This is a genomic window from Sphingomonas sp. PP-CE-1A-559 (assembly GCF_004340965.1).
In the GTDB taxonomy this organism is placed as follows: Bacteria; Pseudomonadota; Alphaproteobacteria; order Sphingomonadales; family Sphingomonadaceae; genus Sphingomonas.
The window spans coordinates 228507-341101 of the sequence record NZ_SLYA01000004.1 but is presented as its reverse complement, the minus strand read 5'-3'; the positions used below and the strand labels follow the sequence as shown (position 1 = coordinate 341101).

The window sequence follows — 112595 nt, the reverse complement described above, 5'->3', positions numbered from 1 at the left end:
CGAGACCGTCGAACTGTTCGAACCGCGCAAAGCGCTGGAGGCGGCGGGCGCGAAAGTGACGCTCGCGTCGATCAAGACCGACCCGATCCAGGGCATGAAGGGCGACATCAACAAGGCCGAGACGGCAACGCCCGACCTGACGCTCGACGAGGTCGATACCGACGATTACGACGCGCTGGTGCTGCCGGGCGGCGTCGCCAACCCCGACACGATGCGCCAGCAGGAGCGCGCGATCGAGATCATCACCGAGTTCATGGAGGACGGCAAGATCATCGCCGCGATCTGCCATGCGCCGTGGCTGCTCGCCGAGGCAGACGTGATCGACGGACGCCGCGTGACGAGCTTCCCGTCGATCCGCACGGACCTGGAGAATGCGGGTGCGGACGTGGTGGACGAGGAGGTCGTGGTCGATGGCAATTTGATCACGAGCCGCAAGCCGGATGATATTCCTGCGTTCAACAAGGCGATCATCGACGCGCTCGAGGAAGAACTGGCGGACGAGCCGGTCGACTGATTCTCGAGGGCGGCTCTTCCTTGTTCTCCCGCGAAGGCGGGAGCCCAGTCTGGGTCCCCGCCTTCGCGGGGAAACAAGGGGGCGGTCTAGAGCCTGTTGAGCCAGCGCTGAGCGGGGCGCTCTATTAGGTGATAGAGGGCGATCGAGGCTAGCAGGACTGTTGCGAGATAGAGCGCGATCTTCGTAGGCGATACCGCCGTCGCGTCAGCAACTAAGACGAGTTTGAACGCCTTCCATAAGATGAAGTGGCTGAGATAGGTCGCGTAGCTAGTCTCGCCGAGATAGTGCGTCCATCTCAGTTCGAACGGGTTACCGGGCTTGTCGGCGGTCAATGCCAGCAGCAGCAGGATCGCTGCAAATAGTGCCGGAACGGCCAGCGTTTCCGGCGTGCCGGCGATCCAGCCTCCTGCGAAAAGCACAGCCACCAGTGTCGCCCATACCGGGGCGCGCAAGACGCCACGCCAGCGCAACCACAACGCGCAGACGATGCTGCCCGTGGTGAACTCCCCTAGGCAGCGTAAGAGGCCGTAGCGCGGGATGTCGGTGCCGAGCGTCGGCGCATTCATCGCTAGGTGCAGGCCGACGAGGAAGCCGCCGGCAATTGCCAGTAACGCCCAGCTCGGCAAGCGCCGCCAGTCCACCGCCATCACGAGCAACGGAAACAGCAGGTACGCACCTAGTTCGGCGCTGATCGACCAAGCCGGGTCGTTCCAGGCGAGGTGATGCGTGAAGCCCCAGTTCTGGATCAACAGGATGTGGAGCGGCAATTCCGGGAAGACGAACTGCGGATCGCTGCGGCCGGTTGCGCGGAGCATCAGGGCCAATACGACGGCGCCGCCTAACGTGACCAGATGCAGAGGCCAGATACGGGCGATGCGTTTTTGCAGGAAGCGCGGAATGCTTGCCCCACCGTCATGGGCCCCGGCGGTACGAATGCGGTCGGACCAGGTCAGCCAGATTACAAAGCCGGACAGCAGGAAGAAGAAATCGACCGCCAGATAACCTTTGGCGAAGACGTCGCGCACACCGCTGGGCAGCCCCGCGATCGACAGGCGGATGTGATAGAAGACGACGAACCATGCGGCGATCCCGCGCACGCCGGTCAGCGCGCGCAATTCGTGAACCGGTGTGCGATCCGTCATGCTGGAGATGGCACGGCACGGCGGCGCATCGGCCGGAAGGACTGTTCGCTTTGTTTGCGCGCCAGATACGTGTCGAGACCTATCTGTGCGCCGATGAGCATGTAGATGAACGGCTGGAACGCGATCGCGATGAACCCTGCGCCGAGCAGGTAGACGATGTGTCCGCTTTGCAGCGCGGCTGCGAGCGGTCCGGCCCAGGCAAATTCCCCGTCCGGATCGCGGTAGCGGCGACGGATGAGCTCCATGCGGACGATGCCGATCAGGTTGATCGCGAGCCATATCGCAAGGCCGGGATAGCCCTGCTCGCCGAGCATCTCGAAATAGGCGCTGTGATACGCGCGGGCCTTGTCGACCTCGACCTTGGGGGCCTCGGCAGCGCCGGGCGTGGTCTTCAAATCGTAGCGGATGTGGTTGCCCAGATACGCGTTGAAGCCCCCGCCGAACGGGTTCGCCTTCGCGTATTCGATGGTCCATTTCCATACCGCGAGCCGCGTCGAGGCGGACTCGTCCGCGTCATAGGTCTTGATGGTGTTCATGCGGTTGGTGAAGGTCGAGGGCAGGAACGGGATCGCTGCCAGCCCCAGCACGCCGAGCATCGCCAGATACGCGACCTTGCGCTTCACGTTGCGGATCGACAACAGCGCAAGCAGGCCGATGCACAGCAATCCGGTGCGCGTCGACGTGCCGACCGGGATCAGCAGGCAGGCGAAGACGAGCGCGAGGCAATAGGCCTTCACCCGCCAGTCCGGCCTGAAGATCGTCCCGTGATGTATGAACCAGACGATGATCGGGACGATCGCGATCGCCACCGCGCTGATCGTGCTGCCCTCGTACAGGCCTGAATTATTGTCGACCATCAGGTTCAACTGACCGTAACCGCCGCCGCCGCTGGCGATCGTCTTGATGCCGCCGACGACGATGATCGACGATGCGGCGAGGATCATGAACAGCAGCAACGCCTCGATCCGGACGCGCGTGCGCAGTGTCAGGGGGAGGAAGGCGGCGAAGGCGAGCGCCTTCCACACCCAGTCCCATTTCTCCTTGGCCTCGACCGGGAAGTCCGCGGCGATCGTCGTGCCCCAGCAATAGAGCAGCAGAAGCACGATTAGCACCTGTCGCCCACCGACGCGCGTGTCGCGCTTGTCGTCGGCGAGGATCCACCCGCCGACCGCCAGCGCGACTGCGATCAGCGAGATCGGCACGCTGTTGAGTAGCAGGTAGGTAAGCCGCTGCGGCGATACGATGTCGATATAGACATAGACGAGCACGAGCAGGAACGGCCGCTTGAACCCCATTCCGAAGAACGCGAGCAGGAACGCGATGAACGCGAGGTCACGCATCGTGGTGGGGTTTCTCGGTGGACTTGCGCTTCGAATCCGAAGTGTCGTGCGGGCTCGGCTCGCGATCGAGGTCGGGCCGCTTGAGCAGCAGGAACGCGGCGAGCATCATCAGCCCGTGGCTGAGGCCGAGCGCGAGATTGTCGATCATGGGTACGGCCTCCTTTCCGAATATGCGGACATCACGGAATCGTCTGTACGTATAGTCGGTTGACGCGCCGTTAAGCGATCTGTGGCAGACGGCATCCACGATGCGTATCCTTCATATCCTCGATCATGGCCTGCCGCTGCAAAGTGGCTACACGTTCCGCACGCGGGCGATCCTCAAGGCGCAGGAGGCGCTCGGCTGGACCGTCGCTGCGGTAACCGGCCCGCGGCATGGTGTCGCGCCTGCTTCGGTTGAGTCGGTCGACGGGCTGACCTTCCACCGTACGGATGCGGGCTTGAAGCCGGGGCCGGTCGGCGAGGTCGTCGGGATCGCGGCGTTCGCCAAGCGGATCGAGGCGGCGGTCGATGCCTTCAAGCCCGACATCCTCCACGCGCATTCGCCGGTGATCGATGCGCTCGCCGCGTTGATCGTCGCGCGGAAACGCAAGCTGCCCTTGGTGTACGAGATCCGCGCATTCTGGGAGGATGCGGCGGTCGGCAACGGGACGGGCACGGCGACATCGTTGCGGTATCGGGCGACGCGGGCGCTGGAGACGTGGGCGGTGCGGCGCGCGGATGCGGTTGCGGTGATCTGTGAGGGCCTGCGGGGCGACCTGATCGCGCGGGGAATCTCCGGGGACAAGATCATGGTCTCGCCCAACGGCGTCGACCTCGACCTGTTCGGCAACGCGCCGCCGCGTGACGATGCGCTTGGGGCTGAGCTGGGGCTCGACGGTGCCGACGTCGTCGGGTTCATCGGCAGCTTCTACGATTATGAAGGGCTCGATGACCTGATCGCAGCGATGCCCGCGCTGGTCGCTGCGCGTCCCAAGGCGCGGCTGGTGCTGGTCGGCGGTGGGCCGATGGAGGCGGCGTTGCGCGCGCAGGCACAGGCATCGCCGGTGGCGGATGCGATCCGCTTCGTCGGGCGCGTCCCACATCAGGAGGTCGAGCGCTATTACGGGCTGGTCGACATCCTCGCCTATCCACGTAAGAGAATGCGCCTGACCGATCTGGTCACGCCGCTGAAGCCGCTGGAGGCGATGGCGCAGGGGCGGCTGGTCGCGGCGTCGGATGTCGGCGGGCACCGCGAACTGATCCGCGACGGCGATACGGGCACGCTGTTTCCGCCCGACGAGCCGCAGGCGATCGCGGATGCGCTGGCGGGGATGTTCGCGGATCGCTCGGGGTGGGACGAACGGCGTGCACGGGGGCGTGCTTTCGTTCAGGAAGAGCGTAACTGGTCGTCAAACATTCGCCGTTATGCTCCGGTCTATGAACGGCTGATCGCGGCCGCGGTGCGGGAAAACTAATGGCAGAGTTTGCTCTTCGGACTTTGCAGCGTGGCAATCTGAATCGTCTGGTGCCGATCGTCGGTGCGATTGCCGGGGGCGTGATCGCGGCGGTGGGCGTGATGCTGTCGTCGGGCGATGCGCTGGAGGCGCTAGTGTCGGACACGGGTATAGCGGCGCTTATCCCGATGGCGGCGCCACCGCTCGGTGCGACTGCGCGCGCGATCCTCGCGCTGGGGGCGGGGGCGTTGGTCGCGGCGATCCTGTGGTCGTCGCTGTATTTGCTGTTCGGGCCGGGTGGGGTGTTTGCCGGTGCGCGACCGCGGGAAGACGGCGTGCCGGTGATCCGCCGCGCCGACGCGCATCCCGACGCGCCACCGCGCAAGCCTATGTCTGCGGCCGATCTCGGTACGCCCTTGATGGAGGTCGGCGTTGCGGGGTCGGTCGATGGGGCCGCGCGCGATGAGCGGACCATTCCCGCCGACCTCGACCTGCCGCTCGCCGCCTATGATCCGAAGGCGATGCGGCCGGTGCCGATGGAGCCTGCCCGGCCGGTCGCGCCGTTGACACCCCCGACGATGGTCGCGCCGGTGATCGAAATGTCGCCGACCGCCGAGGCGGACACGTTCGTGACTGCGCCCGTGCCGAAGCCGGTCGAGGCGCCGGTCGTCGAAACGTCGCAAACGGTGGAGGAGGTCAGCGCGCCGACGCCGATCGCCCGGCCTTTGCGTGCGCAGGCCGAGCCGACTACGCCGCCGACGATCGAGACGCTCTTGCAGCGACTGGAGCAGGGGGCGCTGCGTCGGGGGCGGATCGGGTCACACTGAGGTAGAGGCGCACCGCTCGCCTGGCGTACCCGGGCCTGCCGAAAGCGCTGTTTCTCTCTTCATAGCTCTGATACCCATAGCTCGAAAAACATCGGGGAGGGATCATGGCGAACGCCGAAACCGTTATGGGCGAGCCGGAGAAAGGTGCATCGCGCTACGCTTGGTACGTGTTGTCGATCCTGTTCCTCGTCTACGTCCTGAACTTCGTCGACCGGCAGATCATCTCGATCCTGGCGGAGGACATCAAGCGCGACCTGGGGCTCAAAGATCAGGATCTCGGGTTCCTGTACGGTACCGCGTTCGGGGTGTTCTACTCGCTGTTTGGCATTCCGCTGGGGCGGCTGGCGGACAATTGGCACCGCGTCAGGCTGATGACGATCGGACTGTCGCTCTGGTCGGTGATGACCGCGCTGTCGGGCTTTTCGAAGACCGGCGGGCATCTTGCCGCGGCGCGGATCGGCGTCGGGATCGGCGAGGCGACGGCGAGTCCGTCGGCGTATTCGATCATCTCCGATTATTTCCCGAAGCGGCTGCGGGCGACGGCTTTGTCGATCTATTCCGCTGGATTGTACGTGGGCGGCGGCTGTTCGTTGTTCATCGGCGGGCTGATCGTGCAGGGCTGGAACAAGGCCTATCCGGGCGGCGGACCGCTCGGGCTGGTTGGCTGGCAGGCGGCGTTCATGGCGGTCGGCGTGCCGGGGCTGTTGCTCGCGGTCTGGATCGCGACGTTGAAGGAGCCGATCCGCGGGCTGGTCGAGGGTCTGCCCGAGCCGGAGAAGCATGCGGCGCCGTTCCGCGCGTTCGGGGCCGAACTGGTGACGATAGTGCCGCCGCTGACCTTGATCGGCGCGGCGATGGGGGGAGCGCGGGCGCTCGGCTATAATCTGGTTGCGCTGGCAGTCGTGGTCGCGGCGGTGTCGGGGCTGGTGGCAGCGGGTGAACCGTGGCCGCAATGGGTGGCGATCGGGATCGGCGTGTATGCGGTGTTCTCATGGGCGTCGGCGCTGAAGCGGCGCGATCCGCCGACCTTTGCGCTGATCGTCGGGACGCCGGCGTTCCTGTGCACGGTAGTCGCGTACGGGTTGAACGCGTTCCTGAGCTATGCGGCGAGCTTCTGGGCGGCGCCCTATGCGTTGCGCGAGCTGGGTGCGACGCCGGCGTCAGCGGGGTTCATGATCGGCAGCCTCGGCGCGACCGCTGGGTTCCTGGGGCTGACGATCGGCGGCGTGGTGTCGGATCGGTTGCGGCAGCGCAATCCGGCGGGGCGGTTGTGGGTGGTGATCTTCGGCGCGGTAGTGCCGGTGCCGTTCCTGATCCTCGCCTTCACCGCGTCGACGCCGACCGCGTTCTATGCGGGGATATTCCTGGCGCAGTTGACCGCGTCGTGCGCGCTGGGCGCGGCGGCGGCCACCACGCAGGACATGGTGTTGCCGCGGATGCGGGGGACGGCGACGGCGACGTTCTTCATCGGGACGACGCTGATCGGGCTGGCGCTTGGGCCATATATGGCGGGGCGGGTGTCGACGCTGACCGGGAGCTTGTCGATCGGTATGCTGTCGTTGCTGGTGGTGACGCCCATTACGCTGGCGTGCGCGGTGGCGGCGTATCGGTTGGCGCCTGGGGCTGAAGCTACGCGGGAGGCCCGCGCGCGGGCCGTGGGGGAGGCGGTTTAACCGCTCCTGTTGACCCTATCCCGGCCACCCTCTTCCGTTCGTGCTGAGCGATGTCAAAGTACCTACGCTTGGGGCATGCCCTTCGACTACGCTCAGGGCGAACGGGGAGGGGCAGGTCAGTGCGAGAGAAATGTGCTTCGATGAGCCCTCGATACGCCGACTTCGGCGAGTACTCGGTCTCTACTCAGCACGAACGGAAATTATACAAGCGAACGCGCCCCTCCCGAAGCGTCAGAAGGGGCTACACGCTTACCCCGCCTGGAACACTCCGCAGGCGATCCGCCCGCCGCTGTTACCGGCTGGGTCGGTCATCAAGTCGTCCGGACCCGCATGCACCACGAATGCCGAGCCGTCCGTATCCATCAAACCCGCCATCGTCGCGCTTGGGACCGTGATCCCGATCGTGCCGCGACCGTCGGTGCCGATCACGAGGTTGGGCAGGTCGCCCTCATGCGGGCCCTGCGGGTTCATGCTGCCATGCTTCATGCCGGTCGGGTTCCAGTGGCCGCCCGCGGTCGTGAAGTCGGGGGCGTCGCAGCGGCCGACCATGTGGATGTGCGCGCCATGCGTGCCGGGGGGCATCGCCTTCGCGTCGAGCGTGAAGCGGAGGCCGCCCGCGACTTCGGTGGCGGTGGCGCGGCCGACGTCGGTGCCGGTCGCGGTCTGGAGCGTGGCGGTGGCGCGCTGGCCGCCTGCGACGGGTGCGCCGGTCTCCATGCCAGTCTTCTCGCAGGCGGTCAGCCCGATCGTCGCCGCGCCGAGCAGTGCCAGTGTCGCAATCCGCATAGTGTCTCTCCCTGTTGTCTCTTGGCGAACCCTTGGCCGTGGCTCAGGTTCCACCCCCGGTATCGAGCGCCCAGCGAGCGACGGGTTCGTACGTCGCGCCGTCGCGGCCGAGATGGCTCTGGTACAGCACGAGATGGGGTAGCGGGAAGGGCGCGCTCGACAGTGCAGCATGCGTCGCCAGCCAGTCCTCGATCGCGAACGCGACACCCGCCGACCGTGCCAGTCGTGCAACGGTGATGTGCGGGAGATAGGCGCGATGTTCGGGCGGTAGGCCGGCGCGAACGCACGCCTGGTCGACCTTGCGGTGGAGCGCGCCGAGCGCGTCGGGGGGCGTTACGCCGGCCCAGAGCGTATCGGTCCGTCCGCGCTTCTCGAAGCGGCCGACTCCGGCGAGCGTCACGCTCGGGACCGGTGCTACGATCTGGCTCAAAGCGACTGCGGCGTCCTCCGCGACCGGTCGTTCGACCTCGCCGATGAAGCGCAGCGTCACGTGCAGCTGCTCCTCGTCCTGCCAGCGTGCGGATGGGACGCCCTCCATTATGTCGAGCAAGCTCTGACGGATAGCGGGCGGCGGGCGGAGGGCGACGAAAAGGCGGATCATGGATTGCGGCAGGTTAACCGCGAACCACCATGCCGATGCAACCACTCTGCTTGAAAAGCGTCCTGTAAAAGACGATATTCATCGTAACCGGCACCATGCCGGACAAAGGAGCTGATTTCACAATGGCTAATTGGTCTGACCCCCAGCCCCGCGCCGCGCCGTTCGGAACGTCGGCCACGGGCCAGCGTACCGAGGCCTATGACGCTGGTCTCCGTTCGTACATGTTGTCCGTGTATAACTACATGGGTTCTGCAGTCCTGCTCACCGGCATCGTCGCGATGCTGTTCGCATGGGGCGGCGCAGAGTCGCTCGCCGCACAGGTGTTCACGAGCGGTGGCATCCTGAAGTACGTCATCATGTTCTCGCCGCTCGCGATCGTGTTCGGCATGAGCTTCGGCCAGAACCGGATGTCGACCGGTACGATGCAGATGCTCTTCTGGGGCTTTGCCGTGTTGATGGGCCTGTCGATGTCGACCATCTTCCTGGTCTATAGCGGCACGTCGATCGCGGGTGCATTTTTCGCCACCGCAGCCGGTTTCGCTGGTCTCAGCCTGTACGGCTACACCACCAAGCGCGACCTGTCGGCGTTCGGGACGTTCCTGATCATCGGTGTCGTCGGCCTGCTGGTCGCGAGCCTGATCAACATGTTCCTGCAGTCGGGCGTGATGCAGCTGGTCATCAGCGGCATCGGCGTGCTGCTGTTCGCGGGCCTCACCGCCTACGACACGCAGCGCACCAAGAGCCTGTATGCGCAGGTCGCTGGTACGGACATGGTCGGCAAGGTCGTCATCATGTCGGCGCTGAGCCTGTATCTCGACTTCATCAACATGTTCATGTTCGTGCTGCGTCTGTTTGGTAGCAGCCGCAACTAACTCCCGCTAAGGGTGTGACGAACGCAGGGCTCGGCGGGACACCGTCGGGCCCTTTTTCTTTGGCCTTGAAACAGGAATGGGACGCGCAATGCGGCTCTCGATCGACGTGCGTCTGGATTACGGGATTGCGGGGGATGCCGACGTGCTCCTCCAGATCGAGGCTGCGGCGATGGTCGACCAGAAGATCGAGTCCGAGTCCCTTATCCTGTGGTCCGACAGTCCGATTCGGGCGGTGCGCGGCGAGGACGGGATCGGGCAACGTTGCTGGTCTCGTGGGCACGGGCGATTCACGGCCGAGTATAAGGCCATCGTCGCCGTAAATCGCGAGCGGGTGCAGCTCGAGCTGTATCCGGCAACGCCGCCGCGAATGCTTGACGGCGAGCTGACGCCGTATCTAATGCCGAGCCGTTATTGTCCGTCGGACCGCTTCGAGGGCTTCGTTGCGCGTGAGTTCGGCGGGCTGGAAGGCGGTCCGCTGGCGGCGGCGCTGACCGAGTGGGTTTACCAGTCGCTCGACTATCGCTGTGGGTCGAGCAGCGGGGAAACGACTGCGCTCGATACGTTTGCATCGCGGTCGGGGGTGTGCCGTGATTATTCGCATCTGCTGGTGTCGCTCGCGCGTGCGGGCGGAATTCCGGCGCGGTGCGTCTCGGCCTATGCGCCGGGCGTCGATCCGCCCGACTTCCATGCGGTGGCGGAGCTGTGGCTCGCAGGCGACTGGCGGTTGATCGATGCGACGAAGATGGCGACGTGCAGCGATATCGCGCGGGTCTGCGTGGGGCGCGATGCGACCGATATCGCGTTCATGACGGTGTTTGGTCAGGCGTATCTGTGGGAGCAGACCGTGAAGGTGACGCCGCTCGATTGAGCCGCCCCGCGGAGCCCTTCGCCGGGAAACAAACAACGCTTCGACCGTTGGTCATCGCCAAGATTAAAAAGGGACGTCGCAATGACCGACATAGACAAGAGCGCGTTGGATAGCCTGTCCGTAGCGCCCGACGACAAGGATGCGGAGGGCAAGAGCTCGGGTCGTGATCCGCGCCAGGAAGCGGGCCAGGACAAGTCGATCGGCAAGCGCCTGCAGAAGAACCCAGACAGCGCCGACGCACGTCTCGACAACGGGCTCGACGAGTCGATGGACGGCAGCGATCCGATTTCGGCGACGCAGCCGGGGTCGGGCACCGAGCCAGCCAAGTCGTCGGGCTATGACGAGGACGCCGAGCGGGCGCTGCGCGAAAAGCAGGCGTAACCCTCGCATCTGCTCAACGAACGGGCGTCGGTCGGCAACGACCGGCGCTTTTTTGTTGCCCAAACACCTCGCAAGACGATCAAATCGCTTAGTTTCGTTCGGTTCGTCGCAGCCTTGTTGCAGCGCAACAGCTTTCATGGTCGCTTGGTGTTACGGAAAGATGACGCGCGATAGGGTCGTTGTTAACCATCCGAGCGCATAGTCTGCCGGTTCCTTGACGCGAGCGGGGTGACGACATGGCTTCCAGAATGAAACCGGCACAGGGGTCGATGACCCTCGCCGAGATGAAGGAATTCGCGGCTTTTCCGAGTTCGACGCAGCGGTATATCCGGCGTTCGCTCGACGTAGGCCTGGACCGCGAGGACGCGATGCAGCGCTGGTCGCGCGACGTGGTCGAGGCGGCGAGCATCCGGGCGCAGGCGCGGCTCTACAACAACCTCCCCGATCTGCGCGCGATGGTGCCGGACGATAGCGGGCTCGACGCGATCGAGCCGTTTCTGGCGCCGCTGATGACGCTGGTTGCGTTCGACCTGGGGCAGGGGCGGCTGACGAGTTTCTCGGCGTTGCGGTTCCTGTACGAGCGGTTGATCGGGGCTGAGGTTCGGCCGTGGTTGCCGTCGGCGTTCTGCGCGGCGGCGGCGCTCCCGCATCTGCATCCGGAACTGCGGCGGAAGCTGCTCCAGTCGATCAGCGAGGCGGCGGCGACCGCGTCGGGCTGGTCGAACCGGCAGCCGGCGTTCTTTCCGTACTGGGTCGAGAAGGTGGATTCGGGGACGACGCTGGCGAGTTGACCCCTCCTGATCCTCCCCCGCCAGGGGGAGGTGGCGCCGTAGGCGACGGAGGGGGGGGACACGAAGCGGGGGTTGGCGCTTACCTCCCCCTCCGTCTGGCAAGCGCCAGCCACCTCCCCCTTGCGGGGGAGGATAGGTCCTCTCTCGCCAAACTACCGGCACGCGCGCCAGCCGGTGGCGCCGCGGTTCGCCTGGTCGAGATGCAGGTGATCGGCGTGCGCGGCGTTGTACTCAGGAGACAGCGTCGTCGCGAACAGCTGGCATGCACCGTCGCGGACGTCGCGGAGGAATGCGGCTTTGGGATCGTCGCCCGTCCAGTCTCGCGCGACGGTGATGCGGGTGCCGTCGGTCAGGCGGAAGCCGGCGATGTCGACCGCGTCGGCGGTCGAGTGTTCGCTCCAGTTGCTCGAATGGCTGCCGGCGATGCGGCGGCAACTATAGCTGCCGAAATGATCGATCGTCGCGACGCGTGCGCCGAAGTGACGTTCGGCGGCAGGCTGGACGATGTTCCATTCCCACATCGCCAGCGCCGCGGCGACCGGACAGGCGACGCCCAACCCGACAGGTGCGAAGGCGATCTTTCGAGCACCGCCGGTTAGCCGCACGCCGTCTGCATAGCCGCATTGCCCCTCGCCCTTGCGCGGCGGCAAGACGGTGTAGCGGACGCCGGCGCGGTCGAGCAGCGCGCGGCATTGCGGAAAGTCTTCGGTCAGCGCAGTGAGCTTGCGGCCCGTGAACAGTCCAATCGGCTGGCCGAGATCGAGCGGCGCCCAAGGCACGTCCTGCGGCCGTCCGCGCAGGCTCGCCCACAGCATCAGCGCCAGCGTCGCGGTGACGACCAGCGCGACTAGCCACCCGATCGTCCTCCGCACCGCGCGCATGTCAGCCGCGCACCGCGTCCGACATCGGCTCCGACGTTATCGGATAACCGAGGTCGTCGGGGATGCAGAGATGCTCGACGCCGTCGCGTATCTCGGTCCACGGCGTGACGGTGCGGATCGGATGCGCGCGGGCGTCAGCGACCGCAGCGTCGAAATCGGCGAACTGCGCGATACGTTCGAGATTGCGGCGGGTCGGGAAGATGATCGTCGCGCGGCCGGCGTCGGTCTCGGTAAGAATGTACGCGGCGGTGGCCCAGAACAGGCGGACGTTTTCGGTCTCGTCGACCCGCGCCGCAGGGGCCTCGGCGGGCAGGCGGGCGAGATAGAAGCGCGTGTCGAAGATGCGCGCATGGGCGTGTGCTGGCCGCCAGCGGGCGAAATACTCGAGCGTTTCGAGGTCGAGGGATGTGCCTGCTTCCGCCAACGCTTCGCCGAACGCGGTTCCGGCGTGAAGGGCGGCGCGCAACTGCTCGAAGGCATGGATGGAGGGCATCGGGGACAGGCCGATCGGCAGGCCGGCCTCCTCTATCGTCTCGCGGATCGCGGCGATGCGCGCAGCGGTTTCGTCGCCGGGTGAGCCTAGTACGGCCGCCAGTGCATGATCGCCGGGATCGACGCGGCCGCCAGGGAATACCAGTGCGCCGCCCGCGAACGCCATCGCCTTCGCACGCTCGACCATCAGCAGTTCCGGGGGACCGGCCGGCGTGTCGCGGAAGATGACGAGCGTCGCGGCGGGGATGGCGGGGGGAAGCGCGTCGGTCATTGGCTTTGGTAACGCGCGACGGCGGGATCGGGTAGCGTCGTGGGGGTGAAGTCACTCGGAGGTGGGGCGGTGCAATCCGACGTAGTTAGGCTTTGTTCTCCCGCGAAGGCGGGAGTCCAGTCTGGGTCCCCGCCTTCGCGGGGAAACTGGGAGACGCTCGGTTGTAAGCTGTCAGTCTGCGAGCATGGCGGCGAGTGCGGGGGTTAGGTATTCGCACGTGGTGCCGCCGATTTCGGTGATGAGGCGAGCGGCGATGCCGTGATTTCGCGCAAGGTCGAAGCCGTCCGGGCCGAGCACGGTGAGTGCGGTCGCCCAGGCGTCGGCGTCGAGCGCGGTCTCGTGGATGACGCTGGCGGAGACGACGCCGGTGTCGATCGGGCGTCCGGTGCGTGGATCTAGCGTGTGGGCGCCGCGACGGTAGTCGCCGGAGGTCGCCACCGCTTGGCCGTGCAGCGCGATTCGGAGCGGGGGGAGTGTCAGGCCGGGCGGGCTTTCAAGGTCGACCCACCAGGGGTCGCCGTCCGGCCGGATGCCGCGACCGACGAGTTCGCCGCCGATCTCGACCAGTGCGTTCGTGATACCGGCGTCGTGCAGCAGGTCGGCGACGGCGTCGACCGCGTGGCCCTTGGCGATCCCCGACAGGTCGAGCGCGGTGCCGCCGGGTTGGCGGAGGTGCGCGCCGGTGGGGGCGAACGAGAGCCGGGACCAGCCCGATGTCGCGCGCGCTTTCTCGATTTCGAGTGTGCCGGGGGGGCAGGCGACGGGGATGGGGCCGAACCCCCAGGCATCGACGAGCCTGCCGATCGTCGGATCGAACGCGCCGCCGGTTATCGCGGCGATCGCGAGGCCGCGCGTCATGACGTGCGCGAAGTCGGGTGCGAGCGTCGTCCAGGTGCCGCTCGGCGACCGGTTGAAGCGCGACAGGAGCGAGTTCGGCGCCCAGTGGCTCATCTCCGCGACGAGCCCGGCCAGCCGCGCGGTGATCGCGGACCGGATCGGCGACGGGTCGGTACCGGCGGGCGCAGCGAAGCGCACGCTCCACGACGTCCCCATCGTCTCGCCGTGCAGATCAAGCACCACCGCCGACGGATCGCGCGCCGCGAACGCCGCGGCGTCGATCGTCAGCGGCAGCGCGATCCTCATGCCGTCAAACTCACGCCGCACGCCTCAGGGCGTGAGCACTTCGAGCGTCGTGACGTAGCTCATCCGCCGTTCGGTCGCGCGCGGCGTGGTCGCCTTGGCGTCGGTCAGCGTCGCGTTGAGCCAGTACATCCCAGCGGTCGGCCACGAGACGCTCAACACGCCGTCCGCACCAGTGGTCAGTTCGCGCGCACCCTCTTCATTGCGATAACGCTTGCCGCCTGGAATCACTGTCACCTTCAACCCCGTCGCGGGTTTGCCGTCCACCAGGAAGCGGAACTTGGCGGTCTCGCCCGCGACCAGTTCGTCGGGGTGGGTGATCGGTGCGAACTCAAGGCCCTTGCCGGTCGGCTTGAAGACGGTGGTGGTCGGCGCGCCCGCGGTCACGAAGATCTCGTTGCGGCCCGATACCTCGGTGACCTTCACGTCAGTCGCGTTGGCGGGGATGTCGGCGACGGTCAGCGGGGCGGGCGCGTTCGGCTGCGGCGGACCGCGACGGCCGCCGAGGCGCTTCTCGACGCCATCGACCTTGAAGCTGCCCATGACGGCGGACATCTGCGTGCCGATCTTCCACGTGCCGGGCTTGTCGAGCTTGACGTCGAACACCGAGCGATAGCGCCCGGTCGCGCCGTTCTGCAACGCGCCTTCGCTGCCGTCGGGCTGCCACACCTTCATGCCGTCAAGGCGGAGCGGCTGGTGATCGAAGAAGAACAGGTCGTTCGAGACCGCGGCGTCGACCGTCACCCAGCCATCGGTCCCTGAGAACACGGTGGCCGACGGCAACAGCCACATGCGGTGCGCAGACAGCGCGGCGGGGATCGACAGCAGCGCAGCGGCGGCCATCAGGCGTGCAACAAAAGGCTTCATGCTGTGATCCTTAGCGGGCGGAGATGGCGACGGCGCCGAGCTCGGTCTTGCCCGTGGTGCGGGCTCCGGCGGTAAGCGGTACGGAGACGAGTTCGCGACCACCGGTCTCGCGCGCAGCCTCGACGTTGAGGACATACTGACCGGGTTTGACGTCGTTGGGCAGGGGGATGGTGTACTGGCCCGGCGCACGCGTCGCGCCGCTGACGCCGTCGGCGGGCATCGTCATGCTGCGGCCGCCCTTGCGCCACCACGCGCGCAGGTCCGCGAGCCATTTGGTGCCGGGATCGTTGCCGCGCTTCTTCAGATCATACCAGACCGCGAGCGTGCGCGGCGCGCCGCCGCCGACCGGCTCCAGCCAGACCGCGACATAGGGGCGATGATATTCGGCGACGTCGAGCCGCGGAATCGTGATCGTCACCGCACCGGGCGGCGCTGCAACGGCGGGCGACAACAGGGCAGGTGCGGTGATCGCCCCGCCGAGCAACAGGAACGCGGTAGGACGCATGGCGAAACCCCTCAATGGATGAACAGGATGGCGAGCAAGACGGGAAGCGCGAGCCCGGCCGCGACGATCGGCCAGGTCGAGGGCCGGTGCCGCGCGTGGAGTTGCAGCAACAGCAGCCCGGTGAGCGTGAACAGGATGCACGCGCCAGCGAAGACGTCGATGAACCAGAACCACGCCGTGCCCGCGTTGCGACCCTTGTGCAGGTCGTTAAGGTACGAGATCCAACCTCGATCGGTGGTTTCGGCGGTGATCGCGCCGGTCGCGCGCGCGATGCTGACCCAGCCGTCGCCACCGGGGCGGGGCAAGGCGACATAGGCGTCGCTATCGGACCATTCGACGGGCTTGCCGGCGGGATCGAGCCCGACCGCGTTTGCGACCGCCTTGGCGACGGGAACGGGGAGCGGCGCGTCGGCGGTATGCGGTGCGCTCAGCATGTGGAGCAGCGGGCGCGGTAACGTGCCGCTTTTCTCCACGACGACCGGTTTGGCACCGATCGATGCCGCATGATTGAGCGTGATGCCGGTGATCGCGAACAGCAGCATCGCAGTCAGCGACAACGCCGCGCTGATCCAGTGCCAGCTGTGCAATTGCTTGAGCCACCAGCTTCGCCACTTGCGTTTGCGCTTGGCGGTCGTCGCGGGCGACGGGGAAGTTTGGGACGCGTTCACGCCGATCCGCCTATCGGGTCACGACAAGCAGATCAAGGCTATTGAGAATAGTTAGCAGAAAAGGCGGCTGGTGCCTCGACGTTTCGTACGTCGAGGCACCAGCGATCAGTCGCCGCGTCGCGCGCGCTCGGCCATCTCGTTGAACTGGTCGAGCATTTCCGAAAAACGGTGGTCGGCTTCGGCGTTGCGCAACGGCCGGACGCGTTCGACGAGAATTTCGCTCGGCGTCGGCTGCTGCGTCCAGAGCGACATGACTTCGTCCGCAAACGCCTCCAGCGGCATGTAGCCCGGGCGCGATTCCTGTCCGGGAGTGAGACCGGTCTGCACGCCGGGGGGAGCGATTTCGATTACCTCGACCTTACCATCCAACGCCCGGCGCAGGCTTACCGTGTAGGAGTGAATCGCCGCCTTGGTCGCCGAATAGGTTGGCGCTGCGGTCAGCGGCACATAGGCGAGCCCCGACGTCAGGTTGACGATCGTACCGCCGGGCTGTCCCGCGAGATGATCGATCAGCGCGTTGGTCAGCCTGATCGGCCCGAGCAGGTTGGTGACGATCGTAGCCTCCGCGTCGGCGAGATCGCGGCGCGTCGAAATATCCTCCAGCTTCATAATGCCGGCATTGTTGACCAGCACGTTGAGCGCGGGATGTTCGGCGACTAGGCGCCGCGCGAAGTCTTCGATCGCGGCGGGATCGTCGATGTCGAGCGTCATCGCGCTCATGTTCTCGCGCCCTGCGATTGCCTCGTCGAGCGCTGCCTGGCGACGGCCGGCGACGATCACCGCGTTGCCCGCATCGTGGAGGCGCTGCGCCAGAGCGGCGCCGATACCCGACCCGCCGCCGGTGATGAGGATGGTGTTGCCGGTCGGGTTCATGCCGCGTCTCCTGATGATAGCGGCCGTACAACGCAGGCGATGCGCGTTCGGTCCCCATCGATCAGAGTCGGCTTTTACATAACCTCGACCGGACTCGCCGAAGCTGGATGGCGTTGATCGCGTACGGTATTCCGACGAACGCTGACGATCACCGCGACGAGGCCAAGCGCCGACGAGACGGCACCCGCCGACGCCACCGCCGGATACCCGAACCCCGCCGCGATCACGCCGCCGCCGACCGCTGCGCCGATCGCATTGCCCAGGTTGAACGCACCGATGTTCATGGCGGACGCGAGGTTGGGCGCGTCCGCCGCGGCATGCATCACGCGGATCTGCAACGGCGGAACGAGCGCGAAACTCGCAATACCCCAGAGGAAGATGAGGATCGCGGTCGGAATCTTGAACGGCATCAGGAGTGCGAACACGATCAGGATTGCCGTCAGCGAGGCTAGCGTGACGATCAACGTCCGGTCGACCGAGCGATCGGCGAAACGGCCTCCGAGCCAGTTGCCGAGCGACAGCCCCAGGCCGTAGGTGACCAGCATCGCGGTGATGTAGCCGAGCGAGGCGTGGGTCACTTCGCGCAAGATCGGCGTGATGTAGGTGAACACGGTGAACATCGCGCTCGCGCCCACCACGGTCAGGCCAAGCGCGCCGAGCACGGGGCCCCGCGTCAGCACACGCAGTTCCGCCATCGCATCGCTGCCCTCGGGCGCGGGCAGAGCCGGCAAGGTCAGCCGCAGCGCCGCCATCGTCGCCACGCCGAGCGCCGATATGCCCCAGAACGACGCGCGCCAGCCGAGATGGTCGCCTGCCCAGGTCGCGAGCGGCACGCCGACGACGTTCGCGATCGTCAGGCCCATGAACATCGCCGCCACCGCGCCCGCGCGTCGTTCCGCTGGCACGAGGCTGGCCGCGACGATCGACCCGACGCCGAAGAACGCGCCATGGTTGAACGAGGTCAGGATGCGCGCGGCCATCAGCATGCCGTAGCCGGTCGATACCGCCGCGAGCAGGTTGCCGATGGTGAAGATACCGGCGAGTGCGATCAGCAACGTCCGCCGCTGCACCCGCCCGGTGGTTAACGTCATCAATGGCGCACCAATGACGACGCCGAGCGCATAGGCGCTGATCAGCAATCCCGCGGTCGGGATCGACACGCCGAGATCGGTCGCGATGACCGGAAGCAGCCCCATCGGCGCGAATTCGGTCACGCCGATGCCGAACGCGCCGACGGCGAGGGCCAGCAGGCCGGGATTGAGTTTCATGATGTCGTTCCTCAGACCAGCGCAGGGTTCAGCCGGGCGAAACCCTCTTGCTGGCGATAGGGCGTATGGGGGTAGGGCGGCAGCACATCGCTGGCCGTATCGAGCACAGCGACCTGTGCGGCCGTCAGTTCCCAGCCGACCGCCCCTAGATTGTCGCGCAACTGGGCTTCGTTGCGTGCGCCGATGATGACGGACGATACGGTCGGGCGGCGCAACAGCCAGTTGATCGCGACCTGCGGCACCGTCTTGCCCGTCTCCGCCGCGACCGCCTCGAGCGCGTCGATCACGCGGTAGAGGTGCTCGGCCTCGACCGGCGGTGCGAACTGTTCGGTGTCATGCAGGCGGCTGCCCGCGGGGATCGGCCGGTCGCGCCCGATCTTGCCGGTCAGGCGACCCCAGCCAAGCGGGCTCCACACCAGCGCGCCGACTCCCTGGTCCGCGCCGACCGGCATCAGGTCTGCCTCGTACGCGCGGCCGATCAGCGAGTAATAGACCTGGTGCGCGACTAGCCGCGGCGAGCCGTGGCGGTCGGCGATGCCTTGCGCCTTCATAAGCTGCCAGCCGGGATAGTTGGACACGCCCGCATATCGGACCTTGCCCGCAGCGACCAGCGTGTCGAGCGTGCCCATCACCTCCTCCGTCGGGGTCGATGCATCGAAGGCGTGAAGCTGGAGTAGGTCGACGTAATCGGTTCCTAACCGCCGCAACGAATCCTCGACCGCGCGGATCAGCCGCGACCGCGACGCGCCCCAATCCTGCGGGCCGTCACCCATCGGCAGGCCGGTCTTGGTCGAGATCAACACCCGGTCGCGCCGCCCCTTGATCGCCGCGCCGAGCACCGACTCCGAGGCGCCGTTCGAATAGACGTCGGCGGTGTCGAACAACGTCACGCCCGCTTCCAGGCAGACATCGACCAGCCGTCGTGCTTCGGTCTCGTCGCTGCGTCCCCATGCACCGAACAACGGCCCGGTGCCGCCGAAGGTCGCGGTGCCGAAGCTCAACACGGGAACGCGCAAGCCCGATGATCCCAATTGCCGATAGTCCATGTGCGTATCCCCGATGTTCGCGTTGGTGCATAGATGGACGGTCTGGTGCCCCCGTATTAGACGATGTGACGGCGAAGGATTTGTGACGTGGACGCAAAGATCGGGATAGGCGCCGACCGGGCCCGTGCGCTGGAGATCTTCGCGACGGTGATGCGCGAGGGCAGTTTCTCGGGTGCTGGGCGCGCGCTGGGGCTGACGCCATCGGCGGTGGCGCGGTCGATCGACCGGATCGAGACGCGGCTTGGCGTGCGGTTGCTGCTGCGCTCTACGCGGGCCCTGACGCCGACCGTCGAGGGGCAGGTCTATCTGCAGACCGCGCGGCGGATTCTTGCCGACCTGGACGACGCGGAACAGCAGATCGCCGATCAAGGCGCGCCGCGCGGACGGCTGCGGATCAGCGCCGCGCTATCGCATGGGCGGTTGTGCATCGTGCCTCTGCTGGGCGAGTTCGCGCGTTCGTACCCACATATCCTGGTCGATTTCGCGCTGACCGATACGCTCGTCGATGTCGCGGGCGGGCAAGCGGACGTCGCGGTGCGCTTCGGTCCGCTGGCCGACAGCCTGCTGACCGCCCGCAAACTGGGCGAAAGCGGCCGCGTCATCGTCGCGGCGCCCGACTATCTCGCACGGTGCGGGACGCCGATGGTCCCGGAAGACCTGCACGCGCACAATTGCCTCAACTTCAACTTCCGCCGCGTCGAACCGGTTTGGCCATTCCGCCGCGACGGGCAGGATATGGCGTTGTCGGTGAGGGGCAATATCGAGGCGAACAACGGCGAGACGTTGGGTCAACTCGCATGTGCAGCGGTCGGGATCGCGCGTGTCGGCGCGTTCAGCGTCGTCGACGACATCGCCACGGGACGGCTCGTGCCCGTACTCGAGGACTTCAACCCTGGCGATGTCGAGCAGATCCACGCGGTGTTCGTCGGCGGCACGAACACGCCGGCGCGTGTGCGCGTGTTCGTCGACTTCCTCGTCGCCCGGCTGGCCAACTAGGCGATCGGACGGTCAGCGCTCGATCGAGAGTATGCGCGCATAGCCTTCCAGTTGCAGCGCGCGGTCTCGCGTCAGGATTGTTCCGGCAGCCGCCTCCATCGGGACGTACATCGTGCCGCTGCGGGTGGCGTAGAGGGCATTTCGCGCCCCGTCCTCGGCATCCCGGAAGGTGATCCAGGCCCTTTGCGATTGGCGCAGGGATTGCGCTGCCGGGGCAGGGAGCCGCCGCAGCAGTGCTGCGTACGCAAGGTTCATGCGCCGATCATAGTCGCGCAGCGCTGTGGTCTCGCATTCGGTCTGGCCGGCGGTGGAGGCGTTGGCTTCGCGCTCGAGGCAACGCGCCAAGCTGGTGCCGGTAGGATCACCCGACGGCATTGCGGCAAAGTCGGCGGGCGATGCCAGCAGCGTCAGGAGAAGCCATGCGCGGGTCATCGGTTCGCCTCGATGCGGGTCGATCCGCGGCAATCTGTTCGATAGAAAAATGGGCCGGTGTTACCCGACCCATTTCACTTAGTTGCTGTCGGAGTTGTTGTCGTCTTCATGGTCGACGATCAGGTACGTCACACCAGCGACGATGCCGACGCCGATGATCAGCGGAACAATGCTCACGCCCGTGAGATTGCTTGCCTTCTTCGACGACGTGCCCGCACGAACCGGCGACGCGACCGAGAGCGACTGTGCCGAATTGGCGACAGGCGCGGCGCTGGCCGCAACTGGCAGGGCAGTCATGGCGACGGCGGATGCGCCGAGAATCAATGTTTTAATCATAAGTCACTCTTCTCATGGAACAGCCGTTGCGGCTGCGGGGCACCAACGATCCCCAGCCGAGTGAGTTCCTGAGGATAACATGTCCGGATCGGACGGATAATGGTGTCGGTTATCTATGTGGACTAGTTGCTTACGACGAGGAGAATTCGACGCTTAAACCCAACCGATTTGGTTTTGAGATACTTGACGCGTATTTCTCAAGTGGCTCGGATGATGTTCTAATTACCTGAAATATTTGTATAAGACGGTCGGTCCGGTGTTGCTTGCGCATCTGCATGGACAGTGATGTCTTCGCAGAGCGCGTGTGTCGCCAGGATGTCTGCGACCGAGGTGATACGGCCCACGCGCACTGCCGTAAGGAAGTCCGCGCACATGGCTTCGAAGCCACGCTGACGGCCGACGGAGGTCCAGTCACCGCGCCGGTGGTGGCACTCCGTGCCTGCCGAGCGCACCAGTTCCGCCATGTTCCGCACCGACTGCCTCACGCCGTTCCCGATCACGTCCAGTCGTTCCTCATCGAGCCCGCTATCCCGGTGCATCGTGCCGATGGCCGTAAAGCCGTCGCCCGCCAGCATCAGCGTCACCGTTTTGAGTAGTCCATGCTCGACATGAGTCTCGATCGTGCGGCGTTGCACTGGGGCAGGCGCCAGAAACAGCAGCGTGTCGATGACATGGATGAAGTCGTCGAACACCACTTTGCGCGGGGTGTCGGCCTGGCGGTGACGGTGCTTTTCCATGACAATCAAGCTCGCGCCGGTACCGCGAAGCGCCGCATAGTCCGGCGCAAACCGGCGGTTGAACCCTACCGTCAGCAACGTTTCCTGGCGTTCGGCCAGCGCCACAAGTTCTTGGGTTTCGGCAAGATTGTCGGCGAGCGGCTTGTCGACGAAGGTGGGGATACGCCGCTCCAGCAACATTCGAACGAGCGCCGGATGCGCACCGGTCGCGGCGTGGATGAAAGCCGCGTCGAAGGCCGTTGTCTCCAGAGCATGCTCGACGCTGGCATGAAGGTGAGCGACGCGGAACGAACGTCCGGCGTCACCGAGGACCTGCTGGTCGCGCGTCGCCAGATGGAGTTCCAGTTCGGGGTTGGCCGCCAGCACCGGCAGATATCCCTTGTGAGCGATGTCGCCCAATCCCGTCACCAACACGCGCATCGCGACCTCCGAACTGTCAATTCCGGTGCGCTAGATACCGCAATCGCGCTCCTTGCCGATACGTGGCTTCGCGCGGCTGACGATTTACGCAGGCGCCACAGAACCGACCCGGGTTTGCGACGTTGGACAGGGAAAGGAGACCTGAAATGCTGATCCTAGCGCTTGCCCTCACCCTAGCCGGCTCGCCCGATCTCGACCGCTGCCTCAACACCGGGGAGGCCGCACAGGGTATCACCCCAGCGATGGCGGCCTGTTTCGGCGCCGACTACAAGCGGGCCGATGGGCGACTGAACAGGACCTATGCCGCCACCATGAAACGGTTGCCGTCTGCGCGTCGTGCCGCATTGCGCATGTCGCAGCGCGCCTGGATCAAGCAGCGCGACGCTGCATGCCCGCTCGATCAAGGCGACGGCGTCGGCACGATCGAACGCCTGAACCATCCCGCCTGCCTGACGAAGCAGACCGATCGGCGCACCGCGTGGCTTGCGCGCTACCGCTGATGTGATCCCTGCCACAGCCGTTTGGAAGCGGAGCGGGGTCGGAGAGGGTCTTCAATTCGGTGAGATTCTCTATCCGGGCAATCCGGTCCTCAGCATGACGCTGTTCCAGCCAACGGCGCGCCGGGACCGGGCCGAACGACCCGGATCAAGCCGCGAGCATGCTGATGGTGGCGCGGTTGCGGCCGTCACGCTTGGATTGATACAATGCCATGTCCGCCGCCTGGATGAGTGTCGCGCCATCCCGGTCCATGGCGTCGGACCAGGTCGCGATGCCGAACGACATGCTGGTCGAGCCCAGCGTGCGGTTGCCGTGTCGGACCGCCAGTTCCGCTATGGCGCGTCGCACGGTCTCGACACGACCGGCAAGTGCTTCCGCGGTCGTGCCCGGCGCGATGATCGTGAACTCCTCGCCGCCGAAGCGGCAGATGACATCGCCGTCGCGGAACCGACTGCGCATCTCCGCCGCGACCATCTGCAGCACCGAGTCGCCGGCATCGTGGCCGAACTCGTCGTTGAACCGCTTGAAATGATCGATGTCGCACATGACGAGGCTGAGCGGACTCCCCGCCCGCAAGGATCGGGCGATCTCCAGCTTGAGCGTTTCTTCCATGTAGCGACGATTGAACAGGCTGGTGAGTGGATCGCGGATCGTCTGCTCGCGCAGCGATCGCTGCAAGCGGTGGTTGACCAGTGCGGATGCGATGTTCTCGGTCAGCACGTTCATCCGGAAGCGGTTCTCGGCTCCGATCCGGCCCTGGAGATAGAGCACGCCGATGACCTCGCCGCCCGCGAGCAGGGGTTCGCAGTGATACACCTCGTTCTCCGCGACATGCCCGCAGACGATCTCTCGGCTGGGGTCTTCGACGGAGTGGCTCTGGCCACGACGCAGCGCCCAGCACCGCTCCGGCGCAAAGCCTTCGATCGGCACGGTAATGCCGCCCCAACTCGCGACGGGGGCAAGGCAATTGCGCGAGTTGTTGTGCGCGTACAGCGCGCCGGGGATGTCGGGGAGCACCTGCGGTACGAACACCCGGACGATCTGCGCCAACTCGTCGTCGGTGCGTGCGGCCTGCATGCGATGCGCCATGCCGCCGAGCAGTTCGATGACGTCGCCGCGTTCGCGAAGCGACTTCGTGTTCTGCTCGAGTTCGGTGTTGACGATTTGCAATTGCCGCTCGCTGGTGCCCTGGTCTGCCACGGCACCCCTTAATCGGTCGGCCATCGCATTGTAGCCGACGGCGAGGCGGGTAAACTCCCGCGATCCCATCGCAGTATCGATGCGGGCGTCCTGTTCGCCGCTGCCAAGCGCGGTCATCGCTCGCATCATGGTCGCCAGCGGGCGGCGGATCGCCCGGACGAGCAGCGCAAAGCTGCCGACGACAATGAGGGCCACGGCGATCGCGCCGAGTATCGCCAATCTCTTGCCGCTTTCCAGCCGCTGAACCGCTGCGTCCTGCCGCGTGGACTGGAGCGCGCGTTCCTCATCGAGAAAGCCCTGCGCGCGCACGCTGATCGCGTCCATCAGTTCGCGGCCTCGGCCACTCGCGATAACCGCGACCGCGCCGGAAAAATCACCCCGGCGGGCAAGATTCAACGGTTGCAGCAAAAAGGCGGAGCGCTCCTTCATCAGCACCGCGATTTCCTGCGCCCGTGCATGCTGAAGCGGATTGTCGTCGGTCTGTTCTACGACTCGGGCGATGGTTCGGGCAGCGCTATCCACACGTTCGGCGTACGACCGAGCATAGGCTGGATCGCGCGTGATGACGAAGCCACGCTGGCCGGATTCAGCCTCGCGCAGATCGCCCAGCGCCGCCTCGGTCGTCTCGATGATCCCGGCGGAGTGCGCGGCCCAGTGAACGCTTTGGCTGGCCTGATACGACGCATCGGCGAGGAGCCCCGCCAAAGACGCCAACGCCAGGAGGACGATGAGTCCGATCGCGGTGATACGCGCTGTCAGCGATACGAACATCGCGGCATGCTTATCCCCAAGAGCTTAGCGTTTGGTTACGCTGCGAGGGACCGGTCTTGTTTCGTCCGCGGGAAGAGGGGCGCGCCCGATAAAATCTGGGCGAATGGCTCCCGGGAAAAAGGTGAACTGCTGGAGACCGACTCTTAACGGGCTTCCGCTGTGTGCGGTCATCCAGTCATAGATCGCAGCTCAACCAAACCCGCTCAACTGGACCGCCGAAGCACGCACGGGGTTGCCATCCCGCACCCCGCATCGGCATAGGCCCGCGTTCATTGAAGGACGACGCGATGCAGACGGACGCTGGCGGCCCCGCTTTGGGGCTGGATTTCGGCACGACCAACAGCGTCGTGGCGCTGGGGGCTCGCGGTGGTTCACCCGAGCTGATGACCTTCGCAGCCCCCGCCGAGACGAGCCCGGTGTTCCGCTCGGCGCTGTGCTTCTGGCAGGACGACAGCGGCAAGGGGCTCGCGTCGGATGCGGGGCCGTGGGCTATCGCCGAATATATGGAGTATCCGCTCGACAGCCGGTTCATCCAGTCGTTCAAGTCGGTCGCGGCGATGAAGACGTTCGAGCAGGCGTCGGTCTTCGACAAGCGCTATCGCTTCGAGGAGATGGGCCAGCTGTTTCTCGAAAAGCTGATCGCGCATGCGGGCGGCAAGCTCGATACGCGGCCGCACCGGATCGTCGTCGGCCGCCCGGTCGAATATGCCGGCGCGCGGCCCGACGAGGCATTGGCGCGCACGCGGTACGACGCGATGTTCAAGGGTTTCGGGGCGGAGATCCACTACGTCTACGAACCGCTCGGTGCTGCCTATAGCTACGCGACGCGACTGACCGAGCCGGCGACGATCCTGGTGGCGGATTTCGGTGGCGGTACGAGCGACTTTTCGGTCGTGCGCGTTGCCGAGCCGGGCGCGGCGCGGCGGTGTACGCCACTGGGGCATGCGGGCGTGGGGATCGCGGGCGACCGGTTCGATTACCGCATTCTCGACCGGCTGGTGCTGCCGATGCTGGGCAAGGGCGGCGCGTACAAGTCGTTCGGCAAGGAACTGGAGATTCCGCGTGCGTATTTCGCCGACTTCGCGGACTGGTCGCGGCTGGCGCTGATGCGCAACCGCAAGACGATGACCGAACTCGAGCGGTTGCAGAAGACTGCGATTGATCCGGACGCGATCGGGCGGATGATCGCGGTGATCGAGAACGAACTGGGGTACCCGTTGTACGACGCGGTCGGGTCGCTCAAGCGTGCGCTGTCGAATGGCGAGGACGCGCATTTCCACTTTGCGGGCGCGGGGCTCGAGATAGAGGCGGACGTGACGCGGGCGCAGTTCGAGGGGTGGATCGCCGATGACGTCGTGCGGATCGAGGCGGCGGTCGACCGGGCGCTTGAGGTGGCGAACGTCAGCGGAAGCGAGATCGACCGGGTGTTCCTGACCGGCGGATCGTCGCTTATCCCGCGCATCCGCCGGATCTTCGTCGAGCGGTTTGGCGAGGCGGCGATCATGAGTGGTGGCGAGCTGACGTCGATCGCGCACGGGCTGGCCTTGATCGGCGAGCAGGACGATATCGCGGCTTGGTCGGCATGATCCCGCGCGTGCTGCTGGGGACGGCGCAGGTGCCGGGTGGGGGTGAACTTCGGTTGCTCCAGCGTGGCGCCGAGTTCTCGATCATGCTCGGCGCGAACGAGTTGATGAACAGCCGGTTGAGTAGGTCGGAAGAGGCGCTGGCGGAGCAGGCGTGCGACCGGATCGGTGGGCGGCCGGGCGTGCGGATGCTGATTGGCGGGCTTGGGATGGGGTTTACGCTTCGCGCGGCGCTCGCACGGCTTGGGCCTGACGCGGAGGTGGCGGTTGCGGAGATCGTGCCGGCGGTGGTCGAATGGGCGCGCGGGCCGATGGCGACGCTGCACGGCGACAGCCTGACCGATCCGCGGACCCGCATTTTCGAGGGCGATGTCGTCGCGGCGATCGCCGAGGGTGATTGGGACGCGATCCTGCTCGACGTCGACAACGGTCCGGACGGAATTTCGCGGCCGGGTAATGACCGGCTTTACGGGGCGCGTGGATTGTCCCTGGCGCGAGCGGCTTTGCGGGCGGGCGGGGTGCTCGCCGTGTGGTCGTCCGCTCCCAGCAAGCCGTTTGCTACGCGCCTTGCTGAAGCGGGGTTCGCGGTCGACGAAGTGATCGCGCGGGCGACGCGGAAGGGCGGCGCGCGGCACACGATCTGGTTCGCTACCAAGCCGTGATCTGGCGCTGGGCCGTCTTGATCGCGCTGTCGGCGGTGATCGCCGCGCTGCTCGAAGTCGTCGGGCTGCCTGCGGGGTTGCTGCTCGGGCCAATGGTCGCCGCGGTCGTGCTGGCGGTGCGGGGGTGGTCGCTGAGCGTGCCGACTTCGGCGTTTCGGGGTTCGCAGGCTGCGGTCGGGACTCTGATTGCAGGGTCGATTACCACGGGGATCGTCGCGACGGTGGCGGATCACTGGCCGGTGTTCCTGATGGTGAATTTCGTCACGCTCGCGGCAAGCAGCGTGCTCGGGTATCTGCTCAGCCGGTGGCAGGTGTTGCCGGGGACCGTCGCGGTGTGGGGATCGACGCCGGGCGCGGCGAGCGCGATGGTGTTGATGGCGCAGGCGTATGGCGCGGACTCGCGGCTGGTCGCGGTGATGACGTACACGCGGGTCGTGAGCGTGGCGGTGGTCGCTTCGGTGCTGGCGGCGGTGATGGTCGGTGGCGGGAGCGGGCATCATGTCGCAGCCACGTGGTTTGCGGCGGTCGATCCGGTTGCCGTGCTTCGGACGATCGCGATTGCTGGTGTTGGTGCGAGTGTCGGCGTTGTGCTGAAGCTGCCCGCCGGTGCGCTGCTCGGGTCCTTGGTGGCGGGAGCGGCGCTCAATGTCACTGGTGTCGCGCAGCCGGTGTTGCCGCAGTGGTTGCTCGCAATCAGCTATGCGGTGGTCGGGTGGCGGATCGGACTGTCGTTCACCCGCGATACGCTGCGGGTGGCGGGGAAGGCGATGCCGCGGATCCTGTTGTCGGTGGCGTTGCTGATCGCGTTTTGCGGGGGGATCGCGGCGGTGTTGACGCGGTGGTGGGGAATCGATCCGGTTACCGCGTATCTGGCGACCAGTCCCGGCGGGATGGACTCGGTGGCGATCATCGCGGCGTCGAGTCCGGTGGATGTGCCGTTCGTGATGGCGCTTCAGGTGCTGCGGTTTCTGGGGGTGTTGCTGATCGGGCCACCGCTGGCGAAGTTCGTGGCGACGCGGCAGGGCGGTGTGCCGCCGCCGGTTATTCCGACCTAAATCAATCCTCCCCTGCAAGGGGAGGTGTCGCGCAGCGACGGAGGGGTGTCGCCCTATCGAGAGCGGGTCACCCCTCCGTCAGCGCAAGCGCTGCCACCTCCCCTTGCAGGGGAGAATTGAGGATTAGCCTTTGGTCGGGCGGTAGGCTTCGACGTCGATCTCGTGGCGCTTCAGCTTATCGTAGAACGTCTTGCGCGGGATGCCGAGTGCGGCCAGCGCAGACCGCACGTCGCCGCTGACCTGTTGGAGCACGGCGCGGATCGTCGCTTCCTCAAACTTGTCTACTCGGGCGGGGAGGGGGATGTCGCTGTCTTCGTCGACTGCCTCTTCCGCCTCGACGCGGAGGACGAGGCGCTTGGCGAGGTTGTCGAGTTCGCGGACGTTGCCGGGCCAGTCGTGCTGGCCAAGGTACGCTAGCGTCGCTGTATCGATCGTCGGCACCTCGCGCCCGAACCGCTCTGCCGCCTGATGGAGCAAATGGCCGAACAGCAGCGGTATGTCGTCGCGGCGTTCTCGGAGCGGCGGGATGCGCAGGCGGACCGCGTCTAGCCGGAACAGCAGGTCGGCGCGGAAGCGGCCTTCCTCGACCGCCTGCTCTAACCCCGGTTTCGCGGCAGCGATCACGCGCAGGTCGAGCGCACGTGGCAGGTCGCCACCGACCGGCATCACCTCGCGCTCCTCGAGCACGCGGAGCAGTTTTGCCTGAAACGCCGGCAGCGTGCTCTCGATTTCGTCGAGGAACAGCGTGCCGCGGTTCGAGGCCTCGATCCGGCCGGTGCGCGGCAGGCGGGAGTCGCCGTCGTGGCCGAACAGCTCGATTTCCGCGACAGCCTCGGGCAGCGCGGCGCAGTTGACTGCCACGAAGGGCCGTGACCGTCGGTTGCTCCAGCGGTGGAGCAGGACGGCGACGAGTTCCTTGCCGGTGCCGGTCTCCCCCTCGATCAGAACGTCGATGTCGGCCTGAGCAATTTGGCGCATCGTTTCGCGGAGGCGGACCATCACCGGGGTCTCGCCGATCAGCGGTTCGGCGCCGACCGTTTCCTCGGCGGCGGCGCGGAGGCGGCGGTTGTCGAGGACGAGGCGGCGCATTTCGAGCGCGCGGCGTGCCCCCGCGATCAAATGGTCCGTGGCGAACGGCTTCGGGATGAAGTCGAACGCGCCGTTCTTCAGCGCGGCGACGGCCATCGCGACGTCGCCGTGGCCGGTCATCAGCAGCACCGGGATCTCGTGGTCGATCGCGGCGATCCGGCGGAAGAGTTCGAGGCCGTCCATCTTCGGCATGCGGATGTCGGATACGACCGCGCCGTCGAACCCGGCGGTCACGCAGGCGAGCGCGACGGTCGGGTCGCGCTCGGCGATCACCGCGATCCCGGCGAGTTCGAACGATTGCTCCAGCGCCCCGCGCAACACGTCGTCGTCGTCGACGAGCAGAACCGCTTGCTCGCTCATGCCTTTACCAGGATCATACGGAAAATGGCGCCTTCAGGTGCTGGGACGAGGTCGAGCGTGCCGCCGAACTCGGTCATGATGTCGCGCGCGATGCCGAGGCCGAGTCCGAGGCCGTCCTTCTTGCTCGTCGCGAACGGGGTGAAGAGGTGGTCGGCGATGTCGGGCTCGATGCCGGGACCGTTGTCGGCGACGGTCAGGACGACGTCGCGGCCTTTACGCCCGACCGTGACGCTGACGCGGGCATCGCGGCGGTCGGCGACCGCGTCGAGGGCGTTCTGGAGAAGGTTGACCAGCACTTGTTCCAGGCGAACGCGACCGGCGATTACCGTCAGTCGCGCCTCGGGACCGTTCGGCAGGTCGAGCGTAACGCCCTTGGCGCGGAAGCGGTCGCCGATCAGCAGGCGGACGCCGTCGATCGCCTCGTCGAGCGCCACCGGGCCGATCGAGCCTGCGCCGCGCCGGGCATAGCGCCTGAGCCCCGCGGTGATCGTACCGATCCGGCTGGTGAGGTCGACGATCGACTGGAGGTTGGTTGCCGCGCGCGCGGGTTCGCCGCGGTCGAGGAAGGCGGCGGCATTGTCGGCGAAGGTGCGGATCGCGGCTACGGGCTGATTGATCTCGTGCGCGACGCTGGCGGTGATCGTGCCGATCGAACCGACGCGGTTGGCGTGCGCGAGTTCCTCGCGGGCCTGGCGGAACCGCTGGTCGGAGGCCTCGCGCTGTTCGACCTCGATCTGGAGGCGGTCGGCGGTGGCGCGGAGCTCGGCGGTGCGGCGGGCAACCTCTGCTTCGAGCTCCGCGCGGGCGCCCGCGTTGCGCTTGCGCCGCTCGTGGACCCACCATGTGCCGAGCATCGCGCCGATCGTCAGCAGCGCGGCGAGCGTGGTCGCCCAACGCGTACGCGCGGCCGCGGTGCGCAACGCGGCGTCGAGCGGTTCCATGTGGACCAGCCGCCAGCCGGCGATCGGCACGGGGAGCGATACCGCGACCGCAGGTGTGCCGTCCGGAAGCCGCGAACCGCCTTCGATCATCGTCAGCGGTGCGGGCACGAGCGGCGATCCGCCGAACTGGCGCGTCTGGGCGAGCATTGCGCGGCGAGCCGCCGTCAAGGGCCGCGTGGTCTTGAACTGGAGACGGGGATCGCTGGAAATCAGGATGATGCCGTCGGGATCGGTGACGAAGGTTGCCATCCGGTCCTGGATCCAGGCGCGGGCGATCTTGGCGAATTCGACCTTCACGACGACCACGCCGAGCGGCCGTCCGGCGCGCTCTATGCGTCGCGAGAGATAGAGGCCGGGGCGTCCGCTGACGCTGCCGAGTGCGAAGAACTCGGTCGCGCCGGACGCCATCGCCTTGGTGAAATACTCGCGGTATCTATAGTCGTGACCGAGGAAGCTGTCGGGTTGACCCGCGTTCGATGCGGCGATCGTCATGCCCTGCGTATCGAGCGCGTAGATCACCGGGGCGCCGGTTCGCCGCGCCAGCATCGCCAGCTTTTCGTTGAGCGCAGGATCGACCGAACCCGACGCCAGCGCGGCGCGCACGTCGGGGTATTCGCCAAGCATCAACGGGAGCAGGCGATACGTCTGCAACTCGGATTCGAGCAGTCGCAGATTGCTCCGGGTCTGCTGGATCGACCGTGTCCGTACCGCCGCGGTAACGTCGGCGACGGCGCGCTGGCCGTAGATCGACGCGACCCCCGCCACGATCAGGCCAAGCGCCGCGAACGCAAACAGCACCGCCAGCGCGGTCGTCAGAAGGGAGGAACGAGTCCGGCTCATTCTGTGCGGATTATCACACACATTCCGTGAGCGCCATGCTGCAATCTATACAAAATCCGCACATCCGAATGATCGGTATGCTGTCAAACTTCGCTAAAACAATAGCTTAATAGATTGTAGGCTCGCGCTTGTAGTCTGCGGTTCGGGCCGGCATTACCGTCGCAGATAACGCTCCATGTCAGCGGGCGAGGTTTTCAGGAGGCGATGTTGACCATTCCATCCCAGACATATGGCGTCGCGGAAACGCCCCGGCGCAAGCGCTGGACCGGGCAGTTATACCTGCAGGTCCTGATCGCGATCGCGCTCGGCGCGGCGCTCGGGCATTTCTATCCGGCGTACGGCGCGGCGCTGAAGCCGCTCGGCGATGCGTTCATCAAGCTGGTGAAGATGATCATCGCACCGGTGATCTTCCTGACGCTCGTTACCGGCATCGCCGGGATGAAGGAACTCGGCTCGGTCGGCCGCGTCGCGGGCAAGGCGTTCGCCTACTTCCTGTTCTTCTCGACGCTCGCGCTGATCGTCGGCCTGATCGTCGCCAACGTCGTCCAGCCGGGTGCGGGGATGAACATCGACGCCGCCACGCTCGATACCAAGGGCATCGCCGACTACACCGTGAAGGCGCATGAGACGACGATCACCGGGTTCCTGATGAGCATCATCCCGGACACGATGGTCAGCGCGTTCACCGAAGGCAATATCCTCCAGATCCTGCTCGTCGCGATCCTGTTCGGCATCTCGCTGAGCCTGGTCGGCGAGCCTGCCAAGCCGGTGCTGAACTTCCTCGAACGCCTCAGCCTGATCGTCTTCAAGCTGGTCGGCATCCTAATGCGCGCAGCCCCGCTCGGCGCGTTCGGCGCGATCGCGTTCACGATCGGCAAGTACGGGATCGGCAGCCTTGCCAATCTCGGTGCGCTGGTCGCGACCTTCTATCTGACCGCGGCGCTGTTCGTGATCGTCATCCTCGGCACCGTCGCTCGGCTCACGGGCTTCTCGATCTTCAAGCTGATCAAGTATCTGAAGGCCGAATTGCTGCTGGTGCTCGGTACGTCCTCGTCGGAAGCCGCACTGCCGAACCTGATCCAGAAGATGGAAGCGGCAGGCTGCGAGAAGTCGGTCGTCGGGCTGGTCGTGCCGACCGGCTATTCGTTCAACCTCGACGGCACCAACATCTACATGACGCTGGCGGCGCTGTTCATTGCGCAGGCGACCAATACGCATCTGACGCTCGGGCAGGAACTGTTGCTGCTGGTCGTCGCGATGATCTCTTCGAAGGGCGCGGCGGGCGTCACCGGCGCGGGCTTCATTACCCTGGCCGCGACGCTGTCGATCGTGCCGACGGTGCCGATCGCGGGCATGGCGCTGATCCTTGGCGTCGACCGCTTCATGAGCGAGTGCCGCAGCCTGACCAACTTCATCGGCAACGCGGTCGCGACGATCGTCGTGGCCCGCTGGGAAGGCGCTCTCGACCGCGACAAGCTGAACGCCGCGTTGTCGGGGAAGCTTCCCGAGTTCGTGCCGGCGGCGATCCCCGCCGCGGCTCCCGCCCACTGACGCTTACGGGACCGGCGTGTCCGGTCCCGCGTCCTGTACCGGATATTCGATATGACCCCGATCACGATCCGCCGCATGGCGTATGCGGCCAGCTTTGCCGCGTCGACTCTTCCGACCCTGGCGATGGCGCAGACGTCGCCTGCACCTGCTCCTGCAACGAAGGCCAATCCCGGCGCCAAGGACGTGTCCAGCACCGCCGAAGCGTCGCCGATCGCGGAGAGCTATCCCGATGCCGCGATCGGCGACGGCGTCACGGCGGGCGGGTACAACCAGTCGCGCTGGGCGGAGGATTGGTCGAAGCTGCGCGATCCGGCCAAGCGCAAGGACATCGTCGACCAGCTGAAGTTCATTTCCCTCGCTGGCGATGGCGACGTCTATCTGACGCTGTCGGGCGAGGCGCGGTTGCGCGTCAACCAGACCACTAACCCCAATCTGCGCGACTCGGAAGCGCAGCGGCAGGACATTCTCCGCCTGTTCGGCGGTGCCGACCTGCATGTCGGGGAACACCTTCGGTTCTATGGCGAACTCGCGCATGGTACGCTGGAGGGACGGAATCTGGGAACGGCGCTGCCGAACCTGCGCAACAAGCTGGCGGTGCAGCAGGCGTTCGTCGACCTGACCGGGACGGTCGCCGATGTCGATGTCGGCGTCCGCTATGGCCGCCAGACGTTCGCCGACGGTCCGAACCTGCTGGTCGTGCCGCGCGACAACAACACGCTGTTCTTCGGCTTCAACGGCTTCCGCGCCTGGGCGCGCACCGCCGGAGTCCGCGCCGACGTGTTCGACTTCAAGCCGACCGCCTACGGCAATGGCGGTACCCAGGACGACAACGCCGAGAGCGCACGGCGGTTCTCGGGCATTTCGACGGGGATCGTCGTGCCGGAGACGCTGTTCGGTGGGTCGAAGCTGTACGTCGATCCGTTCCTCTGGCGGCTGCGCAACCGCGGGCAGGTCTGGGGCACCACGACCGCGCGCGAAGAGCGTAGTTTCTATGGTCTGCACATCTGGGGCGATGCCGGGCCGGTGAACCTCGACTGGACGATCAATTACCAGGGCGGCCGCTACGACGACCGCTCGATCAAGGCGTGGCTGGTGCTGTTGGCACAGACCTACAAGCTCGGCGACAAGAAGAACGCGCCCCGCGTCGGCTTCCATGCCGATTACGCGAGTGGTGGCGGTGCCTATGGCAACGGTACGCTGCGCACCGCGCTCGCGCCGTTCGGCAACAACATTTACTACAGCTATCAGCTGTTCGCGACGCCGACCAATCTGGTCGCGTTGGCGCCGAACGTGACGTTCAGCGTGTTCGACAAGCTACGGCTGACCGCGGAATATCAACGCTCGTGGCGCGATACGACGAGCGATGCAGTGTACCGCGCGAACGGCACCGCGTTTGCGGGCACGCAGAATTTCGGGGGGAAGAAGATCGCCGATACGCTGCGGTTCCAGGCGGTGTACCCGTTCACCTCGCGGCTGTCCTTCACCGGGCGGTACGAACATCTGATCGCGGGGCCTGCGCTGACGAATGCGGGGTACAAGAACTCCGACTTCCTCGCTGGCTGGATCAGCTACCGGTTCTGACGCTTTACTGATCCTCCCCCGTAAGGGGGAGGTGGCGCCGTAGGCGACGGAGGGGGAGGACACGGAACAGAGGTTCTCCTTACCTCCCCCTCCGTCTGGCAAGCGCCAGCCACCTCCCCCTAGCGGGGGAGGATTAGGAGGGCGGCGATACCGTTCGGAATAACCTGGGTCGCACTACTAACAAATTCCATCGCATCGACCATACCGGTCCTTCAATTCCACGATCGACTGTGGCACACAGGCTCCAACATCAGGAGTCACATGGCCATGGATCTCAGCTTCACGCCCGAGGAAGAGTCGTTCCGCGAGGAAGTTCGCGCGTTCTTTCGCGACAAACTCCCAGCGCGTCTTTCTACGCTGGTCCGCGAAGGCAAGCGGCTGCGCAAGTCGGACATGGAGGAATGGCACGCGATCCTCAACGAACGCGGTTGGCTGGCGAACCATTGGCCCGAGCAATGGGGCGGTCCGGGCTGGAGCGTGATCCAGCGGTTCATCTTCGACAATGAATCCGCACTCGCGCACGCCCCCCGCGTCGTGCCGTTCGGCGTCAACATGCTCGGCCCGGTGCTCATCAAATACGGCTCCGAAGAGCAGAAGAAGCAGTGGTTGCCGCGGATTCTCGACGGCTCGGACTGGTGGTGCCAGGGGTATTCGGAGCCGGGTGCCGGCTCCGATCTCGCCGGCCTGAAGACGACTGCCGTCCGGAAGGGCGACGTCTATGTCGTCAACGGCCAGAAGACCTGGACGACGCTCGGCCAGCATGCCGACATGATCTTCTGCCTCGTACGCACCGACGCGACGGCTAAGAAGCAGGAGGGCATCTCGTTCCTGCTGATCGACATGAAGTCGCCCGGCATCGAAGTCCGCCCGATCACGCTGATCGACGGCGAGCAGGAGGTGAACGAGGTGTTCTTCACCGATGTCGAGGTGCCCGTCGCCAACCTCGTCGGCGAAGAGAATATGGGCTGGACCTACGCAAAGTATCTGCTGACCTACGAGCGCACCAACATCGCCGGCGTCGGCTTCTCGATCGCGTCGTTCGAGCGGCTGAAGGAAGTCGCGCAGATGCAGAAGAAGGGTGGGCGCTCGCTGGTGGATGATCCGCTGTTTGCGGCTAGGATGGCGCGGGTCGAGATCGATCTGGCCAACATGCAGACGACCAATCTCCGCGTGCTCGCGGCGGTCGCGGGCGGCGGTGCGCCCGGTGCGGAGAGTTCGATGCTAAAGATCAAGGGCACCGAAATCCGCCAGGAGATCACCTCGCTCACCCGTCGTGCGTACGGCTCCTACGCGGCGCCCTACATACCCGAAGCTCTGGAGGCCGGGTGGAACGGCGAGGATGTCGGCCCGGAGGACGCGGCGATGGCGGCGCCGAGCTATTTCAACAACCGCAAACTGTCGATCTTCGGCGGGTCGAACGAGATCCAGAAGAACATCATCTCCAAAGCCATTCTGGGTCTGTGATACCATGAACTTCGAACACACCGACGACCGCCGCATGCTGGCCGACACGCTCGTGCGGGCGTTGCGCGACGGCTATCCGATCGAGACGCGTAATGCGGGCGCGTATGGCGAGGCGGGGTATGACCCGGCGGTCTGGCAGCAGTTGACCGAACTCGGCATCGTCTCCGCGCTGTTCGACGAGGCGGCGGGCGGCTTCGGTGGCAGCGGGTTCGACATCATGGTGGTGTTCGAGGCGCTTGGCCGCGCACTGGTGGTCGAGCCGTTCCTCGGTGCGCTGATGGCCGGGCGGGCGCTGGCGAAGGCTGGCGGGCATGACGAGACGCTCGCTGCAATCGTGTCCGGCGAGACGATCGCTGCGTTCGCGCACGAGGATGGCGCGACGCCCGTGACCGCGACGAAGAGTGGCGATGGCTGGACGCTCAGAGGGACGAAGGCGGTCGTGTCCCAGGCGGGTGCGGCATCGGTGTTCGTCGTCACGGTCGAGCAGGATGGCGATCCGCTCGTGTTCCTCGTGCCGGCGGATACGGCGGGAGTATCGGTCCGCAGCTTCAACGTCGTCGAGGGTGGTGCGGCCGGGGACGTGACATTCGAGAATGTCACGCTTGGCGCAAAGGCGCGCGTGGGTGGCGAAGGGCAGGGGCAGGCGATCGTCGATGCGGCGGTTGGGGCGGGGTTGCTCGCGCTGTCGGCCGAAGCGGTCGGTGCGATGGAGTTCGTCAAGGAAGCGACGCTCGGTTACCTCCGCGACCGGAAGCAGTTCGGCGTGCCGATCGGCAAGTTTCAGGCGCTCCAGCACCGCATGGCGACGGTTCTCTTGGAGATCGAGCAGGCGCATTCCGCGGTTATCAACGCCGCGTCGGCATTCGACGGTGGTGATGCTAAGGCGCGCGACCGGGCGCTGGCGGCGGCGAAATATACGATCGGGCGGACTGGCGCACTGGTCGCGGAGGAGATGATCCAGCTTCATGGCGGGATCGGCATGACGTGGGAATACGCCGTGTCGCATTATGCGAAGCGGCTGGTGATGATCGACCACCAGTTGGGTGATGAGGATTATCACCTGCAACGATACATCGCGCTGGGCTGAACAGGGCCTATTGGCTGGCTGGAACAGACCAAGCCAGCCCGCCCACAACGCGCTCCCCTCCCTGGAAGGGAGGGGGCAGATTAGCGCTCAGGCTCGACGGGAACGCTTTCCACCGGGACAACAGCATCCGACCCGGTCTCCACCGCACCCGCCTTGACCGTGGCTCGTTGCGCGATCATCGGCCGCAACCGCACGCCTACGCAGATCACCGTCGGCCACAGCAGCGTGTTGACGATGTCCAGCGAGGTATCCTCCCAGCGCCAGGACCCGAAGTTCAGCCGGTCCATGATCTCGTTGAACGACTCGCCGGCGACGACCACCCACCACGGAATGAACGTCCCGAACGACCGCCGCGTGATCAGCCGGGCGATCATCAACAGTGCCATGCCGGCATGGATGTGGAGGATGATATCGGGCAGGCCGGTGCCATCGCCGATCGCGTCGATCATCTGGTGATAGAGTTTGGGGATCAACGCGCTGCTCCGGGCCCGGCGATGCTGCCATGCAACATCGATCTATACGGGCGTCATTCGGGGGCGGCAATCGGCGCCGAGGGCACGCCCAGCATCAGCGGCTTCAGCGCGCCGATGGTCGCGTCCAGCCAGGCGATGAACCGGTCGATCCGCGCGATCCGGCGAACGTCGCGGTGGACGACGAGCCAGAACGAGCGCTGAATATCGACGGCGTCGGGCAGCACCCGCACTAGCCCCGGCATGCCGTCGCCGATGAAGCACGGCAGGATCCCGCACCCCGCGCCCGCGGCGATAAGCTCGGCCTGCGCGACGATGCTCGAACTGCGGATCGACGCATCCAGGCGCCCGTCGATCTCCGCGAGATAGCGGAGTTCGGGCGCGTAGATCATGTCCGGTACGTAGCCGATCAGCCGGTGCCGCATCAGGTCCGCGGTGGTCGCGATCGGCCCCGCCCGCGCGAGGTGATCGGGATGCGCGTAGAGGCCAAGGTGATAGTCGGTGAGTTTTCGCGCCACCAATGGGCCGCTCTTCGGTCGCGCGAGCATTACCGCGATATCCGCCTCTCGCCGCGACGGGTTGAGGAACCCCGTCGACGCAATCAGGTCCACCGCGATCCGCGGATGCTGGTTGGTGAACGACGCGAGGCGCGGTGCGAGGATGCGGCTGCCGAAGCCTTCCGAGACGCTCAACCGGATCGGCCCGGCGAGCACGCCTGCGTCGTTGCCGACGACTTCCTGAATACCGAGCGCTGACGCCTCCATCGTCTCGGCATGGTCGAGCAGCGCCGCGCCGCGTTCGGTCAGCGCGTATCCGGCGACGGTCTGTTCGAACAACGTCGTCTGGAGTCGCCGCTCCAGTCGCTGGAGTCGCCGCGACACCGTCGTCGCGTCCTGTCCCAGCAGTTTTGCAGCTGGCCCAAGCCGGTGCGTGCGCGCCAGAGCGAGGAAATACCGGACGTCGTCCCAATCCATGAACGCCTCACCCTATGCTGCATATTCGCAGAGCGATTCTGCAAACAACCCCGCTTGGCTGCGAAACGCTTATGCCCGACGGTGCGTGCAACAAGAAGAGGATGCCATGCGGACGATCGAGAATTTCGTGAGCGGTGCGGCCAGCACGGCCGAGCGCTTCGGCGACGTGTTCGACCCGAATTCGGGCGAGGTGCAGGCGCGCGTGCGGCTGTCGGGTGCGACCGATCTGGACCGTGCGGTCGCCGCGGCGCAGAAGGCGCAGCCGGGCTGGGCTGCGACTAACCCTCAACGGCGTGCTCGCGTGATGTTCGAGTTCAAGCGGCTCGTCGAGGCGAACATGGACGAACTCGCGCGGCTGCTGTCGTCCGAGCACGGCAAGGTGATCGCGGATTCGAAGGGCGACATCCAGCGCGGGCTGGAGGTGATCGAGTTCTGCTGCGGCATCCCGCACATCCTCAAGGGCGAATACACGCAGGGCGCCGGGCCGGGGATCGACGTGTATTCGATGCGCCAGCCGCTCGGTATCGGCGCGGGCATCACGCCGTTCAACTTCCCGGCTATGATCCCGTTGTGGATGTCGGGCGTCGCGATCGCCACGGGCAATGCGTTCATCCTCAAGCCCAGCGAGCGCGATCCGTCGGTGCCGGTGCGGCTCGGCGAATTGTTCGTCGAGGCGGGGCTGCCCGAGGGCATCTTCCAGGTCGTCCACGGCGACAAGGAAATGGTCGATGCGATCCTCGATCACCCGGCGATCTCGGCGGTGAGCTTCGTCGGATCGTCCGACATCGCGCATTACGTGTACCGTCGCGGCGTCGAGGCGGGCAAGCGCGTCCAGGCGATGGGTGGTGCGAAGAACCACGGCATCGTCATGCCCGACGCCGACCTCGACCAGGTCGTCGCGGACCTGTCAGGCGCGGCGTTCGGGAGCGCGGGCGAGCGCTGCATGGCGCTGCCGGTGGTGGTGCCGGTCGGCGAGAAGACCGCGATCGCGTTGCGTGAGAAGTTGATCCCGGCGATCGCTGCTTTGCGGGTTGGCGTGTCGACCGACAACGATGCGCATTACGGGCCGGTGGTGAATGCGGCGCATCGCACCCGGATCGAGAACTGGATCCAAACCGGCGTCGACGAAGGCGCTGAACTGGTCGTGGATGGGCGCGGGTTTGCATTGCAGGGGCATGAGAAGGGCTTCTTCATCGGGCCTTCGCTGTTCGATCACGTCACGACGGAGATGTCGGCGTACAAGGAGGAGATCTTCGGACCCGTCCTCCAGGTCGTCCGTGCCGCCGATTTCGAGGAGGCGGTGCGCCTGCCGAGCGAGCATCAATACGGCAACGGCGTCGCGATCTTCACGCGCAACGGCCACGCGGCGCGCGAGTTCGCGGCGCGGGTGAACGTTGGGATGGTCGGCATCAATGTGCCGATTCCGGTGCCGGTCGCGTATCACACCTTCGGTGGCTGGAAGCGCTCGGCGTTCGGCGACACCAACCAGCACGGCATGGAGGGCGTGAAGTTCTGGACCAAGGTGAAGACGATCACGCAGCGTTGGCCGGACGGGTCTGCGCTGCCGGCGATGGCCGAGGATGGTGGGCCTACGCGCAATAACGACGCGTTCGTTATCCCGACGATGGGGTGATTGGGTGGGCTATCGTTCTTCCGTCATCCTGACGAACGTCAGGACCCAGAGCCACGAGCGTAGGTGCTTGCGGCTCTGGGTCCCGGGTCAAGCCCGGGATGACGGCTGGGGGAGCGGATCGAAGCCCCAATTCTCTGCCAGATCGCGCCAAGTCGGGTTGTCGGCTTCGATCAATTCGATCTTCCAGGCGCGGCGCCAGTTCTTCAACTGCTTCTCGCGAGCTATGACCTCCTCCATCGTGTCCGCCATCGCGAATCAAACGAGCCGTTTGACGCCGTATATTCGCGTAAAGCCGCCAAAGGATCCGGCACGATGCTGAACGATCCGCGCCATCAGGTTGGACGTGACGCCGATGTACAGCGTCCCGTTGCGCCAGCTGGCCAGATGTAGACAGCCGGTTGCCGATCCACGTCATTTCCCCCAATCGTCATCCTGACGCACGTCAGGACCCAGAGCCACGAACACCGGCGTCCGTGACACTGGGTACCGGGTCAAGCCCGGCATGACGGAGATAGGACCACGATGAACCAGTTCACCTCAAACCAGTTCGACCTTACCGACGACCAGCGCGAGATCCAGGACCTCGCGCGCCGCTTTACCGCTGACCGGATCACCCCGCACGCGGCCGAGTGGGACGAGAAGCACATCTTCCCGCGCGAGACGATCAAGGCGGCGGCCGAACTCGGCTTCGCGGCGATCTACGTCAGCGAGGAGAGCGGCGGGATCGCGCTCGGGCGGCTGGAGGCGGCGCTGATCATGGAGGCTATGTCGTACGGGTGCCCTTCGACCAGCGCGTTCATCAGCATTCATAACATGGCGGCGTGGATGATCGACCGGTTCGGATCGGTCGCGGTGAAGGACAAGTATTTACCCGATCTTGTGACGATGGATCGGCTCGCGAGCTATTGCCTGACCGAGCCGGGGTCGGGTTCCGATGCGGCGGCGTTGAAGACGCGCGCGGTGCGTAACGGCGACGACTGGATCGTGACGGGTTCGAAGCAGTTCATCTCGGGCGCGGGCGAGAACGAGGTGTACGTGACGATGGTCCGTACCGGTGAGGACGGGCCCAAGGGCATCTCGTGCCTCGTGATCGAGAAGGACATGCTGGGCGTGTCGTTCGGCGCGAACGAGAAGAAGCTCGGCTGGCATTCGCAACCGACGCGACAGGTGATCTTCGATGGCGTCCGCGTGCCGGGGGCGAACATGGTCGGGGGCGAGGGCGAGGGCTTTCGGATCGCGATGATGGGCTTGGACGGCGGGCGGTTGAACATCGGCGCGTGCTCGCTCGGAGGCGCGCAGCGGTGTCTCGACGAGGCGATCGCGTATACCAAGGACCGCAAGCAGTTCGGAAAGGCAATCGCGGATTTCCAGAACACGCAGTTCATGCTGGCCGACATGGCTACCGAACTGGAGGCGGCGCGGGCGCTGCTGTACATGGCGGCGGCGAAGGTGACGGCGAACGCGCCCGACAAGACCAAGTTCGCGGCGATGGCGAAGCGGCTTGCGACCGACACGGGCTCGTCGGTGGTCGACCGCGCGTTGCAGTTGCATGGCGGGTACGGGTATCTGCAGGACTATCCGATCGAGCGCTTCTGGCGCGACCTGCGCGTGCATTCGATCCTTGAGGGCACGAACCAGGTCATGCGTATGATCGTTGGTCGCGAGTTGACGCGGCAATAGCATGTTCTCCCGCGAAGGCGGGAGTCCAGTCTGGGCTCCCGCCTTCGCGGGAGAACAAGGAAGAGCGAATGACCAAAGACCTGATCACCACTGTTGAAGGCCCGATCGGCCGTATTCGTCTCAATCGGCCCAAGGCATTGCACGCGCTGAACTTGGCGATGTGCGAAGGCGTGCTTGAGGCGCTGGAGGCGTGGCGTGGCGATGCGGCGGTCGAGGTGATCGTGGTCGATCATGCCGAGGGGCGTGGGTTTTGCGCGGGCGGCGATATCCGCATGCTGGCGGCCTCGGGCGCGACTGACGGGGTCGAGGCGCGGGCGTTTTTTCATGCCGAGTACCGGATGAACCACCGGCTGTTCACCTGTGCCAAGCCGATCGTAGCCTTCATGGACGGGATCACGATGGGCGGCGGCGTCGGTCTTGCGCTGCCGTGCCGATTCCGGGTGGCGACCGAGAATACCAAGTTCGCGATGCCGGAGACGGGGATCGGGCTGTTTCCCGACGTGGGGGGCGGCTGGTATCTGTCGCGGTTGCCGGGGCGGATCGGGCAGTATCTCGCGCTGACCGGGCACCGGCTCGACGGCGCGGAGTGTCTCGCGCTCGGGTTGGCGACGCATTTTCTGGCGAGCGATACGCTCGATACGGCCAAGGCGGGGATCGCGGAGACACCACAGGATATCGCGGGCGTGTTGGACGGATTGGCCTCGTCGGCACCCGACGCGAAGATCTTGGCTCGCAAGGACGAGATCGACCGGCTTTTCGCGTCGGACGTGCTCGAGGAGATCTATGCCGCGCTCGAAGCCGATGGCGGGGAATGGGCGGCTCAGACGCTCGCGACGCTGAAGACCAAGTCGCCGCAGATGATGAAGGTGTCGCTACGGCTGCTCCACGAGGGGGCGGCGATGGCGAGTTTCGCGGACGAGATGCGGCAGGAATACGCTGTCGGTGCGCATGTCGTGCAGCGGCATGACTTTATCGAGGGCGTGCGGGCGGTGATCGTCGACAAGGACAATGCGCCGCGCTGGGATCCGGCGACGCCCGAGGATGTGACCGATCATGTGATCGACCAGATCTTCGCGCCGTTGCCTGAAGCGGAAGCGTGGACGCCGGGCTGAATGACAGAAAGCACGTCATCCCAGCGGAAGCTGGGGTGACGAAATTGGAAGGGTTTGGAATGGCCGAATACGAAACGATCCTGGTCGAGCAGCGCGGTGGCGTCACGCTCGTCACGCTGAACCGGCCGCAGGCGCTTAACGCGCTCAATTCGCAGGTGCTGGCCGACCTGATCGCCGCGTTTGCCGCGTTCGATGCGGATCCTTCGCAGGGTTGCGCGGTGCTGACCGGCTCGGCCAAGGCGTTCGCGGCCGGCGCTGACATCAAGGAGATGCAGTCGCAGGGCTTTGCCGAGATGTACGCGAGCAACTTCTTCGCGGGCTGGGAGAATTTCACGCGGACGCGGAAACCCGTGATCGCGGCGGTCGCGGGCTATGCGCTCGGTGGCGGGTGTGAGCTGGCGATGATGTGCGACTTCATCCTCGCTGCCGATACCGCCAAGTTCGGCCAGCCCGAGATCAGGCTCGCGGTGTCGCCCGGCATGGGCGGATCGCAGCGGCTCACGCGCGCGGTCGGCAAGGCCAAGGCTATGGAGATGTGCCTGACCGGTCGTATGATGGACGCCGCCGAAGCCGAGCGCGCGGGCCTCGTCTCGCGGATCGTGCCGGCGGACGATCTGGTCGAGGAGGCGGTGAAGACGGCGACCACGATCGCCGCGATGGCGCCGCTGGCGGTGCTGGCGAACAAGGAAATGGTCAACGCGGCGTTCGAGACCGGGCTCGCGATGGGCGTCCAGTTCGAGCGGCGGCTGTTCCATGGGCTGTTCGGCACCGCGGACCAGAGCGAGGGGATGGCAGCGTTCGTCGAGAAGCGCGCCGGGACCTGGACGGGGAAATGATCACAATTCCCTTCCCGCTTGCGGGAGGGGTCAGGGGAGGGGCCTGCCGCGACCACGCGCGACGTGTTTGCGGCACTGCCCTCCCCCAACCCCTCCCGTGAACGGGAGGGGAGCAAGATTAGGAGAGAGAACATGGCACGGATCGGTTTCATCGGGCTCGGCAACATGGGCGGCGGCATGGCGGCGAACCTTGCCAAGAAGGGCCACGACGTTCGCGCGTTCGATCTGAGCGTCGACGCTCTCGACAAGGCGAAGGCCGCCGGATGCCTGCCGGTCGCGTCCGCCGCCGCGGCGGCCGACGGTGCCGAGGCGATCGTGACGATGCTCCCGGCCGGCAAGCATGTCGCGGAGGTCTATGACGCGCTGTTCGCGGTCGCGTCGCCGTCCGCCATCCTGATCGACTGCTCGACGATTGACGTCGCCACCGCCAAGGAAGTCGCCGCGGCTGCGCAGGCGAAGGGCCTTGTCGCGGTCGACGCGCCCGTCTCGGGTGGGATCGGTGCGGCGAATGCGGGCACGCTGACCTTCATGGTCGGTGGCTCGGCGGAGGCGTTCGATCGGGCGCAGGCGATCCTCGCGGACATGGGCAAGGCGGTCATCCATGCCGGCGCGAACGGCGCGGGGCAGGCGGCGAAGATCTGCAACAACATGATCCTCGGCGCGACGATGATCGCGACCTGCGAGGCTTTCGTGCTGGCGGAGAAGCTCGGGCTCGATGCGCAGGCGTTCTACGACATCGCGAGCGTGTCGTCGGGGCAGAGCTGGTCGATGACGACGTACGCCCCGATGGCTGGGATCGGTCCCGATACGCCCGCCGATCATGACTATCAGGGCGGCTTCGCGGCGGCGCTGATGCTCAAGGACTTGCGGCTCGCAATGGCGGCGGCAAAGGATACTGGTGCCGATACGCCGATGGGCGCGAAGGCTGCCGAACGTTACGAAGCGTTTGCCGAGGCCGGGCAGGGTAGCCTCGACTTCTCTGCGATCATCCGCACGCTCTGACCCTCAGAGAAAGCGGATCAGCATCAGCAGCAGGCCGAGGATCGACACCGTCCAGCTCAGGCTGCGGACATATTTGATGCCGAACAGATAGAGCGGGATGTAAGCGATCCGCGCACCGAACCACAGCCATGCGCCAATCGCACCCATCCCGCCGGTGCGATCGGTTACGGCCAGCCCCAGCGCGAGCGCGATGAAGACCGGGTAGGTTTCCTGGAAATTCTTGAGCGCACGTTCGGCACGGCCGGCCATTTCGCCGAGCGGCTTCTGTTCGCCGTCGCGCGGCCCGGCGTTCCAGTCGAGCCCGCGGTCGCGCGTCGCTGTCTGTCCCTGGATCATGACGTACGCGAATAGCAGGACCGTCGACCAGCCCAGCAGCAGCAGTTCCGTCGGTAAATGCGTCATGATCGATCTCCGCTAAGGTAGCGGGTCTCGAACGCTGCTAGTGTGCTTGTGTTGCAACCTTGACCTGCTGATCGGCATGCATTTGGCGGGCATCGTGCTCGCGATGAAACGCGCGGTCGGCGTCGTCGATCGCGCCGAGCAATGCGCCGAAGCAGGGGGCATCGTCGATCGGATAGACGCGCGAAAGATCATGCCCCAGCGCAAACACGTCGCGTTGCGTGAGAAGCCCGATCGCGACGATACGGTCTGGGTCGGACATGTTAGGCTCCCGTGATGCAATATATGTTAACGCGCTCCACGTGTTATCGGTACCGGCCTATCGCGAAAACACGCCCAGCGGAGCGTCAACCAAGGCCGAGCCGCTCGCGCGCCTGCCACCGGGCCATCATCAGCACCGACACCACCGCCAATCCGGTCGCCAGCCCGGTCCAGATACCGACGCCGCCCCAGCCGCGGGCAAAGGCGAGCCACGCGCCGACCCCGATGCCGATCCCCCAATAGCCGATCGCAGCGAAGATCATCGGCACCGTGGTATCCCCCAATCCGCGCAACATGCCCGCGCCGATTACCTGCGCGCCGTCGACCACCTGGAATATCGCAGCAACCGCGAGCAGCGAGATCGCCAGCGCCACCACTGGCGCGTTCGCAGGCGCATCGACATCGAGGATGATGCTGATCAGCAACTGTGGGGCGAAGATCAGCAGCGCGGCGGTCAGCACCATGAAGCTCTCGCCGATCGCGAACGCCGCCCAACCTGCGCGCCCTATGCCGGCGCGGTCGCCACGCCCTGACGCCAGGCCGACGCGGATCGTCGCCGCCTGCGCGATGCCGAGCGGGACCATGAAGGTAACGCTGGCGATCTGGATCGCGATCGCATGCGCGGCGAGCGGTACGGTGCCGAGCAGGCCCATCAGGAACACCGCGGCGATGAACACTGTGGATTCGAACCCGAGCGTAATCGCGATCGGCAGGCCGAGTTTCCACACGGCACGGTAGCGTGGCCAGTCGGCGCGCCAGAACCGGCCGAGCAGATGATAACGGCGGAACGGCCTGGCGTAGACGATGACCGCCGCCATCGCGACGAAGCTCAGGCCGTTGGCGATGCTGCTCGCCATTCCCGAGCCGAGCAGGCCGAGCGCGGGAAGGCCTGCGTGGCCGAAGATCAACAGCCAGTTGAGCCCGGCGTTGACGACCAGCAGCCCGACCATCACGACCAGCGACCAGGCGGGTTTCTCGAGCGCGGCGACGAACGCGCGGAGCACGAGGAAGCAGAGGCTGGGCAGCATTCCCCACATCACTGCGCGGACGAAGCGCGCCGCCTCGTGCGCGAGCAGCGGATCCTGGTCGAGCAGGTGGACTAGGATTGGCTCGGCATTCCACAGGATGATCCACGAGGGGATGCAGAGCGTGGCGGCGACCCAGATCGTCTGGCGCACCGTCCGCCGGATATCGCGCACCGCATGCGGCCGCGCGCCGCGCTCGCGCGCGATCATCGGCACCGCGGCGGTGGTGAGGCCCATCCCGAAGATCAGGAAGACGAGGTAGAGGTTGAGACCCAGCGTCGCCGCTGCCAGCGTATCCGATCCGAGCCGCCCCAGCATTGCTACGTCGGTCGCGCCGACCAGCGCCTGCGCGAGGTTGGTAGCTACCAGCGGCCAAGCGAGTTTCAGCGTCGCGGCGAATTCGGTACGCCAGGGGCGGGGAGGGGTGGACGTCATGCGCTGGCTTTAGCCGGGTTGGGCGGCTTGTCGATTACTCCCGTCGCTCCTCCCCCTGTCAGGCAAGCGCGCGAGGTGACGGAGGGTGAAAACGCGCCACTATGGTTGTCCATGCCGCCCCCTCCGTCAGGCGATTGCCTGCCACCTCCCCCTGGCGGGTGAGGATCGATAGGGCGCGATGCGGTGTGAAAGATGCTGGGGCGACCGCGTGACCCTTCCCAACCACCCCGTCATCCTGACGAAAGTCAGGATCCAGGGTAACGAACGTCGTCCAATTTGGCTCTGGATCCTGACTTTCGTCAGGATGACGGGGGAGCTGGCGCGGGGTCGAATCTGACGCCTTGCCGAAGTCTATTCTACCGCATCAACCCGGCAGCGCGGAGGGCGTTCTCAATCGTCGCCTGGATGCCGGCGGGGGCTTCGGCGCGAGGCTTCGACGCAGGTTTCGCCGAGACGGGAATCGCGATCTTGGCGACGCGTTCGACTGGTGCGAACGTGATCGCAGTCTCCGCCTTCGCCGCCGAAACCAGACCCCAGGACTTCGCGATCACCGCCGTGCTCGAAATCCCGACGTCGAGCATGAACGGCCCCGCAGCACCCAAGCGCTCGCCACGCAACGGATCGATCGGGGTGCCGTGGCCCATGCCCGGCACGGTCCAGTCCTCGACGACATCGCGCCCTTCCGCATCCGACCAGATCCGGTGGACGGCGGTGCCTACTCGCTCGGTGCGCACCGTCTTGGCGTCGACGCCGTGGACGCCACGCCACTGCCGCGCGATCGTATCCGCGTTCGCCACGCTCACCGTCGCGTCCGCGCCGCCGTGCCAGATCGCGAGCGTCGGCCAGCGTCCGTCATGGCCACGAGCGCCGCTGCGGACCATGTCGACCAGTGCGGTATCGCTGGTGTCGCCGTGCCCGCGCATCCGGTCGAGCGCCTGGGACACGCCGGTCGCGGTGCCGTAGGCTAGCCCGCCGATCACCGCGCCGCCTGCGAACAGATCCGGCCGCGTCGCGAGCATCGCCATCGTCATCGCGCCGCCTGCCGATAGCCCGGTGACGTATATGCGGCTGCGGTCGAGGTTATGGCGCGCGATCATCGTCTCGGTCATCTGCGCGATCGATTCCGCCTCGCCGCCGGCTTGTGCGGTGTCCTCCGATGCGAACCAGTTAAAGCAGAGGTTAGGATTGTTCGCACGCGTTTGCTCGGGGAATACCAGCGCGAAGCCTGCGCCATCGGCGAGCTTCGACCAGCCTGAGCCGTGGTCATACCCTGCCGCCGTTTGCGTGCAGCCGTGCAGGACTACGACAAGTGGTGCATTCGATGGCAGGTCGGCGGGAACGTAGCTGAAGCCGAGCAACGCGCCTGGATTGGTCCCGAATTGGGTCAGTGGCGTCAGGCGGCTGGGCGCAGTGTCGCGCGGCGTCGGCGCTCCGGCGCGCGCCATTCGGGCGAGGGTATCGGCGATGTTTCTCACGGTAATCGAGCCTTTCGTCGCCAGCGTACTCGGCCGCGATCTTATCTCAACGTCGCACGTACATCATTTGTTGCTGCAGTGCAGCAAGAACGTCAGGGGTCTTGCCCGATCGTGTCGGACGCTTCGGCGATCGCCGCGTAGATCCGGTCGAGATCGGAATCGTCGATGCAATAGGGCGGCATGACGTAGACGGTGTTGCCGAGCGGGCGGAGCAGCAGGTCGCGCTTGCCGAAGAATGCGAGCAGGCGTGGGCCGATCTGCGAGAGATAGCCGTCCTCGCCGCGGAGTTCGACCGCGGTGATGGTGCCGATCTGCCGCGCGTTGGCGATACGGGGGTGGCGGGCGAGGGCTGCCAAGCGCGAGGCTTGGCGGGTGGCGAGGTCGGCGATCCGCTCGCGAACCGGCTCGTCGCGCCAGATCGCTAGGTTCGCATTGGCGGCGGCGCAGGCGATCGGGTTTGCGGTGTAGCTTGACGAGTGGAAGAACATGCGCGCACGGTCGGTGCCGTAATGCGCCTGGTAGATCGCCTCGGTCGCCATCGTCACTGCGAGCGGGATCGCGCCGCCGGTCAGGCCCTTCGACAGGCACAGGATGTCGGGCACCACGCCCGCCTGTTCGCACGCGAGCAAGGTGCCGGTGCGGCCCCAACCGGTCATCACCTCGTCGGCGATGAACAGGACGTCGTGCGCTGCGCAGATCCGCCGCATCTCGGCGAGGATGTGTGCGGGATAGATGTGCATTCCGCCGGCGCCGAGTAGCAGTGGCTCGACGATGAACGCGGCGGGGTGTGCGGCGCAGGCCTTCTCCAGCGCGTCGAGCGTAGCCTGTTCTTGGCCGGCAGCGGGAAAGGGGATCGTGCCGACGTCGAACAGCAGCGGCGCATAGGCACGGTTGTAGACGCCGCGCGCGCCGACCGACATCGCGCCGATCGTGTCGCCGTGATAGCCGTGTTCGAGCACTAGGATGCGGTGGCGATCCTCGCCGCGATCGAGCCAGTAACCGAGCGCCATCTTCAGTGCGCACTCGACGCTGGTCGAGCCGGAGTCCGAGAAGAACACGCGGGTGAGGTCCGGCGGCATGATTTTGGTAAGGCCGCGCGCGAGGTTTTCGGCGGGCTGATGCGTCCAGCCGGCGAAGATGATCTGGTCGAGCTTCCCCGCCTGCTCGGCGATCGCCGCCATGATCTTCGGGTTGGCGTGGCCATGCGTCGTGACCCACCAGGACGAGATCGCATCGACGATCCGCCGTCCGTCCGACGTGTAGAGCGCGGCGCCCTCGGCATGCGTTACGAGCGGGATCGGCTCGCGCAGGCCGTGCTGGGTGAAGGGGTGCCAGACGGGGGAGTCGCTCATCGGAACGCCTCCAGATCGAAGTTCGCGGCGAACGCTTCCGCCAGGGTGGCGGCGTTGAGCGGATCGAGGCGGGGCAGGCGGCCTAGCCGGCGAACCTTGCCGAGTGCAGCGATCGTCGCCTCGCTATCCTCGACCGGGTCGCCGACGAAGGCGATGCCCAGGATGGGGACAGCGCGGCTGCGCAGTGCCTCGATCGAGAGCAGGCTGTGGTTGATCGTGCCGAGCCCAGTGCGCGCGACGAGTACGACCGGCTTGTTCCAGCTGGCAAACAGGTCCGCGAAGATCATGTCGCGTGTGATGGGGACCATCACGCCACCTGCTCCCTCGACCACCAGTGGGCCATCGACTTCGGGTAGCGCAAGCTGGTCCGGATCGATCGTCACGCGGTCGATCTCGGCGGCGAGATGCGGCGAGCATGGCGTCGTCAACCGGTATGCTTCCGGCAGGACCCGGTCCGCGGGGACGCCGAGCGTTACGACCGAGGCTGCGTCGCTGCCGTCCGTGAGCCCGGCCTGAACCGGTTTCCAGTAGCGCGCGCCGAGTGCCGCGGTGAGCCCGGCGGCGAACACGGTCTTGCCGATATCGGTGTCCGTTCCGGTAACGACGATCGTCATTGCAATGCCTCTCCCATGACGTCAGCCAGAGCCTCGATATCCGCGACCGTCGCGTTGAGCGTCAACGAAATCCGCAGCCGCGATCCGCCCTCGGGCACGGTCGGCGGCCGTATCCCGCGCACGTCGAACCCCGCTGCTTGGATCGCACCGGCGACCCGCATCGTCCGCGCGGCGTCCCCCAGCACCAGCGGCAGGATCTGCGATCCCGTCGCCGCGACGCCGTACGGTGCAAGCATGCGCTCCGCCACGGCGATCAACGTCCAGAGCTTCTCCCGGCGCGCCGGCTCGTCGGCGATGATGCGGAGGGCCTCGCCGACCGCCAGTGCCATCAGCGGCGACGGTGCGGTCGAGAAGATGAACCCGCGGCCGCGATTGACGATGAACTCGCGCATCACAGCGGGCCCGCACAACAGCGCGCCCTCGCACCCAAGCGCCTTGCCGCAAGTCCTCAAGGTGATGACGTTCTCGCGCCCGTCGAGCGCTTCGGCAAGCCCGCGGCCGTCGGTGCCGAACACGCCGGTCGCATGCGCCTCGTCGATCAGCAGGACGGCGTCGTGGCGGTCGGCGATTTCGGCGAGTTCTGTGAGTGGAGCCTGATCGCCGTCCATGCTGTATAGGCTCTCGACCGCTATCCACACGCGGCCCGTGCCGCCCGACGCGCGCCACGCGGCGATCGCATCCTCGAACGCACCGGCGTCGTTATGCGCCGCGATCACGCAGGTCGCCCGTGTCAGCCGCATCCCCTCGTGCGCGCTGGCGTGGATCAGCGCGTCATGGACGATCAGGTCGTCGCGTTGTGGCAGTGTCGCGAACAGGATCGTGTTGGCGACATAGCCGCTCGCGAAGAACAGCGCGGCCTCGGTCGCGAAGAAGCGCGCGGCATCCGCCTCCAGCGCCTCATGCTCGGGCGCATTGCCGCGCAGCAACCGCGACCCGCCCGACCCGACCGGCACGCCGCGCTGCAACGCATCGGTCATTGCCGCACGAAGCCGGTCCGATCCGGCGAGTCCGAGATAGTCGTTCGAGGCGAAGTCGACGCCCTTACGCGGCCGGAGCGATCGGTACCGGTCGGCAGCCGTCAGTTTGGCGAGGTCTCGTTCCTGTTCGGCAAACATCATCGCGCGGCCCTAAACCCTGCACGCCGGGAAGACGATCCCTGCTTCCAGTCTTGGGTCTAACCCGCGTTCCACGTCTCGATGAACGTCTTCGCCCTCGCGCCCACGTCCGCCGCGGTCATGCCCGGTGCGAACAGCGCAGAGCCGAGCCCGAAGCCAGCTGCACCGGCCTTGCGCCAATCCGCCATCAGTTCCGGCGCGATCCCGCCGACCGGCAGCACGCGCGTGTCCTTGGGGAGGATCGCGCGCATTGCCTTGAGTACCGCTGGGCTTGCGGCTTCGGCGGGGAACAGCTTCAGCGCGGCGGCACCGGCGTCGAGCGCGGCGAACGCCTCGGTCGGAGTCGCGATGCCGGGGAGCGCGACATAGCCCTTGTCCGCCGCCGCGGCGATCACGCGGACGTTCGCGTTGGGGGCGATGATCAGCGTGCCGCCCGCCGCGCCGACGGCCTCGACATCCTCGACCCGCAAGACCGTGCCTGCACCGACGACCGCACGTCCCTCGAGCCTGCGCGCCAGTCGGGCGATGCTGTCGAGCGGGTCGGGCGAGTTCATCGGCACTTCGAGGATCGTGAAGCCGGCCTCGACCAGCGCTTCGCCGATCGCCTCGACCTCGTCGGGCTTTACCCCGCGGAGGATCGCGATCAGCGGGCATTTCGCGAAGGCGTCGTCAAAGGCTTGGCGGTTGGTCATGCTGCAAGATCCTGGATGCGGGTGATGCCGGCGACGAACGCGGCCTGACTGTCTATATGGTGCGACGCGCCGCCGAGCGCATCGATCGCGCTGGCGTACAGCGCGCCGAGGGCGGCGTCGGCTAGGATGTGGACGGTCGCGCCGGGCTCGATTCGCGCGGCGGTGTCCGCGCCAATCAGCAGCCCGCTCGCGAACGAGGCGGCGTGCGCATCGTCGGCAAGTCCGAGTACGCCGCGCGCGCGGATCGCGAACAGGCTGGCGGCGAGATCGCGTTTCGCGCCCTCGGCGACACCTTCGAGGAACGCTGTGCCCGGCTCGACCGGATGGCCGAGCTGGCGCGACAGGACACCGTGCGCGCGGAGCAGGGCGAAGAGTTCGCCGGTCATTGCCGTCGTGAACCGAGCGATCCTGCCGCCCTCGACGGTGGCCCATTTGCAATGCGTGCCCGGCTGGCAGAGCCGCGCGTCCGCCGGTACCAGCCCAGCGGCGACCGCGCCCAGCAGCTGGACCTCCTCGCCGCGCATCACGTCGGCGTGCAATCCGTCGCGGTACGACAGTCCGGGGACGATCGCGGTCCGGTCGTCGATCCGGTCGAGCGCGGCGGCAACCTCTGCAAGTCCTGCGGGGGCGGCGACATAGGGCACGCTACGCCAGCCGATGTTCGATCCGACCATCCCCGCGAGCAGCATCGGCAGGTCGCCCAGGCGTTCGCGGATACCCGCAACCTCAGCGTCGTACTCGTCGGCCGCTACGGCCGCGGCGCCACGGTCGTCACGCTCGGTCGCAACGACGGTACCGTCCTCGATCCGGAACGCGCGCCGATTGGTGGTGCCCCAGTCGACTGCAATGAAAGGCTGCATAACTCTACCTCGACGTCGTCGTGAGCTTGACGATTACGCCCGCCTTTGCCCGCATTGTCGCCAATTGTAGGATGAATGCGGCAAGCCTTCCACCGGATATCGTTGCGGCGCGTTGCAAGACGCGTGACACCAGGAGCGCGTTGCGCCAAAACCCGGCCGATGGCGACCGATACGACAGACACCGACGTTCTTCCGGCCACCGCGATCTTGGGCCGTAATCTGACGCATGGGATGCTCGACACGCTCGGGCGGGCGATCGTCACCGGACGCTATGAAAACCGTCCGTTCCCGACCGAAGCGGAGATCGCCAAGACGCATGGCGTGAGCCGATCTGTGACGCGCGAGGCGGTCAAGATGCTGACTGCGAAGGGCTTGGTCAGCGCGCGGCCGCGGCAGGGGACCGTCGTGCAACCCGCAAGCTCATGGAACCTGTTCGATACCGACGTGCTGCGCTGGACGCTGGAACGCAAGTTCTCGGTCGAGTTGCTGCGACACTTCAACCAGTTGCGCGTCGCGATCGAGCCGGAGGCCGCGGCCTTGGCGGCGCGGTTCGGCGATGCGGCCGACGAGGCGGCGATCCGCAACGGGCTGGCGCAGATGGAAGCGGGCGAGGCGGGAACGACCGATCCGCTCGAGGCCGATATCGCGTTTCACATGGCGATCCTGCGGGCATCGAAGAACCCGTTCTACGCGCAGTTCCAATCGGTTGTCTCGACCGCGCTGCGGACTTCGATCCGGTTCACCAACCGGATCAAGGGCCGTTCCGCCAATATCCCCGATCACGCCGCTGTGGCGGACGCGATCATCGCACGTGACCCCGCCGCGGCGCGGATCGCGATGACGCGGATCATCGGCGACGTGCTGACGCTGATCGGCGACGAGTAAGCACCGTTATACTGTAACTGAGAGGGTTTTAATGGCGACCGAGGCAAAGTCCGCAAAGCCGATCCGGCTGGCGATCATCGGCGTTGGCAAGATCGCGCGCGACCAGCATCTGCCGGCGATCGCGAACGATCCGCGTTTCGAACTGGTCGCGGCGGTCAGCCGTAATGCCGTGGTCGACGGCGTCGATAATTATCACGACATCGCCGAACTGCTCGCGGCCGGGCATGACCTCGATGCCGTTTCGATCTGCACGCCACCGGTCGGACGATCCGCGATTGCGATGGCGGCGCTCGATGCCGGGCTGGACGTGATGATGGAGAAGCCGCCCGCCGCAACGCTGTCCGAAGTCGCGCGGATCGAGGCGCATGCGGTTGCCGCTGGCCGTTCGTTGTTCGCAACCTGGCATTCGCGCGAAGCGGCCGGCGTCGCGCCAGCGCGCGCGTGGCTCGCCGATCGCACGGTCGAGCGCGTCACGATCGCATGGCGCGAGGATATCCGGCGCTGGCACCCCGGCCAGGACTGGATCCTGGAAGCGGGCGGGTTCGGCGTGTTCGATCCGGGCATCAACGCGCTGTCGATCGTGACCGAGATCCTCCCCGGCGCCTGGGTGGTGCATCGTGCGGACCTGCACATACCGGAAGGCCGGATGTCGCCGCTGGCTGCCGATATCGATCTCACCTGCGGCGACATCCCCGTCACGGCGGCGTTCGACTTCCTCCACGAAGGGCCGCAGCAATGGGACATCGTCGTCGAGACTGACGGCGGTACGCTGAAGCTGAGCATGGGCGGCGCGATCCTGGACATCGACGGCACGGTCACCGAGGCGACGGATGCCGAATATCCCGGGCTCTATGCCAAGTTCGCGGCGCTCGTCGGTTCGCGCGCCAGCGACGTGGACGTAACACCGCTGCGGCTCGTGGCCGACGCGTTCCTGGTCGGACGGCGTACGATCGTTCCCGCCTTCGCATGGTGATCGAATACCCTGATCGAGGATAGTATCGCCGGAACGCACGTTGCCGACATCACGTTCATCCTCGAAAGAAGGATGCGTGTCGGTGCTTCAGGTCAGTCAAGACGTCGAGAATGCGGATGTCGCGCCAACGATAGCGGCGAAGCCTAGCGCGGCGGTGGCACCGCTGGCGGCGGCTATCGTCGAGCGCTTGTCCGGCGGGAACCTCGTCTACGTCGCGGCGGACGATCAGCGGGCGACGGAGATCGCGACCATTGCGGCGGCGCTCGCGCCCGATGCTTTGGTCGTCCACGTGCCGTCGAGCGATGCGCTGCCGGGCGACGATGCGCCGGCATCGCCTGCCAACGTCGGACGTCGCGTGGCGGCGTTGCGGCGGCTACGCGCGGGATCCGAGAGTAAGGCGGCACCGATCCTGGTGGTGACGACCGCCGAGGCGACGGCGGTACGCTATCCGCCGCCGCCGATGTTCGACGTGGCGCCACCGCGGCTGCAGGTCGGCGATGCGATCGACATCGAGGCGTTTGCCGCGATCGCCGAGGAGGTCGGCTACCTGACCGACGATCGGATCGACGAACCGGGCGAGATCGCGGTACGCGGTGGCGTGATCGATGTGTTCCCCGCCGATCGCGAGACCCCGGTCCGGATCGAGTTCGCCGATGGCCGCATCACTGGCTTGCGTGATTACGATCCGGTGTCGCAACTCGGCCTGGGCGACGTCGACGTCGTCGAGATCGGTCGCGCGACCGAACCCGCGGTCGAGAAGGGCGTGTCGATCCTCGCGCACCTACCGGATGCAGCGATCGCGTTCGACCGGGATGCGGAGAAGCGGCGCGACCGGTTCCTTGCCATTGCCGCAGATGGCCTGCCCCGGCGTCGTGCCTCCGCCGATCTGGTCCTCGAAAAGGTCTGGGCAACCGAGATCGCGAACCGTGAAACGGCCGCGTTCGACGTTGGCGACGAAATGCCCCCGCGGTTCATCGAACGGCGCGATCCGGCGCGCGCGTTCGCGCGGTTCGCGAAGGACGCGCTTGCGGATGGGCGTCTGCTCGTCGTGGGATCGCCGCGCGACCTGCGGTTCCTCCAGCCCAGGCTCGAGCGGGCGGCGAAGATCGCCTTCACGTCGGTCGATCGCTGGACGGACGTCGTTTCGGCCAAGCCCGGCACCGCCATGTTGCTGGTCGCCCCGGTCGATCGCGGCTTCGTCGCGAGCGGGACCGCGGTCGTTGCCGGCGCGGACCTGCTCGGCGGGCGGGCTCGGGGGGACGAGATCGCGGGCGGCAGTGCGGGCATGTTGCCGGGACTGACGAGCGAGCTGCGATGCGGCGACGTGATCGTCCACGAGGAGTTCGGGATCGGCGTCGTCCGCGGGCTCGAGATGCTGCCGGGGACCGACGGCGACGCGATCGTCCTGGAATATGCCAAGGAAGGCCGCCGCCTGGTGCCTGTGCGCGAGGCCGACCGGATCTGGCGGTATGGCGCGGAGATCGACGCGGTCACGCTTGACTCGCTCGACGGTGCGTCGTGGCAGAAGCGGCGTGGCGCGATCGATGCCGCGATCGCCGAAAGCGCGCGGGACCTCGCCGCGATCGCTGCGGAACGCGACGCAAGGACGACCGATCCGATCGAGCCCGACCGTGCCCGGTACGAGAAATTCGCCGCCGGCTTCGCGTTCACCGAGACGCCGGACCAGGCAAAGGCGATCGCGACGACGCTGGCGGACCTTGCGAGCGGCAAGCCGATGGACCGGCTGATCATCGGCGACGTCGGCTACGGCAAGACCGAGGTCGCGTTGCGTGCCGCTGCTGCCGTTGCACTGGCCGGGCGCCAGGTCGCGATCGCCGCGCCGACGACGGTGCTGGTCCGCCAGCATATCGAGACGTTCTCGAAGCGCTTCGAGGGGACCGGCGTGACCGTCGCCGGCCTGTCGCGGTTGTCGAATACCGCGGAGAAGGCGCGGGTTCGGGCGGGGCTTGCGGACGGATCGATCGGCGTCGTGATCGGCACGGGGGCGATCGCCGGCAAGGGCGTCGCGTACAAGGATCTCGCGCTCGTCGTGATCGACGAAGAGCAAAGGTTCGGCGCGGCCGACAAGGCCAAGATGCATGCGCTGGGGGCGGGGCACGTCCTGACGCTTAGCGCGACGCCGATCCCGCGGACGCTACAGTCCGCGATGATCGGGTTGCAGGGCTTGTCGGTCATCGCCACACCGCCGGCACGTCGCCAGCCGATCCGCACGTCGGTCGCGCAGTTCGACGACGCGACGGTGCGCGCGGCGCTGCGTCGCGAGCGGGCGCGAGGCGGGCAGAGCTTCGTCGTGGTGCCGCGGATCGACGACATGGCGCCGCTTGCCGCCAAGCTGGCCAAGCTCGTGCCTGAACTCGGGCTGGTGCAGGCGCACGGGAAAATGCCGGCGGGGGAGATCGACGAGGCGATGGTCGCGTTTGCGGCGGGCGACGGCGACGTACTGCTTGCGACCAACATCATCGAGGCCGGGCTCGACGTGCCGCGCGCGAACACGATGATCGTGCATCACGCGGACCGGTTCGGCTTGTCGCAGCTGCATCAGCTTCGCGGCCGCGTCGGTCGCAGTGGACGGCGGGGGCAGGTGATGCTGCTGACCGACGGCGAGGCGACGATCGCGGAGGCGACGCTGAAGCGGTTGCGCACGCTCCAGGCGTTCGACCGCCTGGGCGCGGGCTTTGCGATCAGTGCGCGCGATCTCGACCTGCGGGGCGCGGGCGATCTGGTCGGCGAGGCACAGGCTGGTCACATGAAACTGATCGGGATCGACCTGTACCAGCATCTGTTCGGCCGCGCGTTGCGGCTGGCGCGGATCGAGCGCGAGGGCGGCGCGCCGATCGACGACTGGATTCCCGAACTTCACCTCGAACTGGGCGGCAGCCTTCCCGAAGCGTGGATCCCCGAGATGGAGGTGCGGATGTCGCTCTATGGCCGGCTTGCGCGGCTGGAGGACGTCTCGGCACTCGACCTGTTCGAGGCGGAGCTGGACGACCGGTTCGGCAAGGCGCCCGAGGCGGCACTGCGACTGTTGCAGGTGGCGCGTATCCGGATGATGGCGCGTGAGGCGGGCGTACGACAGATCGACGCCGGTCCCGCTGCGATCGCGTTCACGCCGCACGACCGGACTGCCGCAAAACCGCTCGACGATCTGGTCGAGAAGAACGGGCGCTGGATCGCCGCCGAGGGCATTGCCGACCCGATCACGCGGGCAGGGCGGATCGAGGAACTGCTGGACGCGCTGATCAGCTAGGCGCGTCCGGTCATTCGGCGGCAGCGGCGAGCGGGACGGGCAAGGCCTCGTCGGTGAGCGCCGCCAAAATTGCGCGGACGAGGTCGACGACGCGCGCAAAACCGGCCCCGGGCGCGTGGAGCTTGCGATCGAGATACAGCGTGCGATCCAGCTCGAATTGTACCGCATGAACGTTTGCGGCCGGACACGCATGTCGTTCCAGGATATGGCCACCCGCATAGGGTGCGTTGATCGCGGTCGAGAACCCGCGCGCGATACACTCGGCTTCGATCCGCGCGACGAAGCGTGGCTCGGCGGAATGGCCGAACCGGTCGCCGATCACGATTCGCGATCCACCCGGACCGAGCGGCGGCATCGAATGCACGTCGAGCAACACCGCCACGCCGAATCGGTCGTGTGCCGCCTTCAGCGCCGCCGTGAGCGCCGCATGGTAAGGACGGTGATCGTTGGCGATCCTCGCGGTGACGTCGGCATCGGTGAACCGCCGCGCCCAGAGATCGCCCGCCCCCGATGCGCGGCGTGGGACGAGACCGAGCCCACTGCGCAGCTTGGCGGATTGCTGAGCGAGCGGCATCGATGGCGCACCCTCGTCGAGCAGCGGATCGCGCTCGTCCTCGCGCCGGTTGAGATCGATCCAGGCGCGCGCACGGGTCTGGACGATCGTCGTCTGATCGGTCCGTGCGGCACGCGCCACCGCATCGACGAGCCGATCCTCGAGCGGCAGCAGCCCGGCAAGCGGCACGCGCAACGCCGTCTTGAGCGCGAGCGGATAGTCCCGGCCTGCGTGCGGGACGGACACCACCACCGGGCTCACGGGCGGCATTGCGCCCAGGCGCTCGAAGGAAGAAGACTGCATCGCACCACGCTAGGGCCAGCACCGGGCATGGGCAATCGACCTGGATATGTTAACCATTTTCAGGGTAGGGCGACCGCGGAATGTGCGTGTGAAAACGGGACTTTAGATCGATGTTACGAATTCTGCTGGCCGAGGACGATCAGGTCATGCGCGAGTATCTGACTCGGGCGCTCGAACGCTCGGGCTATGCCGTGACCGCGGTCGACCGCGGGACGGCGGCGATTCCGTTGCTCGAAACCGAGACGTTCGACCTGTTGCTGACCGATATCGTCATGCCCGAGATGGACGGCATCGAACTGGCGCAGAAGGCGGGCGAGATGTGTGCGGACCTGCGGGTGATGTTCATCACCGGCTTTGCGGCGGTCACGTTGAAGGCCGGGCGGGCGATGCCGCAGGCGCGCGTCCTGTCCAAGCCGTTCCACCTCCGCGACCTGGTCGCCGAGGTCGACCGGCTGTTCGAGATGGATAATGTCACGGGTATGCATTGAGGGCTTGCACGCCGCGAAGAGCGCGGCTAGTGGAGCCCTCCGGCGGGCGTGTAGCTCAGTGGTAGAGCACTGTGTTGACATCGCAGGGGTCGCAAGTTCAATCCTTGCCACGCCCACCATTGAAAACCCCGCTAGTCCCACGGACTAGCGGGGTTTTTATTTGCCATGAGCGCAAGCCGGGTCCCCGAAGGGACCTTTGTCTCAGGCGGGTATCTGGTCGACCGAGGCGGTGTTTTCGGCCTTGGTGCCGTTCTCGTCGTGACGCAGCTTCGACAGCGCGTGATAGACCTGTAGGCGGGCGCGCATCACCGAGCCCAGCGGGCGGTGTGCCGCCAGTGAGTGGGCGGGGCGGAACGTCATCACATCGTCGAAATAACGGACGCGGGCGGCGCTATAGGCCTCCTGCCGCGGAATGCGGATCGTCGCGACGGTCAGGTAGCGGCTCTCCTCCTCGGGCCAGTCGACCGAGGTGTCTTCGATCGGCTGCGTCTCGGCGTTCGCCCAGAGTTGCACGCGCAGTTCGAAGACCGCGTCGTGTTCGCCAAAATAGCGGACGGCGGCATGGCGGAATCCATCCTCGTCCTGCTTCGGGTCGAGTTCCCAGTCCTTCAGCGCGGCCTGTTCGGGCGAGGCGGGGAAGGCGCCGATCTTGGCAACGAAATCCCCGTAGCGGATCGGACATTGGCTGAAATACGGTTCGGCGAGCGGATGACTGAAGGGATGACCGAAAAAGTCTGCCTTGGGGCTTTCGGTGCCGACCGCGTGCAGTGCCTTGTTCACGTTGCGCGCGAGGCTCGACACCGCGCTCTTGAAGCCCTCCGGCAAGGGTACTGCCGCACCGATCTTCTTGGCATCGCTCAGGAACCCCTGCGCGGTGCCGGACGGAAAGGTCGTGCCCGTCGCGAACACGAAATCCTGCGTGTCGGCATCGTGGCCCGACAGCTTGTCGCCGGGTACGTCGAAGATCTTGATCGCCATGCCGCGGTGCGTCGAGACGCGGTCGCCGAGCGTCTCGCCCGGCCCCTGCGCGAAGCGGATCGCGACGGGGTGCGTGCCGGGCGTCGCGAACACGCCTTGTGCGAGTTCGGGCGGCAGGCCGGGCGCGATCGTCAGTTCGCCGATCACGCACGCCGAACTCTTCGCATGGCTCGCGCGGACCGCATGGCCCTCGCGCTTCTCGACGGTTTCGGTCTGCTGCGACATGCCCTGAATGATGCCGTCGATCGATTCCTGCTCGTTGGGCTGGATCGTCTCGATGTCGTCGCTGTAGCGGAGATAGGTCATGTCGGGCCTCACTTTGCGGGTGCGAACGAGAACAGCTCGGTCTTGAGCGACGCGGGCGCCCCGGGCTTGAACCAGTTGGTGTCCTGGATGTGGCTGGCGGTGACGTAGATGCGGCCATCCGGACCTTCCGAGAACGTATCGGGCCAGCGCAGGCGGGCGTCGGTCAGCACCGGCTCGACATGATCGCCGACCAGCCGGGTGATGCCGTTGTTAACCGGCGACGTCAGGTAGAGCGTGCCCGCCTTGCTCATCCACAGGCCGTCGGCGACGTGCGTCTGCGCGACGGTCTTCACGCCCGCGGCCCGCGTCGCCTCGCTGACGCCGTCACGCAGCAGCGTGGTGTCGATCGAGTAGAGTGTCTTGCCGGTAAGCGCCTGATAGTAGAGCGTCTTGCCGTCGTTAGAGATCGCGATGCCGTCCGCGGCGAAGGCGGGCTGGCGACCATCGGGGCGGACGAGCGGCTTGCCGTCGGTCATCACCTTCACGGTCTTGTCGATCTGCGTTGAGCCATGGCCGTCGAGCGCGCGGAAGCCCTTGCCGGTTTCGAGATCGATGACGATGATCGCGCCGCGCGTCCCGGAATCGGTGATGTAGCCGGTCTTGCCGTCGGGCGAGAAGCGGATGTCGTTGAGGTAGGTGCCCTGCAACGCGACGTCGAGCGGCACCTTGATGACCTTGGTCACGCGGTTGGTGGCAAGGTCGATCTTGACCAGCTTGGGCGCACCTTCGAGGATCTTTTCGTTACCGGGCGCGCCGGGATCGAGCACCCAGAGGTTGCCGTGGCCGTCGGGGACGATCGACTGCACGCAGACGAAGTAATCGCCGACCGGCATTTCCGCGGACTTCGCGTTGCGCCAGCTGTTCCACTTGGCGTCCGGATAGGCCTTGAGCGAGCCGTCCTTCATCACTTCGGCGACCGAGATCGGCGCGTCGTCGGTCCAGCGGGGGAAGTTGACGAAGCGACGGCCGTCGGCGGTGACGGCGACGCCGGTCGCCTGGTGATCGAACTGCGCGACCTGGGTGAGCGGGCGACCGCTGGTCTGCGCTGCGGTCTGCGCGCTGGCGACGCCGATCGCCGCGGCGGCGACGACGGCGATCGCGGCAGCGCCGGCGAGGAAGGGCTTGGTCTTGGACATTGTAAGGCTCCGGTCGGTGGTGTCGGACAGGTCGGCGGGATTGCCGGTGAAAAGCTGGATGAGATGGCGCGCGACCGCGTCGGGGACTTCGCGCTGGATGAAATGGCCGACGCCGTTGAGCGTCACGAACGCGAACGGGCCGGTGAACTTGGCGGGTACCGAAGTGCTCGCCGATGGCGGGTTCACGCCGTCGACCGCGCCCTGGAAATACATCGTCGGCAGCGAGAGCGTCCTTGTCGCCTTCACCTTGTCCTCGAGCCACTGGCTGCGCGGATCGGGTTCGGCCTCGTTCCAGCGCGCGCGGTAGCTGTGCAGCGTGACGTCGGCCCAGTCGGGGTTCTCGAACGATCGTGCGACGCGGGCGAAGGTCGCTTCGTCGAACCAGCCGGGGGGCGACCAGTTGACCCAGTGGATGTGCGCGAAACCCTTGTGGTCGTCGCGAACGGCCTGCGCACCGCGCGCGGTGGCCATGAACCAATGATACCATTGGCGTTGCACCTGCTCGAACGGCGGCGTCGGCATGCCGCCGAGCCGGGGCGGCGTCGCGAGCATCGCCATCCGCTCGACGCGGTCGGGCCAGCCGACCGCGAGTGCCTCCGCGGTGTTCGAGCCCCAGTCATGCCCGCCGATCATGAACGTCTCGATCCCGAGCGCGTCCATCAGCGCGATCATGTCCATCGCCAGGATCGCGCTGTTGCCGGTGCGCGGTGCATTCCCGACGAACCGGGTTTCGCCAAAGCCGCGCAAGGTCGGCACGATGGTCCGCAATCCGGCCGCATTGAGCGCGGGTACGACCTCGTCCCAAGTCGATGCGTCGTCGGGCCAGCCGTGGATCAGCAGGACCGGCTGGCCATCGCGCGGCCCGGTATCGGCATAGGCGAGTTCGAGATCGTCGGTCGTCTGGATCGGCATGATGGTCCTCGTCGGATCGGGGCGTCGAGATCGTGGTGGAAGCTCACGGTGGAGCGGGCCGACGCGAAGGGTCCTGGTAGCGAAACAGTCTCGGCCGCCTGCTGTTCCGGCGGCTAAGCCAATGATTCGCAAAGATGATCGGGCGGCACGACGTGGTGGGCCGATTTGCGATCTGCGCGTTGGGGACGGCAGAACTTCAGGAGCACGACGATGGATCCACGACGGATGGCCGGCGCGGTCGCAGGTGGCCTGGTGGCCGGGCTGGGCATTACTGCGCTGCTGATGGCGGGCGAGCGCAAGAGCGGCGAACCGTCCGAGATCGTCACGCTCGAACGCAAGACGGCGGAGAAACTGGGCATCGACCCGCCGGCCGCGGATGCCCTGCCGTCGTCGCGTGAGCAGGCGGTCACGCAGGGCGGTCACCTGTTGCTGTCTGCGGCGGCGGGGGCGGTCTATGCCGCGACCGTCGACGAGGAGGCGTCGGTCATCGGCTCGGGCATGGTGTTCGGCGCGGCGTTCTATGCGGCGATGCACTGGATCACGGGGCCGTTGCTCGGTGTGAAGCCGCCGGAGTGGCAGGCCGATGCGAAGACGATCGGCATGCACAGCGTGAACCATGCGGTGTTCGGGTTGGTCACGGCGCTGGGTGCGAAGCTCGCGACCCGGCGCTGAAATCGAGTATCAGTAAGACGTGACGGTGTGCGTGTGTGGCACACCGTCACGCGTCACCGTCAGCCTGCCGCGTCGACCTGCGGCAGGTAGGCGGCATACCCGTTGGCTTCCATCTCGGCGCGCGGGACGAACCGCAGCGACGCCGAGTTGATGCAGTAGCGCAGGCCGCCCTTGTCCTGCGGGCCATCCTCGAACACGTGGCCGAGATGGCTGTCGGCCCCCGCCGAACGGATCTCGGTACGGACCATGCCGTGGCTGCGATCGTGGAGTTCGGCGACGTGCTCGGGCGTGATCGGCTTGGTGAAGCTCGGCCAACCGCAATGCGAATCGAACTTGTCGGCGGACGCGAACAGCGGCTCGCCCGAGACGATGTCGACGTACAGACCAGGCTCGCGCGTGTTGAGATATTCGCCGGTGCCGGGCCGCTCGGTGCCGCTCTGCTGCGTGACGTGGAACTGCTCGGGGGTGAGCTTGGCGATCGCCTCGTCGGTCTTCTTGTAGTCGGTCATGGTGATCCTCTCGCGCTCAGGAGAGCGCCGGTTGGCCGTTCGAGGCGGACAGGCCGCCGTCGACCGGCAGGTTGACCCCGGTTATATAGTGCGCGTCGGCGCTAGCCAAAAACGCGATCGCGCCGGCGATGTCTTCGGGCTGTGCGCCGCGTGCCATCGGGATGCGCTCCTCGAATTTCGCGATCAGGTCGGGCTGGTCCTTCATGCCGGCTGTCAGCGCGGTGTAGGTCAGCGACGGGTTGACCGCGTTGACGCGGACCCCGTGCTTCGCCTCGTCCATCGCGAGCGCACGGGTGAAGTTGGTCACCGCGCCCTTGGCCGCGCAGTAGAAGCTGTGGTTCCAGTCGCCGCCGAGGCCCGATACGGACGAGACGTTGACGATGCAGCCCTTGTTCGCGCGCAATGTGGCGATCGCGGCGCGGCTCATGTGGACGACGCCGTAGAGGTCGGTTTCGATGACCTTGGTGAATTCGGAGAGGTCGCCCTCGTCGAGCTTGCCGAGATGGTCGACGCCGGCATCGTTGACCAGCACGTCGATGCGGCCGAACTTGTCGATCGCGTGCGCAACCAGCGCCTCGCAGGCGGCCATGTCGGACACGTCGGTTTCGAGCGTTTCGACGGTCGTGCCGTCGAGGCTGGCGGCGACCTTCGCGAGGCCGTCCGCGTCCTTGTCGCCGAGTACCAGCGTCGCGCCCTCCGCGGCGAAACGACGCACGGCGCCTTCGCCGATGCCGGAGGCGGCGCCGGTGATCACTATGATCTTACCATCGAATCTCATCGATCTGTGTCCTGAAGCTTTGGGGAGATACCGCGATGAACGACCGACATGCGTACCGGTTTCCTTGCTGAATCAAAGGGATCGGCGGTGGGCTTCAAGGGCGGACCCTGGCTGGTCTCGCGCGCGTTGATGCGTTCGAACCTGCTTTTCCGGAGAACATCATGCTCGCATCCTTCCTGATGGGCCTCGTCGGTGGCCAGCGCGCGATGACGCCGCTCGCTGCGGTCGCCATCGCCGCCGCTCGTGACGAACTGCCCGCCGACAATGGTGCGCCGAAGCTGCTGTCACACCCCGTCGTCGCGGCGGGTGCGCTGGCGCTCGCGATCGGCGAGATGGCGGGAGACAAGCAGAAGACCGCGCCCGACCGGATCGTTGCGATCGGGCTGGCCGCGCGGTTCGTCACGTCGGCGATCGCGGGGGCTTCGCTCGTCCCGCGGCGGCAGCGGTGGATCGGTGCCGCGGTCGGCGGACTGACGGCGGTGGCCGCGTCCTATCCCGGCTGGCGTGCGCGGATGGCCGCGATGTCGCAGTACGGCCAGACGCCGACGGGGTTCGTCGAGGATGCGGTGGTTCTTGGCGGCGCGGCGGCGATTGCGCGCAACGCGGCGAAGCTCGGCGCCGTTTGAAGTCGGGCCTGACGTCGGAGGCGTATTCCGGGCGGGCGGAAAAGCTGCCATGCGGCGGCGATGATCCGTATCTCGCTCTCTACGCTCGCCTTAGCGCTAATTTCTTCCGGGAGCGCGGTCGCGCAGACGACCGTTGCGCCTGCCGACCAGTCGGCTGACATCGTCGTCACCGGGCGCGGGCTTGCCGATGCGCCCGGCGACCGTGCGTACGACATTGTCACGATCGACCGCGACCGGATCCAAGCGAATGCGAGCAATCGTCTTGAGAGCGTGTTGTCCGATGTCGCGGGGCTCCAGCAGTTTCGCCGGTCGGATTCGCGCAGTGCCAATCCGACCAGCCAGGGGATTTCGTTGCGCGGGATCGGCGGCAATGCCTCCAGTCGCGCGCTGCTGATCTTCGACGGCGTGCCGCAGGCGGATCCGTTCGGTGGATGGGTCGCGTTTCCGGCCTATGCGACGGGGCGGCTCGGGCGCATCCGCGTGACGCGTGGCGGCGGGAGCGGGTATCAGGGGCCGGGCGCGCTGGCCGGGACGGTCGAGTTGGATAGCGCCACGCCGGAACAGGCTGTGCCTTTCCAAGGCAGTGTCGCGTATGGCAGCCGGGATTCGGTCGATGCTCAGGGGTCGGCTGCACTGGTGCGCGGGTCGGGGTTTGCGACCTTGTCCGGAGCTTACGCCCGCGGCGATGGCTTCACCCCGAGCGTCGAGGAGAGCCGGGGGATCGTCGATCGCCCGGCGCCGTACGAGCAGGCGTCGGGCGCGCTGCGGACCGTCGTCGGGATCGATGCGAAGACCGAATTGCAGATGAATGCGAGCGCGTTCACCGATCGGCGCGACCGGGGGAGCGACTTTACCGACAACAAGAGCGAAGGCGCGGATGCGAGCGTCCGGCTGGTCGGGCGCGGGCGCTGGGGGTATTCGGCGCTGGCGTATCTGCAGACGCGCGCGTTCGCGAGCAGCTTCAACAGCATCAATGCCGCGCGGACGACCGCGATCCAGTCGCTGAACCAGTATAATACGCCCGCCACTGGGCTCGGCGGACGGATCGAGATCGCGCCGCCGCTGGGCGAGAGAATCACGCTGCGGCTGGGGGCGGACGTTCGCGATGTCAGCGGGAAGACTCAGGAGCTTTATACGTTCATCAACACCGTGCCGACGCGGCGGCGCGAGGTCGGCGGGAGCACGACGACGACCGGCGTGTTCGCGGACGGCAGCCTGGTCGCGGGCGACTTTACGTTCAGTCTCGGCGGGCGGGTCGATTGGTGGTCGATCGATGGCGGCTATCTATCCGAACGGCCGCTGGCTGGCGGCGCTGCGTTGACCAATCTCCGGTATGCGGACCGCGACGGCAGCGAGACGACGGGGCGGGCGGGTGTCGCGTATCAACCCGTCGAGGCGATCACGCTGCGGGCGGCCTGGTATCGCGGGTGGCGACTGCCGACGCTCAACGAGCTGTATCGGCCATTCCGCGTCGGCAACGATGCGACCGCGGCGAACGCGCTGTTGTCGCCGGAGCGGCTGACGGGGGTCGAGGGTGGGGTGACGCTGACGCCTGCGCCGGGGGTGAGCATCGCCGCGACCTATTTCTACAACCGGCTCAAGGACGCGATCGCCAACGTCACGACGACCAATCCGCCGCAGGTGTTGCCGGGTGTCGCCACCTACCGCGTTCGCCAGAACCTCGACGCGATCCGCGCGCATGGGTTCGAGCTGGATGCATCGTATCGGCCGGGGCCTTTCGGTGTGCAGGCATCTTGGTCGCACACGAACTCGAAGGTCGAGGGATCGGGGATCACCGCAGCGCTGGACGGTTTGCGACCGGCGCAGACGCCGCGCGACCAAGTGTCGGGGACGTTCGACTGGCGGCGCGATGCGGCGGCGGTGTCGCTGACGGTGCGGCATATCGGGCGGCAGTATGACGACGACCAGAATACGCGGGTGCTCGATCCGGCGACGACGCTGGACGGGTATGCGGCGCTGCCGATCATGCGCTCGCTGGTTGCGGAGGTGCGCGGGGAGAATCTGTTCGACGAGCGCGTCGAGGCGGGGATCAGCGGTGCGAACATCGTCGAGCGCGCGACGCCACGGACGATCTGGGTCGGGCTGCGCTACGGGGGGCGGTGATATCCTCCCTGCCAGGGAAACGAAGACAGCATGTTTCCCCGCGAAGGCGGGGACTAGACTGGCCTCCCGCCTTCGCGGGAGAACATTTTGGGCGAGCACTGCCATTCATTAAAGCCACCACCCCGGCGAAGGCCGGGGCCCAATTAGAAAGGTGGCAATAACGAGCCACCGCGCTCCGTTATCGACGTCTCCCAATTGGGCCCCGGCCTTCGCCGGGGTGGTGGGATGGACCATGAGCCTGCTGACTCAGCGCCACTCCGTCCGGCGGGGAGGATGAATAGGCGCCGCGTTGACCCGTGTCTGGCGCGCGACTAATGTCGCCTACGTGAAGGGTTCCCGGCGACGGGATCAAAAGGGAAGTCGGTGCGCGGATATGTCCGCAAGACCGGCGCTGTACCCGCAACTGTGACCGGCTAGCGGCCACCCCGATATGCCACTGGGTCTCGACCTGGGAAGGTGGGGTGGGCGCGGCGACCCGGAAGCCAGGAGACCTGCCTGTCACGGTCGATCCACTGCGCAGGCGGGTGTCCGGCGCGGACGAGTGCTCCGGTCCAGCCGGGTTTCCTCGAGCGAGAGACGTCTGGCCGCCCGGCGAATGGTCGCCGGCGGTTCTGGTTAGGACGCAGCCGATGACGAAATTCTTCCTTCTCCTGAGTGCCGCGGCGATCGCATCGCCCGCCTATGCGCAGGACATTCCCGACGCCGACGCCCCCGAAATCGTGGTCACCGCGACTCGCGCTGCGCAACCGCTGAGCGAGATCGGCCAAGCCGTCACCGTCATCGACCGCGCCGAGATCGAGCGCCGCCAGACCACAATCGTCTCCGACCTGCTCGCAACCACGCCGGGCGTGACGGTCACGCGCAACGGCACGGTCGGCGCGCTGACCAGCGTTCGCATCCGCGGCGCCGAGGCAGACCAGACGCTCGTCGTGATCGACGGTGTGCGCGTCAACGATCCGTCGTCGACCGGCGGCGGCTTCAACTTCGGCAATTTGCTGTCGAGCTCGGTCGAGCGGATCGAGGTGTTGCGCGGCCCGAACTCGGTGCCATGGGGCAGTCAGGCGATCGGCGGCGTCGTCAACATCATCACCGCCGCGCCGACCGAAGGCGTGCAAGCGCGCGCCAACGCCGAATATGGCTATGCGGACAGCGTGTTCGCGAGCGCGGGCGTGTCGGGCAAGTCGGGGCCGGTGTCCGGATCGCTGACCGGCGGCTATCTGCGCACCGACGGCATCTCGTCCGCAGCCAGCGGCACCGAGCGCGACGGCTATCGCCAGTACGGCGCGACCGGGCGGGTCGGCGTCGAGTTCGCGCCGGGCATTGGCCTCGACCTGCGCGGCTATTTCGCGGACAGCAAGGTCGACATCGACGACGGTTTCGACCCGAAAACGTTCGTGGTCGCGGACAGCCTTGCCTACGGCACCACGCAGGAGCTGTACGGCTATGCGGGCCTCCATGCGAACCTCGCCGATGGTCGGTTCAACAACCGCGTGGCGTTCACGATCGCCGACATCAACCGCGACAATTACGCGCAGCCCGGCGGGGACGTAACGTTTCTCGGCCGTGGTCGCAGCGAACGCTACGAGTATCAGGGCGACTTCCGTCCGCTCGACCAAGTACGCGTCGTCGCAGGCGTCGAGCGCGAGAACAGCCGCTTCAACGACGGCAGCACCTTCGCGCATACCGGCATCACCAGCGTCTACGGCCAGCTGATCGTCAAGCCGCTCAACGTCCTCACGGTAACCGGCGGCGTCCGTAACGACGACCACGACGATTTTGGCAGCCACACGACGTTCGGCGCGAACGCCGCGCTGGCGTTGCGGACCGGAACCACCGTCCGCGCGAGCTATGGCGAGGGCTTCAAGGCGCCGACCTTGTACCAGCTCTTCTCCGAATACGGGAACGGCTTCCTCGCTCCAGAGACCGCACGCAACTTCGATATCGGCGTCGAACAGGCGTTTCTCGGTAATCGTGCCCGGGTCGGCGTCACCTATTTCAGCCGCCGCACGCGCAACCAGATCGACTTCCGCGATTGCAGCCCGACCGAGTTGGAGACCCCCAATTCGATCTGCGCCAACCGCCCGTTCGGCGTCTACGACAACGTCGCGCGGGCCGAAGCGGATGGCGTCGAATTCACGCTCGCACTGCGCCCGGTCGACGCGCTGACACTGACGGCGAATTACAGCTATATTGACACCGAGAACCGCTCGATCGGAAACAATTTCGGCAACGACCTCGCGCGCCGTCCCAAGCACACCGCAAGCGTCGACGCCGATTACCGGTTCGCATTCGGACTGTCCGTCGGCGGTACCGTGACGATGGTCGGCGGCAGCTTCGACGACGCCGCCAACACTACGCGCCTCGACGGCTATGCGCTGGCCGGCGTCCGTGCGGAGCTGCCGATCGATGAGCGGTTCGCGGTCTATGGCCGCGTCGATAACCTGACCGACTCGCGGTACGAAACGATTGCAGGCTACGGCAATTACGGCCGCGCGGCCTATGGCGGCGTGCGGTTGCGCCTGAAGTGAGGCGTGCGGCGATTCTCCTCGCGCTCCTGCTCGGGGGCTGCGCCAAGCCCCCGGGTGTTGCTGCGCGCGGAGGCGGGGGGATCGTCTCCACCAATCCGTGCGTGGATTCTGTGCTCGTCCGCATCCTTCCACCCGCAAGGATCGCCGCGATCAGCCATTATTCGCAAGACCCCTCCGCGACCTCGATCCCGCTCGCCGTCGCGCGGCGATTCCGCGGGATCGCCGGGACCGCAGAGGAAGTGATCGCGCTCCACCCCGATCTGGTCATCGCCAGCACCTACACGCCGCCCGCGACTCAGGCGGCCTACGCGCGCGCCGGACTGAAGACGCTGCTCGTCGGCATCCCCGACACGATCGCCGAGAGCCAGGCGCAGGTCACGCAGATCGCAGAAGCTGCCGGAGCGCCGATGGGCGGCGTACGGATCAACGCCGAGATCGACCGCGCATTAAAGCGCTGGAGCCGCAAGGACAACGCTGCGCCGAGCGCGTTGCTCTATATCAGCGGCGATCTCGCGACCGGGGGGAGCACGTTGCTGAACGACATGATGACGCGCGTCGGCTTCCGCAACGCCGCCGCGACCTATGGCCTGACGCATACCGGCACGCTGTCCGCCGAGACGATCGTGACACAGCCACCTGCCGTCGTGATCGCCCCTGAACGCGCCAGCCGTGGCACGACACTGCGCCGCCGCCTGCTGCCGAACACGCCGCAAGCCGTCTTCCCGCGCGTCCTGATCAATTGCGGCGGCCCGACCATTCCACCGGCGCTCGAACGCCTCGCCGCCATTCGGGCGGGGCTGTGATGCGGCGACTATACCAGAACCACCCCGGCGGCGGCCGGGGGCCAATTGGAATGGCGGAAGTAACGGAGTGCCGCGCGCCGTCACGACCGTCCCCCAATTGGGCCCCGGCCTCCGCCGGGGTGGTGGCGGTGGTCGGCATGGGCGAGGAGGCGTTTTGATGACCCGCACGCTCAAAGTTATCGTGCTCGTCCTGCTTGTGATTCTCCTATTCGGCCTGTCGCTCGGCTGCGGCAAGGTCTGGGTGCCGGCCTCTGCCTGGTTCTCGACCGACCCGCGCTGGTGGATCATTCTCGAGCTACGTCTGCCACGTGCGGTGCTTGGGCTAGCGCTCGGCGCCACGCTCGGGCTGTCGGGTGCGGTGCTGCAGGGCTATCTCCGCAACCCGCTCGCCGACCCGGCAGTCGTTGGCGTGTCGTCGGTCGCAGCGCTCGCGGCAGTAGCGGCGATCGTGTTCGGGCTCGGCTCGAGCCCCGCGATTTTCGTCGCAGCGATGCTTGGCGCCGTCGGTGCGGTCGCGCTGCTGGCCACGCTGACGTGGCGGTCGCCGAGCGCGATCACCTTCATCCTCGCGGGCACGGTGCTCTCGAGCCTTGCCGGCGCGCTGACTGCGTTCCTGATCTCGATCGCGCCGAACCCCTATGCGGTCGCCGAGGTGATCGACTGGATCATGGGCGCGTTGACCGATCGCGGCTGGGACGACGTGACGCTCGCGCTCCCGCCGATGGTCGTCGGCGCCGTGCTGCTGATGCTCACCGGCCGCAGTCTCGACGCGCTGTCGCTCGGCGAGACTGCGGCGCGCTCGCTAGGCATACGGATGGGTCGCGTCCGGTTGCTGGTGGTGCTCGGCACCGGCCTAGTGGTTGGCGCAGGCGTCGCGGTGACCGGCGTGATCGGCTTCGTCGGGCTGGTCGTACCGCACCTCCTGCGGCCGATCTTCGGCCACCGCCCGAGCGCCTTGCTACTCCCCTCCGCACTCGGTGGAGCGGCGCTCGTGCTCGCTGCCGACAGCCTCGTCCGCCTCGCACCCGGCGCTGGCGAAGTACGGCTCGGCGTCGCGATGGCGATGATCGGCGCGCCGTTCTTCCTCGGATTGCTGGTCAAGGAACGGGGCCGCGCATGGATCTGATTATCGACACACTGCGCGTGAAGCTCGGCAAACGTACCGTCCTCCACGACGTCTCCGCGCATCTCCGCCCCGGCCGAGTCACCGCGATCCTCGGCCCCAACGGCGCCGGCAAGAGCACGGTTGTCAAGGCGGCTGCCGCGCTCGTCGACCGCAGCACCGGCAGCGTCCGCCTCGATGCGCAGGACGTCGCCAGTATGGATCCGCGCGCCCGCGCACGCGCGATCGGCTATCTCCCGCAGGACGCAACGGTCCACTGGAACATCGTTGCGCGCGATGTCGTCGCGCTCGGCCGCCTTCCGCACCTCGGCGCCCATGCTGCCCCGTCGCCCGAAGACCGCGACGCCGTCGACCGCGCGATGCACGACACCGAGACCACGCACCTCGCCGATCGCCCGGTCGGCGAACTCTCCGGCGGCGAGCGCGCGCGCGTCCTGCTTGCGCGCGTGCTGGCGGGCGAGCCGCGCTGGCTGCTCGCCGACGAACCGCTCGCGAGCCTCGACCCGTCGCACCAGATCGACCTGCTCGCCCGCCTGCGAGGCTATGCGCTCGGCGGGGCAGGGGTGGCGATCGTCCTCCATGACCTCGTCCAGGCACAGCGCGCGGCCGACGACGCGCTGCTGCTCGCCGATGGCCGCGTCGTCGCGTTCGGTCCCGTGGCCCAGGTGATGACCGCGGAAACGCTCGGCGATGTATTCGGAGTCCGGGTGGCCGGGTTGGACGACGGCAACGGCTGCCTGCTCGTGCCGGTCGGACGCATCGAGGCGGCATAGACGGTCGACGCGCCGCGCCCGCGGCACTATCCCACGCCGGGTGATCGATATTCATGCCCCCCTCCGCCTGCGCCTAGACGGCGACGCTCTCGTCCAGAACTGGCGCACGCTCGACCGCATGAGCGGCACCGCAGCGTGCGGCGCCGCGGTGAAGGCGAACGGCTACGGTCTCGGTGCGATCGAAGTTGCGCGGCGGTTGGCGGGCGCAGGTTGCCGCGACTTCTTCGTCTCGAACTGGCAGGAAGCCGCCGAACTCGCGCCGCTGGGCCTGACCGTCTCCGTCCTCCACGGCGTCCGCGAAGAAGACATGCCCGCCGCAGCCGCCGGCTTCGCCCGCCCGGTCCTCAACACCCCGACCCAAGTTGCGCGCTGGAAAGCGGCCGGCGGCGGCGCGTGCGACGTCATGGTCGACACCGGCATCAACCGCCTCGGGGTGTCGGTGGACGATATTGCAAGCGGCCTGCTCGACGGCCTCCAGATCGAAACGCTGATGAGTCATCTGGCCTGCGCCGACGAGGACTCGCCGATGAACGCGGAACAGCGCGACCGTTTCGCGGCGTTGGTCGGTAGGACGACGGCTAAACGCATGAGCTTGGCGAACTCGGGGGGCGTCGCGCTTGGCGAGCGATATGCGTTCGACCTGACACGGCCCGGTCTTGCTCTGTATGGCGGCATCCCCCTGCCCGAACTGGACGATCTGATCCGACAAGTGGTCAGGCCCGAAGCGCAGATACTACAACGGCGTCGCGTTCCGAGGGGCGGGAGCGTCGGTTACAATGCGCAGTGGTATGCGCCTGTCGATACCGAGGTGGGAATCGTCAACCTCGGCTATGCGGACGGCTATTGGCGGGGTTTTTCCAATATCGGGACAGCGTCGTCTGTTGCGGGGAACGATCTGCCGGTTCTGGGGCGCGTTTCGATGGATCTGGTGGCGATCGCCTTGGCGGGGGACGAGATCGAGGGGGACTGGGTGTCGTTCGACTATCGACTTCCTGCGGCGGCGGCGGCGTCAGGCATGAGCCAGTACGAGTTGCTGACAGGGCTGGGCGGCCGGTTCGTGCGGATGTGGAATTGAGCGATCATGCCGCGTTTTCGGGGCCGGTCCAGACACTGAACGGTCGCGCGCGAATCCAGCGTGTTGCAAGCCACTTGACCCCGGCGGTGACCGGTTCCCCTGCATGTTGCGTCGCCGGATCGATCGAGCCATCCGCGCGAACATTGTCGAAGATGATCGCATCGCCGGTGCGCGGCGTCACCCTGAGCGCGTTGTTCACGAAATAGGTCGCGCCGCCAGCAAAGCCTTCGTTCAGATAGACCAGGACAGTCCGTATGCGCTGGTTGCTTGTGCCCGGCAATGCATCGACATGCGGTCGGAACTGCTGCCCGGCTCGGTAGCGCAATACCGACAGCGCTTCGCCTTGCCGCCAGTCTGTCCCGGTGACGGCCGCGAGGCGTCGGTTCAGCGCCTGGACGACCAGCGTCTCGCGGGTCGGGCCGATGACGGCGCCATCGGACGTGCGGACCGGGTTGGCGACGTTACGCCCGGTCCGCGGATCGGCGACCGTCGCGGGTTGCAGCATATCGGCCGCGCACTGGGCGATATGGAGGCACTCCTCGTGCGTAAATAGCTGAGCGATATGCCGAACGCCGGGGTTCTCGCCGATCCTTTGCGCGTCCGGTGGATCGATCGGCGCGCCGTCTTTGGTCAGCGTCATTGCATCAAGAAGGGTCAGCTGGTCGGCGGCGACCCGGTCGGTTCCCGCCGCCGCGTCGAGCAAAGCGCGGGCCCCGGCCCAATCCGCCGGGGCACCACTGCCGTTCGCAGTCAGTGCGATCTCGACGAGCGCCGCATCTGGATTGCCCAGCGACGTCGCCTGTCGAAGCAGCGCGCGCGCGCCCGGCAAATCGCGTGGGACGGGAGTACCCGCGAGCTTCCACGTCGCATGCCGGAACACCGCATCGACGTTGCCCGAATGGCCAGCCTGCTCGATCAGCATCACGGCGTCGCGAACGCGGCCTGCGGCGAGCAGGCGATCGGCTTGCGCAACGGGATCGTGGATCATTCGTCACCCATCGAAAAAAAGGGGGCCGGTGGAAACCACCGACCCCGCAGTATCGCACGTCAAGTTCGTTTGGAACCAGATCAGAAGCGTGCGCGGACGCCCGCATAGAAGTTCCGCCCACGGATGTCGTAGATCGAGCTGCCGGCACCGGTGCCGGAGCTGCCGAGCGGTGGCAGTTTGTTGAGCACGTTGTCGACACCGAAGTAGAACTGGAAGTCATCGCCGGCACCGCCCTGGTTCGACAGGTTCCAGGTGAACCGTACGTCGTTGTAGAAGACGTTCGGGTACTTGCGGATATCCGAGTAATCCGCGTTGACTGGTGGACAACCGGCAGGCGTGCATGCCGATTGCAGTGCGTTAAAGTCTTCGTACGCGTTCACCCACATCGGCCCAATATAGCGGAGCCGATAACCGAAGCTGACCGCACCTACGCTAAGGTCGGTGTCGAAGCGGACTTCGTCGACCGGATCGCCTAGTTCGCCGAGCAACCTGTTCTCGAATGACGGGATTGCCGGGTTCTCGAAGTTGCTGCTTTCAAGGCCGTGGACATAGATCACACTTGAGTTGATCCGGACGTCATTGGCAATTTCCGCACGGTAGCCGACGTTGACGTCGATGCCGCGACGGACGCGCTTGGCAAAGTTCACGCCTGCCGACACTAGCGAGTTGCCGAGAATCTGACCCGGCTGTTCACCGAACGATCCGGTGCCTGGCCCACGGAAGCGCGTGAAGAGCGAGCAGAAAATGTTGCTGGTCGTAGCCTGATCGTAGCAGTTGTTGGCGATCGTCTGCGCCGTCAGCGAGACGATGACGTTGTTCACCTTGATGTCATAATAATCGACGCTCAGCGACAGGCCGGGCACGGCACGCGGTGTGAACACGCCACCCAGAGTGAGCGACTTAGAGGTCTCTGCATCCAGGTTCGGATTGCTGCCGCTGATGATGTTCAGCGAATACGAGACGTTGGGCAGTCCTGCGAGCAAGCCGGCACCGAGGTCGGCGAGGCAGTTGCCCGCACGATTGGGGTTGTTGGCGATGTTGCCCGACGCGCAAGGATCGAGGAAGCCCGGTGCGAAGTTGGGCACTGCCGGGAAGCCGGTTTCCGACACGTTCGGTGCACGAACCGACTTGCCGTAGTTCGCACGGAAGCGGATGTCGGGGATCGGAGCCCATTCTCCGCCAAAGTTGTACGTATAGACCGTGCCGACGGAGCCCTTGTAGTCGGACACGCGCCCTGCACCGTTGAACGTCAGCTCATGGAAGAACGGCATGTTCTTCAACAGCGGAATGCGGATTTCGCCGAACGCTTCCTTCACCTCGAACGCAGGCGGGTCGAACTCCCCGATGATGACCGCATTCGTTGCGCCGCTCTCGACGAATGGATCGTTCTGGTAGCGTGCGCGCTCCTTGCGATATTCGCCACCGAGCGAGAAGCCGATCGGACCACCTGGCAATTCGAACAGCTGGCTCAGATCGCCGCCGACGAAGCCCTGGATGTCAAGCTGCGATAGGCTGGCCTTGTGTCGGGCGTTGTAGCGGAAATAGTTTGCCGCCGCTGTGTTATCCGCGCCACCGAACGGATTGTAGGGAACGCAGGCCGCGATGTCGCTGGCGAGACGCGCGTCGCTGCCGGCGAACGGTACCGCGGAAGCCGCATCGAACTGGGCACGGCACTGGATCTGGCCGTTTGCCGGGTTACGGCCCGCATCAAGCGACAGCAGGAAGCGCTGCTTGTCGAGATAGCCGAACGTCGTCGTGTCTTCCTTGAACTTGCCGTAGTTGCCCGAGATTTCGTAGTTCCAGTCGTCGTTGAAGTTGCCGCGTACGCCACCGACGATCCGGTAGGTGTCACGACGGAACTTCTCGTCGCGAATTCCGGAGTCGGCAAGGACACGCGAGTCCACGAAGCGATAGGTTCCAGCTGCGATTGCCGCGCGATCCGCTGCGTTCAGAGGGCCGCCGATACCTTGACCGCCGAACGTCGAGCGGCTTCCCGTCGGCGAGCAGGCGGCCGTCAGGCTGGTGTTGCAGCCTGACGCTAGGATTGCATTGGCAAGCGTTGCGCGGTCAGCCGGATTGAGGAACGGGTTGTCGAGGCGAACGCGCTCGCGCAGATCCAACTGGCTAAAAGTCCCCTGGATGAACGACGGTCCAGCGTTGGATCCGACCGCATCGACACGATTCCACTTGGCTTCGATAAAGGGCACGAATGCATCGCTGACCTTGAAGTGGCCAAGGAGGTTGAAGTTCAACCGCTGCTGGTACGGCAGCACCGACAAAAGTTGACCTTCTCGACCGGTCTGGCCGTTGCCGCCGAGAATGCCGCCGATGATACCTTGGCCGTAACGGGTGCCGGTCTGGGGCGTGAGGCGTCCGTCCTGCGAGAAGACGTAGGTGCAGTTATACGCCGTGCCACCCGTTGTGCCGGGCGCCCCGTTGGTGGAGCCGATCCCCGTACCGCAACCGGGGTTGGTCGACAGCTGCGTGATCGGGACCAGACCATAGCGGTTAATGGCGGCGCTACGGATGTCGCGGAGGAAGATACGATCTGGGAAACCGTCGCTGCCGTTGGGCAGGCCTGCAGGATCAACATCGACGATGCCAAGTCCGTCAACGCGGCGGAACGAGGGAATGTCCGATCCGAAAACACGCTCCTGATGCGAGTATTCACCGTGCAGCGTCAAATTGCCACGGCCATCGGCGAAGTTCTTGCCGACCATCGCCGACACGTACTGATTGCCGCCGAAGCCCTTTTCGGAAACGCCAGCCTGGCCGCGGATCTGCGCGCCGTCGTAGCTGTCGCGCAGCACGAAGTTGACGACACCGGCGATCGCGTCAGAGCCGTAGACCGACGATTGAGCACCGGTAACGATGTCGACCCGCTCGATCAGGTCGTTCGGAATTGAACTGACGTCGGGCGAAACCGCGTTGTTAAGGATATCGGCTGGAACGTGACGACGGCCATTGACCAACACCAGTGTACGCGACGTGCCGAGTCCACGAAGATCGAGCAGGCTGAGACCGGCGATGCCGATGCCCGAGCCGGGATTCTGCTGCGAGAACGTGCTGCGCAGCTGCGGCAGATCGTTCAGCGTGTCACCCACGTTGGTGTTGCCGCGCTGGAAGAAGACGTCGCCAGCGATCGAGGTGATCGGGACGGCCGAGTCCAGGTTAGGGCGACGAATGCGTGAGCCCGTAACGGTGATTTCACCATTTTTGGCTTCTTGGCCGTCTGCGCTCTCCAGCGTCGTGCCGTCCGGGCAAGGCGACCCCGGGGTTGGCGTGCAAGCCTGAGAATTAGCGCCGTCGGGCACTCCTCCGGCCGTCGCGGGTGCGACCTGCGCGGATGCCGTGGACGGCAGGATGACAGCTCCGGCCGCAAGGATCGTCGCAGATAGAAAATCACGTGCTCTAGACAATTAATGTCCCCCATTTTCCGGCACTTTTGCCGTTATGAGCAACATACAGCCCGCATCGCGGCGAACTGGCAAGCCTGGGTTCAGGTTGAGATGAGCTCGCCTGTACGTTTGCAACCGGATGTGACAAAATCGTCACATTTTGTCACATGCGTTGGCGCTATCGATACAAAGTTACGGGATTTTGGGGTCTTACCGCTCGATACACATGGCGATCCCCATGCCGCCGCCGATACAAAGCGTGGCGAGTCCCTTCTTCGAATCGCGCTTCTGCATCTCGTAGATCAGCGTCGTCAGGACTCGGGCGCCGCTGGCACCAATCGGGTGGCCGATCGCGATGGCTCCGCCGTTGACGTTGACCTTGGTCACGTCCCAGCCGAGTTCCTTGCCGACCGATAGCGCTTGCGCGGCAAACGCCTCGTTCGCCTCGATCAGGTCTAGGTCGGCTAGTGTCCAGCCGGCCTTCTCGAGCGCGCGCCGGGTGGCGGGGACTGGGCCGATACCCATGATCGACGGGTCGACGCCGGCCGAGGCCCAGCTCTTGATCGTCGCGAGGATGGTCGAGCCGCGGCGTTCGGCTTCGTCGCGGCGCATCATGACGAGGGCGGCGGCGCCATCGTTTAGGCCGCTGGCGTTAGCCGCCGTTACCGTGCCGTCCTTCTTGAACGCGGGCTTCACACCGGAGACGCTCTCGATCGTCGCGCCGGCGCGGATGTATTCGTCGTCGGCGACCACGGTGTCGCCCTTGCGGCCCTTGATCGTGACGGGGGCGATCTCGTCCTTGAACCTCCCTGAGCCGCGCGCGGCCTCGGCCTTGTTCTGCGAGGCGACCGAGAAGGCGTCCTGCTCGCCGCGCGTGATCTGGTACTGCTCGGCGAGGTTCTCGGCGGTGATGCCCATATGATAGCCGTTGAAGACATCGGTCAGGCCGTCGCTGACCATCGTGTCGACGAGGCTGAGATTGCCCATCTTCTGCCCGCCGCGGATCGATTGCGCGTGCGCGGAGAGCGACATCGATTCTTGGCCGCCCGCAACGACGATGGTCGCGTCGCCGGTCTGGATCGCCTGTGCCGCGAGTGCGACCGCGCGAAGGCCGGAGCCGCAAACCTGGTTGACGCCCCAGGCGGGGATTTCCTTGGGAACACCTGCGGCCATCGAGGCCTGGCGGGCGGGGTTCTGGCCTTGGGCCGCGGTGAGGACTTGGCCGAGGATCACTTCGGAGACGTCTTCGCCAGCCACGCCAGCCTGTTCGAGCGCTGCTTCGATCGCGATGCGGCCGAGTTCGTGCGCGGGTACGCTCGCGAACGCGCCGAGGAAGCTGCCGACGGGGCTGCGCTTGGCGGCGGTGATGACGACGTCATGGGGGTTCAGGTCGGTCATGTCGGGATCCTCTATGGTTGGACCCCATGTAGGTCAGCCGAGCGCGGCGATCCAGTTGGCGAGCGGTTCCCAGAGGCGCGAGCGCGCGGAGCGGCCGACGATCATGCCGACATGGCCTGCGCCGAGGTCACGGCGGTCGGCGAGGCCGATCGCGGTGGCGGCGGGGACGATGCGGTCGCTGAGCGAGACGAACTCGACCGTGGGGCAGGTGAGCGCCAGCGGATCGACGGGGGTGCCGGCGATGACCCAGCCGCCTTTGCCGGGGAGGTCGTTGGCGATGCAGTCCTCGAACAGAGAGGCGGCGGCGGCGTAGGGTAGGGGCGCGCCGGCGTTGGCCCAGTCCTCGAGTCGGACGAACGCGCGCGCCGCGTCGCTGTCTGGGGCGAGGTCGGCGAAGGCTTCGTATTTGGCGATGGTGCGTGCCGGGTCGAGTTGCCAAAAGCCGGCTTGGAGCACTTCCATCGGGAGGAGGCCGAGCATCGCGGCGGCGGGCTGGACCGCAGCCCAAGTCGCGGCGAGCGTGGGCCGGCCCTCGCCGTAGCCTTCGAAGTGCCAGGGGGCGGCGATCGTTGCGACACCGGCGGTGGACGTGATCGCAGCGGCGCCCAGTGCGAGCGTACCGCCGAGGCAATAGCCGACGAGTACCGGCGGCTCGGGGAGTGCCTGGAGCAGCGGGACGAGCAACCGCTCGACATGCGCCGCCAGATCGAGGTCGCGGTCCGCGTCGCCGGGTGATCCCCAGTCGACCAGCCAAACGTGGAATCCTTGCTGGGCGGCCCATTGCACCAGCGAAGACTCGGGCGAATGATCAAGGATATCGGGCGGGTTTATCAACGATGGGACGAACACGACGGGACGTCCTTCGCCGCCATAATCGCGCAACGCGACCCGGCCGGCGCGATGGATCGCAGGCCGCGGAACAGGGTGTTCCTCTCGCGGTGCGCCCTGATAGGCGCGCAATCCCGCTAGCGCGCGGGCCATGCGTTCCGGCGATGCTGCAGTCTCGTTGCGCAGCACGGAAAGGAACAAGGGTAAGGGCCTCGGACCTTGTTGCGGTGCGTCATCAAAGACTGTAGCCTCCGTTTCAAACATAAGACGGGGGATCCATGAAGAAGCAAAAGGCTGCCGACGGAATCGTCATCATCAAGAAGTACGCCAACAGGCGGCTCTATAACACCGAGTCGTCATCCTACATCACGCTCGATCATCTCGCGACGATGACTCGCGAGGGACGCGACTTCAAGGTGGTCGATGCGAAGACCGACGAGGACATCACGCACAACGTCCTCACGCAGATCATCATGGAGGAGGAGAGCCGCGGCGAGACGATGATGCCGGTGAACTTCCTGCGCCAGCTGATCTCGATGTACGGCGATTCGATGCAGACGATGGTGCCCGGCTATCTGGAGGCGTCGATGGACAGCTTCCGTCGCAACCACGACCAGTTCAAGTCTGCGGTCGAAGGCGCGTTCGCGAACTCGCCCTTCGCCGACATCGCCAAGCGCAACCTCGAAATGTTCGACGCCGCAACACAGGCGATGACGCCGCCCGCACCTGCGCCTGCACCCGCCGCCAGCAAGGACGACGAGATCGCTGCGCTGCGCAACGAACTCGCCAAGTTGCAGGAAAAGGTCGAGAAGCTCGGCTGAACGCTTGGACTGATGGGGGCGCCGGTGTTGTGGAGTGCGAGCGGCGGACTGGCCATGCTGGCCGTTGTGGCGGGGCTAGGCGAACGTAGACGCCGCCGTCGGCGCGATCCGGATTCGGTGGGCTGGGTCGACTGGCCGACCGTCCAGATGCTGGCGCTGATCGGACTCGCGGTGACGATCGGCCTCGCGTTCAAGACCTGAGGTAAGCGCGCCTCGTCATCGGGGAGCGTCGGTACGCAGGCGATAGACGCTCTGCGGCAACCCGCCGATTTTCACTGAGCCGACCAATCGATACCGCGTTGCGATCGCGCGCAGTACCAGCGCCTGGGTCGCGAGGTTCGTGGTGGGCTTGGGCGCGCGTACGACGATCACGCCGGGCCGGGCTGCGAGCAACCGCGCGACTTCCACGACCGGATCGACTCCCGTGCCGTGCGATTCGGCCGTCTGGCCAAGATGACTGCGGAAGATATACGGCGTCGGTAGGCAGGACCGGGTCAGGAAATAGAGGATCGGCTCGCTGCCATAGGCGAACATGCAGCCGCGGGGTTGCTGGCCGATCATCTGAACGAGTTGCGCGATCTGGCGCGCATTGCCGCGCCGTCCGATGCGGACGCTGGTCATGATTGTCGCCGCGAGCGCGCCGAACACCAGCACGGCGGCAAGGCGGACCATGGTCGTGCGGACGGTCGGGCCGCTCAACCCCGTGCCGGCGGCGACCGACAGCGGCAGCGCGAGGGGCAGCAGGTAGAGCAGCTCGAACGTGTGCATGATGAGGATCGCGATCACCGCCGCCGCGAGCCATCCGAGCGCGAAGCTTCCCGCCCGACGGCCACGCCATGCAAGCCAGGCGAGCGGGAGGCTCATGCCGACGCCGCCCAGCAGCTTCAGCAGGTTTGAGCTGAGCGTGTCGTCGTCCTGCTGACCGAAGATCGACAGAAAATTGGCGAAGACGAAGGCGTCACCGCGGCCGGCCGCGGCATAGACCGCCCAGGCAAGCGCGGTCGGGAACAGCGCTGCGCCGATCCACAAGGCGGCATCGGCCATCAGGCGACCGATCGACCGCCCATCGCGATACGCGGCCCACACCAGCGTCAGGCCGAAGAATATCCCCTCGAACATGGCGGTGTATTTGATCTGCATCGCCAGGCCGATCAGCAGCATCGCACCGGCACCGCGCAAGGAGATATGCCGGTGGCCGCGCGTCGTATCGAGCACCAGCAGCGCAGCGGCCGCCATCAAGGCATTGCCCCATATTGCCGACTGCCCGCCCGCACCGTCGAACACGATGATCCAGACGAGATAGATCAGCGCCGCGCCGACGCTCGCCACCGGGTTCGCGTCATTGGAGGACAGGCGGCTGACGATCCGCGCGACCAGGAATGCCGTGGCGGCGGCGACGAGCGTCGCGGCAAGCTGGTACATCAGCACGCCATCGCCGCCGACGCTGCGGATGCCGGCGAAGATCAGGAACAGGCCGACCGGCTTGCGATCGAAGATGTCGACGAACGGCCATGCGCCGTGCAGCAGGCGATCGCCGACCAGCAGGTAGAATTGCTCGTCGCTATGGATCACCGGATTGCCGAAGAACGGACTACGGAGCGCGAAGGCAACGAGGAGCAGCAAGATTGCCTGCCCCGATCGGTGACGCAGGCTAAACATGGGCAGTCCTAATAAAAATGCGTCAATTCGAGCTTGCGTATGGTGCCGTCGCACAGTCCGAGCGTCACGACACGGCCGGGCATACCCGCCGTCCATGACGCGATCGGGCTCGTCGAATAGCCGCTGGTGACGGGTGTGCCGTCGATCGTGCAGATCAGGTCGCCGTCCTTCCAGCCCGATGCCGCCGCCGGGCCGCCGCGCATCACGTGAAGGACTTTCAACCGGTCCTTCTCGATGCCGATGAGCAGGCCACTGGTCGAACGCGGCGGCGGCAGGTCGGCCTTGGGACCTCGGCTGAGCACCATCCGCCGTGCGCCCGGATCGAGCAGGACGCGGTAATTCTGGAGGAAGCCGGAGCCGATCCGCCCGGCGGTGCCGATCGCCTGCGAGAAGCCGTCTGCGGGTTCGATCCGGACCTCGGCCTCGCGCGCGATCATCTCGCCGACGCCAATCTCGGGAACGATCGCAAGGCCGCTGACCGCCGGACCGGCGAGCCCGAACGCGATCGCGCTGGTGGTGCGCAACGCCTTCAGGTTTGCCGCCTGCCATCCCGCCGCCGTGACGGTGATCGACGAACCGTCGCCGGTATCGACCACGATCGGCGCGAGGCGCCGGCCGCCCAGCGTGAGCGCGCTTTCATACACGCTACGCTCGGCGGAAACGCGCAGCGGTGCGCTCTCGCCCTTGAACGGCAGGCGGCCGGAGCGGAGCAGGCGGAAGCGCTTGGCGGCGTAATCGATGTCGAGCGCATGGCCGGCGAGCATGTCGGCACCGACCAGCAGGTCGACCGCGGAGGCGCTGCCGGTGGCGATCGCGGGCAGGTCGGCGACGGTCACGCCGCCACCGGTCCGCGCAAGGCCACCGAGCGCGACCGAGCGCGTCGGCATCCAGCCGAGCGAGACCGATCCACCGATCGCGGTTGCGCTGCCACCCGCAACCAGCTTGGTGGGATCGACCGCGGGGGAGGCCTTGGCGAGCAGCGTGTAGCTGACGCCGGTGTCGAGGATCGCGGTCACGTCGCGGCCGTCGAGCTGCATCTTGAAGCGGATCTGGTTGCCGGGGGTGAGGTCGAACGCGATCCAGCGCGCTTCGGCGTCCGCTGCGAGATGGTAGACGCCGCGGTCGCGTGCGGCGGGGGAGGTTGCGGTTGCCGGAGCGGATTTCGAGGGCTCGCGCGCCGAGACGAAGAGGACCGCGATCAGCGGGACGAGGGTGAGCAGGGCACGACGCATGTGGCGCTGTCCCCTAGCGGGTCGCGGGACGGGTACAAGCGGGGGCTTCGCCGGGGCGGGGCGGAGACGGGATGGATAGCGATGCGGCGTGCTTGCCTGCGAGACAGTATCCGCTTGGCACGGCGCGCTTTATCTTGATCCAGTTAAGCCTGGCCTGGCGAAACAATAATTGCTCGCCGCGAACGCGGGAGTCCCGGGTCACAAGCGGCGGCGTTGGTGACTCCTGGCCCCCCGCGTTCGCGAGGGAACGGTATAAGGCGGGCTAGCCTTCCGAACCTAGCTCTACGAAATTATTGATAATCAGGCGATGCAGGCCGACCCGAGATGCGCGCAATGCCCGCAGAGCACACCACCCCGGCGAAGGCCGGGGCCCAATTGGGGGACGGTGATAACGTCGGGCAGCACCCCGTTTTTGGCACCTTCCCAATTGGGCCCCGGCCTTCGCCGGGGTGGTGGAAGTGGAGCTAGAGATACTCGATTTCGGCACGCTTCCGCCCCTACAGACACGCCTCCAGATACGCTTGGTCGAACCCGAACTGCTTCGCCTTCTCCAGCGTATACGGCCGCAACCCCATCGACCGGTATTCGCCCAGGATCTTCCCGTCCGCCGACTCGTCCATGTATTCGAACTTGAACAGCTCCTGCGTGACGATCACCGGGCCTTCCATACCGATCACCTCGGTGATGTTGGTCACGCGGCGAGAGCCGTCTCGCAGGCGCTTCACCTGGATGATCAGCTCGACTGAATCCGCGATCTGACGCGAGATCGCTTCCTTCGGCACTTTGATGTCGGACATCATCACCATGTTCTCCATACGCGCCAAGGCCTCGCGCGGGGAGTTGGCGTGGAGCGTGCACATCGAGCCGTCGTGACCCGTGTTCATGGCCGCGAGCATGTCGAAACACTCGCTGCCGCGAATTTCGCCCAAAATGATCCGGTCGGGACGCATACGCAGCGCGTTCTTGACGAGATCGCGGATCGAGATTTCGCCCTGGCCCTCCAGATTGGCCGGTCGCGTTTCGAGCGGTAGCCAGTGCGGCTGTTGCAGGCGAAGCTCGGCGGCATCCTCGATCGTCAGCACGCGCTCGCCGGGGTCGATCATCTTGGACAGCGCGTTGAGCATCGTCGTCTTGCCCGAGCCGGTGCCGCCCGAGATCACGACGTTGAAGCGCGAGGCTCCCGCGATCTTCAGCGCGGTCGCCATCTTCGGCGACATCGAGCCGAAGCCTGCCATCATGTCGAGCGTGATCGGTTTAGCGGAGAATTTACGAATCGAGATCGCGGTGCCGCGCAAGCTCAGCGGCGGCACGATCACGTTGACGCGGGAGCCGTCCTTGAGGCGCGCATCGGCGAGCGGCGAGGTCTGGTCGACACGGCGGCCTACCGAGTTCACGATACGCTGCGCGATCTGGAACAGATGCTCCTCGTCGCGGAACTGGATCGGCGCGAGTTCGAGCTTCCCCTTGCGCTCGACATAGGTCTGGTCGGGGCCGTTCACCATGATGTCGGTGATGTTCGGATCGGCCAGCAGCTCTTCCAACGGTCCGAGCCCGAGCAGTTCGTCGACCAGCACTTTTTCCAGCGCGAATTGTTCGCGGCGGTTGAGCGTCAGCTTCAGCTCGGCGAGCACTTCGCCGATGATCGGGCGGAATTCCTCGGCCAGCTCGTCCTTGTTTAGCGTCGCTGCAGCCTCCGGATCGACGCGTTCGAGCAGGCGCGGCAGCACCTGTTCCTTGATCTTGTGGATCGACTGTTCGAAGCCCTCGGTCCGGCTGTTGCCCGCTTCCCCGCTCGCATTCTGGCGATCGGACAGCCGTTGCATCGCGTCCAGCTGGCCGGCGGGCATCATGCCCGAGCTGAACCCGTCGGTCTCCCCCGGCATCGGCAGCGAATCGATCGGCGGGAATTGCGCGCCGCCCTCGGGTTCCGCGCGCGCCACGGGGCTGCTGCCCGAGCTTCCCTGCATCGGACGCGCGACGCCGAATGCGGGACGGGCCGACTGCCCCCCGCTGATGCCATTACGACGCCCGAATGCGCTCATGCCTGTATCCCTGGATGAATGCCGACCGGGTTAGGCGCGAAGGCTTGATAATTTGCTAACCAAAACAGGCGCGTGAAAGCGCCGCTGTCGCGCGGTGCGATGGTCAGGGTTGATCGCCGCCGCGAACTCCCCGAAGGCAGGCACATGATCCGCCTGCTGCTTCTTCTCGCGCTCACCTTCGGGTTGGCGAGCTCCGCATCTGCGGACGACATCGCCGCCACCGGGCGCGGCGTCGTGCGCGTCGTGACGATCGCGGTGGTCGACGACCAGGTGGTCGGCTTCGGCCACGGCAGCGGCTTCGCGATCGCGCCCAACCGGATCGTCACCAACGCGCACGTCGTCGATCTCGCCGAGCGCTATCCCGACAACGTCGTCGTCGGCATCGTCCCGACCGAGGGCAGCAAATCCTACCAGGGCAAGGTGATCGCGTACGACTCACAGCGCGACCTGGCGCTGATCGAGTTCACCGGCGCGCGCCTGCCGCCGAGCGCACTCTATACCGGGCCGATGACCGAGGGCGATCCGGTGGTGTCGCTCGGCTTCCCGGGGAACGTCGATCTGGCGACGGCGCGGTCGGCGGCGGATTACATCCGGCCGATGACGCCGGTGCGGTCGGAGGGCGTGCTCTCCGGGCGTCGCGTACTGAGCAGCGTCGAGGTGCTGCTGCACACCGCAAGCATCGCGCGCGGCAATTCGGGCGGGCCGCTGCTCGACCGGTGCGGGCGGGTGATCGGGGTGAACTCGGCGATCACGCGCGGCGAGGAGGGCGATTCGACGTTCGGGTTCGCGATTGCGGATACCGAACTCGCGGGCTTCCTCCATGATGCGAAACAGCCTTACGCGTCGATCGGGACGGGGTGCACCTCGATCGAGGATCGCTTGCGGCAGGACGCCGACGCGGATGCGAAGTCGACCGCCGATGCGGCGTCCGCCAAGCGCGATGCTGCGACGCAGGATGCGATGACCCGCGAGGTCGCGCTGGAGAAGGCGCGGACCGAAGCTGGGCGCGCACGGGAGAACGTCATGGCGCTTGCCGGGCTGTTGCTGGTGGCAGGGGCGCTGGTGATCGGGAGTGCGGGGCTGCTCGAATCGCGTGGCCAGCGGCGGCAGGCGGTGTGGGCGCTGGGTATCGGCGGGCTGAGCGTGCTGGTCGCGATTGTCGTGTTCGTGCTGCGCCCGTCGGGCGAAGTCGACGTGCCGCTGTCCGCACTGCCCAAGACGCGGATATCGACGCCCGATGCGGCGCTCGGCAAGCTGATGTGCACACTGATCCCCGAGCGGAGTCGGATCACGATCTCGTCGAGTGAGGACGTGCCGATCGACTGGGGCGCGAAGGGGTGTGTGAACGGCAAGACGCAATATGTCGGCGCGAATGGCCGGTGGGACCGCGTGCTGGTGCCCGATGCCGAGCAGACCGTGTCCGTGCTGTCGTTCGATCCGGCGACGCGCGTCTATTCGAACACGCGCTATCTGATGTCGGCGGCGGGGATGGAGGCGGCCCGGACCGCGCGCGGCGTCGTGCCGAACGTGTGCAACATGGATGAGGCGGCGTTGAGTCGGCTCGCGGGGCAGCAGGCGGCGGTGCGTGCGGTGTTGCCGCCGCTGCCGAACGAGAAGCTCGTCTATTCGTGCAAGTCGGCGCGCTGAGCTTCCGCGGCCAACAGTGCGCGCTTACGGTCGAGGCCGTACGCATAGCCACCGAGTGCGCCACCGATGCGTTGCGCGCGGTGGCAGGGGATGACGATCGAGACCGGGTTCTGGCCGCACGCGGTGCCGGCGGCGCGGACGGCGGCGGGGCGGCCAGCCAGGGCTGCGAGTTCGCTGTAGGTGCGGGTTTCTCCGATCGGGATGGTGCGTAGGGCTTGCCAGATCGCTTCTTGGAAGGCGGTGCCTCGAACGTCTAGCGGGAGGTCTTGGTCGCGGTCGGGGGATTCGACGGCCGCGACGACTTGTGCCGCCAGGTCCGTGAGGGCTTCGTCACCCGGTTTGATCTCGGCGTTGGGGAAGCGGCGGCGGAGTTCGTCGACATCTTCGTCGAACGATACGCGGCACAGGCCCTTGTCGGTTGCGGCGACGAACAGCGCGCCGAGGCTCGTGTCGGCGGTGGTCCAGCGGATCGTGACACCTTCGCCGCCGCGTGCCCAGGCGCTGGGGGGCATGCCGAGCCGTTTCGCGTCCGCCTCGTAGAAGCGGCTGGGGGCGGAATAGCCTGCGTCGTAGATCGCTTCGGTCACGGTTGAGTCCTCCGATAAGGCGTTTGCTGCGCGGCTGGTGCGCAGCGCCCGCGCGTAGGCGGCGGGGGTGACGCCGGTGGCGCGCTTGAACAGACGGTGGAAATGATGAGGCGCGTAGCCGACTCTGCCGGCGACCTCGTCCAGCGATAGGCGGTCTTCTGCTGCTTCGAGCAGTGCGACCGCGGCGGCGACGGCGATGCGGTCGCGGCCGACTTCGTCCGGGGTGCAGCGCAGGCAGGCGCGGAAGCCGGCGGCGCGGGCGCTGGCTGCGTCGGGGTGGAAGGTGACGTTCTCGCGCTTCGGGTGGCGCGCGGGACAGCTTGGCTTGCAGTAGATGCCGGTGGTCTTCACGCCGACGACGAACCGGCCGTCCCACGCGCGGTCGCGGCGCTCGAACGCGGTCCAGGCGGTGTCGGTGTCGGGGGCGGTGCTCATTGGATCGGTATAGCCGGTCGCGACGCGCGCGCATCCCGTGGCTTGCGCTCAAAGCGGAGCCAATCGGTGGTCCGGCCGTTCTTCAGTGCATACCTCATAACGAAAGATGTCTCATGGCCTCCGACACGCCCGTCTGGTTCATTTCCGGCTGCTCGACCGGTTTCGGTCGCGAACTCGCCAAGCTCGTGCTCGCGCGCGGTTGGCGTGCGGTCGTTACCGCGCGGGATGCCGACCGGGTCGCCGATCTCGCGGAGGGCGCGGAGAATCGTGCGCTCGCGCTGTCGCTCGACGTGACGGAGCAGGCGCAGATCGACGATGCGGTCGCGCAGGCCAAGGCGAAGTTCGGGCGGATCGACGTGCTCGTGAACAATGCGGGCTACGGCTATCAGGCGTCGGTCGAGGAGGGCGTCGAGTCCGAGATCCGCGCGCAGTTCGATGCGAACGTGTTCGGGTTGTTTGCGCTTACGCGGGCCGTTCTGCCGGTGATGCGTGATCAGAAGAGTGGGCATGTTATCAACATCACGTCGGTTGCCGGCCAGGTAGGGTTCCCGGGGTCGGGTTATTATGCTGCGTCGAAGCATGCGGTCGAGGGTTGGTCCGACGCATTGCTGGCCGAGGTTAAGCCGCTTGGGATCGACGTGACCTGCGTCGAGCCGGGGCCGTTCCGGACTGATTGGGCCGGGCGTTCGCTCAAGCAGACGCCGGTGAAGATCGCCGACTATGCGGATACCGCGGGCAAGCGGCTGGACGGGACGCGGGAGGTTAGCGGGACGCAGGCGGGTGACCCGGTGCGCGCCGGCGAGGCGATGATTGCGCTGACCGAGGATGCGAACCCGCCGCGGCATCTGGTGCTGGGGGCTTGGGGGTATGATGCGGTGACGAAGAAACTGGCCGAGCGGCTGAAGGAGATCGAGGCGCACAAGGCGGACAGCCTTGGGGCTGATTTCCCGGGGGAGTGATCCGGGAGGGCTACAGCAGATTGTTTCCCCGCGGAGGCGGGGACCCAGACTGGGCTCCCGCCTTCGCGGGAGAACAAGGAAGCGCGGGCTACCTTCACGTCTCTAGTGCTAGCTTCCGCCGAACACCTTTGCCCCCTCTGGCCTTTCTGCCAGAGCCACCACCCCGGCGAAGGCCGGGGTCCAATTTGGGGACGTCGCTAACGTAGCGCGTCCTTTAATTATTGCTACCTTTCCAATTGGGCCCCGGCCTTCGCCGGGGTGGTGCCAAAGGGAAGGGTGGTTCAGCCGCCGTAAGCGCGGAACAGGTCCAGCGTCCGCTGTTTGGCTAAGTCCGCGCTAGGCTCGTGATAATCCTTCCGCCGGTCCGAATTGAACCCGTGGCCTGCCTCGTAGACATACACCGTCGCGTTCGGCCAATCCTTGGCGATCACCTGCTCGACGCCCTCCATCGGGATGCCGTGGTCGTGGCGACCGAAGTGGAGGATCACCGGCACCTTCGGTTCCTCGTCCGCCGCGGCGGGGATCATGCTGCCGTAGTAGCCGCTGACCGCTGCCACGCCGGTGAGTTTGGTCGAGGCGAACCACGCGACCGAGCCGCCATAGCAATAGCCGACCACGAACACCGGCCCGGCGGAGGCGAGCGTGTCGATGCAGGTCTGGACGTCCTTCAGCGACAGGTCGAACGGGTGGAGCTGGCGGGCCAGCTCGACCCCGCGGGCGAGGCCGTCGCCCGAATAGTCTGCCTCGAAGCCGGGATGCTCGCGGTCGAACAGCGCGGGGGCCAGGACCTCGTAACCGTCTGCGGCATACTCATTGCAGAGATCGCGGATGTGGTCCGTAATGCCGAAGATCTCCTGCACCAGCACGAGGCCACCGCGACGCTCGCCGGTCGGCTGCGCGTGATAGACCGCGACGCTCGCGCCGTCGGACATCGTCATCGTTTCCATCGTGCCGGTCATTCTTCAGTCCTCGTCGATTGGTCGTAACGCCCGCCCAATACCGTCATTCCAGCAGAGGCGGGAACCCATAGTGGCAGGCCGTGCGGCGAAAGCGCTGGGTCCGCAGGATATCGATCCCCCGCCTTCGCGAGGATGACATAGGAGTGGTGGTTGTCTCGACACGAATGACAAAACAGTCACAAACCCGCCGCCACGACCCTCCGGCCGGGTTGCCAATCCGCGAACCCGATGCTACCCGCGCCGCGTCCCATGAGAGGTGCTTTCGCGCCCTCTTCCCCCGTGGGGCGGCACTATTTTCGGTTTCAGGCGAGGATTCAAAGGTCCGTGGAGACAATTCCCGGTAACGTCGGCGGCGCTATTCAGGCGAGCTTGGGTGGGCGGTATGCGCTCGCCTTGTTCGAACTGGCGCGTGACGCCAAGACGATCGACGCGGTCGAATCGAGCCTGGCGAACGTGCGCGACGCGCTCGCGCAGTCGGAGGACTTCCGTACGCTGACGTCCAGCCCGATGGTGTCGCGTGGCGCGGCCGTAAAGGCAGTGTCGGCAGTGGCCGACGAACTCGGCGTCGATGCGACCACCAAGAGCTTCCTCGGCGTTCTTGCCGAGAACCGCCGGCTGGGCGCGCTGCCGAAGATCATCAAGGCATTCCGGACACTTGCCGCGCAGCATCGCGGCGAGATCGCGGCCGAGGTGACGTCCGCGCATCCGCTGACCGACGAGCAGGTGATCGAGCTGAAGCATCAGCTCCGCCAGCGGGTCGGCCGTGAAGTTTCCGTCGACCTCAGCGTCGACCCATCGTTGCTGGGTGGACTCGTCGTCCGCGTCGGCAGCCAGATGATCGATTCGTCGATCAAGACGCGTCTCAACACTCTCGCGCACGCGATGAAGGGCTAAGCTAATGGATATCCGCGCCGCAGAAATCTCGAAGATCATCAAGGATCAGATCGCCAATTTCGGCACCGAGGCCCAGGTCAGCGAGACCGGCCAGGTGCTGAGCGTCGGCGACGGCATCGCGCGCATCTTCGGCCTCGACAACGTCCAGGCTGGCGAGATGGTCGAATTCTCGAACGGCGTGCAGGGCATGGCGCTCAACCTCGAGGCCGATAACGTCGGCGTCGTGATCTTCGGAAGCGATTCCGAGATCAAGGAAGGCGACATCGTCAAGCGCACAGGCACGATCGTCGACGTGCCGATCGGCAAGGAGCTGCTCGGCCGCGTGGTCGATGGCCTCGGCAACCCGATCGATGGCAAGGGCCCGATCCACACCACCGAGCGCAGCCGCGTCGAAGTGAAGGCGCCGGGCATCATCCCGCGCCAGTCGGTTAGCGAGCCGGTCCAGACGGGCCTGAAGGCGATCGACGCACTCGTCCCGGTCGGCCGCGGCCAGCGCGAGCTGATCATCGGCGATCGCCAGACCGGCAAGTCCGCCGTCGCGATCGACGCGTTCATCAACCAGAAGATCGCCAACGCCGGCGACGACGAGTCGAAGAAGCTGTATTGCGTCTATGTCGCGATCGGCCAGAAGCGCTCGACCGTCGCACAGCTGGTCAAGACGCTCGAAGAGAACGGCGCGATGGAATACACCATCGTCATCGCCGCGACCGCGTCGGACCCCGCACCGCTCCAGTATCTCGCGCCCTACACGGGCGTCGCTATGGGCGAGTATTTCCGCGATCGCGGCATGCACGCGCTGATCTGCTACGACGATCTGTCGAAGCAGGCGGTCGCATATCGCCAGATGTCGCTGCTGCTGCGTCGTCCTCCGGGCCGTGAAGCGTATCCGGGCGACGTGTTCTATCTCCACAGCCGCCTGCTCGAGCGTGCGGCGAAGATGTCGGACGCGAACGGCGGCGGCTCGCTGACCGCGCTGCCGATCATCGAGACGCAGGCGGGCGACGTTTCGGCGTACATCCCGACCAACGTGATCTCGATCACCGACGGCCAGATCTTCCTCGAGACCGACCTGTTCTTCTCGGGCGTGCGTCCCGCGATCAACGTCGGCCTGTCGGTGAGCCGCGTCGGTTCGGCCGCTCAGACCAAGGCGATGAAGAAGGTGTCGGGCTCGATCAAGCTCGAGCTGGCGCAGTACCGCGAGATGGCGGCGTTCGCGCAGTTCGGGTCGGATCTCGATGCATCGACCCAGAAGCTGCTCAACCGTGGTGCGCGACTGACCGAGCTGCTCAAGCAGGCGCAGTTCTCGCCGTTGCCGTTCGAAGAGCAGACCGTGTCGATCTTCGCCGGCACCAGCGGCTATCTGGACAAGGTGCCGGTCGCCGACGTGACCCGCTACGAGCAGGCGCTGCTGGCCGACATGCGCGCGAACCACGCCGACGTGCTGAAACTGATCCGCGATACCCGCGATCTGAGTAACGAGGCGAAGGACAAGCTGAAGGCAGCGCTCGAAGCGTTCGCTAAGACGTTTGCCTGATTAGCTCCCTCTCCCCTGCGGGGAGAGGGCTGGGGTGAGGGGTTGTAACGGGCGTTGCGCTTTGCAACTGCCCCTCACCCCGACCCTCTCCCCGACGGGGAGAGGGAGCAGAGCATGTAATCCGACCCTCCTCTGTGAGGAGCGAGGGAGCAGGAAGAGAAGATGGCATCACTTAAGGCCCTCAAGATCCGCATCGGCTCGGTGAAGTCGACGCAGAAGATCACCAAGGCGATGAAGATGGTCGCCGCCGCGAAGCTGCGCCGTGCGCAGGACGCGGCGGTTGCCGGGCGTCCGTATGCCGAGCGTCTCGAAGCGGTGATGGCGAGCCTCGCGGGGCGTGTCGGCATCGCGCCGGGCGCGTCGCCGCTGCTCGCGGGCACGGGCAAGGACCAGGTCCACCTGATCGTTATCGCGACGTCGGAGCGTGGCCTTGCCGGTGCGTTCAACACCAACATCGTCCGCGCCGCGCGCCGCAAGGCCGAGGAACTGATCGCAGCCGGCAAGACCGTGAAGTTCTATGTCGCCGGCAAGAAGGGGCGCGTGATCAAGCGCTTCTTCCCGAACGACATCCTCGCCGATCACGAGATGGGCCAGATCAAGCGGCTCGCGTTCAGCGATGCGCAGGAAATCTCCGAGGACCTGATCAAGCGCTTCGGCGAAGGTCAGTTCGACGTCGCGCATCTGTTCTACGCGAAGTTCGTCTCGGCGCTGGTGCAGGTCCCGACCGGCATCCAGATCATCCCGATTCCACTGTCGGCGATCCCCGGTGCGGAAGCAAAGCCGGGTGCGCCCGCCGAAGCCGTGGTCGAGTATGAGCCCGACGAGGAAGCGATCCTCGCCGACCTGTTGCCGCGCAACGTCGCGATCCAGATTTTCCGCGCGCTGCTCGAAAACGCGGCGTCGGAGCAGGGCTCGCGGATGAACGCGATGGACAACGCCACGCGCAATGCCGGCGACATGATCACGCGCCTCTCGATCCAGTATAACCGTACCCGCCAAGCCGCGATCACGACCGAGCTGGTCGAAATCATCTCGGGCGCCGAAGCGCTCAAGTAAGTCCAAGGAAGCAGACAATGGCAACCGCCCCAGAGACCCTCGGAACCACGCTCGCCCCCAAGGCTACCAACAACACCGGCCGCATCTCGCAGGTCATCGGTGCGGTCGTCGACGTGCATTTCCCCGACAATTTGCCCGCCATTCTGTCGGCGCTCGAAACCGACAATAACGGCAACCGGCTCGTCCTCGAAGTCGCACAGCATCTCGGCGAGAACACCGTTCGCACGATCGCGATGGACGCCACCGAGGGCCTGACCCGCGGCCAGACCGTCACCGATACCGGCTCGCAGATCCGCGTTCCGGTCGGCCCGAAGACGCTCGGCCGCATCCTCAACGTCATCGGCGAGCCGATCGACGAGCGTGGTCCGGTCGGCGCAGAGACCACCGCGCCGATCCATGCTTCGGCACCGCTGTTCGTTGATCAGTCGACCGAAAGCGCGATCCTGGTCACCGGCATCAAGGTCATCGATCTGCTCGCCCCATACGCAAAGGGCGGCAAGATCGGGCTCTTCGGCGGCGCCGGCGTCGGCAAGACCGTGCTGATCCAGGAGCTGATCAACAACATCGCCAAGGGCCATGGCGGCACCTCGGTGTTCGCCGGCGTTGGCGAGCGTACCCGTGAGGGTAACGATCTGTACCACGAGTTCCTCGACGCAGGCGTCATCGCCAAGGATGCCGATGGCAACCCGCAGTCGGAGGGCTCGAAGGTCGCGCTCGTGTTCGGCCAGATGAACGAGCCACCAGGCGCACGCGCTCGCGTCGCACTGTCGGGCCTGACGATCGCCGAGTATTTCCGCGACGTTGAAGGCCAGGACGTGCTGTTCTTCGTCGACAACATCTTCCGCTTCACGCAGGCGGGTGCCGAGGTTTCGGCACTGCTCGGTCGTATCCCGTCGGCAGTGGGCTATCAGCCGACGCTGTCGACCGACATGGGTGCGCTGCAGGAGCGCATCACCTCGACCAACAAGGGCTCGATCACCTCGGTTCAGGCCGTGTACGTTCCCGCAGACGATCTTACCGATCCGGCACCGGCAACGTCGTTCGCGCATCTCGATGCGACGACCAACCTCAACCGCGCGATCTCGGAGCTGGGCATCTACCCGGCGGTCGATCCGCTCGACTCGACCTCGCGTCTGCTCGAGCCGCGCGTCGTCGGCCAGGAGCATTACGACACCGCGCGTGCCGTTCAGTCGACGCTGCAGAAGTACAAGTCGCTGCAGGACATCATCGCGATTCTCGGCATGGACGAGCTGTCCGAAGAGGATAAGCTCACCGTCCAGCGTGCGCGGAAGATCCAGAAGTTCCTGAGCCAGCCGTTCCACGTCGCCGAGGTCTTCACCGGCATCAGCGGCAAGTTCGTCCAGCTCGAGGATACGGTCCGCTCGTTCAAGGCCGTGGTCGAGGGCGAGTATGATCACTTGCCAGAGGCGGCGTTCTACATGGTCGGCGGCATCGACGAAGCCGTCGCCAAGGCCGAGAAGATGGCTTCCGAGGCTTAAGCTTAGCTCCCTCCCCTTTAGGGGAGGGTTGGGGTGGGGCCTGACCGCGAGCGTCGTGCCTGCCGCACTCCCCCACCCCGACCCTCCCCTGAAGGGGAGGGAGTGAGAAGATAGACATGCTGCATTTCGAACTCGTCACGCCAGAAAAGCTCGTCCGCTCGGAGGAGGTCTACATGGTCGTCGTCCCCGGCACCGAAGGCGATTTCGGCGTCCTCGAAGGCCATGCGCCGTTCATGTCGACGGTCCGCGATGGCGGCGTCCAGATCTTCCGCACGCAGAACGGCGCCCCCGAGGTGATCGCGATCAAGGGCGGTTTCGCCGAGGTCAACGCCAAGGGCCTGACCGTCCTCGCCGAACACGCGGGCGAGTAACCTGTCAGGCGAGCGCCGGTGCTCGCCTGATCGATACTGACGGGCGACGCTGCAACCGCGCCAGCAGCGGCCGCTCGATCCACCGATGTACCGCCAGTCCCAGCATCGTCGACGCGACGATAAACGCCAGCGCGAACGGATAGGGCGACATGGTTGGGGCGTAGCCTCCGACCATCCAGAGCAGCGCGATCAGGCAGGGATGGGTGAGGTACGTCGAATAGGACGCATCGCCCACGCGCGCGACGATCCGTTCGAACCGTCCCTCCGCCGATGTGTCGATCACCCCGACTACCACCAGTGCCCAGGGAATGCCCCACGTCCAGGTCCGCGCGAGGCCCGAGGTACCGGCAACGGCAACCTCGATCTGAAGCGATAGCGGCACGCCTAGTCCGAACGCGATCCCGACCACCAGCAGCACGGTCCCGATGACGAGCGCAGGCGTCGCATAGCGTACGCTGATCCCGCTGCGCCAAGCCATCCACACACCTACGCCGAGCGCAAATTCGAGCAGGAGCGGGTTCAGCAGCAGCCTCAAAGGTGCCCAGCCGGGATGAACGACGCTGCCGATCAGCGCCAACGCCACCGTGAGGGTCAGCAGCATTTCGACGCGGCGCTGCGGCGCCCGCATGGCAACAGCCACGATGGCGTAGAACGCGAATTCGAACCCGAGCGTCCAGCCCGGATACAGCGCGGGAACATGGTAGCTCGCTCCGTCGAGAACGGGCAGCACGGTGATCGACATCCACGCCGCCGGAACGGTCAAGGGGTCGTGCATGATCATCATGTAGACTGCGCTGACGCAGGCGAACAACGGCACGATCCGCAGCCATCGCTTTGCTAGGAACCGCCATGAATCAGCGTCCGCGGTCGTTAGCGACTGCGCCATGACGAACCCGCTGATGACGAAGAACAGGTCGACCCCGCTCGCGCCGAACATCGAGAGATTGGGGACCGACGGTACGAACTTGCCGGTCAGCGCGACCGGCCCGGAATCGATCATGTCGGACGCGTGCATCAGCAACACGAGCGTCGCCGCGAGTGCGCGAAGCCATTGGATGGGTGCGATGCGGGACGGCGTCATCCGGCACGCATACCGGGCGGAGCGTTAAGGCCGCGTTGCCCACACGATCAGAGGAAATTATACGGGTCGACGTCCACCGTCACCCGCGCCTTGGAAGGCCATTCCAGCTTCCCCAGCCAGTCCCGTATGACGTCCTGCACGTCCAGCGCGCGCCGCGCATGGACGAGCAGTCGGTAGCGATGCCGGCCGCGCAGCATTGCCAGCGGGGCGGGGGCGGGGCCGTAGACGTGCATGCCGTCGACTTCGGGCGCACTACGGCCGACGAGCTTGGCGGTCTCGTGCGCGCAGGACTGGTCCTCCGACGACACCACGATCGCTGCGTACCGACCGAACGGCGGCGCGCCCGCATCCTTCCGCGCGTCCGTCTCCGCGGCGTAGAACGCATCCGCATCGCCGGTGATCAGCGCCTGCATGACCTGTGCGCTGGGGCTATGCGTCTGGATGAAGACGTGCCCCGGCTTTTCGCCACGCCCGGCGCGCCCCGACACCTGCCGGATCTGCTGGAACGTGCGCTCCGCAGCCCGCAGATCGCCGCCGTCGAGCCCCAAATCCGCATCGACCACGCCGACCAAGGTGAGGTTCGGAAAGTGATACCCCTTCGTCACGAGCTGCGTGCCGACGACGATGTCGATATCCCCCGCCTCCATCCGCCCGACGAACTCGGCCGCCTTGGCCGGGGACCAGATCGTGTCGGACGTGACGACGGCGGTCTTCGCCTCGGGGAACAACGCCGTTACCTCGTCGGCGATTCGTTCGACGCCGGGTCCGCAGGCGACCAGCGTATCCTCACCCTTGCACTCGGGACACACGCGCGGCGTCGGCTCGGCATGCCCGCAATGGTGGCAGGCGAGGCGGCGCGTCAGGCGGTGCTCGACCATCCAGGCGGTACAGTTCGGACATTGAAACCGGTGCCCGCACGTCCGGCACAGGGTCAGCGGCGCATAGCCCCGCCGGTTGAGGAACAGCAGCGACTGCTCGCGCCGTTCAAGCGTCTCCTGCATCGCCTTCACCAGTCGCGGGGCCAGCCAGCGGCCGCGTTCGGGCGGTTCCTTGATAAGATCGATCGGTTCGATCGTCGGCATCTCCGCCGCCCCGAACCGGCCGGGCAGCTTCAACTCCGCGTAGCGCCCGGTCGCGACCTGTTGCCGAGTCTCGATCGCCGGCGTCGCGGAGGCGAGGATGACCGGGCACCCCTCGAACTTGCCGCGCATCACCGCGACGTCGCGCGCATGATAATGCACGCCCTCTTCCTGCTTGAAGCTGGTCTCGTGCGCCTCGTCGACGACGATCAGCCCGAGGTCGCGGTAGGGCAGGAAAAGTGCCGAGCGCGCGCCGACCGTCACCAGCGCCTCGCCGCTCGCAATCGCCCGCCACGCGCGACGGCGTTGCGTCGAACGAAGCCCCGAATGCCACGCGATCGGCTCGCAGCCGAAGCGGTCGTGGAAGCGCTTCAGGAACGGCTCGGTCAGCGCGATTTCGGGGAGCAGGACGAGCGTCTGGCGGCCGTCGCGGATCGCCTGGGCCACCGCCTCGAAATACACCTCGGTCTTGCCTGACCCGGTGACGCCATCGAGCAACGTCGGGTGGAACGCATGCTCGGCGACGCCCGCGACGAGAGCATCGGCCGCCGCGCGCTGGTCGTCCGACAACACCGGCTCGTGATGTTGTGGATCGGGCACGGGGTAGGGGACGTCGATGCTCACCTCGACCGCCTCGATCGCACCGACCTTCACCAACCCGCGGATCACCGCGTCGCTGACCTCCGCCAGCGTTGCCAGTTCACGGATGAGGCCTTGGCGGTCACCGATCCGCCCCAGCGCCTGCTCGCGCTGGGGGGTGAGCCGCGGTGGCATGACCCCGGTAGAACGATACTCGACAGCGGTTCGTGCCCCCTCCAGCGCCGAGGTGGACGCCAGCGTCATCCGCAACACCGACGCCGCCGGCGCGAGGTAATAGTCCGCCGTCCACTCGACCAGCCGCCGCAACGGCGCCCCCAGCGGCGGTACGTCGGCGACCGCAAGCAGGTTGCGCAACCGGTTGTCACCGACCTCCGCATCGGACGGCATCCGTTCGGCTTCCCACACCACGCCGAGCAATTGGCGCGGCCCGAGCGGCGCGACCACGATCGAGCCCGGTCCGACCTCCATGCCGGCGGGCACGCGGTAGTCGAGCGGCCCGAGGGCGGCATTGAGGATCAGGACACGGGCGCGGGACGACATCGTGTCGGTATATGGGGACAGATCGACTCCGCGTGAACCGCTTTACGCAGCGCTTCGTCGGTCGGATCGTCGGCGTTCGCCTACCCGCGCACGCTTTGCCTGGTACAGCACCGTGTCCACGCGGTGGACGAAGTCGCGGATCGAGTGGCAATCAGGCGTTAGTGCGGCGATCCCGACCGTGCCGGCGCTGACCATCGCCAATCCGTTCATGGAAATGGGAAACCGCAGCGATTCCTCCAGCCGCGCACAGATTCGTGCGGGTGTCGCGGCAAGCACTGGATCTTCGATCAGCACGGCAAACTCGTCGCCACCGAGCCGCGCGACGAAGCTGCCCATCAACCACTGCGCCTGGAGCTCCCGCCCAACGCCGCGCAGTACGTCGTCGCCGGCGGTATGCCCAAGCGTATCGTTGATAGCCTTGAAGCCATCGAGATCGACCAGTGCCAGCAACAGCGGCGTTCCCTCGGCATGCGCGCGGGATATTGCCCGGTCGAGCACGCGATCGAACGCCGCACGGTTGGCGATCCCGGTCAGCGAATCGGTATCGGCGGTCCGTCGCAACGTCGTTTCAAGCGCATGGCGCTCTGTGACATCCTGAAATACCCCGACAAACCCAACGGCCGTATTGTTGTCGATCTCAAGTTCGCCCAGCACGCGGACGCGACGCGGTTCATCCTTTGCTGTCAGGAAGTCTACCTCGATATCGAACGGCCTACCTGTTTCCAATGTCGAGGCCATCGAGGCGTTCAGCTCGTCCCTCGCGTGCGGCGGATAAAAGCCCATCGCGATTTCCATTTCTGGCACGGGACCAACGGGCAGGCCGTAGATGTGGAACACGCCGTCCGACCAAGCCATCTCCTGATGATCGAGCGAGGCTTGCCAGGACCCCATCGCAGCCATCCGTTCAGCCTGACGGAAAATCCGGTCCTGGCGTTCGAGCGCCGCGGCTTGCCGGTCGGCGGTGGTGGCGATCGCAATCGCCTGATTCGCGGCGGAGCGCGCCGCGATCGCCGTTTCCGCTAGCGTTGCCAGATGCATCAGCGCGCGGCGGCCGGCATCGTTCAGACTGCGCGGCGCCGTATCGATGACGCATATCGTGCCGATCGCATGACGCTCGCCCCGGCCATCGATCGCATGGATCGCCGCACCTGCATAAAAGCGAGCGCCCCGCTCGGCCATGACCAGCGGGTTCATGGCAAACCGCGAATCGATGTCGAGGTCTTCGATGACGAGCGGATCGTCGTTCTGGATTGTGTAGGCGCACATACCGATATCGCGACTGATTTCGCCGCGTTCGCCGCCGGTTGCGGCCTTGATCCATAGTCGATCGCTGTCGACCAGGGTCATCAGCGCGATCGGACACCCAAGCATTTCTGCCGCCAGCGCGACGAGCGCATCGAATTCGCGTTCCGGCTCGCTGTCGAGCAAGGCCAGTGCGTGAAGCGCGGCCACGCGCCGCTTTTCGTCGGCGAAGGACTCGGACTGGAAATCGGTAGCGGACATGGCACTGACTATCGCGATGGAGTTAATTTTCTTTGCCGAGGGAACGCGTTACTGTGGTTCTATGGATAATACGGAAACGGTGCCACCGTCTATGCTTTGGGCGGACCACCTCGCCCGCGACCGCCGGCGGTCGGAGCATACGGTGCGGGCGTACCGGGCGTCAGCGGAGCGGTTGGCCGCGTTCCTGGTCGGGCATTGGGGCGAGCGGATCACGCGAGGGGCACTCGCGCGGGTAACGGCGACGGACCTGCGGGCGTATCTGGCGCAGCGTCGCGAGGCGGGGTTAGGCAACGCATCCGCGGCGCGCGAATTATCGGCGGTGCGCGGGTTTCTCGCCTGGGCCAACGACGGCGCCGAGCAACCGCGGATGCGGGGGCCGCGCGTGAAGGCGGGCGTGCCGCGGCCGATCTCTCCGGCCGAAGCGGTCGCGCTCGCGGAAGAGGTGGCTGACGATGCGGCCGAGCCGTGGATCGGAGCGCGCGACTGGGCGGTGCTAATGCTGCTGTACGGCGCGGGATTGCGGATCGGCGAGGCGTTGACGTTGCGGGGCGATATCCTGCCGATCGGTGAGACGATCCGGGTGACGGGCAAGCGCGCCAAGACGCGCGTGGTGCCCTTGTTGCCGCAGGTGCGTACGGCAATCGAAGCATATGTCGCGCAGACGCCGTGGCCGGTTACGCGCGGCGAACCGTTGTTCCGTGGGGCGAAGGGCGGGGCGTTGTCGCCAGTCATGATCCGCCGCGCGGTGCAGTCGGCGCGAGCACGGTTGGGGCTGGGCGATCGGACGACGCCGCATGCCCTGCGGCACAGTTTCGCGACGCATCTGCTGGGGCGGGGGGCGGATCTGCGGGCGCTGCAGGAGTTGCTTGGTCATGCGAGCCTGAGTTCGACGCAAGTCTATACGCAGGTCGATGCCGCGCACCTGATGGACGTGTACCGCAACGCCCACCCGCATGGCGGCGTCTAGCCCTTCGGTTTCCAGGTCAGTACGCGCCAGCCATAGCCGATGATGATGACGACGAACGTCGCCACCGCGACCGGCCCGACATAGCGATCGAGCTCCTCGAAATGCGAACCGAGCAGGATGCCGGCATAGGCCAGCACGGTGTTCCAGATCGCGCTGCCCGCCGCGGTCCAGATCACGAACTGCCAGATCGGCATGCGTGTCATCCCGGCGGGCAGTGAAATGACGGTGCGGAAGGTCGGCATGAACCGGAATACGAAGATCACCCAGCCACCGCGCTTCATGAAGAAGCGGTGGATCTTCTCGACGTCGGACCATTCCATCGTCAGCCAGCGGCCGTTGCGCTCGATGAACGGGCGGAAGCGCTCGTAGCCAATGTTGCGGCCGATATAATACCAGAAGTAGTTGCCGACGACCGAGCCCGCGGTGCCCCAGGCGATAAGCGGAACGACGCTCATGTCGCCGCGCGCGACGGCCATGCCGCCGAGCCCCATGATCACTTCGGACGGCACCGGGGGGACGATATTCTCGAGCGCCATCAACAGGAAGATACCGAAATATCCGCCCCAGGCGATGAGATCGAGGATGAATTCGGTCATGGGTATGAGATACTGCCGGGACGCCGAATGGGTTCCGCCGACATCACACCACCCCGGCGAAGGCCGGGGCCCAATTGGGGGACGGTTATGACGGAGGACGGCGCTCCGTTACTGCAACCTTGCCAACTGGGCCCCGGCCTCCGCCGGGGTGGTGGTCTTCTGACCGTTGGGCGTACCAGCTCCAACTCGCGCTGAAATTACCGCGCCGCGACCTTCGCCTCGATCGCATCCCAGATCATCCCCGCAACATCGGTCCCATCGAAGTTCGAGATCGCGACGATCCCTGTGGGCGACGTCACGTTGATCTCGGTCAGCCACGTCCCGCCGATCACGTCGATCCCGACGAACAGCAACCCACGCTTCTTCAGTTCCGGCCCGAGCACCGCGCAGATCTCGCGCTCCTTGTCGGTCAGTTCCGACTTTTCCGCTGAGCCGCCGACCGCGAGGTTCGAACGGATCTCGCCTTCGCCCGGTAGGCGGTTGATCGCACCCGCGACCTCGCCGTCGATCAGCACGATGCGCTTGTCGCCCTTCGCGACGTCGGGGAGGAACGCCTGCACCATGTGCGGCTCGCGCCACGTCATGTTGAAGACCTCCATCAGCGCCGACAGGTTCGCGCCGTCCGATTCGACTTTGAAGATCGCCTTGCCGCCATTGCCGTGCAGCGGCTTGATGACGATCGCGCCGTACTCGGCGAGGAATTTCCGCGCCTCGTCGAGCGAGCGCGTGACGAGCGTCGGCGGCATGAATTGCGGGTAATCGAGGACGAACACCTTCTCTGGCGCGTTCCGCACCTGTGCCGGATCGTTCACGACGAGCGTCTTGTCCGCGATCCGCTCGAGCAGGTGAGTCGCGGTGATGTAGCCGAGATCGAACGGCGGATCCTGCCGCATCAGCACGACGTCGGCCTCGTCGCCGAGGTCGAGGTTCACGGATTCGCCGATGCTGAAGTGATCGCCAACGACGCGCTGCACGGTGACGGGATGCGCCTTCGCCCAGACCTTGCCGTCGCGGTAGTTCAGGTCCTCGGCCGAGTAATGGAAGAGCGTATGGCCACGGTCCTGCGCGGACAGCATCAGCGCGAAGGTCGAATCGCCGGCGATGTTGATGCTGTCGAGCGGGTCCATCTGGACGGCGACGGTGAGGCTCATGCGTCTTCCTTCTGTTCGGTCGAGCGCATGTAGGCGCGGGCGGGCGCGAAGTCACCGGGCGGCGTCACCCGATCCAGGCATTCTCGATATGCCGCGGGCGGGTGCCGGGGGCGAGCAGGATCACGTCGACGCGGATATCGTCGCCGGGTCCGGCATAGCGCGGCATCAGGTATTCCGCTGCTGCTGCCACGCGGGCGAGGCGGCGTTCGTCGATCGCGAAGTCGAGTTCGGCGGCGGTCGCGCGGGTTTTTACTTCGACGAAAGCAATGAGGTTTCCTTTTCGCGCGACGAGGTCGACTTCGCCGGCGGGGGTGCGGACTCGGCGATCGAGGATGCTCCAGCCCTTGAGGCGGAGCCACCACCCCGCCAGCCGCTCGCCGCGACGCCCGGTCGCCTCCGCAACCTGGCGGTCCTGCGTGTTCCCCTTCCGCTTGCGGGAGGGGCTAGGGGAGGGCGGGGGCGGCACGTCCATGGCATGCCCTCCCCCGACCCCTCCCGCAAGCGGGAGGGGAGATCAGGCCTTTGGCTTCAATTCCAGCGCCCGAGCATACAGCGCCTTGCGGTCGAGCCCGAGCTTCTTGGCCACCTCGCTCGCAGCCTGACCGGTGGACAGGCGGGTGAGTGCTTCGATCAGCGCCGCATCACCGTCCTCGGCACTGGCCGGTGGCGCCCCGCCGGGTGGCGCGACGACGATCACGATCTCTCCTCGCGGCGGCGCATCCGCATAACGCGCCGCTAGGGTCGAGAGCGTGCCGGTCACCGCCTCCTCGAACTTCTTGCTGATCTCGCGCGTCACCGCCGCCTCGCGGTCGCCGAGCCCCTCCGCCAGCGCCGCGAGACAGGCCCCAAGCCGCGGCCCCGACTCATACATCACCAGCGTCGCGCGGATCGTCGCCACCTCCGCGATCGCCTCAGCCCGCGCGTGCATTTTCGACGGCAGGAACCCGACGAACAGGAACCGGTCGGTCGGCAGCCCCGCCAGCGTTAGCGCCGCCACCGCCGCGCACGGCCCCGGAATTGTCACCACCAGATGCCCCGCCGCCCGCGCATCACGCACCAGCTTGAATCCGGGATCGGAAATCAACGGCGTCCCCGCATCCGACACCAGCGCCACCGCCTGCGTGGCCATCCGGGCGATCAGCGCCGGGCGCACGCCCTCCGCGCTGTGATCGTGATACGGCACCATCGGCGTCTTCGTGACGATATGGCGGAGCAGACCGGCGGTGACGCGGCTGTCCTCGACCGCGATCACGTCGGCGCGGCGGAGGATGTCGGCGGCGCGCGGCGACAGATCGCCAAGATTGCCGATCGGGGTCGCGACGATGTAGAGGCCGGGATCGAGAAGAGTTTCAGGGTTCATGGGGACGGTCATGGCAGACGCGACGACGATACGGCAACCACGCGCATTCATCCGCTGGGCCACCCTCACGGCCGCATGTTTGCTCGGCGCGTGCCAGACGATCGTCCCACGCGGCCCCGTCGAGCCGACGCAGCAGCGCCCGACCACGCGCCCCGTCGATCGGCCCGAGATCGGCGTCGAGACCGGCATTCCTCGCGATGCCGAGCGCAATCGCGTCGCGCTGCTCGTGCCGCTGTCGGGTAGCAACGCGGGCGTCGGCACCTCGATCGCCAACGCGACGATGCTGGCGCTGCTCGACACGCAGAACCAGCGCGTCCGCATCACCAACTACGACACCGCGACCGGTGCCGCCGCCGCCGCGCAGCGTGCGATCGCCGAGGGTGCGCAGCTGATCCTCGGGCCGCTGCTCGCCGACGACGTTCGCGCGGTCGCCCCGATCGCGCGCGCCGCGAACATCCCGGTGCTGAGCTTCTCCAACGATCTCGGCGTGGCGGGCAGCGGCACGTACCTGATGGGCTATGTCCCGACCCAGTCGATCGCGCGCGTCGTCGATTTCGCCAAGGAGCGCGGCGTCAGCAACTTCGCCGGCTTGGTACCCAACGGGCTTTACGGCGAGCGTGCCTCCACCGCGCTCCTCCGCGCGGTAGAGGGGGCGGGCGGTCAGGTCGTCTCGCTCCAGACCTACGCGCGCGGTCCGGGTGGCATTTCCGGTGCGGTCACGCGGCTCGCGGCGAAGGCCCCTTATGACGCGGTCCTGATCGCCGATGGCGGCGCCACCGCAGCCTCGGCAGCGGCGATGGTCAAGCGCGGGAGCGGCGCATCGACGCGTATCCTCGGCACCGAACTCTGGAATTCGGACACCGCGATCGCCGCGAAGGCAGCGCTCAACGGCGCCTGGTATGCGAGCGTTTCGGACACGCTGTATCGCCAATATGCCGCCAAATATCGCGCGCGGTTCGGGGCAGGGCCGTACCGCCTGTCTAGCCTCGGCTATGATTCGGTCCTGTTGACGGTCCGCATCGCACGCGACTGGAAGCCGGGGACGCCGTTCCCGGTCAATAGCTTGCGCGACGGCGATGGCTTCGCCGGCATCGACGGTGCCTTCCGCTTCGGCAAGGACAGCGTCGCCGAGCGCGCGCTCGAGGTGAAGGAAATCCGTGGCGGCACGACGACGGTGGTCTCGCCCGCACCGGCCGGGTTCGGGAAGTAAGCTTCCCCCCTCCCTGAAAGGGAGGGGGTAGGGGGTGGGTCGGTATGGGGCGGGCGCACCGATAGCCAACTGGCCGACCCACCCCTAACCCCTCCCTTCCAGGGAGGGGAATGATCGAAGATCAGCCTACGCGGTGACGATCTCCGGCAGAATCGCGTCGAGCAAGAGCGCGCCGGCTTCGGTAACCCGCAGGCGCCCCGGCGAGTGCACGATCAGCCCCAACTCTTGCAACCTAGCCACTGCCGCCAGATCCACCGGCACCACGCCCGCGTTCAGTGTCGTGATCCGGTCCAGATCGACGCCTTCCGCCAACCGCAACCCCATCAGCAAAGCCTCGGTCGCCCGCGTCGAAGGAGACAGCGGGTCCTCGACTTCCATGCCGTGGCCGTTGCGCTCGATCGCCGCCAGCCAGTTCTCCGGCTTTTTCCGTCGCACCGTGGCCAGTCCGCCGCGACGCCCATGCGCGCCCGGCCCGATCCCGGCATAATCCTGGTACCGCCAGTAAGCGAGATTGTGGCGGCTCTCCGACCCCGGCCGTGCATGGTTCGACGTCTCGTACGCCGGCAACCCCGCCGCGGCGGTATCCGCACGCGTCACCTCGAACAGATCAGCCGCCGAGTCGCCGTCGGGTATCACGATCCGCCCCGCCAAAGCCTCGGTCGCGAACCGTGTGCCGGCCTCGATCGTCAGCTGATACAGCGACAGATGCTCCGTCCCGAGGCTCAGCGCGCGCGCCAGTTCCGCACGCCAGTCGTCGAGCCGCTGGCCGGGCAGCGCATAGATCAGGTCGAAACTGACGCGGGGAAACACGCTCTGCGCGGTCGCAAGTGCGGCTTGTCCCTCGTTCACGTCATGCGCACGCCCCAAAAACTTCAGCGCCTGATCGTCGAGCGATTGCAGCCCCAGCGACACCCGGTTCACCCCGGCACGCGCCAGATCCGCAAACCGCGCCGCCTCGACCGAAGACGGATTCGCCTCCAGCGTGATCTCGATCCCCTCGGCGAACCCCCAGGCCTTTTCCGCCGCATCCAGCACAGCGGCGACGGTCGACGGCGGCATTAGCGAAGGCGTGCCACCCCCGAAGAAGATCGACTGCAACTTCCGCCCCGGCAACACCCGCGCTTCATGCGCAAGGTCGGTAAGCAGCGCATCACGCCACGCCGCCTGGTCCACCTCTTCCCGAACATGGCTGTTGAAGTCGCAATACGGGCATTTCGACACGCAGAACGGCCAGTGGACGTAGAGCGCGAGGTCGCCCGGGGAATCGGGCCGGGGGCTTGGTGTTTCGAAGACGGGCATTATCTCGCGCATATGGTCGCACGGGGCGGCCGAAGGAAGCGCAATGACGGCACGGATGGGTTTGGCGATCGCCGGGGCGCTTTTGCTGGCAGGCTGCGCGCAGGGCCCCGAGCGTGTCGTCGAGCGTCGCGATACCGTGGCGCCGGCACCGCGCGGTGCGAGCCTGCTCAAGACGGCGATGATGGACGGCCACAATGCCGCGCGCGCCGCCGTCGGCGTGGCGCCGCTCACCTGGAGCGATACGCTGGCGACCACCGCGCGCGCCTATGCCGAGGAACTGGCGCGGACCGGCAAATTCGCGCACGCCCCGCAGCCCCAGGGCATGTCACGCGAAGGCGAGAACCTCTGGACCGGCACGCGCTATGCCTATGCGTATACCGAGATGATGGGGCACTGGGTCGCCGAGAAGCGCGATTTCATCAACCAGCCGACCCCCGGGTTCAGCCGCACCGGCAAGTTCGAGGACGTCGCGCACTACACGCAGATCGTCTGGCGCGGCTCGACGCAGGTCGGCTGCGCGATGGCGAGCAACAAGACCGACGACTATCTGGTGTGCCGCTACTCGCCCCCCGGCAACGTTTTCGGCGAGCGCGCTTATTGATCTGGAGCAAGCGGTTAGACCCAAAGTGGTGGCACTTTCTTAAGCGGTCGTCGCTTAATCTGGTTGAATGATACCAGTATCCAAACCCGATGGCGCTCGGCCCGGTGGCTGTGCCGGATGCCGAGACGGCGCCGGCCTGTCGTTTGCCTTCTCGATGGCGTTCCAGCCGATCGTCGACGTCGAGACCGAGACCGTCTTCGCCTACGAAGCGCTCGTGCGTGGTCCCGAAGGCCAATCGGCGGCAAGCGTGCTGGCTCAGGTCGATGCCAAGAATCTCTACGCGTTCGACCAGCAATGCCGGGTGCGCGCGATCGAGGCGTCAGTGAAGGCCGGGCTGCTAGACACGCCCGCGCGGCTGTCGATCAATTTTCTCCCGAACGCGGTGTATTCGCCGGCGGCGTGCATCCAGTTGACGCTGAAGACCGCGGCGGCGGTGGGGATGCCGACGGATCGGTTGATCTTCGAGTTCACCGAGAACGAGGAGATGCTGGATCCAGCGCATGTCGCGAACATCATCGCGACGTATCAGAAGATGGGTTTCGGCACCGCGCTCGACGATTTCGGTGCGGGGCATGCCGGGCTCAACCTGCTCGCGCGGTTCCAGCCGGGCATCATCAAGCTCGACATGGAGCTGATTCGCGACATCGACACGAGCCTGCCGCGGCGGATGATCGTCGAGGGGATGCTGCGGATGTGCACCGCGCTGGGGATTACGGTGATTGCCGAGGGGGTCGAAACGCTTGGCGAGTTCGATGCGCTGCGGGGGCTCGGCGTGCGGTACATCCAGGGATATCTGCTGGCGAAACCGGCGTTCGAGGCGCTGCCTGCGGTGACGTGGCCGGTGAAGCAGGCGATTGCAGTCTGAGGCTTTGCGTAATTTGTGATCCTCCCCCGCCAGGGGGAGGTGGCTGGCCCTTGCCAGACGGATGGGGAGGAAGGGGGAAACGCCTGCTCCGTGTCCTCCCCCTCCGTCACCTACGGCGCCACCTCCCCCTGGCGGGGGAGGATCGATCGTTCCGCCCTCAGGGCAAATCAGAACACCGCGGCTTCGAGCAACTTGAACGCCTCGTTCCGGTGGCTGATCGCGTTCTTCGTCTCGTGCGGCAGTTCGGCATAGGTCTGGTCGTAGCCCAGCGGCACGAACACCGGGTCATAGCCGAACCCGACATCCCCGCGCGGTGGCCAGACGAGCGTACCCTCGGCACGACCCTCGAACCATTCGACATGACCGTCGGGCCACGCCAGCGCCAGCACGCTGACGAAATGCGCACCGCGCGTCGCATCCGGACCCTTGGCGACGACCGCGTCCTCGACCTTCTGCATCGCCATCATCCAGTCGCGACCGGTCGGCGTTTCCGCCCAGTCGGCGGTGTACACGCCCGGATCGCCGTTCAGCGCATCGACGCACAGCCCGCTATCGTCCGCGAGCGCGGGGTAGCCCGACAGATCTGCCGCCGAGCGCGCCTTCAGTTCGGCATTGGCGAAGAACGTCGTGCCCGTCTCGACGGGTTCCGGCAGGTCGAGCTCGGCGGCGGAAACGACTTCGAGTCCCCGTCCTTCCAAAAGCGCCGCGATCTCGCGAACCTTGCCCTTGTTGTGACTGGCAATCACCAGCTTGCCGGGGGCGAGCTTGCGGATCGCCTGCGGTTCCTTGCCTTCGCCGCTCACTTGGCGACCGCTTTCGCCTGCGCCGCGAAGATGTCGGTGCATCCGATCCGCGCGAGACGCAGCAGGCGAAGCAGCGCCTCCTCGTCATAAGTCGCGCCCTCGGCGGTCGCCTGCGCCTCGGCGATGTTGCCGTTCTCGAGCAGCACGAAGTTCGCATCCGCATCCGCGCCCGAATCCTCGATATAGTCGAGGTCGAGCACGGGGTTGCCCTGGTAGATGCCGCAGCTGATCGCCGCGACCTTCTGCGTCAGCGGGTCGGCGGTCAGCTTGCCGCTCGCCAGCAATCCGTCGATCGCAAGCCGCAGTGCGACCCAGCCGCCAGAGATCGACGCGGTGCGCGTGCCGCCGTCCGCCTGGATAACGTCACAATCAATCACGATCTGGCGCTCGCCGAGCAGCTTGAGATCGACCACCGCGCGAAGACTGCGGCCGATCAACCGCTGGATTTCCTGCGTGCGGCCCGACTGCTTGCCCTTGGCGGCCTCGCGGTTGTTGCGCGTGTTGGTGGCGCGCGGGAGCATGCCGTATTCCGCGGTCACCCAGCCTTCGCCCTTGCCGCGCATGAACGGCGGCACCTTCTCCTCGACGCTGGCGGTGACGAGCACTTTCGTGTCGCCGAAGCCGATCAGGACGGAGCCTTCGGCATGCTTGGTAAAGCGTGGCTCGATCGTGATCGCACGCATCTGGTCTGGGGCGCGGCCGGATGGGCGCATAATGTATTCCTAAAATTCTTCCGTTCGTCCTGAGTAGCTGCTGAGCTTGTCGAAGCGGCGTATCGAAGGATCGGCCCGTTTGGGGCACATCCTTCGATACGGGCCTTCGACTGCGCTCAGTCCCTACTCAGGACGAACGGGTGGTGGGCAATATGGTGTGCCTAGCCTTTCGCATTCCCGCTCGCCAGCCTAGATCAAAGCGATGGCCACGCCCCCCGTCACCGAACTGACCGATCGCGCGCGCGACATTTTTCGTGCGGTGGTCGACAGCTATCTCGCCAGCGGCACGCCGGTCGGGTCGAAGACGATCGCGCAACTGACTGGCCTGAGCCTTTCCCCCGCGTCGATTCGCGGCGTGATGGGCGAACTCGAAGGTCTCGGCCTGCTCGCCAGCCCGCATACCAGCGCCGGGCGCATGCCGACCGACCGGGGCTTGCGGCTGTTCGTCGACGGCATGATGCAGGCGATGGAACCGTCGTTCGAGGAGCGCCAGACGATCGAGGCACGCGCCGGGGTCGGTGGCCCGGTCGAGGAGGCGCTGGCCGCGACCACGCTCGCGCTCTCCGGGCTCTCGGCCTGCGCCGGGCTGGTGATGGTGCCGAAACGCGAGCTGAAGTTGCGCCAGATCGCGTTCGTCGCGCTGTCGCCCGAACAGGCGCTGGCGGTGTTGGTCAGCGAGGACGGCTCGGTCGAGAATCGCGTGATCGCACTGCCCAAGGGCATGTCGCCGTCCGCGCTGGTCGAGGCGGGTAATTACATGTCGGCGACGCTCGGCGGGCTGACGTTGGCAGATGCGCGGACCCGGATCGAACGCGAGCTGGCGGATGGGCAGGCGGCACTCGACGGCGCCGCGCGAACGCTGGTCGAGCGCGGCATCGCGGTGTGGAGCGAGGATGCGGATCGCCGCCCGGTGCTGATCGTCCGCGGGCAGGGGCGGTTGATCGATGCCGCCGCCGCCGCCGATCTCGACCGGGTCCGCGACCTTCTCGACGATCTCGAGGGAAAGCAGGAAGTCGCATCGCTTTTGGACAGCGCGCGGGCGGGCGATTCGACGCGGATTTTCATCGGCGCGGAGACCAAATTGTTCGCGTTGTCAGGGTCTTCGGTGATCGCCAGGCCGTTCCGCGGATTGGACGGCCGGGTGGTCGGCGTGGTCGGCGTGATTGGCCCGACGCGGTTGAACTATGCGCGCGTCGTGCCCATGGTGGATTTCACGGCTGCAACGCTCGCCCGGTTGATGGGTTGAGCCGGCCCAATTTATAGGGAAAACCATGTCCGACATCGACCAGAACACGCCTGCAGACCTGCGCGAAGAGACCGCCGAAGCCGCGCCTGAGGTGGCCTCGAACGACCGCGTCGCCGAGCTCGAGAACCAGCTCGCCGAGGCCAAGCAGAACGTCCTGTACGCCCAGGCCGAGATCCAGAACGTCCGCCGCCGCGCCGAGAAGGAAGCGCAGGACGCCCGCGCCTATGCCGCGACGGCGTTCGCACGCGACGTGCTGTCGGTCGCCGACAACCTCTCGCGCGGCCTGTCGGCGATCCCGGCGGACCTGCGCGCGGACGACAAGATGAAAGGCCTCGTCACGGGCCTCGAAGCGACCGGTCGCGAGCTGGAGAGCGTATTCCAGCGCCATGGCATCACCAAGATCGCCGCGGAGGGCCAGATGCTCGATCCGAACAAGCATCAGGCGATGCTCGAGGTGCCGAGCGACCAGCCGGCCGGGACGATCGTCCAGGAGATGCAGGCGGGCTACATGATCAAGGACCGTCTGCTGCGTCCGGCCATGGTCGGCGTCGCCAAGGCCGGCTGACACCGTCTTGCTCCCCTCCCTGACAGGGAGGGGCTGGGGGTGGGTTGGCCGGTTGGCTATCGGTGCGCCCGCCCCAGACCGACCCACCCCCGACCCCTCCCTTTCAGGGAGGGGGGAGAGAAGCGATGAACCAGAACCTCACGACCGATCGCCAGACCTTCGTCACGCATCTCGAATGCTCGATCACCGGCGAGCGGTACGAGGCGGACCAGCTTCATGGGCTGTCGCGCGCCGGGCGGCCTTTGCTCGTCCGCTACGACCTCGACGCGGTGCGGTCCGCGGTTTCTCGCGACACGATCGAGGCTCGCCCGACCGATCTGTGGCGGTGGCGTGAGCTGCTCCCCGTCCGCCACACGTCCAACATCGTCAGCCTTGGCGAGATCGAGACGCCGCTGGTGCCGCTGACCAAGTCCGGCGGCCCCAACGTGCTGGTGAAGGACGAAGGCCGCCTCCCGACCGGCAGCTTCAAGGCTCGTGGCCTGGTCATGGCTGTCGCAATGGCCAAGGAACTGGGCG

General features: G+C 66.4%; 107 protein-coding genes, 1 tRNA gene and 1 riboswitch (2 of these 109 cut by a window edge). Of the genes, 51 read left to right on the top strand and 57 right to left on the bottom strand.

Going from position 1 to position 112595, the window contains the following annotated elements:
• Positions 1-514 carry the 3' portion of a type 1 glutamine amidotransferase domain-containing protein gene (locus tag C8J42_RS15055; protein ID WP_120301195.1) on the top strand. The gene continues 50 nt to the left of window position 1, outside the view, so only the last 514 of its 564 coding nucleotides appear in the window; its start codon lies beyond the left edge, outside the window; its stop codon occupies positions 512-514.
• An 86-nt stretch (positions 515-600) separates the two neighbouring features.
• Here C8J42_RS15055 and C8J42_RS15050 read toward each other — a convergent pair whose 3' ends face one another.
• Genes C8J42_RS15050 through C8J42_RS20180 form a run of 3 tightly spaced genes read right to left on the bottom strand, consistent with a single transcriptional unit; the run spans position 601 to position 3144 of the window.
• Complete coding sequence (locus C8J42_RS15050; protein WP_333960680.1) at positions 601-1629, bottom strand: acyltransferase; 1029 nt, start codon at positions 1627-1629, stop codon at positions 601-603.
• Positions 1630-1652: 23 nt separating this feature from the next.
• A complete protein-coding gene (locus C8J42_RS15045; protein ID WP_056065347.1) occupies positions 1653-2996 on the bottom strand; it encodes a putative O-glycosylation ligase, exosortase A system-associated in 1344 nt (447 codons plus the stop codon).
• Positions 2989-3144, bottom strand: a complete 156-nt coding sequence (locus tag C8J42_RS20180) for a hypothetical protein (RefSeq protein ID WP_165895506.1) — start codon at positions 3142-3144, stop codon at positions 2989-2991. The genes C8J42_RS15045 and C8J42_RS20180 overlap by 8 nt, the downstream gene beginning before the upstream one ends.
• 100 nt (positions 3145-3244) lie before the next feature.
• Here C8J42_RS20180 and C8J42_RS15040 point away from each other — a divergent pair, with 100 nt between their 5' ends.
• From C8J42_RS15040 to C8J42_RS15030, 3 genes are all read left to right on the top strand, one after another.
• The gene (locus tag C8J42_RS15040; protein WP_056065344.1) at positions 3245-4453 is read left to right on the top strand and encodes a TIGR04063 family PEP-CTERM/XrtA system glycosyltransferase; all 1209 of its coding nucleotides are present in this window, start codon (positions 3245-3247) and stop codon (positions 4451-4453) included.
• The gene (locus tag C8J42_RS15035; protein WP_056065341.1) at positions 4453-5259 is read left to right on the top strand and encodes a hypothetical protein; all 807 of its coding nucleotides are present in this window, start codon (positions 4453-4455) and stop codon (positions 5257-5259) included. Before C8J42_RS15040 ends, C8J42_RS15035 begins: the two co-directional genes overlap by 1 nt.
• A 104-nt stretch (positions 5260-5363) precedes the next feature.
• A complete protein-coding gene (locus C8J42_RS15030) occupies positions 5364-6932 on the top strand; it encodes an MFS transporter (RefSeq protein WP_133020689.1) in 1569 nt (522 codons plus the stop codon).
• Positions 6933-7181: 249 nt separating this feature from the next.
• Here the strand turns inward: C8J42_RS15030 and C8J42_RS15025 are convergent, their stop codons facing one another.
• Positions 7182-7718 carry a superoxide dismutase family protein gene (locus C8J42_RS15025; RefSeq protein WP_133020688.1) on the bottom strand — a complete coding sequence of 179 codons (537 nt, stop codon included), beginning with the start codon at positions 7716-7718 and terminating at the stop codon, positions 7182-7184.
• Positions 7719-7761: 43 nt separating this feature from the next.
• Positions 7762-8319: an RNA 2',3'-cyclic phosphodiesterase gene (gene thpR / locus C8J42_RS15020; protein ID WP_133020687.1), complete on the bottom strand. Its 558-nt coding sequence runs from the start codon at positions 8317-8319 to the stop codon at positions 7762-7764.
• Between the two features lie 122 nt (positions 8320-8441).
• Between thpR and C8J42_RS15015 the strand changes: the two genes are divergently transcribed.
• The 4 genes from C8J42_RS15015 (at position 8442) to C8J42_RS15000 (ending at position 11231) form a co-directional block, all read left to right on the top strand.
• Entirely contained in the window at positions 8442-9191 is a 750-nt protein-coding gene (locus C8J42_RS15015; protein ID WP_133020686.1) for a Bax inhibitor-1/YccA family protein, read from the top strand.
• An 88-nt stretch (positions 9192-9279) separates the two neighbouring features.
• On the top strand, positions 9280-10059 hold the full coding sequence (locus C8J42_RS15010) for a transglutaminase family protein (RefSeq protein WP_133020685.1): 780 nt from the start codon (positions 9280-9282) through the stop codon (positions 10057-10059).
• Positions 10060-10140: 81 nt separating this feature from the next.
• Positions 10141-10440, top strand: coding sequence for a hypothetical protein (locus C8J42_RS15005; protein WP_056051272.1), 300 nt, complete (start codon positions 10141-10143; stop codon positions 10438-10440).
• Positions 10441-10676: 236 nt separating this feature from the next.
• Entirely contained in the window at positions 10677-11231 is a 555-nt protein-coding gene (locus C8J42_RS15000) for a hypothetical protein (RefSeq protein WP_056065323.1), read from the top strand.
• Positions 11232-11383: 152 nt separating this feature from the next.
• On the opposite strand, the gene C8J42_RS14995 is transcribed toward C8J42_RS15000, so the two are convergent.
• From C8J42_RS14995 to C8J42_RS14955, 9 genes are all read right to left on the bottom strand, one after another.
• Entirely contained in the window at positions 11384-12112 is a 729-nt protein-coding gene (locus C8J42_RS14995) for an extensin family protein (RefSeq protein WP_133020684.1), read from the bottom strand.
• A gap of 1 nt (position 12113) precedes the next feature.
• Entirely contained in the window at positions 12114-12875 is a 762-nt protein-coding gene (locus C8J42_RS14990; RefSeq protein WP_133020683.1) for an NUDIX domain-containing protein, read from the bottom strand.
• Positions 12876-13046: 171 nt separating this feature from the next.
• On the bottom strand, positions 13047-14018 hold the full coding sequence (locus tag C8J42_RS14985; RefSeq protein WP_243644465.1) for an FAD:protein FMN transferase: 972 nt from the start codon (positions 14016-14018) through the stop codon (positions 13047-13049).
• Between the two features lie 24 nt (positions 14019-14042).
• Positions 14043-14882 (bottom strand): DUF4198 domain-containing protein, encoded by an 840-nt coding sequence (locus C8J42_RS14980; RefSeq protein WP_133020682.1) that lies wholly within the window; start codon positions 14880-14882, stop codon positions 14043-14045.
• Positions 14883-14892: 10 nt separating this feature from the next.
• Entirely contained in the window at positions 14893-15387 is a 495-nt protein-coding gene (locus tag C8J42_RS14975) for a DUF2271 domain-containing protein (protein WP_133020681.1), read from the bottom strand.
• A gap of 11 nt (positions 15388-15398) precedes the next feature.
• On the bottom strand, positions 15399-16055 hold the full coding sequence (locus C8J42_RS14970) for a PepSY-associated TM helix domain-containing protein (RefSeq protein WP_133020680.1): 657 nt from the start codon (positions 16053-16055) through the stop codon (positions 15399-15401).
• 105 nt (positions 16056-16160) lie between these two features.
• Positions 16161-16928 carry an SDR family oxidoreductase gene (locus C8J42_RS14965; protein WP_133020679.1) on the bottom strand — a complete coding sequence of 256 codons (768 nt, stop codon included), beginning with the start codon at positions 16926-16928 and terminating at the stop codon, positions 16161-16163.
• Between the two features lie 74 nt (positions 16929-17002).
• Positions 17003-18196 carry an MFS transporter gene (locus C8J42_RS14960; protein ID WP_133020678.1) on the bottom strand — a complete coding sequence of 398 codons (1194 nt, stop codon included), beginning with the start codon at positions 18194-18196 and terminating at the stop codon, positions 17003-17005.
• Positions 18197-18207: 11 nt separating this feature from the next.
• On the bottom strand, positions 18208-19242 hold the full coding sequence (locus tag C8J42_RS14955) for an aldo/keto reductase (protein ID WP_133020677.1): 1035 nt from the start codon (positions 19240-19242) through the stop codon (positions 18208-18210).
• 87 nt (positions 19243-19329) lie between these two features.
• On the opposite strand from C8J42_RS14955, the gene C8J42_RS14950 reads away from it, so the two are divergent.
• Positions 19330-20238 (top strand): LysR family transcriptional regulator, encoded by a 909-nt coding sequence (locus C8J42_RS14950; protein ID WP_133020676.1) that lies wholly within the window; start codon positions 19330-19332, stop codon positions 20236-20238.
• A 12-nt stretch (positions 20239-20250) separates the two neighbouring features.
• Here the strand turns inward: C8J42_RS14950 and C8J42_RS14945 are convergent, their stop codons facing one another.
• The 3 genes from C8J42_RS14945 to C8J42_RS14935 form a co-directional block, all read right to left on the bottom strand.
• Positions 20251-20670, bottom strand: coding sequence for a lysozyme inhibitor LprI family protein (locus tag C8J42_RS14945; RefSeq protein WP_243644464.1), 420 nt, complete (start codon positions 20668-20670; stop codon positions 20251-20253).
• Between the two features lie 78 nt (positions 20671-20748).
• On the bottom strand, positions 20749-21006 hold the full coding sequence (locus C8J42_RS14940) for a hypothetical protein (RefSeq protein WP_056065305.1): 258 nt from the start codon (positions 21004-21006) through the stop codon (positions 20749-20751).
• A gap of 218 nt (positions 21007-21224) precedes the next feature.
• Positions 21225-22163 carry a Gfo/Idh/MocA family oxidoreductase gene (locus C8J42_RS14935; RefSeq protein WP_133020675.1) on the bottom strand — a complete coding sequence of 313 codons (939 nt, stop codon included), beginning with the start codon at positions 22161-22163 and terminating at the stop codon, positions 21225-21227.
• A 146-nt stretch (positions 22164-22309) separates the two neighbouring features.
• Between C8J42_RS14935 and C8J42_RS14930 the strand changes: the two genes are divergently transcribed.
• The gene (locus C8J42_RS14930; RefSeq protein WP_133020674.1) at positions 22310-22663 is read left to right on the top strand and encodes a lysozyme inhibitor LprI family protein; all 354 of its coding nucleotides are present in this window, start codon (positions 22310-22312) and stop codon (positions 22661-22663) included.
• Between the two features lie 145 nt (positions 22664-22808).
• Here the strand turns inward: C8J42_RS14930 and C8J42_RS14925 are convergent, their stop codons facing one another.
• A complete protein-coding gene (locus tag C8J42_RS14925; protein ID WP_207897145.1) occupies positions 22809-24632 on the bottom strand; it encodes a diguanylate cyclase in 1824 nt (607 codons plus the stop codon).
• Between the two features lie 287 nt (positions 24633-24919).
• On the opposite strand from C8J42_RS14925, the gene C8J42_RS14920 reads away from it, so the two are divergent.
• From C8J42_RS14920 to C8J42_RS14910, 3 genes are read left to right on the top strand one after another with little or no spacing between them, the layout of a single operon-like run.
• The gene (locus C8J42_RS14920; protein ID WP_133020673.1) at positions 24920-26218 is read left to right on the top strand and encodes an Hsp70 family protein; all 1299 of its coding nucleotides are present in this window, start codon (positions 24920-24922) and stop codon (positions 26216-26218) included.
• On the top strand, positions 26215-26877 hold the full coding sequence (locus tag C8J42_RS14915) for a hypothetical protein (RefSeq protein ID WP_133020724.1): 663 nt from the start codon (positions 26215-26217) through the stop codon (positions 26875-26877). Before C8J42_RS14920 ends, C8J42_RS14915 begins: the two co-directional genes overlap by 4 nt.
• A complete protein-coding gene (locus tag C8J42_RS14910) occupies positions 26874-27932 on the top strand; it encodes an AbrB family transcriptional regulator (protein ID WP_207897144.1) in 1059 nt (352 codons plus the stop codon). The genes C8J42_RS14915 and C8J42_RS14910 overlap by 4 nt, the downstream gene beginning before the upstream one ends.
• 123 nt (positions 27933-28055) lie before the next feature.
• Here the strand turns inward: C8J42_RS14910 and C8J42_RS14905 are convergent, their stop codons facing one another.
• Together C8J42_RS14905 and C8J42_RS14900 are read right to left on the bottom strand one after the other, a co-directional pair.
• A complete protein-coding gene (locus C8J42_RS14905; RefSeq protein ID WP_133020671.1) occupies positions 28056-29381 on the bottom strand; it encodes a sigma-54 dependent transcriptional regulator in 1326 nt (441 codons plus the stop codon).
• Complete coding sequence (locus tag C8J42_RS14900; RefSeq protein WP_207897143.1) at positions 29378-31162, bottom strand: ATP-binding protein; 1785 nt, start codon at positions 31160-31162, stop codon at positions 29378-29380. Before C8J42_RS14900 ends, C8J42_RS14905 begins: the two co-directional genes overlap by 4 nt.
• 213 nt (positions 31163-31375) lie before the next feature.
• On the opposite strand from C8J42_RS14900, the gene C8J42_RS14895 reads away from it, so the two are divergent.
• The 4 genes from C8J42_RS14895 (at position 31376) to C8J42_RS14880 (ending at position 36845) form a co-directional block, all read left to right on the top strand.
• Positions 31376-32713, top strand: coding sequence for a dicarboxylate/amino acid:cation symporter (locus C8J42_RS14895; RefSeq protein WP_243644483.1), 1338 nt, complete (start codon positions 31376-31378; stop codon positions 32711-32713).
• A gap of 51 nt (positions 32714-32764) precedes the next feature.
• A complete protein-coding gene (locus tag C8J42_RS14890; protein ID WP_243644462.1) occupies positions 32765-34294 on the top strand; it encodes an alginate export family protein in 1530 nt (509 codons plus the stop codon).
• A 267-nt stretch (positions 34295-34561) separates the two neighbouring features.
• On the top strand, positions 34562-35758 hold the full coding sequence (locus C8J42_RS14885; RefSeq protein ID WP_133020721.1) for an acyl-CoA dehydrogenase family protein: 1197 nt from the start codon (positions 34562-34564) through the stop codon (positions 35756-35758).
• Positions 35759-35762: 4 nt separating this feature from the next.
• Entirely contained in the window at positions 35763-36845 is a 1083-nt protein-coding gene (locus tag C8J42_RS14880) for an acyl-CoA dehydrogenase (RefSeq protein ID WP_133020669.1), read from the top strand.
• An 80-nt stretch (positions 36846-36925) separates the two neighbouring features.
• Here the strand turns inward: C8J42_RS14880 and C8J42_RS14875 are convergent, their stop codons facing one another.
• Positions 36926-37318, bottom strand: coding sequence for a hypothetical protein (locus tag C8J42_RS14875; protein ID WP_243644460.1), 393 nt, complete (start codon positions 37316-37318; stop codon positions 36926-36928).
• A 53-nt stretch (positions 37319-37371) separates the two neighbouring features.
• The gene (locus C8J42_RS14870) at positions 37372-38289 is read right to left on the bottom strand and encodes a LysR family transcriptional regulator (RefSeq protein ID WP_133020668.1); all 918 of its coding nucleotides are present in this window, start codon (positions 38287-38289) and stop codon (positions 37372-37374) included.
• Positions 38290-38395: 106 nt separating this feature from the next.
• Here C8J42_RS14870 and C8J42_RS14865 point away from each other — a divergent pair, with 106 nt between their 5' ends.
• Positions 38396-39922, top strand: coding sequence for a CoA-acylating methylmalonate-semialdehyde dehydrogenase (locus C8J42_RS14865; protein ID WP_133020667.1), 1527 nt, complete (start codon positions 38396-38398; stop codon positions 39920-39922).
• A gap of 87 nt (positions 39923-40009) precedes the next feature.
• On the opposite strand, the gene C8J42_RS14860 is transcribed toward C8J42_RS14865, so the two are convergent.
• Positions 40010-40171, bottom strand: a complete 162-nt coding sequence (locus C8J42_RS14860) for a hypothetical protein (protein WP_347812414.1) — start codon at positions 40169-40171, stop codon at positions 40010-40012.
• 6 nt (positions 40172-40177) lie between these two features.
• Positions 40178-40255, bottom strand: a complete 78-nt coding sequence (locus tag C8J42_RS20685; protein WP_347812415.1) for a hypothetical protein — start codon at positions 40253-40255, stop codon at positions 40178-40180.
• Between the two features lie 189 nt (positions 40256-40444).
• Here C8J42_RS20685 and C8J42_RS14855 point away from each other — a divergent pair, with 189 nt between their 5' ends.
• The 4 genes from C8J42_RS14855 (at position 40445) to mmsB (ending at position 44552) form a co-directional block, all read left to right on the top strand.
• Positions 40445-41602 carry an acyl-CoA dehydrogenase family protein gene (locus tag C8J42_RS14855; RefSeq protein ID WP_133020666.1) on the top strand — a complete coding sequence of 386 codons (1158 nt, stop codon included), beginning with the start codon at positions 40445-40447 and terminating at the stop codon, positions 41600-41602.
• A gap of 68 nt (positions 41603-41670) precedes the next feature.
• On the top strand, positions 41671-42714 hold the full coding sequence (locus C8J42_RS14850; RefSeq protein ID WP_133020665.1) for an enoyl-CoA hydratase/isomerase family protein: 1044 nt from the start codon (positions 41671-41673) through the stop codon (positions 42712-42714).
• Positions 42715-42773: 59 nt separating this feature from the next.
• On the top strand, positions 42774-43550 hold the full coding sequence (locus tag C8J42_RS14845) for an enoyl-CoA hydratase (protein WP_133020664.1): 777 nt from the start codon (positions 42774-42776) through the stop codon (positions 43548-43550).
• Between the two features lie 132 nt (positions 43551-43682).
• A complete protein-coding gene (mmsB, locus tag C8J42_RS14840) occupies positions 43683-44552 on the top strand; it encodes a 3-hydroxyisobutyrate dehydrogenase (protein WP_133020663.1) in 870 nt (289 codons plus the stop codon).
• Positions 44553-44555: 3 nt separating this feature from the next.
• Here the strand turns inward: mmsB and C8J42_RS14835 are convergent, their stop codons facing one another.
• The 9 genes from C8J42_RS14835 to C8J42_RS14795 form a co-directional block, all read right to left on the bottom strand.
• Positions 44556-44954: an MAPEG family protein gene (locus C8J42_RS14835; protein ID WP_133020662.1), complete on the bottom strand. Its 399-nt coding sequence runs from the start codon at positions 44952-44954 to the stop codon at positions 44556-44558.
• A gap of 37 nt (positions 44955-44991) precedes the next feature.
• On the bottom strand, positions 44992-45213 hold the full coding sequence (locus C8J42_RS14830) for a hypothetical protein (RefSeq protein ID WP_133020661.1): 222 nt from the start codon (positions 45211-45213) through the stop codon (positions 44992-44994).
• A gap of 85 nt (positions 45214-45298) precedes the next feature.
• Positions 45299-46672: an MATE family efflux transporter gene (locus C8J42_RS14825; RefSeq protein WP_133020660.1), complete on the bottom strand. Its 1374-nt coding sequence runs from the start codon at positions 46670-46672 to the stop codon at positions 45299-45301.
• 356 nt (positions 46673-47028) lie between these two features.
• Positions 47029-48147: a PHB depolymerase family esterase gene (locus C8J42_RS14820; RefSeq protein WP_133020659.1), complete on the bottom strand. Its 1119-nt coding sequence runs from the start codon at positions 48145-48147 to the stop codon at positions 47029-47031.
• A gap of 92 nt (positions 48148-48239) precedes the next feature.
• Complete coding sequence (locus C8J42_RS14815) at positions 48240-49499, bottom strand: adenosylmethionine--8-amino-7-oxononanoate transaminase (protein WP_133020658.1); 1260 nt, start codon at positions 49497-49499, stop codon at positions 48240-48242.
• Positions 49496-50113 (bottom strand): dethiobiotin synthase, encoded by a 618-nt coding sequence (gene bioD, locus C8J42_RS14810; RefSeq protein ID WP_207897142.1) that lies wholly within the window; start codon positions 50111-50113, stop codon positions 49496-49498. The genes C8J42_RS14815 and bioD overlap by 4 nt, the downstream gene beginning before the upstream one ends.
• Positions 50110-51231, bottom strand: coding sequence for an 8-amino-7-oxononanoate synthase (locus C8J42_RS14805; protein ID WP_133020656.1), 1122 nt, complete (start codon positions 51229-51231; stop codon positions 50110-50112). Before C8J42_RS14805 ends, bioD begins: the two co-directional genes overlap by 4 nt.
• A 56-nt stretch (positions 51232-51287) precedes the next feature.
• A complete protein-coding gene (locus C8J42_RS14800; protein WP_120301156.1) occupies positions 51288-51920 on the bottom strand; it encodes a 2-dehydro-3-deoxy-6-phosphogalactonate aldolase in 633 nt (210 codons plus the stop codon).
• Positions 51917-52780, bottom strand: coding sequence for a 2-dehydro-3-deoxygalactonokinase (locus C8J42_RS14795; RefSeq protein ID WP_133020655.1), 864 nt, complete (start codon positions 52778-52780; stop codon positions 51917-51919). The genes C8J42_RS14800 and C8J42_RS14795 overlap by 4 nt, the downstream gene beginning before the upstream one ends.
• 159 nt (positions 52781-52939) lie before the next feature.
• Between C8J42_RS14795 and C8J42_RS14790 the strand changes: the two genes are divergently transcribed.
• From C8J42_RS14790 to C8J42_RS14780, 3 genes are all read left to right on the top strand, one after another.
• On the top strand, positions 52940-53665 hold the full coding sequence (locus tag C8J42_RS14790) for a FadR/GntR family transcriptional regulator (protein ID WP_107954384.1): 726 nt from the start codon (positions 52940-52942) through the stop codon (positions 53663-53665).
• A 31-nt stretch (positions 53666-53696) separates the two neighbouring features.
• Entirely contained in the window at positions 53697-54638 is a 942-nt protein-coding gene (locus C8J42_RS14785; RefSeq protein WP_133020654.1) for a Gfo/Idh/MocA family oxidoreductase, read from the top strand.
• Between the two features lie 76 nt (positions 54639-54714).
• A complete protein-coding gene (locus C8J42_RS14780) occupies positions 54715-57906 on the top strand; it encodes a TRCF domain-containing protein (RefSeq protein ID WP_347812413.1) in 3192 nt (1063 codons plus the stop codon).
• Positions 57907-57916: 10 nt separating this feature from the next.
• Here C8J42_RS14780 and C8J42_RS14775 read toward each other — a convergent pair whose 3' ends face one another.
• A complete protein-coding gene (locus C8J42_RS14775; RefSeq protein WP_133020653.1) occupies positions 57917-58762 on the bottom strand; it encodes an N-formylglutamate amidohydrolase in 846 nt (281 codons plus the stop codon).
• Positions 58763-58872: 110 nt separating this feature from the next.
• Here C8J42_RS14775 and C8J42_RS14770 point away from each other — a divergent pair, with 110 nt between their 5' ends.
• Positions 58873-59250: a response regulator gene (locus C8J42_RS14770; RefSeq protein ID WP_056065257.1), complete on the top strand. Its 378-nt coding sequence runs from the start codon at positions 58873-58875 to the stop codon at positions 59248-59250.
• Positions 59251-59294: 44 nt separating this feature from the next.
• A tRNA-Val gene (locus C8J42_RS14765) sits at positions 59295-59369 on the top strand.
• Between the two features lie 82 nt (positions 59370-59451).
• Here the strand turns inward: C8J42_RS14765 and C8J42_RS14760 are convergent.
• Together C8J42_RS14760 and C8J42_RS14755 are read right to left on the bottom strand one after the other, a co-directional pair.
• Positions 59452-60534: a catalase family protein gene (locus C8J42_RS14760; protein ID WP_133020652.1), complete on the bottom strand. Its 1083-nt coding sequence runs from the start codon at positions 60532-60534 to the stop codon at positions 59452-59454.
• A gap of 8 nt (positions 60535-60542) precedes the next feature.
• Positions 60543-62582 (bottom strand): L-dopachrome tautomerase-related protein, encoded by a 2040-nt coding sequence (locus C8J42_RS14755; RefSeq protein ID WP_133020651.1) that lies wholly within the window; start codon positions 62580-62582, stop codon positions 60543-60545.
• 210 nt (positions 62583-62792) lie between these two features.
• Here C8J42_RS14755 and C8J42_RS14750 point away from each other — a divergent pair, with 210 nt between their 5' ends.
• Positions 62793-63254, top strand: coding sequence for a hypothetical protein (locus tag C8J42_RS14750; protein ID WP_133020650.1), 462 nt, complete (start codon positions 62793-62795; stop codon positions 63252-63254).
• A 59-nt stretch (positions 63255-63313) separates the two neighbouring features.
• Here the strand turns inward: C8J42_RS14750 and msrB are convergent, their stop codons facing one another.
• Together msrB and C8J42_RS14740 are read right to left on the bottom strand one after the other, a co-directional pair.
• On the bottom strand, positions 63314-63763 hold the full coding sequence (msrB, locus tag C8J42_RS14745) for a peptide-methionine (R)-S-oxide reductase MsrB (protein ID WP_107961427.1): 450 nt from the start codon (positions 63761-63763) through the stop codon (positions 63314-63316).
• A gap of 16 nt (positions 63764-63779) precedes the next feature.
• Positions 63780-64541, bottom strand: coding sequence for an SDR family oxidoreductase (locus tag C8J42_RS14740; protein WP_133020649.1), 762 nt, complete (start codon positions 64539-64541; stop codon positions 63780-63782).
• A gap of 161 nt (positions 64542-64702) precedes the next feature.
• On the opposite strand from C8J42_RS14740, the gene C8J42_RS14735 reads away from it, so the two are divergent.
• The 7 genes from C8J42_RS14735 to C8J42_RS14705 all read left to right on the top strand — a co-directional run bounded on the left by C8J42_RS14735 (position 64703) and on the right by C8J42_RS14705 (position 73593).
• Positions 64703-65167: a DUF4126 family protein gene (locus tag C8J42_RS14735; protein WP_133020648.1), complete on the top strand. Its 465-nt coding sequence runs from the start codon at positions 64703-64705 to the stop codon at positions 65165-65167.
• A 60-nt stretch (positions 65168-65227) separates the two neighbouring features.
• A complete protein-coding gene (locus C8J42_RS14730; RefSeq protein WP_133020647.1) occupies positions 65228-67291 on the top strand; it encodes a TonB-dependent receptor in 2064 nt (687 codons plus the stop codon).
• 313 nt (positions 67292-67604) lie between these two features.
• A riboswitch (cobalamin riboswitch) is annotated at positions 67605-67805 on the top strand.
• A gap of 115 nt (positions 67806-67920) precedes the next feature.
• Positions 67921-69819: a TonB-dependent receptor gene (locus C8J42_RS14725; protein WP_133020646.1), complete on the top strand. Its 1899-nt coding sequence runs from the start codon at positions 67921-67923 to the stop codon at positions 69817-69819.
• Entirely contained in the window at positions 69816-70622 is an 807-nt protein-coding gene (locus C8J42_RS14720) for an ABC transporter substrate-binding protein (RefSeq protein ID WP_133020645.1), read from the top strand. The genes C8J42_RS14725 and C8J42_RS14720 overlap by 4 nt, the downstream gene beginning before the upstream one ends.
• Before the next feature lie 157 nt (positions 70623-70779).
• Positions 70780-71748 (top strand): iron ABC transporter permease, encoded by a 969-nt coding sequence (locus C8J42_RS14715; RefSeq protein ID WP_133020644.1) that lies wholly within the window; start codon positions 70780-70782, stop codon positions 71746-71748.
• The gene (locus C8J42_RS14710) at positions 71739-72518 is read left to right on the top strand and encodes an ABC transporter ATP-binding protein (protein WP_056065208.1); all 780 of its coding nucleotides are present in this window, start codon (positions 71739-71741) and stop codon (positions 72516-72518) included. Before C8J42_RS14715 ends, C8J42_RS14710 begins: the two co-directional genes overlap by 10 nt.
• A gap of 49 nt (positions 72519-72567) precedes the next feature.
• Positions 72568-73593 carry an alanine racemase gene (locus C8J42_RS14705; RefSeq protein ID WP_243644480.1) on the top strand — a complete coding sequence of 342 codons (1026 nt, stop codon included), beginning with the start codon at positions 72568-72570 and terminating at the stop codon, positions 73591-73593.
• 4 nt (positions 73594-73597) lie between these two features.
• Here C8J42_RS14705 and C8J42_RS14700 read toward each other — a convergent pair whose 3' ends face one another.
• The 4 genes from C8J42_RS14700 to C8J42_RS14685 form a co-directional block, all read right to left on the bottom strand.
• Positions 73598-74581 (bottom strand): 2OG-Fe(II) oxygenase, encoded by a 984-nt coding sequence (locus C8J42_RS14700; RefSeq protein WP_133020642.1) that lies wholly within the window; start codon positions 74579-74581, stop codon positions 73598-73600.
• 80 nt (positions 74582-74661) lie between these two features.
• Complete coding sequence (locus C8J42_RS14695; RefSeq protein ID WP_133020641.1) at positions 74662-78000, bottom strand: TonB-dependent receptor; 3339 nt, start codon at positions 77998-78000, stop codon at positions 74662-74664.
• A 189-nt stretch (positions 78001-78189) separates the two neighbouring features.
• Positions 78190-79377, bottom strand: coding sequence for an acetyl-CoA C-acetyltransferase (locus C8J42_RS14690; protein ID WP_133020640.1), 1188 nt, complete (start codon positions 79375-79377; stop codon positions 78190-78192).
• 33 nt (positions 79378-79410) lie between these two features.
• On the bottom strand, positions 79411-80406 hold the full coding sequence (locus C8J42_RS14685) for an alpha/beta fold hydrolase (RefSeq protein WP_243644456.1): 996 nt from the start codon (positions 80404-80406) through the stop codon (positions 79411-79413).
• A 77-nt stretch (positions 80407-80483) separates the two neighbouring features.
• Here C8J42_RS14685 and phaR point away from each other — a divergent pair, with 77 nt between their 5' ends.
• Together phaR and C8J42_RS14675 are read left to right on the top strand one after the other, a co-directional pair.
• A complete protein-coding gene (phaR, locus tag C8J42_RS14680; protein WP_056065197.1) occupies positions 80484-81026 on the top strand; it encodes a polyhydroxyalkanoate synthesis repressor PhaR in 543 nt (180 codons plus the stop codon).
• Between the two features lie 12 nt (positions 81027-81038).
• Positions 81039-81227: a hypothetical protein gene (locus C8J42_RS14675; protein WP_133020638.1), complete on the top strand. Its 189-nt coding sequence runs from the start codon at positions 81039-81041 to the stop codon at positions 81225-81227.
• A gap of 15 nt (positions 81228-81242) precedes the next feature.
• On the opposite strand, the gene C8J42_RS14670 is transcribed toward C8J42_RS14675, so the two are convergent.
• The 3 genes from C8J42_RS14670 to C8J42_RS14660 all read right to left on the bottom strand — a co-directional run bounded on the left by C8J42_RS14670 (position 81243) and on the right by C8J42_RS14660 (position 85959).
• Complete coding sequence (locus C8J42_RS14670; RefSeq protein WP_133020637.1) at positions 81243-82685, bottom strand: hypothetical protein; 1443 nt, start codon at positions 82683-82685, stop codon at positions 81243-81245.
• Between the two features lie 8 nt (positions 82686-82693).
• Positions 82694-83917, bottom strand: a complete 1224-nt coding sequence (locus C8J42_RS14665; protein WP_207897140.1) for a hypothetical protein — start codon at positions 83915-83917, stop codon at positions 82694-82696.
• Positions 83918-84414: 497 nt separating this feature from the next.
• Entirely contained in the window at positions 84415-85959 is a 1545-nt protein-coding gene (locus tag C8J42_RS14660; RefSeq protein ID WP_107954403.1) for a CpaF family protein, read from the bottom strand.
• Positions 85960-86103: 144 nt separating this feature from the next.
• On the opposite strand from C8J42_RS14660, the gene C8J42_RS14655 reads away from it, so the two are divergent.
• Entirely contained in the window at positions 86104-87606 is a 1503-nt protein-coding gene (locus C8J42_RS14655) for a trypsin-like peptidase domain-containing protein (protein WP_133020719.1), read from the top strand.
• On the opposite strand, the gene ada is transcribed toward C8J42_RS14655, so the two are convergent.
• Entirely contained in the window at positions 87582-88628 is a 1047-nt protein-coding gene (gene ada / locus C8J42_RS14650; RefSeq protein WP_133020636.1) for a bifunctional DNA-binding transcriptional regulator/O6-methylguanine-DNA methyltransferase Ada, read from the bottom strand. The two genes, C8J42_RS14655 and ada, sit on opposite strands and share 25 nt — an antisense overlap.
• 113 nt (positions 88629-88741) lie before the next feature.
• On the opposite strand from ada, the gene C8J42_RS14645 reads away from it, so the two are divergent.
• Entirely contained in the window at positions 88742-89587 is an 846-nt protein-coding gene (locus tag C8J42_RS14645) for an oxidoreductase (RefSeq protein WP_133020635.1), read from the top strand.
• A gap of 281 nt (positions 89588-89868) precedes the next feature.
• Here C8J42_RS14645 and C8J42_RS14640 read toward each other — a convergent pair whose 3' ends face one another.
• Positions 89869-90546 carry a dienelactone hydrolase family protein gene (locus tag C8J42_RS14640; RefSeq protein ID WP_133020634.1) on the bottom strand — a complete coding sequence of 226 codons (678 nt, stop codon included), beginning with the start codon at positions 90544-90546 and terminating at the stop codon, positions 89869-89871.
• Between the two features lie 333 nt (positions 90547-90879).
• Here C8J42_RS14640 and C8J42_RS14635 point away from each other — a divergent pair, with 333 nt between their 5' ends.
• From C8J42_RS14635 to C8J42_RS14615, 5 genes are all read left to right on the top strand, one after another.
• Entirely contained in the window at positions 90880-91440 is a 561-nt protein-coding gene (locus tag C8J42_RS14635) for a F0F1 ATP synthase subunit delta (RefSeq protein ID WP_243644479.1), read from the top strand.
• A gap of 4 nt (positions 91441-91444) precedes the next feature.
• Positions 91445-92974, top strand: a complete 1530-nt coding sequence (atpA, locus tag C8J42_RS14630) for a F0F1 ATP synthase subunit alpha (protein ID WP_133020632.1) — start codon at positions 91445-91447, stop codon at positions 92972-92974.
• A 162-nt stretch (positions 92975-93136) separates the two neighbouring features.
• The gene (locus C8J42_RS14625; protein WP_056065178.1) at positions 93137-94030 is read left to right on the top strand and encodes a F0F1 ATP synthase subunit gamma; all 894 of its coding nucleotides are present in this window, start codon (positions 93137-93139) and stop codon (positions 94028-94030) included.
• A gap of 17 nt (positions 94031-94047) precedes the next feature.
• Positions 94048-95529 carry a F0F1 ATP synthase subunit beta gene (gene atpD, locus C8J42_RS14620; RefSeq protein WP_056488474.1) on the top strand — a complete coding sequence of 494 codons (1482 nt, stop codon included), beginning with the start codon at positions 94048-94050 and terminating at the stop codon, positions 95527-95529.
• A 116-nt stretch (positions 95530-95645) separates the two neighbouring features.
• Positions 95646-95900 (top strand): ATP synthase F1 subunit epsilon, encoded by a 255-nt coding sequence (locus C8J42_RS14615; protein WP_133020631.1) that lies wholly within the window; start codon positions 95646-95648, stop codon positions 95898-95900.
• A 4-nt stretch (positions 95901-95904) separates the two neighbouring features.
• Here C8J42_RS14615 and C8J42_RS14610 read toward each other — a convergent pair whose 3' ends face one another.
• Genes C8J42_RS14610 through C8J42_RS14600 form a run of 3 tightly spaced genes read right to left on the bottom strand, consistent with a single transcriptional unit; the run spans position 95905 to position 100703 of the window.
• On the bottom strand, positions 95905-96981 hold the full coding sequence (locus C8J42_RS14610; RefSeq protein ID WP_133020630.1) for an acyltransferase: 1077 nt from the start codon (positions 96979-96981) through the stop codon (positions 95905-95907).
• A gap of 47 nt (positions 96982-97028) precedes the next feature.
• The gene (locus tag C8J42_RS14605; RefSeq protein WP_133020629.1) at positions 97029-99200 is read right to left on the bottom strand and encodes a primosomal protein N'; all 2172 of its coding nucleotides are present in this window, start codon (positions 99198-99200) and stop codon (positions 97029-97031) included.
• A 42-nt stretch (positions 99201-99242) separates the two neighbouring features.
• The gene (locus tag C8J42_RS14600) at positions 99243-100703 is read right to left on the bottom strand and encodes a diguanylate cyclase (RefSeq protein ID WP_120301107.1); all 1461 of its coding nucleotides are present in this window, start codon (positions 100701-100703) and stop codon (positions 99243-99245) included.
• Between the two features lie 61 nt (positions 100704-100764).
• On the opposite strand from C8J42_RS14600, the gene C8J42_RS14595 reads away from it, so the two are divergent.
• Positions 100765-101670 (top strand): tyrosine recombinase XerC, encoded by a 906-nt coding sequence (locus C8J42_RS14595; RefSeq protein ID WP_243644454.1) that lies wholly within the window; start codon positions 100765-100767, stop codon positions 101668-101670.
• On the opposite strand, the gene C8J42_RS14590 is transcribed toward C8J42_RS14595, so the two are convergent.
• The 4 genes from C8J42_RS14590 to rsmI form a co-directional block, all read right to left on the bottom strand.
• On the bottom strand, positions 101667-102266 hold the full coding sequence (locus C8J42_RS14590) for a DedA family protein (RefSeq protein WP_120301105.1): 600 nt from the start codon (positions 102264-102266) through the stop codon (positions 101667-101669). The two genes, C8J42_RS14595 and C8J42_RS14590, sit on opposite strands and share 4 nt — an antisense overlap.
• A 197-nt stretch (positions 102267-102463) precedes the next feature.
• On the bottom strand, positions 102464-103417 hold the full coding sequence (gene gshB / locus C8J42_RS14585; protein WP_120301104.1) for a glutathione synthase: 954 nt from the start codon (positions 103415-103417) through the stop codon (positions 102464-102466).
• A gap of 64 nt (positions 103418-103481) precedes the next feature.
• Entirely contained in the window at positions 103482-103889 is a 408-nt protein-coding gene (locus C8J42_RS14580; protein ID WP_120301103.1) for a YraN family protein, read from the bottom strand.
• 42 nt (positions 103890-103931) lie between these two features.
• Positions 103932-104777, bottom strand: coding sequence for a 16S rRNA (cytidine(1402)-2'-O)-methyltransferase (gene rsmI, locus C8J42_RS14575; protein WP_133020628.1), 846 nt, complete (start codon positions 104775-104777; stop codon positions 103932-103934).
• Positions 104778-104787: 10 nt separating this feature from the next.
• Between rsmI and C8J42_RS14570 the strand changes: the two genes are divergently transcribed.
• Positions 104788-105987 carry a penicillin-binding protein activator gene (locus tag C8J42_RS14570; RefSeq protein ID WP_133020627.1) on the top strand — a complete coding sequence of 400 codons (1200 nt, stop codon included), beginning with the start codon at positions 104788-104790 and terminating at the stop codon, positions 105985-105987.
• A 126-nt stretch (positions 105988-106113) separates the two neighbouring features.
• Here the strand turns inward: C8J42_RS14570 and hemW are convergent, their stop codons facing one another.
• Positions 106114-107286 carry a radical SAM family heme chaperone HemW gene (gene hemW, locus C8J42_RS14565; RefSeq protein ID WP_133020626.1) on the bottom strand — a complete coding sequence of 391 codons (1173 nt, stop codon included), beginning with the start codon at positions 107284-107286 and terminating at the stop codon, positions 106114-106116.
• A gap of 43 nt (positions 107287-107329) precedes the next feature.
• On the opposite strand from hemW, the gene C8J42_RS14560 reads away from it, so the two are divergent.
• Both C8J42_RS14560 and C8J42_RS14555 read left to right on the top strand, forming a co-directional pair.
• Positions 107330-107887 (top strand): CAP domain-containing protein, encoded by a 558-nt coding sequence (locus tag C8J42_RS14560; protein ID WP_133020625.1) that lies wholly within the window; start codon positions 107330-107332, stop codon positions 107885-107887.
• A gap of 154 nt (positions 107888-108041) precedes the next feature.
• A complete protein-coding gene (locus tag C8J42_RS14555) occupies positions 108042-108752 on the top strand; it encodes an EAL domain-containing protein (RefSeq protein WP_133020717.1) in 711 nt (236 codons plus the stop codon).
• A 167-nt stretch (positions 108753-108919) separates the two neighbouring features.
• On the opposite strand, the gene rdgB is transcribed toward C8J42_RS14555, so the two are convergent.
• The gene (rdgB, locus tag C8J42_RS14550; protein WP_133020624.1) at positions 108920-109555 is read right to left on the bottom strand and encodes an RdgB/HAM1 family non-canonical purine NTP pyrophosphatase; all 636 of its coding nucleotides are present in this window, start codon (positions 109553-109555) and stop codon (positions 108920-108922) included.
• Positions 109552-110268, bottom strand: a complete 717-nt coding sequence (gene rph, locus C8J42_RS14545) for a ribonuclease PH (RefSeq protein ID WP_056055360.1) — start codon at positions 110266-110268, stop codon at positions 109552-109554. Before rph ends, rdgB begins: the two co-directional genes overlap by 4 nt.
• 202 nt (positions 110269-110470) lie before the next feature.
• Between rph and hrcA the strand changes: the two genes are divergently transcribed.
• From hrcA to C8J42_RS14530, 3 genes are all read left to right on the top strand, one after another.
• The gene (gene hrcA / locus C8J42_RS14540; protein ID WP_056055363.1) at positions 110471-111514 is read left to right on the top strand and encodes a heat-inducible transcriptional repressor HrcA; all 1044 of its coding nucleotides are present in this window, start codon (positions 110471-110473) and stop codon (positions 111512-111514) included.
• Between the two features lie 25 nt (positions 111515-111539).
• Positions 111540-112079 (top strand): nucleotide exchange factor GrpE, encoded by a 540-nt coding sequence (gene grpE / locus C8J42_RS14535; RefSeq protein WP_056488509.1) that lies wholly within the window; start codon positions 111540-111542, stop codon positions 112077-112079.
• Between the two features lie 125 nt (positions 112080-112204).
• Positions 112205-112595: the start of a threonine synthase gene (locus C8J42_RS14530; RefSeq protein ID WP_133020623.1), read on the top strand. The gene runs 833 nt beyond the window's last position; the window shows 391 of its 1224 coding nt (coding positions 1-391); it begins with the start codon at positions 112205-112207; its stop codon lies beyond the right edge, outside the window.

Excerpts from the sequence above, each read along its gene's own strand:
- C8J42_RS15045 (WP_056065347.1), bottom strand. The coding sequence starts at position 2,996 with ATGCGTGACCTCGCGTTCATCGCGTTCCTGCTCGCGTTCTTCGGAATG.
- C8J42_RS20180 (WP_165895506.1), bottom strand. The coding sequence starts at position 3,144 with ATGATCGACAATCTCGCGCTCGGCCTCAGCCACGGGCTGATGATGCTC.
- C8J42_RS15040 (WP_056065344.1), top strand. The coding sequence starts at position 3,245 with ATGCGTATCCTTCATATCCTCGATCATGGCCTGCCGCTGCAAAGTGGC.
- C8J42_RS15035 (WP_056065341.1), top strand. The coding sequence starts at position 4,453 with ATGGCAGAGTTTGCTCTTCGGACTTTGCAGCGTGGCAATCTGAATCGT.
- C8J42_RS15030 (WP_133020689.1), top strand. The coding sequence starts at position 5,364 with ATGGCGAACGCCGAAACCGTTATGGGCGAGCCGGAGAAAGGTGCATCG.
- C8J42_RS15025 (WP_133020688.1), bottom strand. The coding sequence starts at position 7,718 with ATGCGGATTGCGACACTGGCACTGCTCGGCGCGGCGACGATCGGGCTG.
- thpR (WP_133020687.1), bottom strand. The coding sequence starts at position 8,319 with ATGATCCGCCTTTTCGTCGCCCTCCGCCCGCCGCCCGCTATCCGTCAG.
- C8J42_RS15015 (WP_133020686.1), top strand. The coding sequence starts at position 8,442 with ATGGCTAATTGGTCTGACCCCCAGCCCCGCGCCGCGCCGTTCGGAACG.
- C8J42_RS15010 (WP_133020685.1), top strand. The coding sequence starts at position 9,280 with ATGCGGCTCTCGATCGACGTGCGTCTGGATTACGGGATTGCGGGGGAT.
- C8J42_RS15005 (WP_056051272.1), top strand. The coding sequence starts at position 10,141 with ATGACCGACATAGACAAGAGCGCGTTGGATAGCCTGTCCGTAGCGCCC.
- C8J42_RS15000 (WP_056065323.1), top strand. The coding sequence starts at position 10,677 with ATGGCTTCCAGAATGAAACCGGCACAGGGGTCGATGACCCTCGCCGAG.
- C8J42_RS14995 (WP_133020684.1), bottom strand. The coding sequence starts at position 12,112 with ATGCGCGCGGTGCGGAGGACGATCGGGTGGCTAGTCGCGCTGGTCGTC.
- C8J42_RS14990 (WP_133020683.1), bottom strand. The coding sequence starts at position 12,875 with ATGACCGACGCGCTTCCCCCCGCCATCCCCGCCGCGACGCTCGTCATC.
- C8J42_RS14985 (WP_243644465.1), bottom strand. The coding sequence starts at position 14,018 with ATGAGGATCGCGCTGCCGCTGACGATCGACGCCGCGGCGTTCGCGGCG.
- C8J42_RS14980 (WP_133020682.1), bottom strand. The coding sequence starts at position 14,882 with ATGAAGCCTTTTGTTGCACGCCTGATGGCCGCCGCTGCGCTGCTGTCG.
- C8J42_RS14975 (WP_133020681.1), bottom strand. The coding sequence starts at position 15,387 with ATGCGTCCTACCGCGTTCCTGTTGCTCGGCGGGGCGATCACCGCACCT.
- C8J42_RS14965 (WP_133020679.1), bottom strand. The coding sequence starts at position 16,928 with ATGAACCCGACCGGCAACACCATCCTCATCACCGGCGGCGGGTCGGGT.
- C8J42_RS14960 (WP_133020678.1), bottom strand. The coding sequence starts at position 18,196 with ATGAAACTCAATCCCGGCCTGCTGGCCCTCGCCGTCGGCGCGTTCGGC.
- C8J42_RS14955 (WP_133020677.1), bottom strand. The coding sequence starts at position 19,242 with ATGGACTATCGGCAATTGGGATCATCGGGCTTGCGCGTTCCCGTGTTG.
- C8J42_RS14945 (WP_243644464.1), bottom strand. The coding sequence starts at position 20,670 with ATGACCCGCGCATGGCTTCTCCTGACGCTGCTGGCATCGCCCGCCGAC.
- C8J42_RS14940 (WP_056065305.1), bottom strand. The coding sequence starts at position 21,006 with ATGATTAAAACATTGATTCTCGGCGCATCCGCCGTCGCCATGACTGCC.
- C8J42_RS14935 (WP_133020675.1), bottom strand. The coding sequence starts at position 22,163 with ATGCGCGTGTTGGTGACGGGATTGGGCGACATCGCTCACAAGGGATAT.
- C8J42_RS14930 (WP_133020674.1), top strand. The coding sequence starts at position 22,310 with ATGCTGATCCTAGCGCTTGCCCTCACCCTAGCCGGCTCGCCCGATCTC.
- C8J42_RS14925 (WP_207897145.1), bottom strand. The coding sequence starts at position 24,632 with ATGTTCGTATCGCTGACAGCGCGTATCACCGCGATCGGACTCATCGTC.
- C8J42_RS14920 (WP_133020673.1), top strand. The coding sequence starts at position 24,920 with ATGCAGACGGACGCTGGCGGCCCCGCTTTGGGGCTGGATTTCGGCACG.
- C8J42_RS14915 (WP_133020724.1), top strand. The coding sequence starts at position 26,215 with ATGATCCCGCGCGTGCTGCTGGGGACGGCGCAGGTGCCGGGTGGGGGT.
- C8J42_RS14905 (WP_133020671.1), bottom strand. The coding sequence starts at position 29,381 with ATGAGCGAGCAAGCGGTTCTGCTCGTCGACGACGACGACGTGTTGCGC.
- C8J42_RS14900 (WP_207897143.1), bottom strand. The coding sequence starts at position 31,162 with ATGAGCCGGACTCGTTCCTCCCTTCTGACGACCGCGCTGGCGGTGCTG.
- C8J42_RS14890 (WP_243644462.1), top strand. The coding sequence starts at position 32,765 with ATGACCCCGATCACGATCCGCCGCATGGCGTATGCGGCCAGCTTTGCC.
- C8J42_RS14885 (WP_133020721.1), top strand. The coding sequence starts at position 34,562 with ATGGATCTCAGCTTCACGCCCGAGGAAGAGTCGTTCCGCGAGGAAGTT.
- C8J42_RS14880 (WP_133020669.1), top strand. The coding sequence starts at position 35,763 with ATGAACTTCGAACACACCGACGACCGCCGCATGCTGGCCGACACGCTC.
- C8J42_RS14870 (WP_133020668.1), bottom strand. The coding sequence starts at position 38,289 with ATGGATTGGGACGACGTCCGGTATTTCCTCGCTCTGGCGCGCACGCAC.
- C8J42_RS14865 (WP_133020667.1), top strand. The coding sequence starts at position 38,396 with ATGCGGACGATCGAGAATTTCGTGAGCGGTGCGGCCAGCACGGCCGAG.
- C8J42_RS14860 (WP_347812414.1), bottom strand. The coding sequence starts at position 40,171 with ATGGCGGACACGATGGAGGAGGTCATAGCTCGCGAGAAGCAGTTGAAG.
- C8J42_RS20685 (WP_347812415.1), bottom strand. The coding sequence starts at position 40,255 with ATGGCGCGGATCGTTCAGCATCGTGCCGGATCCTTTGGCGGCTTTACG.
- C8J42_RS14855 (WP_133020666.1), top strand. The coding sequence starts at position 40,445 with ATGAACCAGTTCACCTCAAACCAGTTCGACCTTACCGACGACCAGCGC.
- C8J42_RS14850 (WP_133020665.1), top strand. The coding sequence starts at position 41,671 with ATGACCAAAGACCTGATCACCACTGTTGAAGGCCCGATCGGCCGTATT.
- C8J42_RS14845 (WP_133020664.1), top strand. The coding sequence starts at position 42,774 with ATGGCCGAATACGAAACGATCCTGGTCGAGCAGCGCGGTGGCGTCACG.
- mmsB (WP_133020663.1), top strand. The coding sequence starts at position 43,683 with ATGGCACGGATCGGTTTCATCGGGCTCGGCAACATGGGCGGCGGCATG.
- C8J42_RS14835 (WP_133020662.1), bottom strand. The coding sequence starts at position 44,954 with ATGACGCATTTACCGACGGAACTGCTGCTGCTGGGCTGGTCGACGGTC.
- C8J42_RS14830 (WP_133020661.1), bottom strand. The coding sequence starts at position 45,213 with ATGTCCGACCCAGACCGTATCGTCGCGATCGGGCTTCTCACGCAACGC.
- C8J42_RS14825 (WP_133020660.1), bottom strand. The coding sequence starts at position 46,672 with ATGACGTCCACCCCTCCCCGCCCCTGGCGTACCGAATTCGCCGCGACG.
- C8J42_RS14815 (WP_133020658.1), bottom strand. The coding sequence starts at position 49,499 with ATGAGCGACTCCCCCGTCTGGCACCCCTTCACCCAGCACGGCCTGCGC.
- bioD (WP_207897142.1), bottom strand. The coding sequence starts at position 50,113 with ATGACGATCGTCGTTACCGGAACGGACACCGATATCGGCAAGACCGTG.
- C8J42_RS14805 (WP_133020656.1), bottom strand. The coding sequence starts at position 51,231 with ATGATGTTTGCCGAACAGGAACGAGACCTCGCCAAACTGACGGCTGCC.
- C8J42_RS14800 (WP_120301156.1), bottom strand. The coding sequence starts at position 51,920 with ATGACCAACCGCCAAGCCTTTGACGACGCCTTCGCGAAATGCCCGCTG.
- C8J42_RS14795 (WP_133020655.1), bottom strand. The coding sequence starts at position 52,780 with ATGCAGCCTTTCATTGCAGTCGACTGGGGCACCACCAATCGGCGCGCG.
- C8J42_RS14790 (WP_107954384.1), top strand. The coding sequence starts at position 52,940 with ATGGCGACCGATACGACAGACACCGACGTTCTTCCGGCCACCGCGATC.
- C8J42_RS14785 (WP_133020654.1), top strand. The coding sequence starts at position 53,697 with ATGGCGACCGAGGCAAAGTCCGCAAAGCCGATCCGGCTGGCGATCATC.
- C8J42_RS14775 (WP_133020653.1), bottom strand. The coding sequence starts at position 58,762 with ATGCAGTCTTCTTCCTTCGAGCGCCTGGGCGCAATGCCGCCCGTGAGC.
- C8J42_RS14770 (WP_056065257.1), top strand. The coding sequence starts at position 58,873 with ATGTTACGAATTCTGCTGGCCGAGGACGATCAGGTCATGCGCGAGTAT.
- C8J42_RS14760 (WP_133020652.1), bottom strand. The coding sequence starts at position 60,534 with ATGACCTATCTCCGCTACAGCGACGACATCGAGACGATCCAGCCCAAC.
- C8J42_RS14755 (WP_133020651.1), bottom strand. The coding sequence starts at position 62,582 with ATGCCGATCCAGACGACCGACGATCTCGAACTCGCCTATGCCGATACC.
- C8J42_RS14750 (WP_133020650.1), top strand. The coding sequence starts at position 62,793 with ATGGATCCACGACGGATGGCCGGCGCGGTCGCAGGTGGCCTGGTGGCC.
- msrB (WP_107961427.1), bottom strand. The coding sequence starts at position 63,763 with ATGACCGACTACAAGAAGACCGACGAGGCGATCGCCAAGCTCACCCCC.
- C8J42_RS14740 (WP_133020649.1), bottom strand. The coding sequence starts at position 64,541 with ATGAGATTCGATGGTAAGATCATAGTGATCACCGGCGCCGCCTCCGGC.
- C8J42_RS14735 (WP_133020648.1), top strand. The coding sequence starts at position 64,703 with ATGCTCGCATCCTTCCTGATGGGCCTCGTCGGTGGCCAGCGCGCGATG.
- C8J42_RS14730 (WP_133020647.1), top strand. The coding sequence starts at position 65,228 with ATGATCCGTATCTCGCTCTCTACGCTCGCCTTAGCGCTAATTTCTTCC.
- C8J42_RS14725 (WP_133020646.1), top strand. The coding sequence starts at position 67,921 with ATGACGAAATTCTTCCTTCTCCTGAGTGCCGCGGCGATCGCATCGCCC.
- C8J42_RS14715 (WP_133020644.1), top strand. The coding sequence starts at position 70,780 with ATGACCCGCACGCTCAAAGTTATCGTGCTCGTCCTGCTTGTGATTCTC.
- C8J42_RS14710 (WP_056065208.1), top strand. The coding sequence starts at position 71,739 with ATGGATCTGATTATCGACACACTGCGCGTGAAGCTCGGCAAACGTACC.
- C8J42_RS14700 (WP_133020642.1), bottom strand. The coding sequence starts at position 74,581 with ATGATCCACGATCCCGTTGCGCAAGCCGATCGCCTGCTCGCCGCAGGC.
- C8J42_RS14690 (WP_133020640.1), bottom strand. The coding sequence starts at position 79,377 with ATGACCGACCTGAACCCCCATGACGTCGTCATCACCGCCGCCAAGCGC.
- phaR (WP_056065197.1), top strand. The coding sequence starts at position 80,484 with ATGAAGAAGCAAAAGGCTGCCGACGGAATCGTCATCATCAAGAAGTAC.
- C8J42_RS14675 (WP_133020638.1), top strand. The coding sequence starts at position 81,039 with ATGGGGGCGCCGGTGTTGTGGAGTGCGAGCGGCGGACTGGCCATGCTG.
- C8J42_RS14670 (WP_133020637.1), bottom strand. The coding sequence starts at position 82,685 with ATGTTTAGCCTGCGTCACCGATCGGGGCAGGCAATCTTGCTGCTCCTC.
- C8J42_RS14665 (WP_207897140.1), bottom strand. The coding sequence starts at position 83,917 with ATGCGTCGTGCCCTGCTCACCCTCGTCCCGCTGATCGCGGTCCTCTTC.
- C8J42_RS14660 (WP_107954403.1), bottom strand. The coding sequence starts at position 85,959 with ATGAGCGCATTCGGGCGTCGTAATGGCATCAGCGGGGGGCAGTCGGCC.
- C8J42_RS14655 (WP_133020719.1), top strand. The coding sequence starts at position 86,104 with ATGATCCGCCTGCTGCTTCTTCTCGCGCTCACCTTCGGGTTGGCGAGC.
- ada (WP_133020636.1), bottom strand. The coding sequence starts at position 88,628 with ATGAGCACCGCCCCCGACACCGACACCGCCTGGACCGCGTTCGAGCGC.
- C8J42_RS14645 (WP_133020635.1), top strand. The coding sequence starts at position 88,742 with ATGGCCTCCGACACGCCCGTCTGGTTCATTTCCGGCTGCTCGACCGGT.
- C8J42_RS14640 (WP_133020634.1), bottom strand. The coding sequence starts at position 90,546 with ATGACCGGCACGATGGAAACGATGACGATGTCCGACGGCGCGAGCGTC.
- atpA (WP_133020632.1), top strand. The coding sequence starts at position 91,445 with ATGGATATCCGCGCCGCAGAAATCTCGAAGATCATCAAGGATCAGATC.
- C8J42_RS14625 (WP_056065178.1), top strand. The coding sequence starts at position 93,137 with ATGGCATCACTTAAGGCCCTCAAGATCCGCATCGGCTCGGTGAAGTCG.
- atpD (WP_056488474.1), top strand. The coding sequence starts at position 94,048 with ATGGCAACCGCCCCAGAGACCCTCGGAACCACGCTCGCCCCCAAGGCT.
- C8J42_RS14615 (WP_133020631.1), top strand. The coding sequence starts at position 95,646 with ATGCTGCATTTCGAACTCGTCACGCCAGAAAAGCTCGTCCGCTCGGAG.
- C8J42_RS14610 (WP_133020630.1), bottom strand. The coding sequence starts at position 96,981 with ATGACGCCGTCCCGCATCGCACCCATCCAATGGCTTCGCGCACTCGCG.
- C8J42_RS14605 (WP_133020629.1), bottom strand. The coding sequence starts at position 99,200 with ATGTCGTCCCGCGCCCGTGTCCTGATCCTCAATGCCGCCCTCGGGCCG.
- C8J42_RS14600 (WP_120301107.1), bottom strand. The coding sequence starts at position 100,703 with ATGTCCGCTACCGATTTCCAGTCCGAGTCCTTCGCCGACGAAAAGCGG.
- C8J42_RS14595 (WP_243644454.1), top strand. The coding sequence starts at position 100,765 with ATGGATAATACGGAAACGGTGCCACCGTCTATGCTTTGGGCGGACCAC.
- C8J42_RS14590 (WP_120301105.1), bottom strand. The coding sequence starts at position 102,266 with ATGACCGAATTCATCCTCGATCTCATCGCCTGGGGCGGATATTTCGGT.
- gshB (WP_120301104.1), bottom strand. The coding sequence starts at position 103,417 with ATGAGCCTCACCGTCGCCGTCCAGATGGACCCGCTCGACAGCATCAAC.
- C8J42_RS14580 (WP_120301103.1), bottom strand. The coding sequence starts at position 103,889 with ATGGACGTGCCGCCCCCGCCCTCCCCTAGCCCCTCCCGCAAGCGGAAG.
- rsmI (WP_133020628.1), bottom strand. The coding sequence starts at position 104,777 with ATGAACCCTGAAACTCTTCTCGATCCCGGCCTCTACATCGTCGCGACC.
- C8J42_RS14570 (WP_133020627.1), top strand. The coding sequence starts at position 104,788 with ATGGCAGACGCGACGACGATACGGCAACCACGCGCATTCATCCGCTGG.
- hemW (WP_133020626.1), bottom strand. The coding sequence starts at position 107,286 with ATGCCCGTCTTCGAAACACCAAGCCCCCGGCCCGATTCCCCGGGCGAC.
- C8J42_RS14560 (WP_133020625.1), top strand. The coding sequence starts at position 107,330 with ATGACGGCACGGATGGGTTTGGCGATCGCCGGGGCGCTTTTGCTGGCA.
- C8J42_RS14555 (WP_133020717.1), top strand. The coding sequence starts at position 108,042 with ATGGCGTTCCAGCCGATCGTCGACGTCGAGACCGAGACCGTCTTCGCC.
- rph (WP_056055360.1), bottom strand. The coding sequence starts at position 110,268 with ATGCGCCCATCCGGCCGCGCCCCAGACCAGATGCGTGCGATCACGATC.
- hrcA (WP_056055363.1), top strand. The coding sequence starts at position 110,471 with ATGGCCACGCCCCCCGTCACCGAACTGACCGATCGCGCGCGCGACATT.
- grpE (WP_056488509.1), top strand. The coding sequence starts at position 111,540 with ATGTCCGACATCGACCAGAACACGCCTGCAGACCTGCGCGAAGAGACC.